Here is a 110,349-nt window from a genome sequence, read left to right as displayed (position 1 = left end):
GGGCGAGGCGTGCGGGCAGAGGTGGACCGACACGCACCTCGACGACGGCCGTATCACCGTCGCCAAGCAGCTCGTCGTGAGCGGCTGGGAGGTGTACGAGGACGATCCCAAGACCGACGCAGGCGCCCGCACCATCGCGCTCGACTCCGACACGGTCCGAGCCCTCACACGGCACCGCGTCCAGCAGGACAAGGACCGCGAGGAATGGGAGAGCGCCTGGGTGGAGACCGGCCGCGTCTTCACCAAGGAGAACGGCGAGATGCTCCACCCCGCCAACGTCACGCGCCGGTTCATCGAGCTGTACGAGGAGATCGGCCTCCCGCCGATCCGACTGCACGACCTGCGGCACGGCGCGGCGACCCTCGCTCACGCGGCCGGGGCCGACCTGAAGGACATCCAGGAGATGCTCGGCCACTCCTCGATCGCCATCACGGCGGACACGTACACGAGCTTGCTTCCTGAGGCCGACCTCGCCATCGCCGAGGCCGCCGCCCGCCTCGTACCACGTGCTCACCGGACAGGTGATGCCGAGAAGGCCGAAGCCGAGCCAGAGGTCGCCGATGGCGTGAAATCCGGCGCCGAAGGCGTGCCGACGGATGCCGGGGAATCCGCAGCCCAGCTGGGCCCTGGTGACGCATCCGCTCACGCACCGCTCACGCAAACGGCCCCGGACGCGGAGTCCGAGGCCGAATAGAGCGTCTCGCCTGGGATAAACCCCAGGTCAGAGCTGGTTTTTCAGAGCCCCCTGTCGGATTCGAACCGACGACCTTCGCTTTACAAGAGCGGCGCTCTGACCAGCTGAGCTAAGGAGGCATCGCGTACTTGAACGCCGTACGCGAAAGGCGGCTCCACTGTACACAGAGCGCCTTTCCCCGAGCCACGAAGTTCCGCACTCCGCCGGTCCGAAAACTGAGCGTGACCGTCCGTGCACACATGCGCCGAGCGGCGCCCCACCCCCCGGTCGAAAATTTCCGCGAAGTTCACAGGGCTCCGGGTACTGACATACGAGGTGAACGCCAGGTACCGTCCTGAACCAGTTCACTGGTGTGGACTACACCAACCACCTTCCTACAACGGATCGTCCGGCACGTTCCTGCCGGTAGAAGGGGGCCCATTCACCATGGCCACTGTCACGTTCGACAAGGCGACCCGGATCTACCCGGGTTCCACCAAGCCCGCCGTCGACCAGCTCGACATCGCGATCGAGGACGGCGAGTTCCTCGTCCTGGTCGGCCCGTCGGGTTGCGGAAAGTCCACCTCGCTGCGGATGCTCGCGGGCCTGGAGGACGTCAACGGCGGCGCCATCCGCATCGGTGACCGCGACGTCACGCACCTGCCGCCGAAGGACCGGGACATCGCCATGGTGTTCCAGAACTACGCGCTCTACCCGCACATGACGGTCGCCGACAACATGGGCTTCGCGCTCAAGATCGCCGGCGTCAACAAGGCGGAGATCCGGCAGAAGGTCGAGGAGGCCGCGAAGATCCTCGACCTCACCGAGTACCTGGACCGCAAGCCGAAGGCCCTCTCCGGCGGTCAGCGCCAGCGTGTCGCGATGGGCCGTGCCATCGTGCGTGAGCCCCAGGTCTTCCTCATGGACGAGCCGCTGTCCAACCTGGACGCCAAGCTCCGTGTGTCGACGCGTACGCAGATCGCGTCCCTGCAGCGCCGCCTCGGCATCACCACCGTCTACGTCACCCACGACCAGGTCGAGGCCATGACGATGGGCGACCGCGTGGCCGTGCTCAAGGACGGCCTGCTCCAGCAGGTCGACTCGCCGCGGAACATGTACGACAAGCCCGCGAACCTCTTCGTCGCCGGCTTCATCGGCTCCCCCGCCATGAACCTGGTCGAGGTCCCGATCACCGACGGCGGCGTGAAGTTCGGCAACAGCGTCGTCCCGGTCAACCGGGAGGCCCTGGCGGCCGCCGCCGACAGGGGTGACCGCACGGTGACCGTCGGTGTCCGTCCCGAGCACTTCGACGTGGTCGAGCTGGGCGGGGGTGCCGCCGGCTCCCTGTCCAAGGAAAGCGAGGACGCCCCGGCCGGTCTCGCCGTCTCCGTGAACGTGGTCGAGGAGCTGGGCGCCGACGGCTACGTCTACGGCACCGCCGAGGTCGGCGGCGAGGTGAAGGACCTGGTCGTCCGCGTCAACGGCCGCCAGGTGCCGGAGAAGGGCTCCACCCTGCACGTCGTCCCGCGGCCGGGCGAGAACCACGTGTTCTCGACCTCCACGGGCGAGCGTCTCTCCGACTGACGACCTGACCAGCGCGCATGCGCCGAGGTTGACGAAAAGGGCCCCGCGGACCGCCGCGGGGCCCTTTTGCTGCCGACACATACCCCGGCACAGCGATCATTTCGGGCGACACACGTCAACCCCCTACCCAGAAAGAGACGTATCTTCATCCCCCATAAGGGTGACTAAATGTCGCCAAATCATCACCGGGCGCTACCCTCACTCGCGTGAAGCACTCCACCAACCCTCAGACACGACGCGGCCATCGGGGCGGCCCTGCCCGCCGTATCGGCCGCACTCTCGCCCTCGTCCTGCCCGTCGTCCTGGTGCTCTCCGGAACCCTCGCGGTCACCCGGGTCAACTGGACGGGGAGCCCTTCCAGCTCGGTGCTCACCGCCTCGGACGTCTCCTCGGCGGAGGTCTCCTCCAAGGCGGCCTCCCGTGCCCCGCAGGACGTGCTCCGCGATCAGCTGATGACCGAGCTGCAGGACCGGAACCCGGGGGTGGTCCTCACCCACCTCCAGCAGGCGATCAACGGGCGCCCGTCGCTGGCAAAGCACTGCTCCTCCATCGCCCGCGCCCTGGGCCAGGCCGCGGTGCGCATCTACGGCGCCTCGCGCGCCCAGTCCTACGCCCGCCCGGTCTGCGACACGGCCTTCGCCTCGGGCGTGCTGACCGCGCACAGCTAAGCGCGGGTTGGGAAGTAGGTAACGGCTCCTTAAGGAGCCTGTTGCGGTCGGAATCCCGGCCGGGGCGCCACGTACAGTTCGGGGCATGACCCATCCGAACGCCGCGTTGCGCCCCACGCAAGCCGTTGTCCTGGCCGGTGGCCAGGGCTCACGGCTGCGTCCCTACACCGACGACCGGCCCAAGCCGATGGTCGAGATCCCCGGCACGGGAACTCCGATCATCGGCCACCAGTTGGCCTGGCTCGCCGAAGAGGGCGTGACGGACGTGGTGGTCTCCTGTGGCCATCTCGCCGAGGTCCTGCAGAAGTGGCTGGACTCGGCCGACCTGCCCGTGTCCGTCAGCACCGTCGTGGAGACGGAGCCCCTCGGCCGCGGTGGCGGCCTCAGGTACGCCGCCGCTCATCTCCCGCACCCCGACCGGCCCTGGTACGCCACCAACGGCGACATCTGGACCCGCTTCTCCCTGCGGGACATGGCCGACTTCCACACCGAGCGGGATGCCATCGCCACGCTGGCGCTGGCCCGGCCCCGGATTCCCTGGGGTGCGGTGAAGACCGACGGGTTCGGGCACATCACCGACTTCATCGAGGCGCCGCCGTCCACGTTCGAGATCAACGCCGGCGTGTACGTGTTCTCGCCCGAGTTCGCCTCGCTGCTGCCCGAGCGGGGGGACCACGAGCGGACCACGTTCCCCCGGCTGGCCCGGGAGCGGAAGCTGGCGGGGTTCCCCCTTCCGCAGGGGGCCTACTGGCGGGCCATCGACACGGCGAAGGATCTGACCGAGGCGGCCAAGGAGCTGGCGGCTCTGGGACGGTAGCCGGGTGCGGGTGCGTGGGGGATGTCGCGCAGTTCCACGCGCCCCTGAGCCGGTACACCCTCCGTTTCGCCAAAGGGCCCCGTACCTTTCGTGGTACGGGGCCCTTTGGCGTCTTGCCCGGTCAGCCCAGCAGACCGCCCACCAGACCCGGCTGCCCCGAGGAGGTGGAGCCGCCGCTCGAGGTACTGCCGGCGGTGCTGGTCGGGCCCGCCGTCGTGCTGGGGGCGCCGCCGCCCGTCGGGGCGGACTGGCGGGGCGGGACCTGGCCCACGGTGCCCTGGGTCTGGCTGGGCGTCGTGGTGGTGGCGCCGACGGTGCGGCTCGCACCCGGGGTCGTGGCCGCCTTGGAGGGGCTTGCGCCGGCGGTGGCACCGCCCGTGGGCGAGCTGGAGGCCGACGGGGTGCCGCTGTGCCGCCTGCCGGGCTGGTGGGGCAGCGGCGAGCCCGGCTGGTTGTTGCGGGGGGCCTCGCCGGGACCGGGGACGACCACCCGGCTGGAGTCGCGCACGGCGCCGCCCAGCAGGGAGCCGACGAGCAGGGTGAGGCCGACGGTGACGGCCGTGATGAGGGCACCGCGGCGCAGCACGTAGCGGCGCAGTTCCCAGATGTCGGAGCGGGGGCCGAGGGTGCGCCAGGCACCGGCGGCGAGGCGGCCGTCGACGGAGTACACGGGGGCGCCGGCGATGATCAGCGGGGACCAGGCGGCCAGGTAGATGATGTCGGGGGCGTCGTAGGCGGGGACCGTCTGCCAGCTGACGGTGACGATGAGGGCGGCGGAGAGCAGGGCGCCGACGACCGCGGCGACGCGCTGCCAGCAGCCGAGGACCGTCAGGACGCCGACGACGACCTGGAGGAAGGCGATGACCAGGCCGGAGCCGACCGGGTGGTGCAGGGCGAGCTGGCGCAGCGGCTCGGCGACGTCCCAGGGGTGCAGGGTGTTGAGCCACTTGACCATGGAGCCGCGCTTGCCGCCGTCGAAGTAGACGGGGTCGCACAGCTTGCCCATGCCGGCGTAGATGGAGATGAAGCCGAGGAAGACGCGCAGGGGGAGGAGGACCACGCCGAGGTTGAGCCGGCGGCCCGGGTAGTAGGCGTGCCGTGCGGGGTCGTCGCCGTGCCGGGCCGCGGTGCGCTCGCGGGTCTCCTCGGCGGGATCGTCGTCGTCGAGGTCCTCGTAGTCGTCGTACAGCTCGAACTCGTCGCCCGTGTAGGCCGGTTCGCCGTAGGTGTCGGCGCCCGTGCGCATGTGGGGCAGGAGCCGGGTGCCGTCGTCGGAGGCGGTGCGCTGGTGGCCGACGACGGGGGTCTCGACGGTCTGGTCGTGGTCGCCGTAGCCACCGCCGTAGCCACCGCCGTAGCCGGGCTCGACGCGTGGGATGACCTGGGTGGCGCCGGCTTCGGCGGGCTCGTCGGCGTGGCGGACGCTGCTGCCCCGTACGGCCTGCAGGAGGCGGTGGGCGCCGGTGTCGTCGGGGGCGGACTTGCCGCTCCACACGACGGGGCGGCGGCGGCCGGGCGCCGCGGCTGCGGCCCGGGCCGCCGTGCCCACGACCGGGATGCGGGCGGTGTCCTGGGTGGCGCTCAGGTGGCGGGCGATCCGCGGGGACCGGCTGCGTTTCGCCGTCGCGCCCAGCTGCACGCGGAAGCTGGCGTGATTGACGATGACCTGCGCCGGATCGCTCGGCACCTTCACCATGCTCAGCGCGGGAGCGTCGTCGTATCCCGACGAGCGGTCCCCCGTGGGTGTGCGGGGTGTTCTGGTGTCCACACGTACCTAACCGAGCGACGTGGTGTTTGGACACTGCTTCGACCGGGCGGATGTGTCCGGACCCCGTCAAAGCAGCACAGAGCGCCGGAATTACCCCGCACGGGTGAGGTCACGGACGCGTGTTCAGGCCCGTCGGCGCGCCGCCTCGTACAGGACGATGCCGGCCGCCACACCTGCGTTCAGCGACTCCGCACCGCCCGGCATCGGGATGCGCACCCGCAGGTCGCACGTCTCGCCGACCAGACGGGACAGGCCCTTGCCCTCGCTGCCGACCACGATGACGACGGGGCCCTGCAGGGCCTCCAGCTCGCCGAGTTCGGCCTCCCCGTCGGCGGCCAGGCCGACGACCGTGAGGCCGGCCTTCTTGTACGCCTCCAGGGCCCGGGTCAGGTTGGTGGCGCGGGCGACCGGGGTACGGGCGGCGGTGCCGGCGGAGGTCTTCCAGGCACCGGCGGTCATGCCGGCCGAGCGGCGCTCGGGGACGACGACGCCATGGCCGCCGAAGGCCGAGACGGAGCGGACGACCGCGCCGAGGTTGCGCGGGTCGGTGACCCCGTCGAGCGCGACGATCAGCGGGTCCGCACCCTCGTCGTAGGCGGCCCCGGTGAGGTCCTCCGGGTGCGCGTACTCGTACGGCGGGACCTGCAGGACCAGGCCCTGGTGGTTCAGGCCGTTCGTCATGCGGTCCAGCTCGGGGCGCGGGGCCTCCATGAGGTTGATGCCGCCGCGCTCGGCGGCGAGCTGGAGAGCCTCGCGCACGCGCTCGTCGTTGTCGATGAACTGCTGGACGTAGAGGGTGTTCGCGGGCACGCCCTCGCGCAGCGCCTCGATCACCGGGTTACGGCCGACGACCAGCTCGGAGGACGACTTGCCGCCCCGGCCCCTGGGCACCGGGCGGCGCACGGCCTGCTTGGCCTTGGCGTTGGCGATGCGGTTCTTCTTGTGACCCTTGCGCATCTCGGCGGGCGGGGTCGGCCCCTTGCCCTCCAAGCCCTTGCGTCGCTGGCCGCCACTGCCGACCTGCGCGCCCTTCTTGCCGGACATGCGGCGGTTGTTCGCGGCCATGACCTACCTGTCTTCGTGAGCTGTCGTACGTACGTCTTATGCAGTGTGCCGCCCGGAGGGCCGGGCGGCACAATCGATCAAGCGGGCAGCTAGCGCGGACCGAGGGTCCAGCGCGGTCCCTGCGGGCTGTCCTCGACGACCAGCCCGGCCTGGCCCAGCTGGTCACGGATGGCGTCGGCGGTGGCCCAGTCCTTGCGGGCGCGGGCGGACTCGCGCTGGTCGAGGACGAGGCGTACGAGGCTGTCGACCACGCCGTGCAGGTCCTCGCCGCCGTCGGCGCCCGCGCCCGCCCAGAACTCGTCGAGCGGGTCGAGGCCGAGGACGCCGAGCATGGCCCGCACCTCGGCGAGCCGGGCGACGGCGGCCTCCTTGTCGTCGGCGGCCAGGGCGCTGTTGCCCTGCCGGACGGTGGTGTGCACGACGGCGAGCGCCTGCGGGACGCCCAGGTCGTCGTCCATCGCCTCGGCGAAGGCGGGCGGCACCTCGGCCGCCGGCTCGACGACTCCCCCGGCCTTCTCCATCACGCGCTGCACGAAGCCCTCGATCCGGGCGAACGCCGACTCGGCCTCGCGCAGTGCCTCCTCGCTGTACTCGATCATCGAGCGGTAGTGCGGGGTGCCGAGGTAGTAGCGCAGCACGATGGGGCGCCACACCTTGACCATCTCGGAGACGAGGACGCTGTTGCCGAGCGACTTCGACATCTTCTCGCCGCTCATGGTGACCCAGGCGTTGTGCACCCAGTACTCGGCGAAGTGGTCGCCGAACGCCTTGGCCTGGGCGATCTCGTTCTCGTGGTGCGGGAAGATCAGGTCGAGGCCGCCGCCGTGGATGTCGAAGGCAGTGCCCAGGTACTTGTGCGCCATCGCGGAGCACTCCAGGTGCCAGCCCGGCCGGCCGCGTCCCCACGGCGTCTCCCAGCTGGGCTCGCCCGGCTTCACGGCCTTCCACAGCGCGAAGTCGCGCTGGTCCCGCTTGCCGGTCTCGCCCTCGCCCTCGGGCTGGCGGAGGTTGTCCAGCTCCTGGTTGGAGAGCTGGAGGTACTCCGGGAAGGAGCGCACGTCGAAGTAGACGTTGCCGTCGGCCGCGTAGGCGTGCCCGCGCTCGATGAGCCCGCGCATCATCTCGATCATCTCGGGGACGTGCCCGGTGGCCCGCGGCTCGTACGTCGGGGGCAGGCAGCCGAGCGCGGTGTAACCGTCGTCGAACGCGCGCTCGTTCGCGTACCCGATGGCCCACCAGGGGCGGCCCTGCTCGGCGGCCTTGGCGATGATCTTGTCGTCGATGTCGGTGACGTTCCGGATGAACGTCACCTCGTAGCCGCGGTGGTCGAACCAGCGACGCATGATGTCGAAGTTGAGACCGGAGCGGATGTGCCCGATGTGGGGTGCGGCCTGCACGGTGGCGCCACACAGGTAGATCGAGACACAACCCGGCTTGATCGGGGCGAAGTCACGGATCTGCCGGGCACTGGTGTCGTACAGGCGAATGGTCACCACTCCAGGGTAGTGGGCCGGGCGCAGTGGATTGCACCGGTCCGGCCACATCCCGGCCCGGTCGTCAGGCGGTACGGGCCACCAGGGCGGTGGCGACGGCCATCAGCCCTTCACCCCTGCCGGGGAATCCGAGTCCGTCGGTGGTGGCGCCCGAGACCGCCACCGGGGCGCCGGCCGCCTCGGTGAGGATCTTCTGGGCCTCGTCCCGGCGCTTGCCGATCTTCGGGCGGGGGCCGACGACCTGGACGGCGATGTTGCCGATGGTGAACCCGGCCTCGCGGACGATCCGGGCGGCCTCGGTGAGCAGGGTGACCCCGGAGGCGCCGGACCACTCGGGGCGCCCCGTGCCGAAGTGCTGGCCGAGGTCACCGAGACCGGCGGCGGAGAAGAGGGCGTTGCAGGCCGCGTGGGCGACGACGTCGGCGTCGGAGTGTCCGGCCAGGCCGGGACCCTCGCCCTCCCACTTCAGGCCGGCGCACCACAGCTCGCGGCCCTCCTCGAAGGCGTGGATGTCGGTGCCGATGCCGACCTGGGGCAGCAGGGGGAGGCCACCCGGCGGCAGCCGGGGATCAGATGCTTCAGAAGCCATCGTTGAGCCTCCTGCGGGCCAGGACCGCCTCGGCGAGGACCATGTCGAGGGGGCGGGTGACCTTGAAGGCCTCCTCGTGGCCGGGGACGGTGACGACGCCCAGGCCGAGCTGCTCGACCATGCTCGCGTCGTCGGTGACGTCCTCGGTGACGGCCTCATGGGCGCGGACCAGGGTCGCGCGGTCGAAGCCCTGGGGCGTCTGCACGGCGCGCAGCCGGGCCCGCTCGGGCGTGGCCACGACCGGCTCGGGCTCGCCGGGGGCGGCCGCGGGCTCGACCTCCTTGACGGTGTCGGCGAGCGGCAGCGCGGGGACGACGGCGGGGGCGCCCTCGCGGACGGCCTCGATGACCGCATCGACCGTGTCGACGGGGACGAGCGGGCGGGCCGCGTCGTGGACGAGGACGATGCCGTACTCGGGCGGCAGGGCGTCCAGGCCCAGCCGGACCGACTCCTGGCGACTGTCCCCGCCGGGGACGACCTGGAAGTCGGTGCGCTCGGGCAGCGCGTGCGCGTCGAGCAGGGACTTGACCTCGGCGGCACCGTCCGGCGGGGCCACGACGATCACCAGGGAGACATGGCGGGACGCGGCGAGGGCGCGGACCGCGTGGATCAGCATGGGCGTGCCGTTCAGCGCACGGAGCGCCTTGGGGGCACCCGGGCCTAGGCGTACGCCCCGGCCGGCGGCGGGAATCACGGCGGCGACGGGGATCTGCGCGGGTGAAGGGCGCGAATCGTCAGACATCGGTTCCTGTCAGGTTTGTGTGCTCGACCTACGTGGGTATGGCCTGGAGGAGTGCCGGGCGCGACGCCTTGACCGGACCCTTCCGTGACCCTGGTCGAGCCATCTGCCCGGGCCCGGCACACCAAGTATCGGGGGACTTCCCCCGAGGTGAACGGCAAGCGGTACGGCGGCCCGTCCAGGCGGCCGTACGGTGACCGGACATCCGGCATCCGGAATCCGACCGGGATCCCATCCGGAATCCGAGGACGAACATGCCGCAGCGCCCGGCGACAGGGTCAGTGTCATCGGGCACCGCGGCATTTTCACTGTGCTGAGCGTACTGAGGGCAGCGAATGCCGCCTGCTGCGCGTCAGGAGGCGAGCACCTCGTCGAGCAGGGCCTCGGCCTTGTCCTCGTTCGTGTTCTCCGCGAGGGCGAGCTCGCTCACCAGGATCTGGCGGGCCTTGGCGAGCATGCGCTTCTCACCGGCGGACAGTCCGCGCTCGCGCTCACGACGCCACAGGTCACGCACCACTTCCGCGACCTTGATGACATCGCCGGAGGCAAGCTTCTCCAGGTTTGCCTTGTAGCGCCGAGACCAGTTCGTGGGCTCCTCGGCATACGGTGCACGCAGCACCTCGAAGACCCGGTCCAGCCCGTCCTGACCGACCACATCACGCACGCCCACGAACTCAGCATTGTCCGCTGGCACACGCACCGTGAGGTCACCCTGGGCGACCTTCAGCACCAAGTAGGTCTTGTCCACGCCTTTGATCTGACGAGTTTCGATGGCCTCGATCAGCGCGGCCCCGTGATGGGGATAGACCACGGTGTCGCCAACCTTGAACGTCATGTGACAGGTACCCCTTCCGTGGCTATCCAGGGTAACACGGATACGGCGTCTTCTGAATGGCGTTTTCGCAGGTCAGGGCATATCTCGGGGCTTGACAACAGCGACAGGAACGTGCTGCGAGGGGCCTGCGGAACGAGGAATTCGCAGGTCGGAGGGGCTCTCCGGACGAGGTGAAACGCGTACGTTACAGGCCCGCCGAGCCGTCTCCAAGTGGATGAACGTCCCGATTTGTCCACTTCCAAGCGTGCGACTTCCGCTACTCCGTTCGGTGACCCGAGTCGACTCCGAGACGAATCCGGAATTGATCACAGGCGGCCGGATGGGTGGTCGGTGATCAATATCCAGGGTGGCCCGTGCATTCCTTCACGGAAAATTTGCGGGGGGCGTTGCGGGGATGCGGACTGCGGTCTTGCGGGTGCGTTATGCGAATGGAGGACGAGTGCCTCGTCAAAGTGACTCATGAGTCACTTGTGGCGGCCGGGGCAGGGGTGATGCACGGGCGCTGTACGCCCAGCCGGAGGGAAGCCGGGCGCTTGGGGGAGGGTCGGGTGAGGGCGCGCCGGAACGGCTCGGTAACCTAAGGCCGCTGACAGACACTTAGGGTGGCTTTATAAAGGAGCCGCCCCTGCGTTCAAGGAGTTGCCGCCGCCGTGAGCAGCAGCCTTCGACGCGGCGCCCTCGCCGCATCCGCCATCGTCTTCTCGATCGCCTCGCTCGCCGCCTGCGGCGCCGGCAACAACTCCCAGACGCTGGAGATCCAGCCGGACAACGCGGCGACCAGCGTCGGCAACATCAAGGTCCAGAACGCCACGATCATCACGCAGCCCGATCTGAAGGCGTCCGGCCCGGCCGTGGTCTCCGCGACCATCTTCAACCAGGGCAAGACGGACCAGACCCTGCAGTCGATCACCGTCGCCGGGGGCACCGGGACCGTCAAGCTCTCCCCCGCCAAGGGCCAGAGCCTGACCGTCCCGGCCCACGGCTCGCTGATTCTCGGCGGCAAGGGCAACGCCTCCGCGGTGATCGCCAGCGGCCGTGAGGCGGTCCGGGACGGCAACGCCCAGAAGGTCACCTTCACCCTCAGCGAGACCGGTCCGGTGAACCTGCGCGCCTTCGTGGTCCCGGCCACCAGCTACTTCACCGGCTGGGGCCCGAGCGAGATCCCGTCCGCCTCGGCCACCACCTCCGCCTCCGCCTCCGCTTCCGCGGCCCCGGGCGCGACCGCGTCCAGCAACGGCAAGCCGGGCAAGGGCGGCAAGGGCAGCAAGTCCACCCCCTCGGCGTCCGCGACCGCCGGCGGCACGGTGACCACCGGCGCCACCCCGAGCGACTCCGCGTCGCAGTCGGCAGCGGGTCACTGAGCAGTCCTGCACACGAAGGGCGGCGCCCCGGCCGGGGCGCCGCCCATCGTCGTGAACCGTGCGGTCGGGCCTACGGCGCACGCCGACCCGTGCGGTCCGCTTTACAGCACGAAGCCGACCGGTGCGGTCCGGTTTACGGCTCGAACTTGTAGCCCAGACCGCGGACCGTCACCAGGTAACGCGGCGCTCCCGGGTCCGGCTCGATCTTGGCGCGCAGGCGCTTGACGTGCACGTCGAGGGTCTTGGTGTCGCCCACGTAGTCGGCGCCCCAGACGCGGTCGATCAGCTGCATACGGGTCAGGACACGGCCCGCGTTGCGCAGCAGCATCTCCAGGAGGTCGAACTCCTTGAGGGGAAGGTCGACCTTCGAGCCGGAGACCGTCACGACGTGGCGGTCGACGTCCATGCGGACCGGGCCCGCCTCCAGCGCGGCCGGGGTCACCTCCTCCGGCTCGCCGCGGCGGCGCAGGACGGCCCGGATACGGGCGACCAGCTCGCGGGACGAGAAGGGCTTGGTGACGTAGTCGTCGGCTCCTATTTCCAGGCCCACGACCTTGTCGATCTCGCTGTCCTTGGCCGTCACCATGATCACGGGGACGTTGGAGCGGCCGCGCAGCTGGCGGCACACCTCCGTGCCGGGCAGCCCCGGCAGCATCAGGTCGAGGAGGACGAGGTCGGCGCCGTTGCGCTCGAACTCGTCGAGTCCGTCGGGGCCGGTCGCCGCCACGGCGACCTCGAAGCCCTCCTTGCGGAGCATGTACGACAGGGCGTCGGAGAAGGACTCCTCGTCCTCGACGACGAGCACTCGGGTCACGGAAGGACCTCCGGGGCGGGAAGCGGTTCGTACGGGGATGACTCGGTGGGGCCGCCGGCCTCGTCGTCGAGGTCGGGGTGCTGCTGAGCGCGGTCACGGGCCACGCCCGCCTCCGGCAGCCTGAGGGTGAAGGTGGAGCCCTGGTTCTCGGCGCTCCAGACCGTGACCTCCCCGCCGTGCGAGGCGACCACGTGCTTGACGATCGCGAGACCCAGACCGGTGCCTCCGGTCGCCCGGGAGCGGGCGGGGTCGACGCGGTAGAAGCGCTCGAAGATGCGCTCCTTGTCCTTGTCGGAGATGCCGATGCCCTGGTCCGTGACGGCGAGTTCGATCATGTCGCCGCCGGACGCGCTGACCCGGCGGGCGGCTATGCCGACGCGGGTGCGGGCCGGGGAGTAGTTCACGGCGTTCTCGACGAGGTTGCCGAGGGCTGCGGCCAGCTGGCCGCGGTTGCCCCAGACATGCAGGTCGGCGGTACCGCCGGCGGCCATGGTGATCTGCTTCGTACCGGCCTGGTGACGGCAGCGGTCGATGGCCTCGGCGACCAGCTCGTCCACCCGGACGGGCTCGGCGTCCTCCAGCGGGTCGTCGTTCTGCACCCGCGAGAGGTCGATCAGTTCCTGGACCAGGTTGGTCAGCCGCGTCGCCTCGATCTGCATGCGGCCCGCGAAGCGCTGGACGGCCTCGGGGTCGTCGGAGGCGTCCATGACGGCCTCCGAGAGCAGGGAGAGCGCGCCGACCGGCGTCTTCAGCTCATGGCTCACATTGGCCACGAAGTCACGCCGTACGGCCTCGATCCGGCGGGCCTCGGTGAGGTCCTCGACCAGCAGCAGGACCAGGCGGGAGCCGAGCGGGGCGACGCGCGCGGAGACGGCGAGGGCCTCGCCCCGTCCGGAGCCGCGCCGCGGCAGGTCCAGCTCGACCTGGCGTATCTCCCCGTCCCGTCTGGTGTCCCGGGCCATCTGGAGCATGGGTTCGATGGCGAGCTTGCCGCCGCGGACCAGCCCGAGGGCGTAGGCGGCGGAGCTTGCCTTGACGACGGCGTCGGCCTCGTCGAGGACGACGGCCGAGGAGCGGAGCACCGAGAGCACGGTGTCCACTCCGGGCGGGAGTACGGGATCGGTGTGCAAAGAAGTCCTGGTCGGTCGCTTCTGGTCGCGTTCGCTCCAGCGGAACGCCAGCATGGCGATGACGCCGGTGAGCACCCCGGCGATCGCTGCCGCTGCGGCGACCGCCGCGTTCACGTCCATGCATCCAGGTTAGGCATGGGGTACGACATGACCACAGCCGTCCAGGTGCGACCTCGGACACTCGTCGCCCAGAGTTCACCTAGGAGCCAGTGTTGGTTCATTTGGGGTGGCAGAAACGGTCGCGTGCAGCGCAGAACGTGGTTACGTGGGGTTCGCACCGCTGTTTTCGCCACGGGGCACGTGGTGTCACGGCCCCCGGAACCCCGAAGCACACGTAGGAGAGGGAACCCTGATGCGGGACGCGTACCACGAGGAACTTGACTCGATCGGCGACGGTCTGGTGGAGATGGCCCGGCTGGTCGGGTCGGCGATCGGGCGCGCCACGACCGCCATCCTCGACGCCGACCTGAAGCTGGCCGAGAGCGTGATCGAGGCGGACCAGAAGGTCGACGAGCTCCAGCACGACCTGGAGGCTCGGGCCATAGCCCTGCTCGCCCGCCAGCAGCCGGTGGCGACGGACCTCCGTATCGTCGTCACGTCGCTGCGCATGTCCGCCGACCTGGAGCGCTCCGGCGACCTCGCCCAGCATGTGGCGAAGCTCGCACGGCTGCGCTTCCCCTCGCGTGCGGTCCCCCAGGACCTGCACGCCACCATCCTGGAGATGGGGCAGCTCGCGCAGCGCCTGATGGCGAAGGCGGCCGAGGTGATCGTGACGAAGGACGTCGACCTCGCCCTCCAGCTGGAGCAGGACGACGACGCGATGGACCTGCTGCACCGCACCCTCTTCCAGCACCTCATCGACGAGCGCTGGAAGCACGGCATCGAGACGGCCGTCGACGTGACCCTGCTGGGCCGCTACTACGAGCGGTACGCCGACCACGCGGTGGCGGTCGCCAAGCGCGTCGTCTTCCTGGTCACGGGCGAGCACGCGGACGAGCTGCAGCAGGACATCCAGCCGGTGACCGGGACCGAGGGGGCGTAACCCCTCCGGGCATCCGGCCGTCGGCTCCCCCGGGCGCCCGGCCGTCGGCTCGCCGGGCGTCCGGGTCCTGCCGGGCGTCCGGGTCCTGCCGTGTCTCCGGCCCCTCCGGGGGCTCGGGAAGTGCCGGCAGGGCGCGCGGGCGCATCGATGCGCCGTTGATGCGCCCAGCAGAACGGGCATGCAATGGGCGAGGGCACCAGCCCCCGTGTCGAGGAGGGACCCATGGCCGAATCCCCCAGCACCACGCCCGACCCCACCCAGGAACGCGAGACCGACCAGAGTGCCGAGATCAGGAGCCTGCCACTGGTAGGCGCGTGCGGCTGCGGTTCGGGCTGCGGGTGCGGATGCCAGTCGGGCGGCCCCTGCCAGTGCGGCTGACCGTACGACTGCCGGGGCCGGTGTGAGCGCGACACGGTTCACACCGGCCCTCGTCGTACCTCCGCGGATCGTCGGCCAGGCGGCGACGACGGCCACCGTGGTGCGGCCGCCGTCCACGTCGAGCACGACGCCGTGGACGAAGGCGGCCTCCTCGCTCGCGAGGTGGACCGCGGCGTGCGCGACGGACTGCGGCTCGATCATGGCGCCGGCCGGGGTGCCGTTCATCATCACCTCTCCGGGCTGCACCGGACCCGGCACACACTCCTGGATCACGCCGGGCGAGATCGCGTTCACGCGCACACCGTGCGGACCCGTCCCTGCGGCCCAGGCACGGGTGAGGGTCTCCATCGCGCTCTTGGTCGAGCTGTAGAGCGCGCCCACGGGGATACCGAGGCGCGCGATCCACGACCCCGGATTGATGATCGCGCCGCCGTCGGCCTCGACCATGACCGGAGTGGACGGCGGCCGGTCCATCGGGCGCCGGAGCGCGGGCGACCGCTCCCAGCGCCGCCGGAGGCGACCCCTCAGCCCTGCTGGAGGCGTCCCCCTCAGCCCTGGTCGTGGCCGTAGGCCGTCCTGGTCACCGTGGTCATGAGGGGCCGGAGCTTCTCGGTCAGGGACTGGTAGTCCTCGGCACGGCCGTCCGACCACTGGGCCAGGCCGACCACCAGCAATCTGCCGTTTCCGGCAAAGGACTGCACCAGGCCGCTGTCCGCCGGCAGCGACCGCAGACCGGATCCGGCGGGCGGCGTCAGCACACCCACCTCGTAGTCCGTGGGGTGCGAGCCCAGGACGGTGACGAGATGGACGACGTCCACCGGGTCCTGCATCCCGAACACGACGATCGTGTACTGGTTGTTCGCCGCGTCCTTGTACAGCGCCCCGACAACGCCCCGGCAGCCCTTGCTCCGGTCGATCAGAGCGGTCAGGTTCGGGCCGACCGCGCCCGAGCCCGTGCAGTTGGGGCCGCCGGACTGCCTGACCTTGGTGAAACCGCCGATGCGCGCGGGGAACGCCTGCTCAGCCGTGACCATGCGCCCCGAGGAGGACCCGGCTGCCGCGGAAGCGGTGGTCGCCTTCGGCCGGACCGAGGGCGCGGCCGACGCATGCGCCGCCGGGTGCGCCGACGCCTGCTCTGTCGGATGCCCTGACGCCTGCGCCGTCGCATGGTTCCTAGCGCTCAGCCAGAAACCCGCCCCGGCCAACGCGGCCACGGCACCGAGCCCGGCTATGACCGTCATGGTCTTCCGACGTCGCGGCGGCCGCTGCGGCGCAGCAGTGGCGGCGGCGACGCGCTCAGCCGCGCTCGGCTCGTGAACCCCCGCGCTCTTCTCGAACTCCCTGACGAACTCGTCCCACGGTTCGTCACCCATCCCCTGGTGCGCATCAGTAACGCGCGCACCCTAACGGGTCCGGTTTACATGCCGGGGGCGCGGAAGGCGATCTGCCGGCGGGCCGCCTCGTCGATCTCGTCGAGGGTGAGGAGCGGGGTGGCCCTGGTGTTGAGGGCGCCACTGGCCTTCACCGTGAGGCTGACGGCGGCCATGGAGACGGGATCGGGGAAGTCGATGATCAGCACGATGTCGTCCTCGCCGAAGGCGAAGTACATGGCCTCGACCGTCCCGCCCAGGTCGGTGACGATCCGGTCGACGGCGGCCCGGCGGCCGCTCGCGCCCTCCTTGAGCAACCCCCTCGTGCCCTCGGGCGTGTAGGAGGCCTGGATGAGGAACTTCGGCATGGGGGTGCTCCCTGCCCGTCACTTGTCGGGTACGCAGGACGGCCCGACTCGTCGGCTACGCAGGAAGGCCTTCCCGCTGCCACGACGGCCACCATCCACCGCACGGCCGGATTCACTCGTTGGCACCGGGTTCACTCGCCGGAAGCCGAACGGGCCTGTGCGGCATGGGCACCGTCCCGTCCCTGAGCCACGCATGCGCCTGCGGGTCCGGCGACTCCACCGGCCGGGTCCGGCCACTCCTTTGGCCGGGACCAGTACGGGCCAGGGCCGGCGGTCTTCCGGCCAGGTCCGGCGGCTCTTCCGGCCAGGTCCAGTGGTTCTACCGGCCGGGGCCAGTGGCTCTTCCAGCCTGTCCCGGCTCAGGTCGTCCTGCGCTTCTGCGGCCCCTCCGTGCCGTACAGCCGCGCCGAGGCGTCCACATGGGCCAGTCGCCGCAGCGCGTTGAACACCGCCTCACCCAGCACGGTCCCGACCACCACCCCTTCCACCATGTCCTCGACGGCCACCTGCCGGTCCACGTACGCGAGGTCGGCGCGGGCGACCTGCTCGGCGGCGTCGGCGTAGTCGTCGAGCACCTCGACGAACGCCCCGTGACCCAACCGGGCCATGGCGGCAAGGGCCTTGGACAGATCGGCGGCGGCAGGGCTCGACTCGTGTGTGCGCCAGCCACGCCGGGAGACGAGGTCCGCGACGGCGCCCCGGGCAGCCGCCGACTCGGCGTCGTCGTGCTCACCGTCCGTGCTGCTGATGCGGTCCGCCGCGGCACCGAGCACCTTGTGCAGCGGACGCTCCGGGTCGTCGAGCGCCGCCAGTACGTCCGCGATTTCGGCCACCTTCATGCCGCCCACGTCGAGCAGGGCACGGATCAGCCGGAGCCGACGCTCGTGCGCCTCGCCGTAGCTCGCCTGGTTCCGGCTGGTCAGCTCGCCCGACGGCAGCAGCCCCTCACGGACGTAGTACTTGATCGTCGGTACCGGCACTCCGGCCTTCCGGCTCAACTCCCCGATGCGCACTGCTGGTTCACTCCCCGATCTTCGCCCTGCCCGCCGCGCCGACCCTTGCCAGCCCGCCCCCCATCATAGATAGTGGCGCTATCGGATAGCGGATAGTGCCGCTATCCGCTCTTGGGGGTGGTGGCCTTGTTCTCCTTACGTAGGTCCTCGTGGCCCGCGACGCCGTGGTCGTCCTCGGCGTCATGGCGGTCGTGGCATCGACCGCTGGTGCTGTTCTCGGCGGCCATGGCGGTGACGGCGGTTCTGTCCGCGGTGGGACTCGTGGTCGACGACCGCGTTCTGGCGGGCGCGCCCATCTGGGCCAAGCCGTTCAAGTTCTCGGTCTCATTCGCGGCGTACTGCCTGTCCCTGGCCTGGATGCTGTCGTTCCTCCCCGGCAGCCGACGTGTCGGCCGGTGGGCGGGCACCGTCGTCGCGCTCACGAGTCTCGTCGAGATGGTGATCATCATCGGGCAGGCCGCACGCGGACGGCGCAGCCACTTCAACTACGCGACACCGTTCGACGAGGCGCTGTACAACACCATGGCCGTCACGGTCGCCGTCCTGTGGACGGCCACGCTCGTCGTCGCCGTTCTGCTGCTGCGCGCCCGCATCGCCGACCGTGCATCCGCCTGGGCGATGCGCTCCGGCATCGTCCTGGCCCTGGCCGGCGCCGCCGTCGGCTTCCGGATGGCCCAGCCCGCACCGGGCCAGCGGCGCGGCGTCTCCCAGGTGGTCGGCGCACACAGCGTGGGCGTGCCGGACGGCGGTCCCTCGATGCCCCTGACCGGCTGGTCCACGACCGGCGGCGATCTGCGGATCCCGCACTTCGTCGGCCTGCACGCACTGCAGCTGCTGCCGGCGCTCGTCATGGTGCTGACCGTCCTCGCACCGCGCTTTCCCCGCCTCGCCGACGACCGGGTTCGGTTGCGCCTGGTGCTGCTCGGCTCGGGGGCCTACGCAGCCGCCTTCGGCCTGGTCCTCCGGCAGGCGTTGCAAGGGCGGCCGCTGATCCACCCGGACACGGCGATGCTGGGGGCGGCCGGCCTGGTCCTGCTGGCGGTCGTTCTCGGGACGTACGGATCCCTGCGGGCAGCCCGGACGCCCTCCGCCCGCAAAGCAACCGACACCGAAGGCACCTCCACCTCGACGGAAAGCACCTCAGCCTCGACGGACAGCACCCCCACCTCGAGGGGAAGCACCTCAGCCTCGGCAGAAAGCACCCCCACCTCGAAGGAACTCACGCCATGACGGGATTCCTCTTCGCGCTCTCCTTCTGGCTGGCCGCACCGGTCTGGTTGCTCATGATCTTCGCGCCGGGCTGGGGCCCGACCGCCCGTATCGCCAGATCACCGTGGACCGTAGTGCCCATTCTCCTCGTCTATCTCGGGCTCGTGGTTCCGGTGTTCCCCGAGCTGTGGACCGCGGTCAGCAGCCCGGACCTCGACACCTTCCGCGACCTGACGGCCCTGGCGAACGGGGCTGGAGCCGTCTGGGCACAGGTCATCGCATGGGATCTTCTGATCGGGCAGTGGATGTACCTGGAGGGCAGACGGCTGGGGCTCCCAGCCCTGCTGATGGGTCCGCTGCTGATCCTCACGGTCCTGCTGTCGCCGTTCGGGCTGCTGACCTTCCTGGTGCTGCGCGCCGCACGAGACCGACGCACGAGCCGCAACACCCTGCCCCGGGCGACGGCCGACGCGGCCTGACGATGCCCAGAGACGGCCCCAGGAACAGCACCAAGCCCCCTGCCGATGGAAAACCCGCAGGCAGGGGGCTTGATCGATAGAACTTACTTCTTCTTGCCCTGGTTCTTGACCGCCTCGATCGCCGCCGCGGCCGCCTCGGGGTCGAGGTACTTGCCGCCCGGGGTGACCGGCTTGAAGTCGGCGTCGAGCTCGTAGTACAGCGGGATGCCCGTCGGGATGTTCAGGCTCGCGATGTCCGCGTCCGAGATGCCGTCCAGGTGTTTGACCAGGGCGCGCAGGCTGTTGCCGTGGGCCGCGACCAGGACCGTGCGGCCGGCCAGGAGGTCGGGGACGATGCCGTCGTACCAGTACGGGAGCATGCGGACGACGACGTCCTTGAGGCACTCCGTCTTCGGGCGCAGCTCCGGCGGGATGGAGGCGTAGCGCGCGTCGTCGGCCTGGGAGAACTCGGAGTCGTCCGCGAGCGCGGGCGGCGGGGTGTCGTACGAGCGGCGCCAGAGCATGAACTGCTCCTCGCCGAACTCGGCCAGCGTCGCCGCCTTGTCCTTGCCCTGCAGGGCGCCGTAGTGGCGCTCGTTCAGGCGCCAGGAGCGGTGGACCGGGATCCAGTGGCGGTCCGCGGACTCCAGCGCCAGCTGGGCCGTGCGGATCGCACGCTTCTGGAGGGAGGTGTGGACCACATCGGGGAGCAGGCCGGCGTCCTTGAGCAGCTCACCGCCGCGGACCGCCTCCTTCTCGCCCTTCTCGTTCAGGTTGACGTCCACCCAGCCGGTGAACAGGTTCTTCGCGTTCCACTCGCTCTCGCCGTGGCGGAGGAGGATCAGCTTGTACGGTGCGTCGGCCATGCCCCAGAGCGTAATCCACGCTTTCGACCCCCCAGAGCCCGCGCCCAGCAGCCGGACAGTTGACGGCATCTGTTAATTGAGTGGCCACGATCAACTTCGCGCATGTAAGTTGCGGATACTGCTTGAGCCACTTACTTCACTGTGTACCCACGGGGGGTCCTGCCATGTCCGTCGCCCGTCTCAGACGAGCCGCCCGGGAGAGCGTCTCCGGGCTCCCCCGTGAGTTCTGGTGGCTGTGGACCAGCACCCTCGTCAACCGGCTGGGCGGCTTCGTCGCCACCTTCATGGCGCTCTATCTCACCCTCGACCGCGGCTACTCGGCCTCGTACGCCGGTCTCGTCGCCTCCCTGCACGGGCTCGGCGGGGTCGTCTCCGCGCTGGGCGGCGGGGTGATGGCCGACCGGCTCGGCAGGCGGCCCACCCTGCTGATCGCGCAGACCTCCACCGCCGCCTCGGTCGCGCTGCTCGGCTTCATGCACGACCCGGTCGCCATCGCCGCCGTCGCGTTCGTCGTCGGCATGGCCTCCAACGCCTCCCGGCCCGCCGTGCAGGCGATGATGGCCGACATCATCCGGCCCGAGGACCGGGTGCGGGCGTTCTCGCTCAACTACTGGGCCATCAACCTCGGCTTCGCCGTCTCCTCCATGGCCGCCGGGTTCATCGCCGAGTTCAGCTATCTCGCCGGATTCCTGATCGAGGCCGGGATGACCCTGGCGTGCGCGATCGTCGTCTTCGCCAAGCTGCCCGAGTCGCGGCCCACGGCCACCGCCAAGGAGGCGGACGCGGACATCGGCCTCGGGACCGTGCTGCGCGACGGGCGGTACATGGCCGTCGTCGGGCTGTCCTTCCTCGTCGCCCTCGTCTTCCAGCAGGGCTCGGTCGGACTGCCGGTGGCCATGGGGCGGGCCGGGTTCTCGCCCGCCGACTACGGCCTGGCCATCGCCGTCAACGGCGTGCTGATCGTCGCCCTGCAGATCCCGGTCACGCGGTTCATCGAGCACCGCGACCCGCGCACCCTGCTGGTCGCCTCGTCCCTGCTCGCGGGCTACGGCTTCGGGCTGACCGCCTTCGCCGGGTCGGTCGGCGTCTTCATGCTCACCGTGTGCGTGTGGACGCTCGCCGAGATCGTGAACGCGCCGACGCAGACGGGGCTCGTCGTCCGGCTGTCGCCCGTGCACGGCCGTGGGCGCTACCAGGGCATGTACACGCTGTCGTGGTCCCTCGCGTCCCTGATCGCGCCGCTCATGTCCGGCATGGTCATCGACCGGTTCGGGGCCGCGTGGCTCTGGGCGATGTGCGCGCTGGTGGGCACGGTCGCGGGCGTCGGATACGGCGTTCTCATGCGCGGCCTGCCGACGGAAGGGCCGGTCCCGGCTCAGCAGCCGTCCACTTCGGCGCCGCAGTCCGTGCCGCTGGAGGAGACGGCCTGACGGCGCGGCCTCCGGCCACTCGCCGTCAGGGAGGCCGGGCACATCGCACAGGCCGCGGGTGCGGTCGAGCCCCCCGGCCGCCCCGTGCGTGTTCCGCGGCCGACGCCCGGGAAAATCCCCTGCCCCGCACCGAGAGCATCACGGTGCGGGGCAGGGAAAGCAGGCCCGGCCTGGTCATTAACGGACGAAGTTCCGATCAAAGACAGACCCGCCCTGGCCGAGACCAGACGCGCCCGGCCCGAATTCAGACCCACCCTGCCCGACAACACCGGACGCGGGCTGGCCGAAATCGGACGTGGGCTGGGAGACGCTCCCGAAATCGGCTCCGGCGCTGCCCATGTCGTCGTTGTCGTCGGCGAGGACCTGGCCCGCGCCTCCCAGCAGGACGGTCCCGGCGAAAGCGACGGCGGCCAGCACGGTGCGTGCACGCATGAACTTCTCCTTCGATTATCGGTGTGTACTCGGCAGAGGTATGCCGCCGACCCCCGCACGAGAAGCGTTGACGTGCACACAAGCACCCGAACAGGCGGCACACATGGCGCCACCCGCACCGGGCCCCACCCAAGGAGGGCCCCTTTTCCGTTAAATTCGGTATGCATTCGGTATGCACGGGATATTCCCCCGAATGCCCCACACCCCCGCCTCCACTCGCCTTCGTTAGGTGACCGTGACGCGATTGGACTGGCACGCAACAGAGGATCATCCGACGACCGCACTTCACTGGGACGGCGATGCGGGGCTCAAGTCATCCACCGACCTGCTCCATGATTTCCTGAATAAGATCAATAGAATGGAAACTGAATATCGCCGGGCCATGGCCGATCTGTATGGAGCCTCCTGACGGAGCGCACGGAGGATCCAGAGGGATTATCGATGGACAGGATTTACGACGACACCGGCCTCTACGACCAGATCTGGACCGTCCCCGAACCGGACATCGCGCCGAACGACTGGGACCCGGTCGAAGAGCTGGCCCAGATACTGTCCACGACGGCCCCCGTCACCCCCACGGCCACCCCGCCGACCACGCCGTCCCGCCGCAGGAGCAACCGCCGGCGGCTCCGCCAGGAGTCCCATCTCCTCGACGGCGGCCGGCGCACGACGTACGTCACGGTCCTGATCGCGATGGTCTCGCTGTGCGCGGTGTGCATGCTGGGCTGGTCCGTCTCCTATTCCTACGGCCAACTGCGCGGGATCGCCTCGACCGTGCTGCCCGTGAGACTGGCGCAGTGCTGGCCGCTGACGGTGTACGGGCCCTGGTTCGTGGCGGCTCTCTCCGTCCTGCGGGCCACCGTTCAGCGCCGCAGTGCGCGGCGTTCCTGGTGCGTCGTGGTGGCCGCCTCGGCCATGGCCGTGGCGTTGTGCATCAGCAATTGGTCGCACGCCCAGCTTGCGCCGGTCATCTTCGGAATTCCGCCGGTCACCGCCCTGGTGTGCTTCGGGGAACTCGTCGGCCAGATCTCGGCCAAGACCCGGCCGCGGCACGCGCACGCCACACATGCCGATCGTCCTGTTTCCAAGCACTGACAGCCCCGGCGGGCCTCAACAGCCCTCAACAGCCGCGAGGGCCGAAAGCCGTGAGCTGCAGGCCGTGAGCTGTAGGCCGTAGGCCGTGAAAGCGGTGAATGCTGTCGGAGCCGTGAAACCCATGAAGGGGTCCGCGGCAATCGTCCTCACGGATGCATCCGTGCCTCTCCCGGATGCATCCGCGCCGCTCACGGGTGCATCCGCGCCCCCTTCAGCACCTTGTCCACCCCGTTCCGGGGGCCGTACACCGCCAGTCCGACCGGATCCAGGTCCGCCGTCGCCACCGCCCGCACCGCCGCGCGGTTGTCGCGGTCGTTGCCCGTCGTGAAGAGGTCGGCCGTGAACACCGCGCGCGGCAGGGCCCGCGCGAGAGCCCGCCCGTGCGCCGCTACCAGGGTTTCCTTCGTGCCCTCGAAGACCAGCACCGGCTGGCGGAACATCGGGAGGTAGGAGACCCCGTCCGCGTCCTCGTAGGGATCGCCGATCACCTCGGGGACCTGGCTGCCCAGGCCGCTGACCAGGAACGCCGTCACGTTCAGGCGCTGCCAGGGCTCCAGGTCCTCGCGCAGCAGTACGGCGATCTTGGTCTCGAAGCGGATCGGCTCGGCGGGCGCATCGGGTCGCTGTTCGGTGTTCATGGGGTGAGACTGCCGGGCGTCGTCCGGCGTGGTCTTGTACGTTTTTTGCGTGGCCGCCGCAGCTCAGCCGGAAGTCTCCGCCTGGCGCCCGCGCATCCCGGGTGTCGTGGAGGTCTTCCACGCCCACTTCACCGAGTACGCCTACCCGATGCACGTCCACGACGCCTGGACGCTGCTGATCGTCGACGACGGGGCCGTGCGGTACGACCTGGACCGGCATGAGCACGGGACCCCGCACGACACCGTGTCGCTGCTGCCGCCGCACGTTCCGCACAACGGCTCCCCCGCCACCCCGCAGGGCTTTCGCAAGCGGGTGCTGTATCTCGACGGCAGTCACCTCGGGGACGAGCTGATCGGTCCGGCCGTCGACGGTCCCGACCTCAGGGATCCCGTGCTGCGGCTGCGGGTCGGGCAGGTGCACGCCGCGCTCGGGCGGCCCGGTGACGAGCTGGAGGCGGAGAGCCGGCTGGTCCTCGTCGGGGAGCGGCTGCGGGATCATCTGCGGCGCCGCGAGAGCCGCACCGGCCGCCCCGACCCCGCCCTCGCGCGTTCCCTGCGCGAGCTGCTCGACGAGCACGTCACCGAGGGGCTCGTCCTCGCCGACGCCGCGCGGCTGCTGCACGCCCATCCTGCCCATCTGGTGCGGGCGTTCAGTGCCGCCTACGGCATCGCGCCGCACCAGTACCTGACATCCCGCAGGGTCGGCCGGGCCCGCCGGCTGCTGCTGGACGGGCTGGCGCCGGGTGAGGTGGCGGCGGCGACCGGGTTCTGCGACCAGGCCCATCTCACCCGGCACTTCAAGAAGCTGGTGGGGGTGCCTCCGGGGCGCTACCGGGTCAGTGCGCGCTGGGCGTCGTAGAGGTTGCGCGGACGTACGGCGTCCGTGGTGCCGTACAGCTCCAGGCGGGAGTGCAGATCGCCGGTGAAGTCGGGGACGTCGGTCTGGTCGAACTCGTGGACCTCGTTCAGGCCCACCGTCGCCGACCAGGGCGCCAGGGCGTCGATCTTCATCAGGCCCGCGCGGCCGTTGGTGACCCTGATGTTCCAGTGGGTGAAGCGGGCGCCGAACAGGGGACCCGCGTTGGCGTCCCCGCCGTGGCGGCCGTCGTTGTTCACCGTGATGTCGGTGCGCACGTCGGCGAAGGGCAGGCCGCGGTGCGAGTCGAAGGTGCCCATCTGCATCTCGCCGCGCGACCAGACGTTGTGGGAGGACAGTCCCTCGACGTTGATGCCGTGCAGCTGGGTGCCGGCCGGCGCGGGGACCGTGCGCTGCTCGATCGTGAAGTCCTCGATCAGGTTGTCGTGGGAGCCCTCGCGGCAGAAGTACGGGTGGTGCGAGCCGCGGCCGGCGACGCGGGTGCGGCGCAGGGTGCAGGCGGAGGCCGCGACCAGGCCGAAGCCGTTGTCGACGTTGCGGACCGTCACGTCGTCCACCCGGCAGTCGTAGGCGCACTGCAGGACCACGCCGTTGTAGCCCTTGTCGAGGAGGTGCGGTGACATCGGGGTCTGCATCACCTCCAGCGTGAGGCCTTCGACGGCCGACCCGGTCAACTCCGTTACGTGGGTGGTGAACTGGGGGTTCCACTCGGGGCGCAGGTCCAGCGGGAGCGGGCGTTCGAGGGTGATGCGGCGGCCGTGCACGCGGGTGATGCGGACCGGCCATTCGTAGGGGACGTAGGACAGCAGTTTGGTCTTGTCGTCCCAGTGGTACGACGCCGGGCCGGGGCCGTCGCCCGCCATGTGCTGGAGGAGGGTGTGGGCCTGGTCGTCGGCGAGGCGCAGGAGGACGAGCCGGCCGGGGTGGAGACCGGAGGCATCGGCGACGGTGACGGTCCAGTCACCCTGGTGGGCCGGCTCGACGGGGGTGAGGGCCGTCCACTCGTCGCGCTTGTTGCCGGTCCAGCCCTCGAAGGGCCAGGCCCGCGCCTTGACGGCGGCGGTCAGGGAGTCCCAGCGGGCGTGCGGGGCGAGCCAGATGAGGCCGCCGGCCCACGACCAGGCGGACTTGTCGCCGCCGTAGCGGGAGCCGTAGACGCCGATCAGTTCGGTGAGGTTCTTCGTGGCGTACAGGGTCGTGCGGCCGCTGCCGGCGCCGCGCAGGACGACGTTCGAGTCGCCGATGCGGATCAGGCCGTCGATGCGGAAGGTGCCGGGCGGGATGGTGACCGTGCCACCGCCGGCCCTTCCGGCGGCGGCGATGGCACGGTTGATCGCGGGGGCGCAGTCGGTGGTGCCGTCGGGCACGGCGCCGTAGTCGGTGACGTCGGCGACGGTCCGGGGGCGGGGGAAGCGGCGGGCTCCGGCACGGTGGCCCGCCCGGCCGACGTACGGGATCTGCGGATGGGTGAAGGGGGTCCGGGTGAACTCCCGCCAGAGGGAGGGGACTTCACCCGACGCCGCTGCCGCCGTGCCGGTGGCCGCGCCCAGAGCCACGGCGGTGGCGCCGGCGAGGAGTGTCCGTCTGCTGACGTGCCCGTGGTTCATGTCCAGCCGCCCCTTCGCGTTCATTTATATGAACTGCATTCAGGATTCTGTTGGCGGTGAGCATGCCAGTACTGTCCGGGGGTGGGGAAGGGGTCATACGGAGTCAGCCAGTCGGATTCATGTTCACAGGCGTGACCATCCTCCGGGAAAACGGTGAAAGCCGTCCGCCTGGTGATCACCGGGGATTGGCGTCATGTCCATGGATGACTCACAGAAGGCACAGGAACCACAGACTCCTCGCGATCCATCCACAAAGACCCGCTTCCTGCCGGTCGGACGTCTCTCGACCGCCGTCGCGGGAGCCGTCGCCCTGGTCGCCCTCAGCGTCGGCGTGGCCCTCGCGGCGACCTCGGGCGACGACTCCGGTCCCCGGCACGGCGTCACGAACACCGTCCCGCCGGACGCGGACTCCGCAGGCACCTCCGGCGGGGGCACCGACGGCGGGAGCAGCAGCGGCGACGACGGTGGTGGCACCGTCAGCGGGAGCGGGGGCACCGACGGCGGAGGCGGCTCCGTGGGCACCACCGGCGGCGCCGACCCGAGCCCGACGTCCACCTCGCCCGACGACCCCGGCCCCTCGGGCGAGCCCTCCCCGCCGGTCGACCTGAACGAGCTCGACCGGCGCATCACGGAACTCGACAAGAAGGTCGACCGGCTGCCGACCAAGAAGGAACTGGCCGACGCCCTGCGGGCCTTCGCCGACCAACTGGACAAGAGCGAAGCCAGCGGACAGCCGGACCCTTCCTGACCTGAGGCTTCCGGCCGCCCGGGGTCAGTCGGCCGAGCGCCGCGTCAGATGAGCGAACGCGTCCAGGTTCCGCGTCGTCTCGCCCCGGGACACCCGCCACGCGTACTCCCTGCGGATCGCGGAGGCGAAACCCAGCTCCAGCAGGGTGTTGAAGGCACCGTCGGCCGCCTCCAGGACCTGTCCGAGGAGGCGGTCGATCTCCTCGGCGGTGACGGCGGAGAGGGGCAGGCGGGCGGTGACGTAGACGTCGCCGAGGCGGTCGACGGCGTAACTCACGCCGTACAGCTTGAGGTTGCGCTCCAGCAGCCAGCGGTGGACGCCCGCCTCGTTCTCGTCGGGGTGGCGGACGACGAAGGCGTTGAGGGAGAGGGTGTGGCGGCCGAGGAGGAGACTGACGGTCGTGGAGAGCTTGCGGGTCCCGGGGAGTTTGACGACGTAGTTCCCGGGCTCCGGGCTCTCCCACTCCAGTTCGGCGTCCTTCAGGAAACCCTCGACGACCTGCGCACCCTTGTCCACGTCACCCATGCTGGGAGCGTACGCGACGGCGGTGCGACTGGGTCGCCGCCGTGTACACGTCGGCCGTGGCGGCGGCCGACGTGTCCCAGCCGAAGGACTGCGCGTGCCGGGCGGCGGCCGCGCCCATGCGCGCCGACAGGGACGGCTCGTCGACGAATCGGCGCAGCTCGCGCGCGTAGTCAGCCGGGTTGTGGCCCTCCACGAGGAAGCCGGTGACGCCGTCGCGCACGGCGACCGGAAGGCCGCCGACCGCCGCGGCGAGCACCGGTGTCCCGGCCGCCTGCGCCTCTATGGCGACCAGGCCGAAGGACTCGCTGTAGGAGGGCATGACGAGGACGGACGCGGCCCGGAACCAGTCGGCGAGCTGCTCCTGGCCCACCGGCGGGCGGAACCGTACGACATCGGCGACGCCGAGCCGGGCGGCGAGCTTCTGCAGACCCTCGGGTTTGGCGAGGCCGCTGCCGCTCGGGCCGCCGACGATCGGCACGACGATCCGGGAGCGCAACTCCGGGCGCTCGTCGAGCAGGACCGCCACGGCCCGCAGCAGGACGTCCGGGGCCTTGAGGGGCTGTATGCGGCCCGCGAAGAGCGGGATCAGGGCGTCCTGCGGGAGGCCGAGGCGGGCGCGGGCGGCGGCGCGGCCGTCGGCGGGGCGGAAGCGGTCGAGGTTCACGCCGGGGTGGACCACGGCGACCTTGGAGGGGTCGGCCGCGTAGTGCCGGACGAGTTCGTCGGCCTCCTCGTCGGTGTTGGCGATGAGCCGGTCCGCGGCGGCGACGATCTGCGTCTCGCCGATCACGCGGGCGGCGGGCTCGGGGGTGTCGCCGTCGGCCAGGTTGGCGTTCTTGACCTTGGCCATGGTGTGCATGGCATGCACCAGGGGGACGCCCCAGCGCTGGGCGGCGAGCCAGCCGACGTGGCCGGAGAGCCAGTAGTGGGAGTGGACGAGGTCGTAGTAGCCGGGGCGGTGGCCGGCCCAGGCCTGCATCACGCCGTGCGTGAAGGCGCACAGCTGGGCCGGGAGGTCCTCCTTGGCGAGGCCCTCGTAGGGCCCCGCGTCGACGTGCCGGACGAGGACGCCCGGGGCGAGCTGGACCGTGGGCGCGAGCCCGCCCGCCGTCGCCCGGGTGAAGATCTCGACCTCGATGTTGATCGCGGCCAGGCGCTGGGCCAGCTCCACGATGTAGACGTTCATGCCGCCGGCGTCACCGGTGCCGGGCTGGTGGAGCGGTGAGGTGTGCACGGAGAGCATGGCGACGCGGCGGGGCCTGCGGTGCAGCCTGAGCCGCGAGGGAGCCACCGGAGAGCGTCGCCCGAGCCTGCTGACGTACTGGCTCACGTCGCGTTCCTCCTTGCTGCGGGCATGCCGACCGGAGGACCGTCCGTGCCCTCCACGGTGGTGCAACAGCGGACGGGCACGCCTCCATTTCCCACGCGAGCACCTTTACCAAATCATGACCATCCATCGATCAACCGTTCGATCACTCGTCCGCGGAGGCGCGAGGGGGACCCGGTCCCCCCGGCCCCGCATACCCTCGTAGACATGACAGCCCGCGCGACGCCCCTCCCCCACTCTCGGCTTCGCCCGACCGGGGGGACCCCCGTCGTGGGAACGGTGACGCGCGGGACGACCAACCCCAATCGGCTGCGGCGCATGGACCGCTGGATCGCGGCCGTGCACGGTGCCGAGCTGCGGCGCGCCGGGGACCCGGTGACGGTCGACCTCGGGTACGGGGCGGCACCCTGGACCGCCGTCGAACTGCTCGGCCGGCTGCGCACCGTCGCACCCCGCGCACGAGTGGTCGGTATCGAGATCGAGCCGGAGCGGGTCACGGCGGCACGGCCGTACGAGCGCGACGGCCTCACCTTCCGGCACGGCGGCTTCGAGCTCCCCGTGGCCGGGCGCCCGTTGCTCGTCCGGGCCGCCAACGTGCTGCGGCAGTACGACGAGGACGAGGTCGCCGCCGTGTGGCAGCGGCTGTGCGCGCGCCTCGCCCCGGCGGCGGACGGCTCGCGCGGGGGGCTGCTGGTCGAGGGGACCTGCGACGAGATCGGGCGGCGGCACGTATGGGTGGCGCTCGGGCCGGAGGGCCCGCGGACGGTCACCTTCGCGACCCGGCTGGGCTCCCTGGAACGCCCCTCGGACCTCGCCGAACGGCTGCCCAAGGCGCTGATCCACCGCAATGTCCCCGGCGAGCCGGTGCACGCCTTCCTGCGCGACTTCGACCGCGCCTGGGCCGCCGCCGCGCCCTACGCCTCCTACGGCGCCCGCCAGCGCTGGATCCGCACGGTCCGGGATCTGCGGGCCGACTGGCCGGTGACGGACTCGCCGGCGCGCTGGCGGCAGGGGGAAGTGACCGTGGCGTGGGGGGCGTTGGCGCCGGGCGTCCGCTGAGTCCCCGGGCGCCCGCGCGTCCGGGGACCAGCAGGGCCGGGGTGCGTGCGCCCGAGTCGGCCGAAGGGAACGAAGTCCGGGCGCCGTTCGTCACATCGGCGAGGTGATCGTCGTAGGCGGTGGGGGCTGGTGGGAAGTACGCGAGGGGGGCGGGGAAGCTTACGGAGCGGGCGGGGCGAAAATCCGACTTCCGACGACCTCTGTCACTTTGCGCCTGTCCGTGGCACGATCCCTCGGGCGACCACAAGTTACTGACGGTAAATCAGGTTGGGGGACGTATGGGTACGGGCAAGCGCGGCCTGCTCACGGCTGCCGTGACCGTGGTGTGCGCGGTGACCGTGCTGGCCGCGCCCGGCGCGGCGTTCGCCGCCCCGAAGCCCACGCCGGGTACGAGGGCGACGCCGAGCGCGTCCCCGGCGCCTCCCCCCGGCAAGGACCTCGAAAAGGTCCGCGAGAAGCTCGACCGGCTCTACCACGACGCGGCCGTGGCCACCGACGCCTACAACGCGGCCGAGGAGGCGGCGAAGCAGCAGTCCGCCCGGATCGTCGACCTGGCGAAGAAGATCGTCGAGGGCCAGAAGAGGCTGGACGGCCTCAAGGACCAGGCGGGCGCGGCGGCCCGGGCGCAGTACCGCAACGGCGGACTGCCGCCCACGGCCCAGTTCCTGCTCAGCGACGATCCGGAGCAGTTCATCGACGGGGCCGGGACGGTGCTCAACGGCCAGCGGGCGACCAAGAAGCTGATCACCGAAATGACCCGCACCCAGAAGGACTTGCAGAGCTACGCCGACGACGCCTCGGCCGAGTGGCAGAAGCTGGAGGCGGGCCGCAAGGCCAAGGACACGGCAAAGAAGAGGATCCAGCAGCAGATCGCCGAGGCCGAGCAGCTCGAATCCCGGCTGGAGAAGAAGGAGAAGGAGCGGCTCGCCAAGCTGGAACAGGAGGCCGCCTACAAGGCGCAGACCGCCTGGCTGGACACGGGCGTCCTCAAGGAGATCAACGGCAAGGCCTCCGAGCAGGGCAAGGCGGCGGTCGAGTTCGCCACGGCCCAGCTGGGCAAGCCGTATGTGTGGGGCGCCGAGGGCCCCAGCTCCTACGACTGCTCGGGCCTGACCTCCCAGGCCTGGGCGAAGGCCGGCCACCCCATTCCACGCACCTCGCAGGAACAGTGGAAGCAGCTCAAGCACGTCGACGTCAAGGACATGCGCCCCGGCGACCTCATCATCTACTTCGACGACGCCAGCCACGTCGCGATGTACGTGGGCGACGGCGCGATCATCCACGCCCCGCGACCGGGGCGGACGGTCACGGTCGCGGGCGCGGGCTCGATGCCGATCCTCGGGGTCGTACGGCCGGACGCGTGAGGGCGCATCCTGCGGCAGGAGACGCAGGCGCGTCATGTGCCCGGAGACGTGAGCGCATCCTGTGGGCGAAGGTGTGAGCGCAACCGGTGGGCGGAGGTATGAGCGCGCTGCAAGGCCGGGCACATGGGCTTCGTCAGGGGCCGGACGCGTGAGCCGGGTCATGTGACGGCCCCCACGGACGCCCCGGACACCCCGGACGCCTCCGTGCCCCACCTCCATGGACCCCCTCCATGGACCCTCTCCATGCCCCTGCCGTGTGACCCACCGCACGCTCAACCCCCGCACAAACCGGGGCGATACGTGAGGTTCGTCATCCCCTCTCACCCGGCATCCTGTCCAACTGCGGTACGGATCGCGACATATGACAGGGGCCTGCACCGGAGCGACGCGGCTCACACCATTCCATCGGGGTGGTCTCTACCGCTATGGTCAGCCGGTCGGTGGGTCGAGGTCCCTCGTTCCCACCACGCCCTCGGGGGGAGGGAAGGAACCAACACGATGCCCGTACCCGTACCGCGGCAGAGAGCGATCCCGGCCGTGGAGAGTGGTCAGGCGCAGGCTGCCACCCATGGCGGCCCCCTCAAGGAAGAAGTCCACAGGGGCGCCGCGACCGGCGCCGCGACCGGCGCCACTCTCACCCTGCTGCTGATCGAGGACGATCCGGCCGGTTCGCCGATCGTGCCCGAACTGCTGGACTCCTCCGGCAAGCCCATCCGCGTGCGCACCGCCCGCAACCTCACCGAGGCCGAGCGGCTGCTCACCGACGACGTCCACTGCATCCTGCTGGATCTCGCGCTTCCGGCCCCCGGCAGCACCGGGGACGACGAGCTGGCCGTGCTCAAGCACGTACTGACGCTCGCGCCCCGGCACGCCGTGCTCGCGCTGACCGCCTCCGGCGACGCCGAGCGCGCCGCCGAAGCGGTGCGCGTGGGCGCCCAGGACTACCTTTTCCGGGACGAACTGGACGGCCGCCTGCTCAGCCGGGCCATTCGCTACGCGGTGGAGCGGAAACGCTCCGACACCGCCGAGCGACGCCTCGCGGAGGGTCGGCTGCGCGCCCAGGAGAACCGCCGCCTGGAGCGCGGGCTGCTGCCCACGCCGCTGCTGGAGGGCTCCTCGCTGCGCTTCGCCGCCCGCTACCGCCCCGGCCGATCCCGGGCCCTGCTCGGCGGCGACTTCTACGACGCCGTGCGCACCCCCGACGGCACCGTGCACGCCATGATCGGCGACGTCTGCGGCCACGGCCCGGACGAGGCCGCGCTCGGCGTGGAGCTGCGCATCGCCTGGCGGGCGCTGACGCTGGCGGGGCTGTGCGGGGACGAGCTGCTGGGCACGCTCCAGGAAGTGCTGGAGCACGAGCGCGCCGACGAGGAGATCTTCGCGACGCTGTGCACGGTGGACATCGCCCCGGACGGCCGCCACGCGGGCCTGTGCCTGGCCGGCCATCCGTCCCCGCTGATCGCGCGCCCCGGCCGGGCCGCGAAACTGCTGCCGTACGAAAAGAACGGCCCCGCCCTCGGCCTGCTCCCCGGTGCCCGCTGGCCGCGGATGCAGGTGGAGCTGGGTGCCGAGTGGAGCCTGATGCTCTACACCGACGGCCTGATCGAGGGCCGGGTCGGCACGGGCGGCGAGCGCCTCGGCCAGGACGGCATGGTGGAGCTGATCCGCCGGCAGCTGGCCGAGGGCCTGCGCGGCGAGAACCTGCTGCGGGCCGCGGTGAGCGAGGTCCGCGACCTCAACGGCGGCGAGCTGACGGACGACGTGGCCGTGGTCCTGCTGGACCGCATGCCGTAGGCGCCCCGGGCGCCGGAGGGGTCAGCGGCCGCCGTTGTACGGACCGTACGGGCCGTCGCTGCTGCTTCCGCCGCGGCGGCGGCCCCAGCCGTTGCCGCCGGAGACCTGCTTGAGCGCGGGGCGCACGTCCACGATGTAGACGATGCTCGCGACCACACCGGCGATCGGCAGGATGGACAGGAGCGAGAACAGATAGCTGACCACCAGCGCGATGCCGAGGATGATCAGCCAGAAGACCTTGTTCTGCTTGTCGGCCGCGCGGAAGGCGTCCTCGCGCCGGAACGCGGCATCGAAGAGCCCGAACGCGGCGAGGGCCATCATGACGATCTTCAAGATCCCCATGAACCCCGCGAAGCCCAACATCAGCATGCTGTCCACCGCCCGCTCTCGCCCGATCCGTACGCCGCCACCGTACCCATAGAACGGGCCGGACACCCCAATGGTGCCCGGCCCGTATCCGCCCGGTCGGTCGTGCTCACTTGGCCGGCGGGGTCGTCTTCTTCGCGCCGGTGGCCTTGCGGGGGGCCGGGGTCTTCTTCGCCGCGGGCTTCTTCTCCGCGGGCTCGGCCTTGGCCTCGGCCGGCTTCGGCTCCTCCTTGACGTCGACCGCCTCGGGCTTGCCCTCGACGGCGATGGCCAGCTCCTCGATCTCGTCGGCGGCCTCGCCGCGCCAGGACTTCACGGCCTGCTCGCCGTGCTCGGCGACCTTCTCGTAGGTCTCGCGGGCCTTGACGGCGTACTCGGCGGCGACGCCGACCCCGCGCAGGGCGAGGTCCTGGGCGTTCTCACCGAACTTCTTCAGGTCGACGTCGAGGGTGCCGATGAACTCGTTGACCTTGGTCTGCAGCACCTCCTGCGCCTCCTTGGCCCGGGCGGTGGCCTTCTCCTGCACGGCCTTCGGGTCGGTGTTGCGCACGGCCTCGATCCGGGCCGGGGCCTCGGCGCGCAGCTGCTCGACCAGGGCGGGCACCTTCTTGGCCTGCTGCAGGGCGAGGTCGGCGGTACCGGCGGCGAAGTAGAGCGGAGTCGGGTCGCTGAGGGTCTTGCGCAGGTCGTCGGTGATGGCCATGGTGATGGTCCTCCCGGATTCGCGTTCGGCTGAGGTTGGTGTGGTCCGCGGTGCTGCGGCCGGGGCTGAATTGTCGAGGTCCGGCTTATCCGGCCGTCCGCCGCGGACCGGCATCACTGCCGCCGGCCGTGCGGGTGCCGCGTACGGCGGTGTCGCTCGGGACGTCGGTGTCCCCGGGCCGTTCCTCCGCAGCCGCCTCACCGAGGTCCTCGGCCGGGTCGCCGATCCCGAATCCGTTCTCCTTGCGGAAGGACTCGTAGATCTGGAGCAGCACCTGCTTCTGCCGCTCGTTGAGCGTGGGATCGGCGAGGATGACCGCTCTGGTCTCCACCTCGTCCCGGTCCCGTTCGGCGTCGAGGATGCCGGCGCGGACGTACAGCGTCTCGGCGGAGATGCGCAGCGCCTTGGCGACCTGCTGGAGCACCTCCGCGCTGGGCTTGCGCAGCCCGCGCTCGATCTGGCTCAGGTACGGATTGGACACCCCGGCGGCGTCGGCGAGCTGCCGCAGCGAGAGCTGGGCGTTGCGCCGCTGCTCGCGCAGGTACTCACCGAGATTGCCGACGTTGAGCGATGCCATGCCTCCACCTTGCCCCACCATCGCTAACTATTGCAAGCACCTGCTTGCAATAGTGCGCCACACCACGCGAAGGATTCACCCACCCGCCGCACGACCGGCGTACCGGACTGAGCCCTTCAGTTCCGGTCCGACGGCCCTAGAACCGCACCTGCCGGCCGTACGTCGTCAGCCAGTCCCGGATCGATCCGAAGTCGGCCTCCGTCAGGCCGTAGCGGTGGTCCACGCGATGGAGGAGGGCCGGTTCGGGGTGCTGGACGGCGACCCAGGCGCGGTCGGCCTCGGTCAGTTCGTCGTCGATCCAGACGAAGGGGCGACCGGCCGCCCGGTCGACCAGGGGGCGGGTCTTCCAGTGGAGCAGGTCCGAGGGCTCGTCCTCGTCCGGCCACTGGACGACCGGCAGCGGGGGCAGACCCAGCCAGGGCGCCAGGACCGCGTTGGCGTCGTCCATCCAGGTCGTGGCCCACACCAGCTCGCAGCCCAGCCCCGCGAGGCGCGCCCCGAGGGCCGGGTCGACGCGGTTGAGCAGCGGATGGGCGTCCGCACCCGGCAGCGGGGTGGGGCCGCGGTCGTAGACCGGGCAGGCGCAGTCCGCCGCACCGAACGGGATGAGCGGACCGTCGACGTCGAGGAAGAGCAGCATCACCGACCAGGATCAGCCCTGAAGGCCTCCCTCGGCGAGGATCGCGTCGATCCGGGCCCGGTGCGCCTTCTCCCAGTCGTCCAGGGTTTCGGCCGCCTCCTTGGCCAGCTTGGCCCGGGCGGCCGCGAGGACCTCCTCACGACGGGCGGCCGGCACGGCGACCACGCCCTCCTCGTCGGCCACGACCACGTCCCCGGCCTCGATCCGTACTCCCGCGCAGCGCACCGGCTCATTGAGCGGCCGCACCGCCTTCTTCGCGCCCGGGATCGGGATGACGCCCCGCGCGAAGACCGGGAAGCCCAGCTCGCGGACCTCGGCCAGGTCGCGGATCAGGCCGTCGGCGACAAAGGCCGCGACACCACGCCGCCGGGCCACCGCGCAGACGTTTCCGCCGGCCAGCGCCCAGTCCAGGTCCCCCGACTCCACGACGATCACCGAGCCGGGCTCCGCGCGGTGGATCGCCGCGTGCAGCATCAGGTTGTCGCCGGGCGGGCAGCTCACGGTGAAGGCGGGACCGGCGACGCGCGGCACCGGGGTCCACAGCGGCCGGATGCCGATGTCCATGACCTGCTCGCGGCCGAGCAGGTCGGCGAGGGTGGTCGTGGGGATGTCCTGGAACTCGTCCTGAAACTCGGTGGCATCAGTCATGAGGGGGACGGTAGCGTCACGGCCATGACTGCCGGGTCGGCCATGGGCCGTGAGCGAGTCGGGTACCCGGCCTCTGAGTGAGGTCCGCGCGGGCGAGAAGCCCGCCGCTTTCTCTGCGCACTGAAGCAAGCAATCAGCCGCAGAGAGAGAAGACAGAGTGCCCAACGCGTTCAACCAGAAGATCATCGACGAGTTCCGCGCCCATCAAGGCCGCCTGAGCGGCCCCTTCGAAGGCGCGCGGCTGCTTCTGCTCACCACCACCGGTGCCCGCACCGGCACCCCGCACACCACCCCCGTCGGATATCTCCCCGACGGCGGCGAGCGAGTGCTCGTCATCGCCTCGGCCGGGGGTTCGCCCCGCCACCCCGACTGGTACCGCAACCTCCTCGCCCACCCCGAAGCCACCGTCGAGAGCGGGGTGTTCACCTACCGGGCCCGCGCCGAGGTGCTGGCCGGCGAGGAGCGCGACCGGGCCTTCGCGCGGGCGGTGGAGGCCGACCCGGGCTGGCAGGAGTACCAGGAGAAGACGGGCGGCCGGATCATCCCCGTCGTCGCGCTGTACAACATCGCCCAGGGCGGGCCCGGGGACATCGCCGCGGACTCCCCCGGCGCGGCGATCCGGCTCGTCCACGACATGTTCCGGCGCGAACTCGCCCTGATCCGCAAGGAGATGGCTACGCGCGGCGGCTCCACGCTCGGCGCCCAGCTCCGCGTCAACTGCCTCACCCTCTGCCAGGGCCTCCACAACCACCACACCGGTGAGGACACCGCCCTGTTCCCGTTCCTCGCCGACCGGCATCCGCATCTGGCCCCCGTCCTGGAGCGGCTGCGCGCGGAGCACGGCAGGGTCGCGGACCTCGTGGCGCAGCTGCGGCGCGCGGTGTCCGGCGAGCGCCCCGACCCTGCCGCCGCCCGGGCCGAGGTGGACCGGCTCACGGCCGAGCTGGAGGCCCATCTGGCGTACGAGGAGGAGCAGCTGATACCGGTGCTGGACGCCCGCCGACCCGGCACGGGTAGCGGCTGACCCGGCATGGGCGCCCGCCGACCCGGCACGGGTAGCGGCTGCCCGGCTCGGGCGGCCGTCAGAACGGCAGCGGCCGCCCGTGTACGACGTCCAGCCGGGACACCGCGCGCGTCAGCACCACGTACAAGCGGTGCGCGCCCCGCTCCTCCGCCTCGGCGACGGCAGCCGGTTCGACGGCGACGACGTGGTCGTACTCCAGGCCCTTGACGAGGCTCGCGGGCACCACGGCCACCCGGGCGCCCAGGTCCTCGGGTCCGGCCGCCGGGATGCCGGCCGCGGCGAGCGCGTCCCGCAGCACGGCCACGTCCGTGTCCGCGGCGAGAACCCCGACCGATCCCTCGCGGGCGAGCGCCTCGCGTACGGCCGTCACGGCCGTGCCGGGCACGTCGTCGGTGGGCCGGACCGTCAGCTCGCCGTCCGCGCGCAGCGACCGGGCGGCGGGTACGGCCACGTCCAGCCGGCCCAGCAGCCGGTTGGCCAGCTCGACCACCGCGGCGGGCACCCGGAACCCGGTGGTCAGCGGCACCACGGCCGCGTCCGGCTTGCCGAGGTGGCGCAGCTGGACGTCCCAGCCGCGGGCGGCCCACGGGGTGGTGCCCTGGGCGAGGTCGCCGAGGACGGTCAGCGAACCGAAGACGGCCCGGCGGGCGATCGCCCGGCACTCCATCGGCGAGAGGTCCTGCGCCTCGTCCACGACGATGTGGCCGTACCCCTCGGGGTGCTCGATCAGCCCCGACAGCTCGTCCAGGAGGACGAGGTCGGCGGCCGACCAGCGGGCGGACTTGTACGAGCGCGGCGGGCGGGGCCACAGCAGCGCGGCCTGCTCGCCGGGGTCCAGCAGCCCGTCGGCGGCCCGCGCCAGCGCCTCGCCGTCACCGAGCAGTTCGGCGAGGACCTCCTCGGGCCGGACCTTCGGCCACATGGCGTCGAGCCGGGCGGTCAGCGGCCGCACCCGCTCGATCCGGCGCACCCAGGCGTTCGGCGGCGGCCCGGCCCGCCGTTCGACCTGCTCCAGCAGCCGCCGTACGACCCGGGTGCGCACCCGCTCCCGTCCGATCGCGTACGGCGGCTGCTCGGCTCGGACCTCCTCGACGATGGCGGCCAGCTCCGGCGCCGGGACCCGCCACCGGTAGGAGCCGTCCGGTACGGCGAGATCGGTCACACCCTCGGCGGACACCCGTGCGTACAGCGCCCGGCGCAGCACCTCGGCCATGCGGGCGTCGTGCTTGACGGTGGCCGTGGGGACGGGGTCGGTGCCGGTGACCGGGTGGCGGGCGATCTCGTCCAGGAGGGTGGCCTGGCGGACCCCGGTCTCGCCGAGGCAGGGCAGCACCTCGGCGATGTAGGTGAGGAAGGTGCGGTTCGGGCCGAGGATCAGCAGGCCTGAGCGCTGGATCCGCCTGGGGTGGGTGTAGAGCAGGTAGGCGGCGCGGTGCAGGCCGACGGCGGTCTTGCCGGTGCCCGGGGCGCCCTGGACGCAGACGGAGGCGGCGAGGCCGGCGCGTACCCAGAAAATGTAACCGAGTTAAATATTTTACCGAGTCTCACCTGCTGGGCCTGCGAGCCCCGGCAGCGCCGCCGCCAGCCGCCCGAAGGCACGCTCGGCCGCCGGCACCGCGTCCCCCCGCACCCGGGCCACGGCCTCGCCGGCCGCGATCCGCCGCCAGTTCTCCTGCGCGAGGATCCGCTGGACGGCGATGATCTGCCCCGCGGCCAACCGCGCGTCCAGGCCGCCGCCGAGGGCCTCGGCGAGCGCCTCCTCCGACCGCTCCAGATATCCGTACACCCGCGCCACCAGGGCCGGCGTGCCGTAGAGCAGGGAGTGGAAGGCGAGCACCTGCGGATGGTCGTTCAGCCCGGTGACCGGATCGCACCGCTCCAGTCCGTCGAGGAAGTTCCGGCGCAGCGCGTCCAGCGGGTCGGCCGCCCCGGCGGCCACCCGCGCGGCCTCCGTCTCGTGGTCCGCGATCCGGTGCAGGACCAGGTCCTCCTTGGCCGGGAAGTACCGGAAGAGGGTCGGCTTGGAGATCCCGGCCGCGGCGGCCACCTCCGCGACCGACACGGCGTCGAAGCCCCGCTCCATGAACAGCCGCACGGCGATGTCCGACACGTCCTGGTACATCCGCTGCTTCTTGCGCTCGCGCAGGCCCATCTCTTCCATGGGGGGAGCCTACGCAGTCGGGGGCTGCGGGCTCTGGCTGCTCGTGGTGCCGGAGGCGGGACTGCTCGTGGTGCCGGAGGCGGGACTGCTCGTGGTGCCGGAGGCGGGACTGCTCGTGGTGCCGGAGGCGGGGACGGGGCCGACCGACCAGGCCAGTTCCAAGGGGACGGCACGCTTCCAGTCGTGCTCGTAGCGGCTCCGGCAGTAGCGGATCTTCTCCCGTGCCTGCGGCCCCGCGTCCCGGTGCCAGCGGCTCAGCGGCTCTTCGTGCCCAATGATGTCGAGCAGCAGGTCCGTGCTCCCGTCCGTGCTGTACACGTCCGGCCGCAGCTCGAACTTGTCGTACGTTCCCTCGATCACCTGGTCCTCGTTGAGGAGATACACCTTCTGCCTCGGCGGCAGGGGCAGCACCCGGTACGCGACCGTCAGGGTGCCCTGGCCGCGGTTGCTCATCCGGCCGGCCATCCCCTCCAGGTCCGCCTTGTACTCGCAGATGCGTCCCATCAGGAAGGCACGGAACGCGGGCGCGTCGTAGATCGTGCCATCCGGCCGCACCCGTCCGGGATACCCCATCGGCTGGGTGAAGTCGGGGAGCAGGACCCGGAGGTGGACCGTGCGGTCCGCATCGGGGGAAAGCGCTCCCAGGAGCCTCTTCAGCGGCTGGGAGAAGTTCTCCCCCGTGAAGGCCATGGTGGCCAGCTTGATGTCGTTTCCGCTGCACAGCGCGCGACGGAGCTCCTCCGGGATGTGCTCCGAGTCGATCTGGGCACTGGCTGCAGCCTGCTGTTCGGTGAGGGCTCGGACGGCGGCGGCCAGGTCCCGCGTGGTCTCCCGGTTGCGCTCCTGTTCCTCCCGCTGACGCTCCTGCGCGGAGTTCAGCCGCCGCACCTCGCTGTACAGCGCGAAGCCCACCAGGCTCAGCAGCGCCGCGCTGATGTACACCTTGCCCTGCAGGGCGTCGCCCACCGGTTTGACGAACTGCGCGATCAGGCCGACGACGAAGACGGCCAGCAGCACGATCCTCGTCAGGGCGCCCTCGGCCCGCTCCCAGCCGGCCGACAGCCTGCTCCTCAGCGTGGTTTCCGCCACCAAATCCCCCTTTTGGCAAGCGCCTTGGCGCGGTCACCTCATGGTGCCCGGCGAGGGTCCGGTCAGGAAGGGGAGGCGCCGCCCCCGCGTGGTCCCACGTGCCGGGCCAGCTCCAGCAGGGGGTCGTACGAGCCCAGGACGACCTTCACCCCGGCATCGCGCAGCCGCCCTCGCTTCTCGGTGTTGCGGCCGTACCCGATGAAGCGGACCCCGGCCTGTTCGGCCGCGTCGAAGTCCGCGGGCGTGTCCCCGATCATGACCGCTTCGTCCGGCGGGAGCCCGAGGCCCCGCAGCGCACGGTGCAGGACGTCGGGATGCGGCTTCATCAGGCCGGGGTCGGCACTACGCCCGTGGACGGCCTCGAAGCAGGACCGCAGACCGTGGTCCCGGAGGTAGCGGTCCGCCGCACGGGCGGCGTTGTTCGTGACCACGGCCAGCCGGGACCCGCGGCCGTGCAGCCATGTGATCAGCCGGTCCGCGCCGGGGGTGGGGAGCGCGGACGGTACGGCGGCCAGCTCGAACTCGGTCAGCTTCGCGTCCATGTCCTCGACGAGATCGCCGAGGTCCCGCTCCGCACGGGTGCGGTGGACCTCCCGCAGTACCAGGTACGGATCCTTGTCGGTCCACTCCACCGCCGCGCCGCGGGGGTAGAGCCGGCAGACGGGGCCATCGAAGTCGAACAGGACGCAGCCCGCGTCCGTCAGCCGCTCCCAGGCGTCCTCGACGTCTTGGTGCTCACCGTCCATGCCGTTCCATCCGCTCCTCAGCTCGCCCCCGCACTCCGTACGCCCTGGCCACGGACGGGCCCGGCCGCGCGTGCCCCGCCCAGCCTCGACGGCCGCCGGGCCGTGGGCAAGGCCCGACACGCTCGTCCAGACGTACGGGTGCGTGCGCCCAGGCCGTGCGGTCGCATGAACCTCCCTCCAGGACAGCCTAGTTGGGGCCGGCGGGCGTTCTGAGCGCCGACAGGACGGATTCCAGCGACCGTACGACCACGGGGGCGCCCGCCGCCCGCAGCCGACGCTCCTCGTCCTCACCCCGCGCACAGCCCAGGAACGGCACACCGGCCGCCCGCGCCGCGGCGAGGCCGAGGGGGGAGCCGCCGAGGGCCAGGACGGCGTCCGGTGCGGCTCCCGTGCCGTCGAGGACGCGGTCCAGGTTGTGCGGGTCCGGCTCGAGACCGTGCAGGTGCCGGTCGCGGCCGTACACGTGCCCGGCGAAGCACTCCGTGAGGCCCCGGCCGGCCAGATAGGCGCCGACCGCCTGTGGGGAGTGGTCGGTGGCGATGGCCATGCGGGCGCCGAGGGCCGTCCAGGTGAGGATCAGGGGATCGGCATAGGCGGTCGGCAGCGCCTTGGACACGGCCCGCAGCTCCTCCCCGGTGAGCAGCTCCTCCAGCTCGGCGAGCAGCTCGGTGTCCGGGTTCCCGCGGTGCACGGCACGCACCACCGCCTGCGGGTCGTACGTCTCCCGTTCGGCGTCGGTCAGCAGGCCGGAAAGGCCCCGCTGCTCCAGCCGTGCCACCAGTTCGGCGGCCACCCGTCGCGCGGTGCGCCCGGCGAACAGGCGGCAGACCGGCCCGTCGAAGTCCCATACGACGACACGGGCCCGTGCGATCAGTTCGGTCAGCTCAGAGGTCACTAGGAGAGTGTCAGGTCCGCGGTGATGGTTTCCCAGAGGGCGTCGAACCACTTCTGGGACTGCTCCACGAACGCGGCGTCCCGCGGCCCGGTCCGCCGTTCGAAGGAGAACAGGAGGGATTCGCTGCCCAGGGTGTCGTACATCTCCAGCGTTCCGCTGTCCGTCCGCTCCTCGCGGTGCGTGATCACGTAGTAGGCCAGCAGCGCCTCGGAACCGTTGAGCAGATACAGCTTCACCGGCGGGGTGAACGGCAGCGCCCGGAAGGCGACCTGCACGTCGATGTCGTGCGTGAAGCGCAGGGCGCGGAGGTTGTGCCGCAGGACCTGGCCCTGGGCGTTGCGCATCGCGAGCCAGCGCTGGTGCACGTCGTCATCGCCCCGGCCGTCCACCGAGACCGGGAAGGCGAGGTTGATCTCCCTCGACGGCAGCATGATGCGGATGTCCACCGACTCGGGGCGCAAACGGCCCTCATGGATGAGACGGAGCGGCTCGCTCAGCGCCAGCATCAGGGACTCGGCGGTCAGGCAGGCCGCGTCGATACGGACCCTGGAGGCCGAGAACGCCTCGGTCAGCCGGGGCGCGAGGCCCACCATCGTCGGCCGGGGTTCGCCGTGGGCGGGAGCCGGCCCGGCGATGCGCGGCGGGCTGCCCTTGGTGATGTCTCTGAGCAGACCGTCGACCGCGAGTGCACTGAGGGCCTGGCGTACGGCACCGCGCTCCACGCCGAACTCCTCGGCCAGCTCCGCCTGGGTGGGAAGGCGGTCTCCGGGCTTGAGATCCCCCCTCCGGATCCGCTCTCGCAGGACGTCGGCGATCTCCTGAGGCGTGGCCCTTCTGCTGCCGTTCACGTACATGTCTTCCTCCGTCGGCAGAACCTCAGGGCGACAGGCTCAGTTCCCAGCTGATCGTCTCCCAGAGGGCGTTGAACCACAGGTGGGACTGTTCGACGAACGTCGTGTCCCGCAGTCCCGCGCCCGCCTCGAAGGCGAAGAGCAGCGAACGTGCCCCCTCGGCGTCGTACATCTCGAGGGATTCGTTCTCGGCCTCGGCCGACCGCCGGCTGAGGGTGTAGTGGGCGAAGAGCGCCTCCGCACCGTTGAGCAGGTAGAGCTTGACGGGCGGGGTGAAGGGCAGGGCACGGAACGCGACATGTACGTCGATGCCGTGCGTGGCGCGCAGCGCCAGCAGGTTGTGCCGCAGGACCTGGCCCTGGGCGTTGCGCTGGGCCAGCCAGCGCCGCTGCAGGTGTCCGGCGTCGGAGGCGTCCACCGGGGCCGGGAAGGCGAGGTCGATGTCACGGCTGGGCAGCAGCACCCGGACGTCGATCTTTGCCGGTCTCACACGACCGGCGTGGATCTGCCGCAGGGGCTCGCCGATCGCGAGCGTGAGCGAGACGGAGGTGAGGCACAGGGCGTCGATCTCGACGTGCGGGGCGGCGAAGGCGTCCGCGATGCGGGGCGCGAGGGCCACCATGGTGGGCCCCGGCGGAGTCCCGGAGGGCACGCGCCGCGGACGTTCGGCCACGGTGGCGGGACAGCCCCTGGTCACGTTGGTGAGCAGGCCCTCCGACTGCAGGATGCGCAGCGCGTTGCGTACGGCACCGCGCTCCACCCCGAACTCGTCGGCCAGCATGGCCTGCGTCGGCATGCGCTGCCCCGGCCTGAGCACGCCGGACCTGATCCGGGCGCGCAGCTCGTCCGCCACCTCTGTGTGCGACCGGCGCGGACTTGGCCGCCCGTTGCGGGCGACGCCTTGCGACTCCACACCAAAACGGTACAACTTCGCGCCAACTTAAGGCAGTTGTTCCACAGATGGACCAACTGGAACAACTTGTTCTGAGGTGCGGGAAGTTGGCGGGGATCAGAAGACGTCCGGGCACCAGGGGCGGCGCCCGGACCCACGCAGCAGCGCGTCGGCCGTGCGGAGTGCGCCCTCCCGCTCCTCCCGCACCCGGCCGAGCGCGGCCAGCCGCGAGGCGGACTCGTCGCCCAGCCACAGCGCCGCCAGCTCGGCCACGTCGAGCACGAGGTCGGCGTCCCGGGTGGTCACGGCACAGGACGCGCCGTCGGGGGACGCGTCCAGCAGATACCGGCCCTGGGCGAGACCGGCCCCGTCCACGACCTCCAGCACCAGCGAGCCCGTCGCCTCGTACGTACGCGCCTCCAGGGCCCGTACGACGTCCAGGATCCGCACCCACAGCCAGTCCGCGTGGTCGGTGACGCGGGCCGCGCGCGGGTCGGGCAGGAAGAGGGGCAACAGGTCGTCCGGGCCGCGCCAGCCGCTCTTGACCTTGGTGATCCAGTCGATCGAGCACAGGTACCGCCACAGGGCGCGCTCGGCCGCCGGGGTCGCGGCGATCAGCCAGTTGACCTCGGCGGTGTTGTGCGGCTGCTTGTCGTGCCAGGTGTCGTCGCACCCGTACGACACCATGCCCTCGACCTCGCCGGAGGCAGAGCGGTGGACGGCGTAGAACGGCTCGGTCCAGTTGGGGCCGAAGCGGACTGCCCCCGTGTCCAGCTGCCACCACAGCTCGTTCCGGCTGACCGCGCCGGGCTGCGCGCGGCGCACCCGCTCGTGCAGCTCGGGGCCGAGCTTGCGCACGTCCTCCCCGTCCACGAGGTCGATCCGGCCTCCCCCGCTCTCGGGGCCGGACCAGCGCGGGTCGAGGCCCGCGCGGGGGACCTCGACGGTCCACCGGGTCGTCCAGGTCGCCGGGCCGAAGCCGTACCGGCCGTAGATCGGGTACTCGGCGGCGATCAGGGTGGCGACGACGTCACCGCGCTCCTTCGCCTCCGCCAGGTCCCGGCCCATCATGCGGGTCAGCAGGCCGCGGCGGCGGTGCGTGGAGGTGACCGTGACGTTGGAAATGGCGTTCGCGGGGACGGCCGTGCCGCCGACCGCGGTCAGTTCCTGGGGGAAGGAGCGGAAGGTCGCCACACAGCGGCCCCCGTCGAAGGCGCCGAGCAGACGGCCCTCGACGTGGCGGCGGCGCGCTTCCAGGTGCTCGGGCTCCACCCCCGGCTTCCGCAGGAACCCGGTGTTCAGGGCACGCAACCAGTCCTCGAACTCGGCCTCGGTGACGGTGCGGACGTCGTTGGTCATGGGGTCACCGTAGGCACGCGGCCCGGGGCGTGTCGCGCGGATTTCGCCGGCCCCCGGGTGCCGCTCGTCCGCCGGGTCAGCAGGTCGTCACCACCCGGTCGGCAGGAGGGTCACCTGCCCGGTCGGCAGGTCGTCACCGGTCAGGTCAGCAGGTCGTCCACCTGCGCCTCGCCCACCCGGTAGCGGCGCGCGATCTCCCCGCTGCACTCGTCGGTGGTGCTCTGCAGCCGCTGGCGGCGTCCGGAGACCTCCTGCTCGTAGCGGACCAGGCGGCCCATCGCGGTGGTCAGCTCGAGATCGGTCCGCGCCTGCAGGTCCGACAGCTCGACCTCGGCGAGCATCTCGGCGGCCAGCTGCCGGTACTCCTCGTTGTGCGGAGTGCCGAGCGTGACGTGACGGGCCGAGGAGCGCTGGCGGGCCGGCGCGTCGGTGAGGATCTCCGGGAGCCGCTCCACCACGGAGGCGTCCGCGGGCGCCGGGACGGCCGCCCGGCCGCGCCGGGCCAGTTCCGCGCGCAGGATGTCGATCCGGCCCTGCAGCAGCCGCCGCACATAGCTGAGGTCCGCCTCGTCACGCTGGGCGTCACGGCGCAGCGCCCGCAGTTCGGGCAGGCTCAGCCGGGCCAGGTCGCGCTCGGGCGGCTCCGCAGGCAGCGACGGCCCGGACAGGCTGTCGCCGCGCTGTGCGGGCGGCCGGTGTGTCTCCAGCCGCCCGCTGGTACTCGGTGTGCTCATGGTGCTTGTGACCGTCCCCTCGACCGGCGTGTGGAAGCATCGTGCCACCCCAAGTGGCCGCTATGTGACCGAGTGCCCCCGAACGGCCCCAGATGGGGGGGTAAGGATCAATAATGGGCCCGCGGTGACGGTGTGCGGGGCACCCGGCATGATGGTCCGCATGCGAGCGGTGGTGCAGAGGGTGGACGGCGCGAGCGTCGTCGTGGACGGCGAGACGGTGGGCGCGATCGAGGGCGAGGGGCTGTGCGTCCTCGTCGGGGTCACCCACGAGGACACCAAGGAGAAGGCGGCCCAACTGGCCCGCAAGCTCTGGTCCATCCGGATGCTCCAGGACGAGAAGTCGTGCAGCGACATCGACGCCCCGTTGCTTGTCATCAGCCAGTTCACCCTCTACGGCGACGCCCGCAAGGGACGCCGACCCACCTGGAACGCGGCCGCCCCCGGCGATGTGGCCGAGCCGCTGGTGGACGAGGTGGTCGCCCGGTTGCGTGCGTTGGGCGCGACGGTGGCGACCGGCCGGTTCGGGGCACAGATGCGGGTGTCCTTGACGAACGACGGCCCGTTCACCGTGCTCCTGGAGATCTGAGGCAGGACCAAACGCTACAACTTCCATCCCCTTCGGGTGAGTTGTTCGAGAGTTGTTTATGGATCCCTGCCAAGCGGGGACAATCAGAGAGAAGTTGGTTGCCAACTCTCCAGAGCTGGCCGACCTTGGCTTCGACTTCCTGTCAGCCCAGGTGAGTCGGACGGCGGGGCCTGTAGCAGCAGGCCCCGCATTTTCTACGCCCAACGGTGCAGAGACGCCCCCTGCCGTCGGGCGATCACATTTACGTTGAACTGGAATGTCTGCCTCCGGATTTCCGCGGGCATCTCTCCGGACACGGAACACGCGGCTGCTACCGCTTGTCCCGTGCTCGACCCCTCACCTGGGCTGATGAAGGAAGGGAGCGGAGGGATGGCGAACGGGAACGACCGAAGGGCGGTCGCGCGGTTACCCATGTCGAACGCCATAGCGGCGGTGATCATCGCCGTCGCGGCACTCGCGGCCGGCATCGTGGTGCTGCTCGTCATGCCGGGGACGCTCGAAGCGCTGGGCACCTCGGCGACGATCAGCGGATCCGGTTTCACGCTGGCGGCGAGGATCGCCGTGCCACGCTGAGACGGGGGCTGCCGGGCCCGGCACACGGGTCCCGGCAGTGGTCCCGTGTGCCGCGTCCCTCAGGGTTCTACGACGACTTCCTGGGCGGCGGCCGTGTTCCCGGCCACCAGGGGCTCGTCCACGGGAACGTTGCGCTTGACCAGCGCCAGGGCCACCGGCCCCAGCTCGTAGTGGCGCACGGAGGTCGTCACGAAGCCGATCTTGCGTCCGTCCGGGCCCTCGCCGGCGAGCCGGATCTCCGTGCCCGGCGCGGGCAGGTGGACCTCGCTGCCGTCCAGGTGCAGGAAGACCAGCCGACGGGGCGGCTTGCCCAGGTTCTGCACCCGGGCCACCGTCTCCTGGCCGCGGTAGCAGCCCTTCTGGAGGTGGACCGCGCTGCCGATCCAGCCCAGCTCGTGCGGGATGGTGCGGTGGTCGGTCTCGAAGCCGAGGCGGGGACGGTGGTGCTCGACGCGCAGCGCCTCGTAGGCGAGCAGACCGGCTGCGGGACCCGCCTTCGCCGCGAAGTCCTCCAGGTCCGCCCGCGGCAGGAACAGATCACGGCCGTACGCCGTCTCGCGTACGACGACGCCCTCGGGCACCTCGGTGATCGAGCCGGCCGGCAGATGCACCACGGCGACGTCGGCCGTGCGGTCGGCGGTCTCCACCCGGTAGAAGAACTTCATCGACTCCAGGTACGCGATCAGCGCCTCCTGGGTGCCCGGCTCCACATGGGCCCAGACCGTCGCACCGTCGTCCACGAGGTACAGGGCGTGCTCGATGTGCCCGTGCGCGGACAGGATCAGCGCCTCGGTGGCCTCGCCCGCGGGCAGCTCGCTGACGTGCTGGGTGAGCAGCAGATGCAGCCAGCTCAGCCGGTCCTCACCGGTGACGGTGACCACCCCGCGGTGGGAGAGGTCGACGAAACCGGTGCCGTCGGCGAGGGCGCGCTGTTCGCGGAACAGGTCGCCGTAGTGGGCGGCGACGCCTTCGTCCACACCCTCGGCGGGGACGGCGCCGGGCAGGGACAGCAGGGGGCTTTTCATACGGGTAAGCCTACGACTTGGTACTTGAACCCTTGAGCGAACAGGCCTGGCAACGGCCGAAGATCGCGAAGTGCTTCATGTCGGTGTCGAAGCCGAACCGGTCCCGAAGCTTGGCCGTGAACTCCGCGGCCACCTCGACGTCCGCCTCGATCACGTTCTCGCAGTCCCGGCACACCAGGTGGAGATGGTGGTGGCGGTCGGCGAGGTGGTAGGTGGGCGCGCCGTGGCCGAGGTGGGCATGGCTGACCAGGCCCAGCTCCTCCAGCAGCTCCAGCGTGCGGTAGACGGTGGAAATGTTGACCCCCGACGCCGTCTTCCTCACCTCGCCGAGGATGTCGTCGGGGGTCGCATGCTCCAGGGTGTCCACGGCTTCGAGCACGAGTTGCCGCTGCGGCGTCAGCCGGTAGCCGCGCTGCCTGAGGTCGCTCTTCCAGTCGGTGCTCACCACACCACAGAGTCTAGGACTACTTGAAGAAGGCGATGCCGTCGTCCGGGAGGTCGTCCGGAAGGGCCTTGGCCCAGCGCTCGACCTCCTCCGGGGTGACGACCTTCTTCAGGTGGGCCGACATGTAGGGGCGCAGCTCGACCTCGGGGGTCTGCTTCTCGCCGACCCACATCAGGTCGCTCTTGACGTAGCCGTACAGCCGCTTGCCGCCGGAGTAGGGGGCGGAGGCGGCCGTGCGCGCCATGGTGTCCGTGGCCAGGTCGATCTGCGGCTTCTGGTGGGCCAGCTCGCCGTACCAGATCTCGACGACGCCGTCGTCGCGGGTCGTCGTGACCTCGACCTTGCGGTCCGCGTCGATCCGCCAGAAGCCGGACTCCGACTCCAGCGGGCGGACCTTGTTGCCGTCGTTGTCCAGCACCCAGGTGTGGGAGTGGTACTCCAGGAAGTCCCGGCCGTCGTGGGTGAAGGTGACCTCCTGCCCGAAGTTGCACTTCTCCGAGCCGGGGAAGTCGTGGACGCCCGCGCCGGCCCAGTTACCGAGCAGGAAGGCGAGGGGGACCAGGTCCTTGTGGAGGTCGGACGGGATCTCGATCATGAGCGGCAGTTCCTAGGTGGGGGTCAGCGCTGGCCCTGGTACAGCTTCTTCACGGTCAGTCCGGCGAAGGCGAGAACACCGACGCAGACCAGGACCAGCAGGGTTTCGAAGAAGAGTTCCACGGGTGCTCCTTGAGCGAGGGTGGGCGTACGACAGAGCCGGGGCCCAGCTTACGCGGCCGGGGCCCGGCCCTCCTTCCGAGGTGGGCCTCAGCCGAGCAGCTGCTCCTGCAGCACGACCGTCTGCTGGAAGGGCACCGCCTTCGCGCCGCCCTTGCGGGACTGCACGACGAGTCCGACGACGTCACCGGAGAGGATGTACGCCTGCCTGACCTGTTCGGCGCCGTACGGCCGGGGCTCGTCGTACGCGTAGTGCAGCACGTTCGGGATCTGGGCGCGCTCCGGGAACTGCTCGTCCAGCTTCGAGCGGGGTGCCCCGCGCAGGGCGTGGGCGGTCTCGTCGTAGCCGGAGAACTCGTCCTGCTGGACCGTTCCGGCGAGCAGTCCGGTGTCGAACTGGAGCAGGTAGATGCGGGTGCGGGTGCCGTCCGGCATGGTCCAGCCCCGGGCGGCGATGTGCCTGAGGCCACGGTCGGTGAGCACGCCGGCCAGGGTGTCCCGGTCCTCCTTGGAGGCGTACTCGGCGAGGAAGGTCTTCGGCTCGACCCACCCGTGGCCGCCGGCGAGTGCCTTGTCCGCCGTGGCGCCCTTCGGCGCCGGCAGGACCAGCCGTCGCAGGTCGGCGTAGTGGGCGGTGGCCTTGTTGGAGTCGGCGAAGGGGGCCGGGCTGCCGGCGGGCAGCGGCGGGTGGACGATCTGCGGGTAGTCCCAGCGGCCGTCCGACCGGGTGGCCAGTCCGGGAAGGTCGTTCCGCTTCATCTGCGTGACGCCGTACGCCGTGGCCCCACCGGCCACCGCGAAGACGACGACGGCAGCGGCCCACCGCAGGACCGACCGGAGCACACGGCGGTCCTTGCGGCCGGGGGCGGGCTCCACGGCGGCCTGGACGGGCACCGGCTCCACGATGGCGGGGGCGTGCTCCGGTACTTGGGGCTCCGCCGCCTCGGGCTCCGGTGTCTCGGGTGCCGGTGTCTCGGGTGCCGGTGTGGTCCGCTGGTGCTGGGTCATACGGACTCCCCGGGGTCCTTGATGCGGTCGAGCTGTCGGGCGACGAAGAGGGCGATGGCGTTGGTGTCGAGCGAACGGTTCCCGGAGACGTTGACGCCGACCAGCACGTTGCCCGCGTAGGCCGAGCAGAACATGCGGGCGAGCTTCTCACCGTCGTCCTTCGGCGTGAGGAAGCAGGCCGCGTTCTTGTGACCCGGGATCGCCGGGCCCTTGTGGAACACCCGGAGGGCGGTGAACAGCTCCTGCTGGGCGGCCGCGAGGTTGCGCACGGAGGTGCGGTTCTCCATCTGCAGCAGCTGGAAGCTGATGATGAAGGCGTGCTTCTGGGAGATCGACCAGCTGTCCGCGCGCTGGTAGCTGCGCATCGCCATGCCCACGATGTGCTGCTTGTCGATCAGCTGCTCCAGCTTCCGCCGGGTCTGCGGCGGCAGATCGCGGATCGACTGCTTGCGCAGGGCGGTGGCCTCGGCCCCGTTCAGCTCGGCGTCCGAGCCGAAGCTGCCGATGTCCGGTCCCCGGGTGTATCCGGTGGCGCCCTGGTCGAACGGCAGCAGCATCCCGTGCAGCCCCGGGTCCTGCTGGTTCTCCTTGTCCTTCGTCTGCGCCTTGGGGAAGGTCCAGACGGGCTTGCCGGGATCACGGTCGGCGCCCGAGACGGTCACGGCGGTGAAACCGACCCCGGCGACAACGGTGAGGGCGAGCAGGACGGCCCCGAGGACGCCGGCGGTACGGCGACGACGGGCGGTGTCCTTCGGGGGGAGTTCGCCGGGGAACGCCGCGGGGGGCTCGACGGGCGGCTGCTCGACGAGGGGCTGCCCGGCGGGGGAATCGGTGTTGAGCTCACTCACAGACGGGACACCTGCCGCTTCGCCAGGTCCATGATCTTCTCCTCGGGGACCGGCCTGGTGTCGGTGACCCAGATCTCCATGACGAGGTCGCCGCGCGAGGCCTGCGCCTCGGACTGGTACACGGGCAGATAGCCCGGCTCGGTGTCGGGGCGGTGGTGCACCCACACCATGCCGTCGCCGGTGCCGGGCACGGCCCGGCTGTCCGTGTCGGGCTTCCGCTCGGACCAGTACTGCTGGTCCTCCACGTGCTGCGAGGCGGCCAGCTTGCCCGACTCGCGGTACTGCACGAGCCGGATCTCGACGGCGTACGTGCCGATGTGCCAGCTGGTGACGGCGGCGCGGCGGAACTGGTCTCCGAGCTGTAGGCCGAACGCCTGGGCGGGCTTGTCGAAGGAACCCGCGTAGTCGGCCAGGTCCATCCAGCCGTCGGAGCCCGTGTAGCCGGTCGCCCGCGCCCCCCTCGGCCGCTGCAGCAGCAGCTTGCGCAGGTCGCCGTCCGTCTTCACCCGGCGGTCCTGCGCGGCGGTCAGCACCGCCACGTCTCCCTCGGCCTGCCGGACGGCGGGCTGGGAGAGGGACGGCAGCTTCGTGGGCGGGCGGTCCGCCTGCACGAGATAGCCGGTGCACACGCCCGCGACGACGCCGAGGGCGGCGGCGCCGGCGAGCAGCGCGGCGGTGCGGCCGCGGCGCCGCACCGGAGTTTCCGGTCTTTCGGGCACTTCCAAGACGTCCCCCCACAGAACGTGTAGCGCACATGCTCTATGCGCGCGCACAGGAGACCCGCAGCCCACGAAGGGAGTTGTAAAGGGGTTGATTACGATTCGGTCATGACGAAGAAGCTCGTGATCAAGGTGACTGCCGGGGCCGACGCCCCCGAGCGCTGCTCGCAGGCGTTCACGGTGGCCGCGGTGGCCGTGGCCAGCGGGGTCGACGTCTCCCTCTGGCTGACCGGGGAGTCGTCCTGGTTCGCTCTGCCGGGGCGGGCCGCCGAGTTCGAACTGCCGCATGCGGCGCCGCTGCCGGACCTGATCGACTCGATCCTCGCGGCTGGCCGCGTCACGCTGTGCACGCAGTGCGCCGCCCGGCGGGAGATCACCGAGAAGGACGTCATCGAGGGCGTACGGATCGCGGGCGCACAGGTCTTCGTGCAGGAGGCGCTGGGGGACGAGACACAGGCCCTCGTCTACTGACCGGCCCGCCTCCGTCCCGGAGCGCACCTCGTTCATGGTGCAGACCGGGCGGGCCGTCACGGCGCCCGCTTCTCTTCCGCCGGGCGCCTCGATGCCGGTCCACCCCACGCCGCAGTGGCACGATTTGCCATCAAGTCACACCCTGCCGCACTGCGGTCGCGCGCCGTACGCTGCTGGGGTGAGCACCGAGCCGTCCCCGTCCCTGACCGAGCGCCGCAAGGCCGCCACCCAGCTCGACATCGCGCGCGCGGCGGCCGAGCTGTTCGCATCCCAGGGCCCGCACGCCACGACGGCCGAGGAGATCGCCCGGCGCGCGGGGGTCGCGCTGCGGACCTTCTACCGGTACTTCCGCTCCAAGCAGGACGCCGTCAGTCCACTGCTCACGGTGGAGGCCGACCGCTGGCGGGCGCTGCTGGAGGCCACGGAGCCGGGCACGGCCCTGGGCCCTGCCCTGCAGACGGCGGCCGAGCAGGCGCTGGCGGCGCCGGACCCGGAGACCGCCGAGGCGCTGCTGCGCACGCGCGGACTGCTGCGGACCGTCGCCGACGATCCCGCGCTGCGCGCGGTGTGGTACTGGGTGAACCAGGAGTCCGAGGAGCGGCTCGTCCCGGTGATCACGCGCCTCACGGACGGCCGCGGCGGGCCTTTGGAGGTGCGGCTCGTGGCGGCCGCCGCCACCGACGCCGTCCGGATCGCCCTGGAGACGTGGGCGGGCACGGAGGCGGGGGTCGAGGGCCCGGGATCACCGGCCGAGCTGGCGGTCGACTGCCTGCACCGGCTGATCGGCGGAGCGGACGCGCGGGCGTCGTACGGCGAAGTGGGTGAGGGCGGCCGCCGGTAGGCCGGCTCGCGCGGCGAACGGCTCACGCGGCGTACAGCTCGTGCGGCGAACGCCCTGTACGTACGGCTCGTGCGGCGTACCGCTGGTGTCCGGCCAGGGACGCGGCCGATGTCCGGCTAGGGACGCGGCCGTTTCTTGCCGTCCAGCTCGTCCCACCACTCGTCGGACTGCGGGTCGCCCGAGGGGTCGTCCCACCAGCGGTCGTCGGGACCGCGCCGGTTGGCCACCATCGCGGCCACGGGCGGGATCACCATGGCGACCACGCACATCCCGACCGCCGCGGGAACCGACCACAGGCGCACGACCGCCCAGGCCAGGACGAAGAGACCGATGCAGGTCCCCATCATGGCGAAGTACACATGACGTCGCCGAGCCAACATGAATCCAGAGTAGGTCCGGACAGGGCGAAGGGCCGCACCCCAGGCGTCCAACCCGGTGGGTGCGGCCCTTCGGCCGGCTCTGAGGCTGCTCAGACCGCGATCGCGACCTCGGCAAGACCGCCCTTCTGGGCCACGACCGTACGGTCGGCGGTGGCGCCGGGGACGAGGGCGCGGACGGTCCAGGTGCCCTCCGCCGCATAGAAGCGGAATTGCCCCGTGGCGGAGGTGGGCACCTCCGCGGTGAACTCGCCGGTCGAGTCCAGCAGCCGGACGTAACCGGTCACCGGCTCGCCGTCGCGGGTCACCTGACCCTGGATCGTGGTCTCACCGGGCTTGATCGTCGAGGCGTCCGGGCCGCCGGCCTTCGCTCCACACATGTCTGTCTCCGTAAGGGGTCTGACCAGAAGGTCGGTCGGGATGGGTTACTTGCCGGCGCCGAGCTCGATCGGCACGCCGACGAGGGAGCCGTACTCGGTCCAGGAGCCGTCGTAGTTCTTGACGTTCTGGACGCCGAGCAGCTCGTGCAGCACGAACCAGGTCAGGGCCGAGCGCTCACCGATGCGGCAGTAGGCGATCGTGTCCCTGGCGAGGTCCACGCTCTCCTGGGCGTACAGCTCCTTCAGGTCGTCGTCCGACTTGAAGGTGCCGTCGTCGTTGGCGTTCTTCGACCACGGGATGTTCTTCGCGGTCGGGACGTGGCCCGGACGCTGCGACTGCTCCTGCGGAAGGTGCGCCGGCGCGAGCAGCTTGCCGGAGAACTCGTCGGGCGAACGGACGTCGACCAGGTTGTACGAGCCGATCGCGGCGACCACGTCGTCGCGGAAGGCACGGATGGAGGTGTCCTGCGCCTTGGCCTTGTAACCGGTCGCGGCGCGCTCGGGCACGTCGGAGCCGTCGACCAGCTCGCGGGCGTCCAGCTCCCACTTCTTGCGGCCGCCGTCGAGGAGCTTGACGTTCTCGTGGCCGTACAGCTTGAAGTACCAGTAGGCGTACGAGGCGAACCAGTTGTTGTTGCCGCCGTAGAGGATCACCAGCGTGTCGTTGGAGATGCCCTTCTTCGACAGGAGCTTCTCGAAGCCCTCCTGGTCGATGAAGTCGCGGCGGACCGGGTCCTGGAGGTCCTTGGTCCAGTCGATGCGGATCGCGTTCTTGATGTGGTTCTTCTCGTAGGCGGACGTGTCCTCGTCCACCTCGACGATGGCGATGGTCGGGTCGTCCAGGTGCTCCTGCAGCCAGTCGGCGTCGACCAGGACGTCGCTGCGGCTCATGCTCATTCCTCCGGGGCAGTTGCGGCGGGGCGTGCGAGTACAGAGGGTGCGCGCTCAGGCCCGAGCGGCGCACGGGTGCCCTTCCAGACAGGGCGGCTGAGAATGCGGCATCCGCGGGATTGCCCGCGGAATTTCGCTCAGAAGGGGCGACAGAGCATGGCGGCAACGCGGCACAGGTCCACTGCCCGCCGCTTTGTGAGATCCGCCTGTCGCTTCATGGCCCCGATCGTAGGGACGTCCGGAGGGCATGTCACCGGCGTGTCGTATTTTGAGACGCGATCGTCCGAATAGCGGGACGAGAAGGCGCCCGGGTCGTCGTGCGACGGCCTCCGGGCGCCTGGGTCGGTCCGGGAATCTGCGGTGCGGACAGGGGCGTCTCGCCTGTCGGACATCCGCGGTGTCACCGGCTCACCGGCCGTCGTCCTACCCCGCCAGCTTGACGTCCGAACCCTTCACGGTGATCTCCACCCCGTTCTCGGCGGCCTGCACCTTGTCCAGCTTGATGCCGCCGGGGAGCTGGTCGACGGCCTGCTGGAAGTCAGTGATCCGGCGGATGCGGTCCTCGGCGATGGCCCCGCCGCCGAGCGCGGGCAGCGAGTCGGCGTGCACCTTGACCTTGTCGTTCTCCACGGTGACCGTGCTCAGGACGTAGACCGGGTTGGGCAGCCTGGCGCCGAGGACCGTGGCGTCGACCGCGACCTTGATCTTGCCGTTTCCGCCGTCGGACAGGCCGACGACCCGGGCGGTGACACCCGGGGCGACCGGCGTCGGCTCGGACTTGGCGGTCTTCAGCAGCTCGTCGTACGCGATCGTCGCGGTGCCGGTGGCGGTGGCCGCGGTCGCCGAGCTGTAGTCGCCGGAGAAGTCGACGCCCTTCATGTCGGCCTTGAGGTGGTCGATGCGGATGGTCTTGCCGCCGGTGCCGGTGGCCGCCTCGTAGTCGTTGATGCCGACCTCGACGTCGTCCAGGGAGCCGCCCGCGACCTGGGTGAGGAAGGGGAAGCCCTTGATGCTCACGTCCGGGGTCGACGCCAGGTTCTCCGTCGTCTTCAGCTTGTCCGCGGCCTCGCTCTCGGCGAAGTACACGGCCACCCGGTCCACGATCACGAAGAGCCCGCCCAGGATCACGACGAGGATCAGGATTATTCGCAGGGCGCGCATGTGGTGTTTCCCCCGGGTCGGCGGTGTACGGCTACGCCACGGTAACCCTGCGGGGCTCGGCCGGGTTCTGTTTGTGGATCACTTGTGACAGGGGGCGCAGGAAAGGCCGGGTACGGGGTTTCGCCGTAGGAACGCGGATTGCTTGCCGGGTGCGGGTGCGTGGGAGCCGTTCGCGCAGTTCCCCGCGCCCCCCTTGAAGGTCGGTCGGCGCAACGCCCTGAGGGGCGCGCGGAACTGCGCGACAAGCCACGACGGAGCTGCACCCGGCCATGGTGACGCACCCCTGCGGCGGCTAGCCGAGGGCGCGGCCCAGGGTCCAGACCACCGGGGCCGCTGCCGAGAGGGGCAGCGCCACGCCCGCCGTGAAGTGGACGAAGCGGGACGGGTAGTCGTAGCTGGCGACCCGGTGGCCGATCAGCGCACAGGCCGCTGCCGCCGCCCCCAGGGCGGCGCCCTTCGTGCCGCCCACCGCGATCCCGGCGCCCGCCGCCGCGAGCAGGGAGACCACGACCGAGGCCGGGGCCGGCAGGGGCAGGGCGCGTGCCAGGACGGCCACCGCGACCGCGGCCGCGCCCACCGACACCGCGTGCGGCTCGGCGCCGAGGTATCCCGTGGCGAGAACCGTGAGGGCCGCGGAGACGACCGTCGCCATCAGGCCGTACATCCGCTCGTCGGGCGAGGCGTGCGAGCGCAGCTGGAGCACCAGCGACAGCAGGACCCAGATGCCGAGCGGGCCGAGGATCGCGGCCGGCGCATGCTCGCGGCCCGCGACCAGGACCGCCACGTCCGCGGCGACTCCGCCCGCGAAGGCCAGCGCGATGCCCTGCCGGGCGGGCCACATGCCGTTCAGCCGGAACCAGCCCGCCGCCGTGACGGCCTGGAGCAGCACCAGGGGAACGACGAGGGCCCACGGGGCGATGGGCGCCGAGACGGCGAGCAGCACGCCCAGCACCGCGGTGAGCAGCGCCGGCTGCATGCCGGGCGGGATGACCGGCGAACGGCCCTCGGCCCGGGCCCGCTGGGCGTCGGTGATACGGGCGTTGCCGGAGAGGGTGGCGGGGCCGTAGCCGGTCCCCGTCGCGCCGTCGGGCTCCGGTTCGAGGGCCGGCTCCTGGGCCGGCGACTCGTACGGCTGCGGTGCGGGTGCAGGTGCAGGTGCGGACACGGGTCCGGCTTCCGGTGCGGAGGCCGGGAAGGCTCCGTACGACTGCGGCGCGGGCGCGGGCGCGGCCTCGGGCGACTGCGCTGCGGGCGCGGCCTCGGGTGCGGAGGCCGGGAAGGCTCCGTAGGCGTGCTGCTGGTAGGCCTGCTGCTGGTACGCGTCCTGGGGCGGCGGATACCCCGTGCCCTCCGGAGGCATCGTCGCGTGCGTCTGCGTCTCCCAGGTCTGGCCCTGCCACTGCTGGGTGTGCTGCGGGTCGTACCCGGGCTGCTCGTACTGTCCGGCCTGCCCCGGGTACTGGTCGTACGCGGACCAGGCCTGCTGCGCCTGATGTTGCTGCTGCGCCTGCTGCTGGTGCTGCTGCGCCTGCTGCTGCTGCGCCTCATGCTGCTGGTGCTGGTGCTGCTGCTGGTAGGGGTCGTAGCCCTCGTACGGGCCGCCCTGATACGGCTGGTCGCTCATTGCACCTCACCCTCCTGCGAACGGCGGGAGCACCTCGACCGTGCCGCCCTCGGCCAGCCGTACCGTCTCATGCGCGCGGGTCCCGACGGGGTCACCGTCGACGAGGAAGGAGCATCGCTGCAGGACGCGCGTGAGTTCACCGGGGTGTCGCGCACGCACGGCGGCGAGGGCGTCGGCGAGCGTGGCCGCGTCGTACGGCTCCTCGGCGACCTGGGCCGCGGCCTTGGCAGCGGCCCAGTAGCGGACCGTGACCTTGGGCATCTGGTTCCTCAATCGACGGCAGGAAAGAACAAAAAATGGTCGGGGCCAGGCTAGCCCGCCCGTGCGACCGCCCAGTCCCCGATCCGGGCCAGCAGCCCGTCGTCCGCCGCGTTCTCGGCGTGGCCCATGCCGGGTTCCAGCCAGAGTTCGCCGTGGCCGCCGGCCGCCTCGGCGAGCATCCGGGGGTGGTCGAGGGGAAAGTAGCCGTCCCGGTCGCCGTGCACGATCAGCAGTGGCGTCGGCGCGATCCTCGGGACCGCTTCCACCGGGGAGAGGGGCACGGGGTCCCAGTCCCGGTGGTGGATGCGGGTGCGCAGGCCGTAGCGGCCGACCAGGCGGCCCTCGGGGCGGGTGATCAGCCAGTGCAGGCGGCGCATGGGGGCCGTGCCCCGGTAGTACCAGCGCGCGGGGGCACTGACCGAGACCACTGCGTCGACCGTGCCCGGGTGCAGGGCCGCGTGCCGGAGCACCACCGAGCCGCCCATGGAGAAGCCGACGGTCACCACGCGCGCGTGCCCGAAGCCGCGGGCCCACTCCACCGCGGCGGACAGGTCCAGCACCTCCCGGTCACCGACCGTGGAGCGGCCGCCGGAGGCGCCGTGCCCGCGGAAGGAGAAGGTGACGACGGCGCCGTAACGGGCCAGTACGTCCGCCACCCTTCGTACATGCGGCCGGTCCACGTCCCCCGTGAAGCCGTGGGCGACCACGAACACGAGGTTGCCCGGGAGTGGACGGGAGGTGTTCGGTGCGGATTCGTATACGGCCGTGCCCGGGTTGTATACGGAATCGACCGGGATCCCGTCGACGGTGCGCAGGAACGTCCGGATAGGCGCCCTTCTGCCTGTCTCGGCATACGGACGATCGGTGGAACATGCCGCTTGACCTGCCGGGCGGTTGCTCATGTGGGCTATTCTGCTGGGCAGAGGACTCGGGCAGCGAAGCCCCCGGGTCCTTTTGTGCTTTCGGACGCGTTGTATACGAAGCGGGAAACCGCCGGTGTACGGGCTTTCGGGATCGCAGAGCAGTGCCCGTCCGCACAGTCCTCGCAGGGACCGAGGAGGAACCAGACGTATGAGTTCTCTGCTGCTCCTGACCAACGCCCTCCAGCCGTCGACGGAGGTGCTTCCCGCGCTCGGCCTGCTGCTCCACAACGTGCGGGTGGCTCCGGCCGAGGGCCCCGCCCTCGTCGACACCCCGGGCGCCGATGTCATCCTCATCGACGGGCGCCGTGATCTGCCCCAGGTGCGCAGCCTGTGCCAGCTGCTGCGCTCCACCGGCCCCGGCTGTCCGCTCGTGCTCGTCGTCACCGAGGGCGGGCTGGCAGCCGTCACCGCCGACTGGGGCATCGACGACGTTCTGCTCGACACCGCCGGCCCGGCCGAGGTCGAGGCCCGGCTGCGGCTGGCCATGGGCCGGCAGCAGATCGTCAACGACGACTCCCCGATGGAGATCCGCAACGGCGACCTGTCCGTGGACGAGGCGACCTACTCCGCCAAGCTCAAGGGCCGCGTCCTCGATCTCACCTTCAAGGAGTTCGAGCTCCTCAAATACCTCGCCCAGCACCCGGGCCGCGTCTTCACCCGCGCCCAGCTGCTGCAGGAGGTCTGGGGCTACGACTACTTCGGCGGCACCCGGACCGTGGACGTGCACGTACGGCGGCTGCGCGCCAAGCTCGGCCCCGAGCACGAGTCGCTGATCGGAACCGTCCGGAACGTCGGTTATCGATTTGTGACGCCCGAGAAGGGTGACCGGTCCGGCGACGAGGCCAAGGCCAAGGCAGGGCAGTCAAAGGTGGAAGATACGGGCACATCGGCCGTCCTGGACGGCTCCGAGCTCCACGCGGACGCCTAGCGGAGGCATGGACACCGCTCCGGCGGGGCATTGCTTCCGCACAGTCGACATGCGATAAGCCCTGCCCAGAGCGGGTCCATCCGCGTAGACTCCGCGCGTGGCCAAGGTGACTCGCGATGACGTGGCACGGCTGGCTGGAACCTCCACAGCCGTCGTCAGTTATGTCATCAACAACGGACCCCGGCCGGTCGCCCCGGCCACGCGCGAGCGTGTCCTCGCGGCGATCAAGGAGCTGGGGTACCGGCCCGACCGGGTCGCCCAGGCGATGGCCTCGCGCCGCACCGACCTGATAGGCCTGATCATCCCGGACGCCCGCCAGCCCTTCTTCGGCGAGATGGCGCACGCGGTCGAGCAGGCCGCCTCCGAGCGCGGGAAGATGGTGCTCGTCGGCAACACCGATTACATCGGCGAACGCGAGGTTCACTATCTGCGCGCGTTCCTCGGCATGCGGGTGGCCGGCATGATCCTCGTCTCCCACGCCCTGAACGACCTCGCGGCGGCCGAGATCGACGCCTGGGACGCCCGGGTGGTGCTGCTGCACGAGCGCCCGGAGGCCATCGACGACGTCGCCGTCGTCACCGACGACCTGGGCGGCGCCCAACTCGCCGTACGCCACCTGCTGGAGCACGGCTACGAGTACGTCGCCTGTATGGGCGGTACGGCGGAGACGCCGGCCGTCGGTGACCCGGTCTCCGACCACGTCGAGGGCTGGCGGCGGGCCATGGCCGAGGCGGGCGTCTCCACCGAGGGCCGCCTGTTCGAGGCGCCGTACAACCGCTACGACGCCTACCGGGTCGCCCTGGAGGTGCTCGCCGGTCCCGACCGGCCGCCCGCGTTCTTCTGCTCCACCGACGACCAGGCGATCGGTCTGCTGCGGGCCGCGCGCGAGCTGCGCATCGACGTGCCCGGCGAGCTGGCGGTGGCCGGCTTCGACGACATCAAGGAGGCGGCGCTCGCCGACCCACCGCTGACGACGGTCGCCTCGGACCGCTCGGCGATGGCGCGGGCGGCGGTGGATCTCGTCCTGGACGACGGGCTCAGGGTGGCGGGCTCGCGGCGCGAGCGGCTGAAGACGTTCCCGTCCCGGCTCGTCGTGCGGACCAGCTGCGGCTGCGGCTGAGCCCTTCGCGCTCCGGCCGGGTCCGAGTCCGACGCGCTCCGGCCGGGTTCGTCGTCCACGCTCCGGCCGAGCCCTTCATGAAGGGCGGGTGAGAGCCCGTCCCGTGCGGCGAGGAGCGTCCTTATATCGGGCAAACGAGGTTCTGCCGGGCTTCTCAGGGAGCACTCAGGAAGCTCTCATGGTGGCAGGGAAGGCTGTTTGTCATGACCGAGAGCATCCGCCGCAGCGGCGAGTACGAGTACGAGCACCCCCAGGGTCCTTACGCGCAGCAGCAGCACTACTCCGCTCCCGTGAACCCGCAGTGGCCGCCCCCGCCGGCGTACCAGCCGGCCGCGGCCCCGGACCCGGCGACGGCCACCGCTCCCATGCCCGCGCCCATGCCCGCTCCCGCGCCCGCTCCCGCACCGAACCGGAAGCGCGCCCGCGGCCCGGTCGGTCTGCTCGCGGCGGTGGCGGTCGTCGCGGCCGCCGTCGGCGGCGGCACGGCCTACGCCTTCCGTGAGCTGACCGGGAACGACACGGGCGCCTCGGCCGGCACCACCACCCCCGTGGTCCCCTCCAGCAAGAGGGGCGACGTCGCCGCGATCGCCTCCGCGGTCAGCCCGAGCGTCGTCGAGATCCAGGCGACCCTCTCCAACGGCACCTCCACCGGCTCCGGCGTGATCATCACCGGCAAGGGCGAGATCGTCACCAACAACCACGTCATCTCCGGCGCCGACTCGATCAAGGTGCGCACCAGCGACGGCAAGAGCTACCCGGCCGAGGTCGTCGGCACCGACAGCTCCAAGGACCTCGCGCTGATCAGGCTGAAGGGCGCCTCCGGCCTCAAGCCCGCCGCGCTCGGCAGCTCCAGCGGCGTCCAGGTCGGTGACACGGTCGTCGCGATCGGCTCCCCGGAGGGTCTGACCGGCACCGTGACCAGCGGCATCGTCTCCGCGCTCAACCGTGACGTGACGGTCTCCACGGACGAGGGCCAGAGCCAGGACCAGGGCGGCGACGGACAGTGGCCGTTCCAGTTCGGCGGCCGTCAGTTCAACGGCGACACCGGCTCGTCCACGACCACGTACAAGGCCATCCAGACCGACGCCTCGCTCAACCCGGGCAACTCCGGCGGCGCGCTGATCGACGCGAGCGGCCGCATCATCGGCATCAACTCGGCGATGTACTCATCGAGTTCGCAGGCCTCCTCGTCCTCGGACGCGGGCAGCGTCGGCCTCGGATTCGCGATCCCCATCAACACCGTCAAGTCCGACCTGGCGAAGTTGCGGGCGGGCTCCACCAGCTGATCGATCCCCCGCACCTCTGGGAGTACGTCATGATCAAGCAGGTTTCCCACCAGGCCGCCGGCACCGGTCCGGCCGCCCTCACGACGGCCCTCTCGGTCGCGTACGAACTGCACGCGTCGACGGCGGCGTCCCGGCCGGCCCCGGCGCCCCGCCCCGCGGAGGCCCCGCGCGTCCCCGAAATGATGGGCCTGCGCACCTCCGCCGACCGCCGGCACCGCCGCAAGGTACCACTGCGCCGCCTGAACACGGTCCACGGTCTGGCCGCGCTCCAGGCCTAGCCCGGCCTGCCGGCCCGGCATGGCCCGGCCTGCATGCCCGCCGGCCCGCAGACGTGCGACGCTGAGAGACATTCCGCCCACACGACCACCGCACCCCGAGGAATCGCGAGCGATGAGCCCCGCCGATGGCGACCGTGACCCCCTGCGCATCCTGATCGTCGACGACGAGCCCGCCGTGCGCGAGGCACTCGAGCGCAGCCTCGCCTTCGAGGGGTACGACACCGAGGTCGCGGTCGACGGCGCGGACGCGCTGGAGAAGGCCACGGCCTACCGGCCCGATCTGGTCGTCCTGGACATCCAGATGCCCCGCATGGACGGCCTGACGGCGGCGCGGCGCATCCGGGGCACCGGGGACACCACCCCGATCCTCATGCTCACGGCCCGCGACACGGTCGGCGACCGGGTGACGGGACTGGACGCGGGGGCCGACGACTATCTGGTCAAGCCGTTCGAGCTGGACGAACTCTTCGCCCGTATCCGTGCACTCCTGCGCCGCAGCTCCTATGCGGCGGCCGTCTCCGCCGAGGCCCAGGAGGACGAGGCCCTCACCTTCGGGGACCTGCGCATGGACCTTGCGACACGGGAGGTCACGCGCGGTGGCCGGCAGGTGGAGCTGACCCGCACGGAGTTCACGCTCCTGGAGATGTTCATGGCCCATCCCCGCCAGGTGCTCACCCGCGAGCAGATCCTGAAGGCCGTATGGGGCTTCGACTTCGAGCCCTCGTCCAACTCACTGGACGTCTATGTCATGTACCTGCGCCGCAAGACGGAGGCCGGCGGCGAGCCTAGGCTCGTCCACACGGTCCGGGGCGTGGGGTACGTGCTGCGACAGGGCGGCGCGGAGTGAAGAAGCTGCTGCGCCGGTACCGGGCCCTGCCGATCCGGACGCGACTGGCGATGCTGGTCGCGGCGGCGGTGGCGTTCGCGGTGGCGGCGGTCTCGGTGACCTGCTGGTTCATCGTGCAGCGGAAGCTGTACGACCAGCTCAACACCGACCTGGAAAAGGCGGTGGCCATGCCGCAGCGACAGCTCACGGCCCAGGTCGTCGACGCCCTCACCGACTGCAGGCAGACCCCGGAGCACCCGGGCGGCTGGCAGAACACCTACTCCCAGGTGGTCAGGCCGGACGGCAAGGTCTGTCTCTTCGGCACCTCGTTGGGCCGCGTCAAGGTCGCCCAGAGCGACCTGAACGTGATCAAGAGCTCCGGGACCGGGCCTGTCATCTACGAGGTCTTCCGCAACGGCACGGACGCGGACGGCAACCCGGTGCGGGTGCTGACCGTGCCCCTGACCATGACCGATCCGCTCACCAACGCCAGCAGCCACGCGGCCTTCGTCGCCGCCGTCCCGCTCCGGGGCACCGAGAAGACGCTCAGCGACCTGGCCCTCGTCCTCCTCCTCGTCTCCGGCATCGGCGTCATAGGAGCAGGCGCGGCCGGTCTCGCCGTGGCCCGGGCCGGTCTGCGCCCGGTCGACAAACTCACCGAGGCCGTGGAGCACGTGGCCCGCACGGAGGACCTGGCCGTCCGCATCCCCGTGGAGGACGACAGCGAGGACGAGGTCGCCCGGCTCTCGCGCTCCTTCAACTCGATGACCACCGCCCTGGCCAGCTCCCGCGACCTCCAGCAGCAGCTGATCGCGGACGCCGGCCACGAACTGCGCACCCCCCTCACCTCCCTGCGTACCAACATCGAACTCCTCACCCGCAGCGAGGAGACGGGCCGCCCGCTCCCGCCCGAGGACCGCAAGGCGCTCCTCGCCTCCGTGACGGCACAGATGACGGAGCTGGCCTCACTGATCGGCGACCTGCAGGAGCTGTCCCGCTCGGAGGGCCAGCGCGGCGAACGCGTCGAGGTCGTCCCCTTCCAGGACACCGTGGAGGCCGCCCTGCGCCGGGCCCGGCTGCGCGGCCCCGAGCTGGTGATCACGGCGGACCTGAAGCCCTGGTACGTCCGGGCGGAGCCCTCCGCACTGGAGCGCTCGGTCGTCAACATCCTCGACAACGCGGTGAAGTTCAGCCCCGAGGGCAGCACCATCGAGGTGCAGCTGAGCGAGGGCGAGCTGACGGTGCGCGACCACGGACCCGGCATCCCCGCCGACGAACTCCCGCACGTCTTCGACCGCTTCTGGCGCTCCCCCAGCGCCCGCGCCCTGCCCGGCTCGGGACTCGGCCTGTCCATCGTCGCGCGTACGGTCCAGCAGGCGGGCGGCGAGGTCACCCTGAACCGCGCGGAGGGCGGCGGCACCGTGGCGACCGTACGGCTGCCGGGGGCGCCGACCCCGCCGCCGGACACGGTGTAGCGGCGGCCCCGAGGGCGTACGACGGACCCGTCCGGCAGACCGGGCGGGCGCCCGCTTTCCGCTCCCACGCGGGTCCGTAGGGTATGGCCCATGCCCGAAGACTCCCCGCTGATCCACAGTCTGCGTACGGCGGTTGCCGCCGCGCCCGCCGATGTGCCGCTGCGCCTGCACCTCGCGGAGCTGCTGCTCCACGACGGCCGGGCCGATGCCGCCGTCGCCGAGCTGGCCGTCGCGCTGCAGCACGCGCCGGGGGACGCGCAGGCGCGGCAGCTCATGGCCCGTGCCGTGGGGGTCCCTCAGCAGCCGGCCCCGCCCGCCGAACAGCCACCCGCACAGCAACCGCCTGCCCAGCAACCACCCGCGCCGCGCGGCAGGTTCGACTGGCGGGCCGCCGAGCAGCAGGTCCAGGACGTCCTACCGCCGCGCTTCGTCGAGACGCCGGCCCGGGCCGACGGCGCGGACGACCCCGGGAACGCCGAGGCCTGGGACGTGGAGCGGCCCGGCGGTGTGCGGCTCGCCGACGTCGGCGGGATGCAGGAGGTGAAGGACCGTCTGGAGGCCGCCTTCCTCGCGCCGCTGCGCAACCCCGAACTGCGCAGGCTCTACGGCAAGAGCCTGCGCGGCGGTCTGCTGCTGTACGGGCCGCCCGGCTGCGGCAAGACGTTCATCGCGCGGGCCGTCGCCGGTGAACTCGGCGCGGCGTTCCTGTCCGTGTCGGTCAACGACGTGCTCGACATGTGGCTGGGCAACTCCGAGCGCAACATGCACGAGATCTTCCAGACCGCCCGCCGGCAGGCCCCGTGCGTGGTCTTCCTGGACGAGCTGGACGCGCTCGGCGGCAAGCGCAGCCGCAACGCGCACGGCGGGATGCGCAACACCGTCAACCAGCTGCTCACCGAGCTGGACGGCGTCGACTCGGCCGCCAACGAGGGCGTGTTCGTGCTCGCCGCCACCAACGTCCCCTGGGACGTGGACAATGCGCTGCGCCGCCCCGGCCGGCTCGACCGCACCCTGCTCGTGCTGCCGCCGGACGCCCCGGCCCGTGAGGCGATCCTCCGATACCACCTGCGCGAGCGCCCCGTCGAGAACGTCGACCTGGCCAGGCTGGCCAAGGCCACCGACGGCCTCTCCGGCGCCGACCTGGCCCATCTGTGCGAGGCCGCCGCCGAGCGCGCGCTGCTCGACTCGGCCCGCACCGGCACCGTCCGCATGATCGGCATGAAGGATCTGCTCGGTGCGGCCAAGGAGATCAGCCCGTCGACCGACCCGTGGTTCGCCTCCGCCCGGAACGTGGCGATGTTCGCCAACGAGGGCGGCATGTACGACGACCTGATCGCTCATCTGAAGAAGAGGCGCAAACTGTGACCGCCGTGCACCCCGCCGTGGAGCGGGCCGAAGCGCTGATCGGACTTGGGCGCTACGACGACGCCGAGCCACTGCTCGGACAGCGGCTCGCCGAGGACCCGGAGGACATCTGGGCCTGGGTCAGGCTCGCCCAGTGCCATCTGGGCGGGGAGAACAAGGAGCCGGACGGGGCGCTGGAGGCGACCGAGCGGGCGCTCGCGCTCGACCCCGAGCACGTCGGCGCGCTCATCCAGCACGCGCGTGCCCTGCAGGCCGTCGGCGGCCGCTTCCCGGAGACCGAGGGCGTCCTGCGCGAGGTCATCCGTCTCGCGCCCGAGTACTGGTACGGGTACGCGCTGCTCGCCAACTGGCTGTTCCGCATCCGGGCCATCACGTTCGGGCAGGCCAACGGCGGGGAGGTCACCCGGGAGGCCATGGACCGCTTCCTCCAGGAGTCGGCCGAACTGGCCCAGCAGGCCATCCGCCTGGCGCCCGAGGAGGTGTTCGGCTACGAGGTGGCGTGGCTGATCGCCGACATGGGCGGCAACCGGACCGTCGCCGACATGATGGACCAGGCCATCCTCCGCCTCGACCCGAACCACCAGCAGGCGCTCGCCCGGCAGACCAAGAAGGCCGCCACAGCCCCGGGCGTCAAGGCCACCGAGGCCGCCACGCTCTACGCCGACGCCCTCGCCTCCGCCCCGGACTCGGCGCCCATGCGGCAGGGTCTGGACGACGCCTCCTACCGGCTGCTGCGCGGAGTGCGCTGGATCGCCGTGCTGTGCGTGGCCTTCGCCGGCGCCGGGCTCGACCTCTTCACCACCGAGGGGGAGACCCCGCGTGCCCTGCCGCTCCCCTTGGGCCAACGGCTGTGGGATCTCGTCCCCATGGCCGCTCTGTGGACCGTGGGCGCCCTGCTGCGATACCGCCGCCTGCGCACCGGCGTCCAGTACAACCTGCGCTCCGTGATCCGCCGCCGCCGCTGGCCCCGCATCGTCCTGGGCCAGGCCGCCTGGGCCATGCTCTGCGCCCTGCTGCTCACCCAGGTCCCGTGGACGGACCGGACGGTGCCCCAGATCGTCTTCTGGGCGGGCCTCGCACCGACGGCGGCCACGATCTGGTTCGACCGGCGCAAGGACACCTGACGCAGGGACTCCGGAACGACCCCGAGATCGATTCCCGGGGGCGTTCCGGAACAGCAGCGGTGATCACGCGGGAGCTGCCGCACGGCGTCCACCGTGCAGCTGCTACTGCACGATCCTGATCCGGTCCGCCGCCGGAGGCGTCATCGGCGAGGTGGCCGAGGAGTGTGCCGTCAGGTACTTCTCCAGGGCACCCAGGTCGTCGCCGCCCACCAGGTCGTTCGTGCCCTGCCCCAGGGTCGGGAAGCCGTCGCCGCCGCCCGCCAGGAAGCTGTTGGTGGCGACGCGGTAGGTGGCCGCCGGGTCGATGGGGGCGCCGTCGAGGCGGATGGAGTCGGTGACGACGCGGTCCGCACCGGCTTTGGTCATGTCCAGGGTGTAGGTGAGGCCCGCCGAGGGCTGGAGGATCTTCGGGGCCGCCGCGTTCGGCCCGCTCACCTGCTCCTTGAGCACCTGGACCAGCTGGGCGCCGGTGAAGTCCTGGAGGTTGACGGTGTTCGAGAAGGGCTGGACCGTGAAGCCCTCGGCGTAGGTGACGACACCGTCGCCCTCGGCCCCCTTGGCCGCGTAGGTGAGACCCGCGCGCACGCCGCCCGGGTTCATCAGGGCGAGACTGGTCCTCGGGTCCAGTCCCCGGCCGTGGGCGAGCTGGGCGTCGGCGATCAGGTCGCCCATCGGGGACTCGGTGCCGGTGTTGTCGACGTCGGCTGAGATGTGGCCGATGGCCCGGTTGCCGATCGGGGCCGCCAGGGTGTTCCAGCGGGAGATCAGGTCCGTCATGTCGGCGGCCTTCGGGACGTCCCGGGTGACCACGCGGTTCGCGGACTTCACGGCCGTGCGCACGATGTCGCCGGTGCGGCGGTCGTAGGTCAGCGTGGTGTCGGTGTAGAGCCGGCCGAAGGAGGCCGCCGAGGTGACCATGCGGGGCCTGCCCGACGGGTCCGGGACCGTGCAGACGTACGCCTGGTGGGTGTGTCCGGTGACCAGGGCGTCGACCGCCGGGGTCACGTTCTTCGCGATGTCCACGATCGGGCCCGAGATGCCGCTGCCCGCGCCCGCCGAGTCGCAGTCGTAGTTGTAGGAGCCGGAGGCCGGGAAGCCGCCCTCGTGGATCAGGGCCACGATCGAGCGGACGCCCTGGCGCTGCAGCACCTTCGCGTACTTGTTGATCGTCTCGGCCTCGCCCTTGAAGGTCAGGCCCTTGACGCCGTCGGCGGAGACGATGTCCGGGGTGCCCTTGAGGGTGACACCGATGAAGCCGATCCTGACGTCCTTCTTCTTCCACACCCAGTACGGCTTCAGGATCGGCCTGCCCGTCTTCTCGTCCAGGACGTTCGCCGCCAGGTACGGGAAGTTCGCGCCCTTGAACGTCTTGTCGGCGTAGCAGCCGTCCGTGGGGTGGCAGCCGCCGTTCTGCAGACGGCCCAGTTCCTTCGCGCCCTCGTCGAACTCGTGGTTGCCGACCGAGGTGACGTCCAGCTTCAGCTTGTTGAGCGCCTCGACGGTGGGCTCGTCGTGGAAGAGGCCGGACAGCAGCGGGGAGGCGCCGACCATGTCGCCGCCCGCCGCGGTGACCGAGTACGGGTGACCCTCGCGGGCCTGGCGCAGGTGGGTGGCGAGGTACTCGACGCCGCCCGCGTCGATCGTCTTCGTCGTGCCGTCCGGCTGGAGCTCGCCGACCCGGCCGGAGGAGCCGGAGGGGGGTTCCAGGTTGCCGTGCAGGTCGTTGAAGGAGAGGAGCTGGACGTCCTGGTAACGGCCGTGGTCGCCGTGGTCGGGTTGTGCCTGCGCGGGCAGCGCGGCGGCCAGGGCGGCGACCGTGGCGAGAGCGGCGGTCGTCGCGAGGACGGCGTACGTGCGGCGTCCGGTGCGCCGCGGTGTGGCTGACATGGGACCCCCCTGCGGGTGGACGGTGGCATCGGCCCGTTCGCGGCGCAGCCTAGGGTCAACGCGCGTAGCGCAACAGGGTGTTCATGGTTACATCCTGGTTTCCCTTTGCCCTTTCCTTTACCCGCTGCGCTGTCGCCCCTTCGCCCCTCACGCCCCGTACCCTCGTACGCATGAGCAGCGACGACGCCGTACGGCCCTTCCCCTCCCGCTCCATCGAGACCTACGCCGAACTCGGCCCGGGCCAGGCCGAGGCCGTGCGCGGACTGCTCGCCGAGGCCGCCCGGGTCGACGGGCAGCATCCGGTGTCCGAGCAGGGGCGCCTGCAGCTGCACGGCGGCACCCGCGACGGCGTGTCGCATCTGCTCCTGACCGTCGGGGACGAACTCGTCGGCTACGCCCAGCTGGAGGACACCGACCCGGTGGAGGCGCCGGCCGCAGAACTGGTCGTCCACCCGGCGCACCGCGGGCACGGGCACGGACGGGCGCTGGGCTCGGCGCTGCTGGCCGCCTCGGGCAAGCGGCTGCGGGTGTGGGCGCACGGCGGGCACTCCGCCGCCCGGCACCTCGCCCAGGTGCTGGGGCTGACCCTCTTCCGTGAACTGCGCCAGATGCGGCGGCCGTTGGCGGGCCTGGAGCTGCCCGATCCGCAGCTGCCGCAGGGCGTGGGCGTGCGCGCCTTCGTGCCCGGCAAGGACGACACGGCCTGGCTCGCGGTCAACGCGGCCGCCTTCGCGCACCACCCCGAACAGGGCTCGCTGGCCCAGCGCGACCTGGACGACCGCAAGGGCCAGCCGTGGTTCGACCCGGCCGGTTTCTTCCTCGCCGAGCGGTCCGGGGAGCTGGTCGGCTTCCACTGGACCAAGGTGCACGCCGAGGAGGGGCTCGGCGAGGTGTACGTGCTCGGGGTCCGGCCGGGCGAGCAGGGCGGCGGCCTCGGCAAGGCCCTGACCACGATCGGCCTGCGCCACCTGGCCGGGCTGGGCCTGCAGACGGCGATGCTCTATGTGGACGCCGACAACAAGGCGGCGGTCTCGGTGTACGAGCGGCTGGGGTTCACCACGTACGAGACCGACCTGATGTACCGCACCGAGACGTGACACAAGCCCAGGTGAGGGCCGGTCGCAGCCCAAGCCGGGGACGGCGGTGACGCAGGCCCGGGGACGGCCGTGACGCAGGCCCGGGGAGGCCGTGGCCCGGGCGGGGCGGGCGGCCGTGGGCCCGGCGGGGCGGGCGGCCGTCCGGATGGCCGCCCCGCCCTCGTACCGCGCCGCGGTGGGTGAGCCGCCCTCCCCCGCCGCTGCCGGATCCTTTCTCCCGCTCCGGCGCCGGGCGGCCCGGGACCGAGGCAGTCCGTAGCTTTCGCTACGTATACGCCGTCGAGCCGCCCCGCGATATCCCGCACGTCATGTCTCCGTAACCATTGATTCAGCCGGGCTTGCGACGCTCGGTCAATGAAGCCCGCCGTGCCAGAGCCTTCGCCGCCCCCCGAGGGACCCGGGAGAAACGGTGTCGTGACGCTCCCACCCGCACGTTCCGACGCGCCCGTATCGCCCCTGGCGCGGAAGAATGGGGTCATGAGTCAGCAAGACACCCAGGCAGAGGTCCAGCACCCGCAGCCCTCCGTGGGCTCCATAGCCGCGCACCGGCCGCACACCGTTGCAGCGAACGTCTCCGACCTGGAACCCGACATCGATGCCGACCTCGACGCGTACGAGGAGGCACCGGGTGAGGGTGCCCCACTGCCGCTCGGCCGTTTCCTCGACCGGGAGCGCAGCTGGCTCGCGTTCAACGAGCGCGTCCTGGAGCTGGCCGAGGACCCGGACACACCGCTGCTGGAGCGCGCGAACTTCCTGGCGATCTTCGCCAGCAACCTGGACGAGTTCTTCATGGTCCGGGTGGCCGGCCTGAAGCGCCGTATCGCGACCGGCGTCGCCACCCGTTCGGCCTCCGGCCTCCAGCCCCGCGAGGTGCTGGAGATGATCTGGGCCCGCTCGCGCGAGCTCATGGCCCGGCACTCCGCCTGCTACCACGAGGACATCGCCCCCGCCCTCGCGGAGGAGGGCATCCACCTGGTCCGCTGGAGCGAGCTGACGGACAAGGAGCAGGCACGGCTCTTCACGCTGTTCCGGCACCAGATCTTCCCGGTCCTCACACCGCTGGCCGTGGACCCCGCGCACCCGTTCCCGTACATCTCGGGCCTGTCCCTGAACCTGGCCGTCGTCGTACGCAACCCGGTCAGCGGCCACAAGCACTTCGCGCGCGTGAAGGTGCCGCCGCTGCTGTCCCGCTTCCTGGAGGCCGCGCCCGGCCGGTACGTCCCCATCGAGGACGTCATCGCCGCGCACCTGGAGGAGCTGTTCCCGGGCATGGAGGTGGTCGAGCACCACGCCTTCCGCCTGACCAGGAACGAGGACCTGGAGGTCGAGGAGGACGACGCCGAGAACCTCCTCCAGGCGCTGGAGAAGGAACTCATGCGGCGCCGCTTCGGCCCGCCGGTGCGCCTGGAGGTCGAGGAGTCCATCGACCGCGAGGTGCTTGACCTGCTCGTGCGCGAGCTGAAGATCTCCGAGGCCGAGGTGTACCCGCTGCCGGGTCCGCTCGACCTCACCGGCCTGTTCCGCATCCACGGCCTGGACCGGCCGGAGCTGAAGTACCCGAAGTTCATCGCGGGCACCCACCGTGACCTGGCCGAGGTCGAGTCGGCCTCGGCGCCCGACATCTTCGCGGCCCTGCGCAGCCGGGACGTCCTCCTGCACCACCCGTACGACTCGTTCTCGACGTCCGTGCAGGCCTTCGTGGAGCAGGCGGCCGAGGACCCCGACGTCCTCGCGATCAAGCAGACCCTCTACCGGACCTCCGGCGACTCCCCGATAGTCAACGCGCTCATCGACGCCGCCGAGGCCGGCAAGCAGGTTCTCGTCCTGGTCGAGATCAAGGCCCGCTTCGACGAGCACGCCAACATCAAGTGGGCGAAGAGGCTGGAGGAGGCCGGCTGCCACGTCGTGTACGGCCTGGTCGGACTCAAGACCCACTGCAAGCTGTCCCTGGTGGTCCGCCAGGAGGGCGACACGCTGCGCCGCTACAGCCACGTCGGCACGGGCAACTACCACCCGAAGACGGCGCGCCTGTACGAGGACCTCGGCCTGCTGACGGCGGACCCGCAGGTCGGCGCGGATCTCTCGGACCTCTTCAACCGCCTGTCCGGCTACTCCCGGCGCGAGACCTACCGGCGGCTGCTGGTCGCCCCCAAGTCCCTGCGCGACGGCCTGATCTCGCGGATCAACAAGGAAGTCCAGCACCACCAGGCGGGCCGCCCGGCCTTCGTCCGCATCAAGGTCAACTCGATGGTCGACGAGGCGATCATCGACGCGCTCTACCGGGCGTCCCAGGCAGGCGTGCCGGTGGACATCTGGGTGCGGGGCATCTGCGCGATCCGCCCGGGTGTCCCGGGCCTGTCGGAGAACATCCGGGTCCGCTCCATCCTCGGCCGCTTCCTCGAACACTCCCGGGTGTTCGCCTTCGGCAACGGCGGCGAACCCGAGGTGTGGATCGGCAGCGCCGACATGATGCACCGCAACCTCGACCGCCGGATAGAGGCCCTGGTCCGGGTCACCGACCCCGGCCACCGGGCGGCCCTGAACCGGCTGCTCGACACCGGCATGTCCGACAGCACCGCCTCCTGGCACCTCGGCCCCGACGGCGAGTGGACCCGGCATGCGACCGACGCGGACGGACAGCCCCTGCGAAACGTTCAGGAGATGCTCATAGACGCCCGGAGGCGCCGGCGTGGCACAGCAACACCTTGACCCGACGGACCCCACGGCCAAGGCGGTGACCGGGGAGGCTCTCGCCGGCTACCTGCGCGCCCAGGCCACGGAGTTCCTCCGCGCGCTGCGCCTGCACCGGGAGACCGGCGGCACCGCGGCGGGCGGCGCGGAGGAGTCCGTCGACGCGGCCCGGGCCCTGCGCCACTCGGCCCGCCGCATCAGCGGCAGCCTGCACACGTTCCGCCCGCTGCTGGACGCGGACTGGTCGGAGGAGATGCGCCCCGAACTGGCCTGGTTGTCCGGCACGTTGGGCCTGGAGCACGCGTACGGGTCCCGCCTGGAACGCCTGTTGCTGGCGCTGCACCGGTTGTCGGGGGCGACGGCGTTCCCCGGGCAGACGGTGAGCGACACGACGGGCGGCCGTGGCAGAGCTGCGGCTGCGGCCACGGCCGACACAGCCGGCGCGAGTGCCGCCGCGGCCGTGGGCAGTCGTGCCGCCGGGGCGGCACGGGTGGGCGGTGGGGGTGCCCCCGCGCGAGGGAAGTCGAGCGTGGGGGAGGCACTTGCCAACGCCACTGGCCCCGCCAACCCGACGCCCACCGTGGAACGCGGCAACCTCACCGTCGGCGCGGCCAAGGCAGGCGCCCTGCTCGAACGCCAGCTCACCCTCGCCCGGACACGGGCCCACTCCACGGCCCTCCAGGCCCTCGGCTCCTCCCGCTTCCACGCGGTCGCCGACAAGGTCGCCGTACTCGCCAGCGAGGTCCCCCTCACCCCCACCGCCCCCACGACCGACCTGCGCCCCCTGGCCGACGCCGCCGAGGAGCGCCTCACGGACGCCGTCGCCGCCCTCCCCCTGATCACCGCAGGCCACCCCTACAACGCGGAGGCCCTGGTCCACGGCCTGTCCCCGGACCCGTCCCCGCACCCCCAGGACGGGCCCTGGCACCAGGTCCGCCTGCTGCTGCGCCTGCACCGGTACGCCCGGGAGGTGCTGTGCCAGGGCGACGCACCGGTGGACGTGCGGCTGCTGGCGGCGGGTCAGGCGCTGAACCGGCACCGGGACGCCTCGGAGGCGGCGGCGGCGGCTGCGCAGGCGGCCCGCACACCCCGTATCGCCCCGGCGACGGCGTACGCCCTCGGCGTGCTCCACGCCGACCAGCGGCACGAGGTGGAGGCGGCCAGGTTCGCCTTCCAGCAGGCGTGGCAGAAGCAGACGGTCAGCGCACCCTGACCCCTCCCGAGGAGGCGGTGTGAACGACACCACGGTCCAGGCGGCGGGCTGCGTGCTGTGGCGCCGCTCGCCGGTGGACGGCGGGCTGGAGATCTGTCTGGTCCACCGGCCGAAGTACGACGACTGGTCGCATCCCAAGGGCAAGCTCAAACGGGGTGAGGACGCGCTCGCCGGCGCCCTGCGCGAGGTCGCGGAGGAGACGGGGTACGCGGCCGACCCCGGCCCCGAGCTGCCGACCGTGCGCTATCTGGCCAACGGACGCCCGAAGCGGGTGCGCTACTGGGCGGCCGAGGCGACAGGGGGGCACTTCACCCCGAACGCGGAGGTGGACCGCATCCTGTGGCTCTCCCCCGGCGCGGCCCGCAGCCGGCTGACCCAGCCCCGCGACCGCGACCTCGTGGACTCCCTCGGCCACCCCATCGAACAGATGTGAGCCCAGAGGCGGGCTCACGCCCCCGCCACATGCACCTCCCCGTCCGTCCGGGCCTGACTGCGGGCCCGGCGGGCGGGGCCGCGCCAGCCGCACGTACAGCGGGCCAGACAGAAACGGCCCTGCTCGGTCGTCGTAGTGAGGTGTTCCTGCCCCTGCCGGACTCGCTCCGGCCCGTCCTGCTGCGCCACGGCGACAACGTTACCGACCCGCGCGGTTAAAAGGCTTGTATGGCCATTCCCCGCCCCCCGGTACGGCCCGGGCGGCGCGTGACGGCACCCCCTTACTCGTCGTTAACCGGAACGACAGGGGGCCCGTGACGGACGTACCGGCTGGGGGTAGGCAGGCGATGGATCGGCGGCAGCAGCACAGGCGCGCAGGCAGGACGGTCGTCGCGGTGGGGATCATGGTCGGTCTCGGGGCGGGTGCCACGGGGTGCACCGGCAGCGGGGCGGCGGCGGAGGGCGTGAGCAGCGCGGTCGGCGACCCGGTGGCCGCCCTGCAACGCGCCGCCGACACCCTGCACGGGGCGGGCACCTCCAAGGCCACCACATCCATGGAGATGGCGACCGGCGGCACCAGGGTCACCATCCGCGGCAGGGGTGTCTACGACTACCGGCACCGGATCGGCCGGCTGACCGTCGTGCTGCCGGAGGATCCGGCGGGCACCTCCGAACACCGGCCCATCACCGAACTCCTCGCCCCGGGCGCCCTGTTCATGAAGAACCGGGGCGCGGGGGTGCCCGCCGACAAGTGGGTGCGGGTGGAGACCGCGAGCCTGTCCGACGGCAACCTGGTCACCGGTGGCGTGACCGACCCGTACGCCGCCGCCGAGCTGCTGCGCGGGACCCGCAGGGCGACCTATGTGGGGCGGACCGAGGTCGCCGGGACGCCGGTGCGGCACTACCGGGGCACCGCGGATCTGACCACCGCGGCGGCCTCCGCCTCGGCTGACGACAAGGCCCCCCTGCGGGCGGCGGCCAAAGGGTTCGCTTCGGCCGAGGTGCCGTTCGACGCCTATCTGGACGACGAGGGCCGCATCCGCAAGCTGCGCCAGCGCTTCAGCTTCGTCAACGGCCGGGAGAAGGCCAGCGTGGCGGTCGCCTCGACCACGCTGCTGTACGACTTCGGCACCCCTGTCGACGTGCGCCTGCCGCGTCCGCAGGACATCTACGCGGGCCGGATCGCCGAGAACGGGAGCGGCGGCGACGGCGGGAACCAGCCTGCGCACTAGTCCGGAACCCCACCCTTGAACTAGCCCGTCCGTGCCATGCGCGGTGTGTAGACCACTCCCTACTCTAGGAAGTCGGTGACGGCAGAGATGAGGTGATGCACGTGGCTCCGGTCGGCGGTACGGCAGTTCAGGACCACGTGGCCCTCGCCGAGATCGATCTGTGCGGAGAGCTGATCATCGCGGCCTCGGCCGCCGAGGACCGGCTCAGCCTGGAGTGCATCGACGCGGTGCTGCGGGTGGCCGAGGAGCGGGAGACCGCGGGCGCCTGAGGCCCGCCGGCGCCCTCGGCCCGGACGAGTGCCCCGGCTCAGGTGCGCAGCAGCCGGCCGATCGCCTTCGTGGCCTCCTCCACCTTCGCGTCGATCTCGTCGCCGCCCTTGAGCGCCGCGTCGGCGACGCAGTGCCGCAGGTGCTCCTCCAGCAGCTGCAGGGCGAAGGACTGCAGGGCCTTGGTGGACGCGGAGACCTGGGTGAGTATGTCGATGCAGTAGGTGTCCTCGTCGACCATGCGCTGCAGGCCGCGGATCTGGCCCTCGATCCGGCGCAGCCGCTTGAGGTGCTCGTCCTTCTGCTTGTGGTAACCGTGCGTGGCGCCGGCCTCGGTCGTCGTCATCGCGGGCCTCCATATCGGGACGAACTGCGGATACATACCCCTGGTGGGTATATGGTAACGAATTTTGCTGGGTAAAGGGCCCTTGGTACGCCCCGCTGCTGATCACCGTGCCCCATGGGCGACACTGGGGGACGGCCCGATAGCCGTGGCCGAATGTTGCGCCTAGCATCAGCCTGACCGAAACCGAAGCACCCCGAGGACCACACGTGCGCTTTCGTCTGACCCCCAGGGAGACGAGCTTCTACGACATGTTCGCCGCATCCGCGGACAACATCGTCACCGGCTCGAAACTCCTGATGGAACTGCTCGGGGCGGACGCGTCTGCCCGGGCCGAGATCGCAGAGCGTATGCGGGCCGCGGAACACGCAGGTGACGACGCCACGCACGCGATCTTCCACCAGCTGAACTCCTCGTTCATCACGCCCTTCGACCGCGAGGACATCTACTCCCTCGCCGGTTCCCTCGACGACATCATGGACTTCATGGAGGAGGCCGTCGACCTGGTCGTCCTCTACAACATCGAGGAGCTGCCGAAGGGCGTCGAGCAGCAGATCGAGGTGCTGGCCCGGGCGGCCGAGCTGACGGCGGAGGCGATGCCGAACCTGCGCACGCTGGACAACCTCACCGAGTACTGGATCGAGGTCAACCGGCTGGAGAACCAGGCCGACCAGATCCACCGCAAGCTGCTGGCCCACCTCTTCAACGGCAAGTACGACGCGATCGAGGTGCTCAAGCTGAAGCAGATCGTGGACGTCCTGGAAGAGGCGGCGGACGCGTTCGAGCACGTGGCGAACACGGTGGAGACCATCGCCGTCAAGGAGTCCTGAGGCGTCGATGGACACCTTCGCTCTCATCGTGACCATCGCGGTCGCGCTCTTCTTCACGTACACGAACGGCTTCCACGACTCGGCGAACGCGATCGCGACGTCGGTGTCGACACGGGCGCTGACCCCGCGCGCGGCGCTCGCCATGGCCGCGGTGATGAACCTCGCAGGTGCCTTCCTGGGCTCCGGGGTCGCCAAGACGGTCAGCGAGGGCCTGATCGAGACGCCCAAGGGCTCCCAGGGGATGGGCATCCTCTTCGCCGCCCTGCTCGGCGCGATCGTCTGGAACCTGGTCACCTGGTACTTCGGCCTGCCCTCCTCGTCCTCCCACGCCCTCTTCGGCGGCCTGGTGGGCGCGGCCCTGGCGGGCGGCACGACCGTGCTGTGGAACGGCGTCCTGGACAAGGTCGTCATCCCGATGTTCCTCTCGCCGGTCGTCGGTCTGATCGTCGGCTACCTGGTGATGACGGCCATCCTGTGGCTGTTCCGCCGCTCCAACCCGCACAAGGCCAAGCGGGGCTTCCGCATAGCCCAGACCGTCTCGGCGGCCGGCATGGCCCTCGGTCACGGTCTCCAGGACGCCCAGAAGACGATGGGTGTCGTGGTGATGGCACTGGTGATTTCCGGCCACCAGACCTACGGCGATCCGATCCCGGTCTGGGTGAAGGTCGTCTGCGCGCTGATGCTGTCGCTGGGCACCTACGCGGGCGGCTGGCGCATCATGCGCACGCTGGGCCGCAAGATCATCGAACTCGACCCTCCGCAGGGCTTCGCCGCCGAGACGACCGGCGCGTCGATCATGTTCACCACGGCCTACCTCTTCAAGGCGCCGATCTCCACGACCCATGTGATCACCTCGGCGATCATGGGCGTGGGCGCGACCAAGCGCGTCAACGCAGTCCGCTGGGGCGTCGCCAAGAACATCGTCCTGGGCTGGTTCATCACCATGCCGGCGGCCGGCCTGGTCGCGGCCCTGGCCTTCGGAATCGTGAAGCTGACGGCTCTGTAGCGGGCCGGACCCCCTCGAGATGCGGTAGTCGCCCCAGTGGCAAGACTGGACATATGACTACCAAGGCACTCCTCGAAGGCGGGCCGGACGATCTGGCGGGCACGACCGTGCCGATCGTTCCCCCCGGTCAAGAGCTGAAGATCCCGCACACCGGCGGATACGAGCACTACAAGGTCACCTCACGGCACGAGGACACCTCGGACGGGCGGGTCACCGTCTACCGATGGTGGGAACGGACCGAAGTGGCCGAGTGAAACGCTGCGGGCCCGCCCCCGGGAGCCAGGGGCGGGCCCTTTTGCATCCTCGCGGTGGCACCGCCATGCAGCACCGCGAGGGGTTCTAGTGGAGGAACCTCACCGGCTCAGCCGAAGCGGCCGGAGATGTAGTCCTCCGTGGCCTGGACCGAGGGGTTGGAGAAGATCCGCTCGGTGTCGTCGATCTCGATCAGCCGGCCCGGCTGTCCGACGGCGGCCAGGTTGAAGAAGGCCGTACGGTCCGAGACACGGGCCGCCTGCTGCATGTTGTGCGTCACGATGACGATCGTGAACCGTTCCTTCAGCTCACCGATCAGGTCCTCGATCGCCAGCGTCGAGATCGGGTCCAGGGCCGAGCAGGGCTCGTCCATGAGCAGGACCTTCGGCTCGACCGCGATGGCACGGGCGATGCACAGACGCTGCTGCTGACCGCCCGAGAGGCCCGAGCCGGGCTTGTTCAGCCGGTCCTTGACCTCGTTCCAGAGGTTCGCGCCCTTGAGGGACTTCTCGACGATGTCGGTGAGCTCGGACTTCTTGTAGCTGCCGTTCAGGCGCAGGCCCGCGGCCACGTTGTCGAAGATCGACATCGTGGGGAACGGGTTCGGGCGCTGGAAGACCATGCCCACCTCGCGCCGCACCGACACCGGGTCGACGCCGGGGCCGTAGAGGTCCTCGTCGTCCAGGAGGACCTTGCCCTCGACGCGGCCACCGGGGGTGACCTCGTGCATACGGTTCAGGGTGCGCAGGAACGTCGACTTGCCGCAGCCGGAGGGGCCGATGAACGCCGTCACCGAGCGGGGCTCGACGGTCATCGAGATGTCTTCGATCGCCTTGTGGGAGCCGTAGTAGGCGGTGAGTCCGCTTACGTCGATTCGCTTGGCCATTACTTCTTCACTTCCAAGTCCGGGGGTCGCTGTGGGCCCCGCGCGGCGGTAGCCGCATATTGATGCTTAGCGACCGGTCTTCGGGGCCTTCCAGCGGGCGATGCCGCGGGCCACCAGGTTCAGGATCATCACGAAGGCGATCAGCGTGAGGGACGCCGCCCAGGCACGGTCGTAGGCCGCGTTGGCGCCCGCGCTCTGCGAGTACTGCTGATAGATGTACAGCGGCAGCGACGCCTGCGCACCCTCGAAGGGGTCGTTGTTGATGAACGGGTTGCCGAACACCAGCAGCAGCACGGGAGCGGTCTCACCCGCGATGCGGGCGACGGCCAGCATGATGCCCGTGGTGATGCCGCCGATGGAGGTCGGCAGGACCACCTTCAGGATGGTCCGCCACTTCGGCACACCGAGCGCCAGCGAGGCCTCGCGCAGCTCGTTCGGGACGAGCTTGAGCATCTCCTCCGTGGAGCGGACGACCACCGGCATCATCAGGATGGCCAGGGCCAGCGAACCGGCGAAGCCGAACGGCTCCATCTTGAAGATGAGCATCAGGCTGAGGATGAACAGGCCCGCGACGATCGACGGGATGCCCGTCATGACGTCGACGAAGAAGGTGATCGCCGACGCGAGGCGGCCGCGCCCGTACTCGACCAGGTAGATCGCGGTCATCACACCGATCGGGGCGCCGATCAGCGTGGCGAGACCGACCTGCTCCAGGCTTCCGATGATGGCGTGGTAGATGCCGCCGCCCGGCTCGGAGTCGGCGACGACACCCATGGAGTGGGTGAGGAAGTAGACGTTCAGGACCTTCACGCCGCGCGAGATGGTCACCCAGACCAGGGAGACCAGCGGGACCACGGCGACCACGAAGGCGACCCACACGAGCGAGGTGACGACGCGGTCCTTGGCCTGACGGCGGCCCTCCACCTTGGCGGCGATGCCGTAGGTGCCGAGGACGAAGAGGATCGCGGCGATCAGACCCCACTGGACCTTGCTCTGCAGGCCGGCGGCGGTGCTGATGCCGATCCCGAGGGCGAGGGAGCCGGCCGCGATGGCCCACGGCGTCCACTTCGGGAGGCTGGCGGCCCGCAGGGTGCTGGTGCGCTTGTGGCTGACGGCTGCGGTGCTCATGCGTTGGCCCCCGAGTACTCCTTGCGGCGGGCGATGATCGCACGGGCCGCGCCGTTGACCAGCAGGGTGATGACGAAAAGCACCAGGCCGGAGGCGATCAGCGCGTCGCGGCCCTGCTCGGTCGCCTCACCGAACTTGCTGGCGATGTTCTGGGCGAAGGTGCCGCCGCCCGGGTCGAGCAGGCTGGTCTGGATGTCGTAGCTCGGGGAGAGCACGGTGGCCACGGCCATGGTCTCGCCGAGGGCGCGGCCGAGGCCGAGCATCGAGGCGGAGATGACGCCGGAGCGGCCGAAGGGCAGCACCGACATGCGGACGACCTCCCAGCGGGTGGCGCCGAGGGCCAGGGCGGCCTCCTCGTGCATCCGCGGGACCTGGCGGAACACCTCGCGGCTCACGTTGGTGATGATCGGCAGGATCATGATCGCCAGCAGGATGCCGACGGTGAGCATGGCGCGGGGGGCGCCGCCGTCCCAGGAGAAGATGCCGGTCCAGCCGAGGTAGTCGTTCAGCCAGCCGTACAGGCCCTGCATGTGCGGGACGAGGATCAGGGCGCCCCACAGGCCGTAGACGATGGACGGCACCGCGGCGAGCAGGTCGATCACGTAGGCGATCGGACCGCTCAGCCTGCGCGGGGCGTAGTGGGTGAGGAACAGCGCGATCGCCACGGCGACCGGGACCGCGAGGGCCATGGCGATGATCGAGGAGACGACCGTGCCGAAGGCCAGCACCGCGATGCCGAAGCTCGGCGGCGTGAGGTTGGTGTTCCACTCGAAGGTGGTCAGGAAGTTGCCGTGGTCCTTGCTGATCGCGAGGGAGGCACGGTAGGTGAGGAAGGCCGCGATCGCGGCCATGATCACCAGCAGCAGGATGCCGGAGCCACGGGAAAGGCCGAGGAAGATGCGGTCGCCGGGGCGGGTCGCGCCGCGGGCGCTGCGCTTCAGCCTGGCCACGTCCGGCTCGGGCGTGGGCGGGGATGCGTCAGTGGTCTTTGTTGATATGTCCATCGAGGTTCTCCGGTCTGCGGAGCCACTGGGTGGGCGGCTCCATGGAGGCGATCCCCTTTCGGGGTCCGTCTCCGGGCGGCGGTGCACCGGACGGTGCGGCCCGGGTCCGGGAGGAACCGGGCCGCACTCTCGGATCAGGTCAGCTCAGGCCGGCGATGGTGGTGCGGACCTTGGCGATGATCTCGTCGGGGATCGGCGCGTAGCTGTTGTCCGACAGCAGCTTCTGGCCGTCCTCGCTGGCGATGTAGTTCAGGAAGGCCTTGGTGGCGGGCAGGGTGTCCGCCTTGTTGCCCTTGTCACAGACGATCTCGTACGTGACCAGGGTGATCGGGTAGGCACCCTCGGCCTTGGTCGCGTAGTCGAGCTTCAGCGTCAGGTCCTTGCCGGTGCCGACGACCTTGGCGGCCGCGATGTCGGCGGTGGCGCTCTCCACGGAGGGCTTGACCGGGGCCTTGGCACCGGTGGCGATGGAGACGGTGCTCATGTCCTTGGCGTAGGACAGCTCGAAGTAGCCGATCGCGCCGGAGTTCTGCTTGACGCCCTGGGCCACACCCGCGGAGCCGGAGGCCGCCTGGCCGCCCTTCGCCTGCCAGGCCTTGCCGCCGGAGTACTTCCAGTTGTCCGGGGTGGTGGCGATCAGGTACTTGGTGAAGTTGTCCGTGGTACCGGAGTCCTCGGAGCGGTGGAAGGCCTGGATCTTCAGGCTGGGAAGCTTCGCCTTGGGGTTCAGCTTCTGGATCGCCGGGTCGTTCCAGGTCTTGATCTTGCTGTCGAAGATCTTGGCGATCGTCGGGGCGTCCAGGACCAGGTTGTCGACACCCGGGACGTTGTAACCGAGGGCGATCGGGCCGCCGACCATCGGGAGGTCGATGCCCTGGCCGCCGGAGCAGACCTTCTTGGAGGCGGTGACCTCTTCCGGCTTCAGCGCGGAGTCGGAACCGGCGAACGCGAGCTGGCCCTGGTTGAAGGAGGTGACACCGGCACCGGAGCCGCCGCCCTTGTAGTTGATCTGCACGCCACAGGCCTGGGAGAACTGCTTCACCCAGGCGTCGATCGCGTTCTTCTGCGCGGAGGAGCCGTCGGCGAGCAGCTGGCCCTTGGCGTTGTCACACTTGACGGAGCCCGTGCCGGCCGACGCCGAGGACTTGCCGCCACCGGCGTTGTTGTTGCCGTTGTCGTCCGAGCCGCACGCCGTGAGGGCCAGGGCGCCGGAGACCGCGATGGCACCGAGAGACAGGGCGCGCAGCCGGTTCTTGCGCTGAAGCTTCACTTTCGGGAGTTCCTTCCAGGAGCCGCCGCTGTCGGCGGCGTGCGAGGCAAGAGAGCGCGAGCGCGTTCATGACCGCCCCCGCATCGGGTAGGGCCGAAATTAGGCAGATCAGGTGAAGCGGCCGATGGCCATAAATGAACGGGGGGTGAACCCCTGCCGTCGGCCTGGTTAGGTCACGGAATGCTTACGGGGAGGGCACATGGAGATTCCGACAGCCGGGTTACTCGGACACGTATTCGCCGTTCGTTCTCGTGTCGTGGGAACCCCTGTGCGCACGCCGTCGTCTCGTCCCAGGAGAGCCGAGGAAGGGCGAGGGACATGGAACGGCGAGCGTTCATATCGGGCGGCGCGGCCGCACTGGCTGCGACCGCGCTGACGGGATGCAGTTCTGGCTCGGGCACGTCCGCCGGATCCTCGACGCGCGCTTTCTCATCCTCCGGTACGCCCCTGAAGACCACCAGCCAGGTCGCCGCCGCGAACTGGGCGGCTCTCGCCCGTGACCTCGACGGCCCTCTGGTACGCCCCGGGGACACCACCTGGACGACGGCCCACCAGCTGTACAACACCCGCTTCGACGGCCTGAAGCCCGCCGCGGTCGCCTATGTCTCCCACGCCGACGACATCCGTACGACCCTGGCGTACGCCCACGCCCACCAGATCAAGGTGTCGATCCGCAACGGCGGACACTCCTACGCGGGCTACTCCTCCGGCGACAACCGGCTGATCCTCGACGTGTCCAGGCTGAACCGGATCCGGGTGAGCGGCGGACAGGCGGTGGTCGGCGCCGGCTCCAAGCTGATCGACGTCTACCGGACGCTCGGCGCGAAGGGCGTGACCATACCCGCGGGCTCCTGCCCGACCGTCGGCGTCTCCGGCCTGGTCCTCGGCGGCGGCCACGGTGTCGCCTCCCGCGCCTACGGCCTGACCTGCGACAGCCTCACCCAGGCGACGCTCATCACCGCCGACGGCACGCAGGTGACCGCCGATGCGAAGAACCACTCCGACCTCTTCTGGGCGCTGCGCGGGGCGGGCAACGGAAACTTCGGCGTCGTCACCGAGCTGCACTTCAAGACGCACGCGGCACCGCAGGCGGTCACCGCGTACATGACGTGGTCGTGGTCCCAGGCGGCCGCGGTGATCAAGGCCTGGCAGGAATGGGGCCCGTCCCAGCCGGACGAGATCTGGTCCTCGCTGCACCTGGCGAACACCCCGGGCGGCACCCCGACGATCTCCGTGGCCTGCTTCTCCCTCGGCACCTACGGCGAGCTGCAGAACGCGGTGGACCAGCTGGCGCACAAGGCCGGCGCCGACGCCCGCTCCGTGACCCTGCGCCGCCGGGGCTACGAGGAAGCGATGGAGATCTACGCCGGCTGCTCCTCCTTCTCCACGGACGCCCAGTGCCACCTGCCGGGCTCCACCCCCGGCCGTTCCCCCCAGGGCCGCCTGGGCCGGGAGACCTACGCGGCCCGCTCCGACTTCTTCGACCGTTCCCTGTCCTCGGCGGGCATCCAGACCCTGCTGAGGCAGATCGGCTCGGTCCGGGGCGGAGCGGGCAGCATCGCGTTCACCGCGCTGGGCGGCGCCGTCAACCGCGTCAGCCCCACGGCGACGGCCTTCGTCCACCGCCGCTCGCGCATGCTGGCGCAGTACATCGCGTCCTGGGGCGCGGGAGGCACCGGCTCCTCGGCCCAGGCGTGGCTCACCTCGGCCCACAACGCGATGAAGCCGTACGCCTCCGGAGCGGCCTACCAGAACTACACGGACTCGACCCTGACGAACTGGCGCACGGCGTACTACGGGGACGCGGCCCCGCGCCTGGCCAAGGTGAAGAAGCAGTACGACCCGCAGAGGTTCTTCTCCTACGCGCAGGGCCTCTAGCTCAGCAGTCCTCCGGCTCGGCGGGCTCCGGCTCGGCGGGCTCCGGCTCAGCCGGCCTCGCGCTCAGCCGGCCCGAGCCGGCCTCGTGCTGCGCAGACCCCTGACTCAGCAGTGGCACAGCACGTCCACCACGACGGCCTCGGGACCGAGGTCGTCGAGGTAGGCGTTGGCCCGCTCCCAGTAGCCGTCGCCGTCCGCGTCCCACCAGCTGCCGTCCAGGGTGAGCAGGGCGTAGCCCGGCACCGCGGTGTGCAGCGCGCCCTGGCGGCGGGCTTCGTGCTCCCCCGCGAAGTAGGCGACCGGGTCGGTGGTCAGGAACGACATGTCGAAGTGCGGATCTCCCGCGACGGCCCGCTGGGCCACCTCCTGCACCAGGGGCTGGAGCAGATGGTCCTCCTTGGCCTGGGCCAGGGGGTAGCCGCCGGGGTCGGACTCGTGACGGGTGAGGAACTCGGAGAGCGGGCGGGCCGGCGGATGCAGCGCGGCCAGTTCGTCCCATGCGGCGGACAGCGCGTCGTGCTGCCCCACCGCCCGGCGCCGCATGGCGTCGAGGTCGAGCAAGCCGCGTGGGCCGCCGTAGCACTCCAGCGGGCCGAGGGGCGCCAGGTCGACCTTGCGGCGGGGCACGGCGGAGGCCGTGACGAGTCTGCGGTCGCCGTCGTGCGCGGGCAGGACGAGATAGGGGGACTCGGCAGGGACGTGGATGATCCACCAGTCCCATTCGCCGGCCGGGTTCCACTCCTCGGTGCCGTTGATGTCGTACGGCGCCATGGCGGCCGCTATCGCGCCGGGCAGCCTGCGCGGCCTGGTGGGCGGCAGGCACACCGTGGCGAAGAACTTGGTCATGCGCGGGAGCGTACGGTCACGCCGCCAGGTCGCGCTCCTCGGATTCCAGCGACGTGCGGGCGCCGGGGACCAGCGCGTCGCGCTGCTCGTCCGGCGTCGGGCGGCGCCGGACGATCCAGCCCGCCCGCGGCGACCGCTCCACCGCCTTCATCACCGGGGTGAGCAGGGCCATCGCCGGCGGGGACAGGAGCAGGGCGACCGCCGTGCCGAGCGCGAAGCCGCCGACGACGTCCGTCGGGTAGTGCACGCCCATGTACACCCGGCAGAAGCCCTCAAGGAGCGCCAGCCCGATGCCCACGATGCCGAAGCGGCGGTTGGCGACGAACATCCCGACACCGAGCGCCATGGTGATCGTCGCGTGGTCGCTGACGAAGGAGAAGTCGGTCTTGCCGGAGACGAGGACATCCAGCCCCTGGTGGTCGTTGAACGGACGGGGGCGGGCCACGAAGCCTCTGATCGGTACGTTCACCAGCACCGCGAGACCGGCTGCGAGCGGCGCCCACACCAGCGCGGCGACCGAGGACGCGGCGTCCTCGTCGGCCCGGCGGCGCACCGACCACCAGCACCACAGCACCATCAGCACCATCGCGAGCAGCAGTCCGTACTCACCCACGAACTCCATGACCCGGTCGAACCAGTGCGGCGCGTCCTTGGCCAGGCCATTGATGTCGTAGAGCAGGTCGACGTCGGGGTTCGATCCGGATTCGGCGAGTACAGCCATGGTGCTGCGGCCCCTTCGTCGTCTTCCCGGACGCACCTCGTGTGCGTCGCTCCTGCCCCCCGTGGTTCGTAGATCCGCTTCCGCTGCACTGCCGCACTGACGTCCGCTCGGCTACGTCAACAGGAACGCACAGCCCCCATTAATACGTTCCACTCTCCACTGAATGATCACGCAGACGTTATCGAAGAGAGACACGTTATTGCAGCTCAGGGGGTAGGTTCACGGACCGCTCACACCTTCGTGGGCAGTGCTTTTGCGCCATCTTCGGTGACCCGGGTGGCACCGAAGTAGTCAGGTGTGTCGATCGGGTCGAACCGGATCACGGCCCCCGACCGCGGAGCGTCGATCATGTACCCGCCGCCCACGTAGATCCCCACGTGCCGGATGGCCCGCGAGTCGGTGAGGTTGTCCGAGAAGAAGACCAGGTCACCGGGGAGGAGTTGCTCCCGCGAGGGGTGCTGGCCCGCGTTGTACTGGTCGTTGGCCACCCGGGGAAGCGTGATCCCGACCGTCTCGTAGGCGGCCTTGGTCAGGCCCGAGCAGTCGAAGCGTCCGCCCTGCTCGGCGGTACCGTCACCGCCCCACAGATACGGGGTGCCGAGCTTGCTCTGCGCGAAGCCGATGGCCCCGGCGGCCTGCCGGGTGGGATCGAGCCGCTTGACCGGGGCGGCGAAGCTCTTCTCCAGACTGCGGATGCGCTGGACGTAGTTCTGCGTCTCGCTGATGCCCGGGACGCCGCCCGCCTTTATGACCCGGTAGGCACCCGCGTTGTAGGCGGCGAGCATGTTGTCGGAGGTGTTCCCGGGAACGTCCTTCACGTACTTCGCCAGTTCGCAGTCGTACGAAGCGGCCGACGGAATCGCGTCGTTCGGGTCCCAGATGTCACGCTTGCCGTCGCCGTTGCCGTCGATGCCGTGGGTCGCCCAGGTGCCCGGGATGAACTGGGCGATGCCACGCGCGTCTGCCGGGCTGACGACCGTCGGGTTCCAGCCGCTCTCCTGGTACAGCTGGGCGGCGAGCAACGCCGGGCTGAGCGCGGGGCACAGATTGCCCCACCGCTGCACGAGCTGCTTGTAGGCGGCCGGCACGGCTCCCTTGGCGAGCCCGCGACCGCCCGTCGTCGCGCTGTTGACGAGGTTCCCGGCGACGACGTACACCCCGATGACGAGCAGCATGACGAAGCTGAGCCCGGCCCCCGCGAGGGCTCCACCGACGATCCACGCCTTACGCACCGTCAACCGCCCCTCGCCACCGGCCAGTCCACCTGGCAGCAGTCTAGAAGTGGACCGGTCCGAGCACGAGAATACGGGCTCGGATCACAGCAGCCGTGTCATGCACTTACCATGAGCAACCGCAAAGGCGGACCCGAGCGGTACGGATCGCGGGAACGGGGGAGACAAGCGGATGTCATGGGACGAGTGGGAGCAGCTCAAAGCCGACGCGAAGGGCGGCGACTCCACCCACATGCAGCTCAACCACCTGGCCGACCCGGTCGGCGGAGGCGGCAGCAGCACCTACGGTGACCTCAAGGTCAGCAACAGCGATCTCGCGCAAATCGGCAAAGAGGCTCACTCGCTCTACACCCAGCTGTGGGACAAGGCCCGGGTCGCGCAGACCACGAGCGAGTCGGCCGCCGGCGCCCTCACCAAGCAGGGATTCACCCTGGGCAAGGGCCTGAAGCACGTTGCCCAGCGCTGGGACGACCAGCTGAAGTCGCTGCTGGACGCGTGCGCTCAGATCTCCAACCACATGCACGTCACCCAGAAGATCCATGCCGGTGACAACGGCTACATCGCACGCACGATGAGCAGCATCGACACCCTGGACGCCGGATTCGACGACCGCGTGGGAGAACCGGGCAAGAAGAACCCCGCCTACTCCCCCAAGAAGAAGAAGCAGTGAGCGGGGCCGCCCAGTGAAGTTCGAAGACCTCTATCAAGCCAACTTCAAGCAGCTCGACGACGCCGTCGACGACTGGGGCCTGCTCGTCCGCAACCTGACGGACCTGCAGAAGCAGGCGAAGGACGGACTGCACAACAAGGCGGTCAAGGCCGACTGGCACGGCGTGAACGCCGCTGCCTCCAAAGAATTCATCGGCAAGACCGCCGGTGAGTTCGAGGACGCCGCCAAGGAGGCGACGTCGGTCCACAACATTCTGCAGGACACCAGGAACGAGCTGAAGCACTACAAGGAGCAACTGCACAAGGCCGTCGAGAACGGCCGCAAGAAGAACCTCACCGTGATGCCTTCGGGCGACGGCGGCTTCATCGTCACCATGACCGTCCATCCCGACCGCGCCGCGCAAGGGGCCAAGGTCCCCGATCACAGCGTCGCGGACGAGAATGCCCTGCGCGACGAGGTGCAGAAGATCCTCGACAACGCAGCGAAGAGCGACGGCACCGCGTCCGGCGTCCTCATGGCGCTCGTGGACGAGAGCAAGTACGGGTTCTCCGGCGCCGTCTACAAGGACCGCGACCAGGCGGAGAAGGCCGTGCGGGAGGCCGACGAGCTGGCGAAGCTGGCGCGGAAGGATCCGTCGAAGCTGACCCCTGCCGACTTCGACAAGATCAATGCCGGTTTGAAGCAGTATCACAACGACCCTCTGTTCGCGGAGGAGTTCGCCGAGCAGCTGGGCGCCCAAGGAACGGAGAAGTTCTGGCTCGGCCTCAATGACACCCGCGAGGACGCGCACATGGGCTACGCACGCGGATACAAGTACGCCGAGCTGCAGAAGAACCTGAGTCTGACCCTTGCCACCGCGAGCCAGTCGGACAGCGCCGGCATGACAGCGTGGAAGCAGCAGGTGATCACCACTGGCAACAAGGCGGTCGGGCCCCACGGAGACGTCCTCGGCTTCCAGGTGATGAGCAACCTGATGCGCAACGGCGACTTCGACGACACGTTCATGAACGATTACGGTCGCGCGCTGATGAAGACCGAGCGGTTCTACACGGACGACGGCAAGAACGTGGCCTGGCAGGCGAATATCTGCCCACAGCTCAACTACGAGGGCAGCGACGGCGGATGGGACCCGCTCACCGGGTACCTGAAAGGCCTGGCGAACAACCCCACGGCCGCCACGAACTTCTTCAGCGACGACTTCATCCCGCAGGACGGGGACCACAAGAAGGCCGTCTCCAACTTCGACTACCTCTTCAAGCAGCGCCAGTGGCCGATGGACATCCACAACACCCACGACGTCCACAGCATCGTCGGCCAGGACTACCTGGCCCAGGCCCTGGAAGCGGCGGCCACCGGCCACCCGGCGGGTGAGATGCCGACGATCGACACCCCGGCACACACCAGCGCCCAGACCAAGCTGTTCCAGGAGATCGTCTCCGCCACGGCGGACAAGCAGGAACTCCTCACCGACCGCGGCTACATGTCCGACAGCATGGGCCAGATCGCCTCGGAGTACCTGCCGGACATCAACCGGGCCAGCACCGACCTGCCGCACAAGGATCTGCTGTACCCCGTCGATGGCTCTGCGGCCCACCTCGATGGCCCGGATGTGAACAAATTCCTGTTCGCCGTGGGTCAGAATCCCGAGGGATATGCTGCCGTCGAAGTGGGCCAGAAGGCCTACATGTCGAATCTGATGCAATACCACTTGAACCCCGACCTGCCTGCCGACCACCGCTTCACCGGTGATCACAAACTTCTCGTGCAGACCGTCGCGGAGCGGAGCGGCGAGGTCTCCGGGATCCTCAGCCAGGGCCGCATGGAGGCCATCGGAACTGTGGCGAAGGGGAAGGACGATTCGTTCGACCACGCCGTCGCCCAGTATCAGAACCTCATCTCCGGTGGTGTCGGTACCGTCGTTGGCGTAGGCACATCATTCATCGGTTCACCCGTGGCCGGGGGCGTTGTGGGCGGGGCCGCAGGCACCGCGACAGGCGCGGCCATGCAGTGGCTGTTCCAAGACGTCCAGGGTGCCGCGGCGGATGACGCACAGGACGACCAGGGAAAGGTCTGGCAGGACGGCTTGGACCGCAACACGGAGTACACGAATCGGGCAATGGCTCAGGCAGTGAAACGCTACCACTTGAGCCCAGACCTTGTGAGCTATGCATCAAATGCGGGACATCAGGGGTATTACAACGCCCAGGCCATTATGCACGGCCAGGCGCCGGGCAGCACCGCGGACATTCCGGAATGAATAGAGAACAGTCTTTGGACACCCTCCGACGCTACGCGGGAATGCGTTCTATTGCCATTGCATCTGCGACTGTCACCCTTCTGGGAACGCTCTCCGCATGCAGCGAACACAAGGAAAAGCGTCAGTACGCAGTCCCGCACTCTCTGTGCGGGATTCCAGTCGACAACGGCATACTGGCACCGTTCATGCCGCCTGGCCGGAAGATCACAGTCAAGCAGGAACTACCCGCCGGCCTCGCAGCACGTTGCGAGGTCCGCGTCGACTCCCGCCTCGCAGTGCAGGCTTCGCAAGAGTGGCTGTCAGGGCCCAACACAGCCTCCTTCGTGGGAGGACAGGCCAATTCCAAACTCGATCACCAAGCCGAGGGCGGAAGGTTTCTCTATTCCGGCTGGGAAGCATTCGGGGAAACGCGTCGCTGCAAGAAGGAGAAACTTCTGGGCAACGACTTGTTCACCGCATTTCAGATGAACTCGTCGGACCACCAGGATGCCGACGCGATGAAGCAACTCATCACCGCATACACAAAAGCCGTCGAAAAGACAGATACATGCAAGCGCGGGCTGCCCTTCAAGTCTTCGACGTAAAATCAGTGATCACAATCGCGGAGCCGTGTGTTCGGCCGCCGGTCAGGACGCGGTGGCGTCCTTGTACAGCTCGGCCGCTTCCCTCCTGAGCACCACGCTGTACGACGTGCCCGCCGTCACCCCGCCCTTCTCGTGGCCGCCGAGGACGCCGACGACCTGGTTGTCGCCGTTGATCCAGGGGCTGCCGCTGGTACCGCCGGTGAACTCCGGGCAGTCGATGCGCTGTTGCGTGCCGCTGTGCAGGGCCGGCTTGTTGGTGCAGGTGATGGGCGCCTCGCGGGAGTCGGGGTAGCCGGTGACGGTCACGGCGGTGGCACCGGTGGCCACCCCGGCCACGAACCGGTTGGCACCCACGACGTCCTCGATCCGCTTCCCGGCCAGCGTCTCCACGAAGGCGAAGGCGATGTCGCTGTCCTCGCTCTGCTTCTTGGCCCACCCGTCGGGCAGGAAGCGCTTCCCCACCTTCCAGACCCCGTAGGGCGCCTTCCCGTCCCGGTAACCCGGCACGAAGACGAGATCGCCGTTGTCCCCGTCCACACAGTGCGCGGCGGTGACGATCAGAGTGCGCTGCGGGCTGTGGACGACCGAGGCGCTGCAGAAGTGCCCGCCGGCCAGCTTGCCGACCCGCTCCGCGTCGAACAGCGCGCCGATCCGCTTGTTCTGTGAGGTCACGTCGGCGACGGCCGTGACCCCGAAGGGCCCCGGCCCGTCCGAGGCGGCGGCCACGGACGCCGACGTCAGGGCGAGCGTCACCACAGCACACAGCAAGGCGGGACGCGAGGTGAGCCAGATGCGTGAGATGCGCTTCATCAGGCCTCACTCTCTCCCACGAAGGTGAGAAACCCGCCCCGACTTCACTGAGATTTTCCTGTGAAACCTACCTATGGCCGCTGTGCTTCTCCAGAGGGCTGCCCGGAGTGGGGTCCACGGCACTCCGCCCACAGCAGCTTTCCGCCCTTCGACGCGCCCAGCTCGCGCAGCACGGAGGCTCCCCAGGAGTCGGCACACGCCCGTACGAGGTGCAGCCCGCGTCCGGACTCGGCATCCTCCGGTGCCACGGCGGCCCCCTCCGCGCAGAAGCCGGGCGGGACCCGCGGGTCGGTGTCCCAGACGGCGACGCACAGCCGTCCCGGCTCCCTGCCGAGGAGACGCAGGGCGTAGGGCCCTCTGGTGTGCAGATGCGCGTTGGCGAGCAGCTCGGCGGCCAGGAGTTCGGCGGTTGGCGTGAGGGCCGAGAGGTCGTGCGCGGCGAGCACGGTACGCAGGGTCGCCCGTGCGATCCCCGGTGCGCGTGGATCGTGGGGGAGTTGGAGGGTGTAGGTCCAGGGCGGGGCTACGGTGGGCATGGAAGTCTCCAGTCGGTGACGGGGGTTGAGGTGCGGTGTTCGGTTGCCCAGTGGCATGCCGGTCCGTCGATCCGGTGCACTTCTGGGCGTGGCGCCCACGCCATAAGCTAGCGATTTCCGTGTAACCCTTTACACGGTTCCTGTTAAATCATCCATACATCATCCATGCGAGTGACACGCCCGGCTAGGAGGCGGACAAACCCGTGAGAAGCAACCCAACGGGTCGGCAGCTCCGCTTGGGCACCGAGCTGCGCAAACTTCGCGAGCGCGCGGGCCTCACAGCCGCGGAGGCAAGTCAACTGCTCGGTGTCAGGCCGAATCAGATCAGCAACATGGAGGCCGGACGAGCAGGCGTCAGTGCCGAGCGGGTCCGCACTCTGGCCGGTCATTACGACTGCCCGGCCTCGGCCCAGATCGAGGCGCTCGTCGGACTGACCGGGGACCGCAACCGCGGCTGGTGGGAGGAATACCGCGAGCTTCTGCCCGCCGCTCTCCTGGACCTGGCCGAGCTGGAGCACTACGCCACCCGGTTGCGCACCGCCGTTGTCGTGCACGTTCCGGGCCTGTTCCAGACGGCCGAGTACGCCCGCGAGATCTTCCGGCAGGCCGTGCCCCAACTCCCGCCGCCGGATGTCGAGCACAGGGTGTCGTTCCGGGTGAAGCGGCAGGCCGTACTGTTCCGGGACCCGCCTACCCCGCACCAGGTGATCATCCACGAGGCTGCCCTGCGCATGCGCTTCGGCGGCCCGCATGTGCTCCGAGGTCAGCTCAGGTACCTGCTGGACATGAGTAACCGCGACAACATCGACATCCATGTCCTGCCGTTCAACTCGGTGGTCTTCCCCGGCTCGGGGCAGTCGATCTACTACGCCGAAGGCCCCGTACCGGAGCTCGACACGGTCAACCTCGACCAGTCGCACGGCCCCGTGTTCCTCGACGCCGAGGCCCAGCTCGACAAGTACCGCGTCCTTCTCGACCGCATGGAGGCGGCGGCCCTGACCCCCGAGGAGTCGCAGCACTTCATCCACGACATGCTCAAGGAGCTGTGATGGAACCCTCGATGACCCAGCTCACCTGGCAGAAGTCGTCGTACTGCCCGGAGGGCAACTCCTGCATACACATAGCCACCACCCCCGGTACCGTCCACCTCACCGAATCCGCCGACCCCAGCAGAGCGGTCCTCACCACCACCCCCACCGCCTTCGGTGCCCTCCTCTCCGCACTCAAGAAGGAACCCGCTCCCGGCCTCCGGAGCGACGCCGACGCCACCCCTCTCCGCCTCCGCTCCGCGGACACCGTCGTCACCACCACCCGCGGCAAATGGAACGCCTTCGTCCTCGGCGTCCGGGCAGGCGAGTTCGATCACTTCGCGGAGAGGGAGATCCCCGCCTTCAGAGGGTGAAGGGCGACCCGTAGTCGAGGCTCTCGGACCACTCGGGTCTGTCCTCCTCGGCCAGTTCGGACATCAGGCCGTCGATGTAGGAGGAGAGGTCAGGGGCGGGGTGCGGGCCGTCGAGCCGCACGGTCAGGGCCTCGTCACCCGGCGAGGCGAGGGGCGCCTCCAGGAGTGGCAGCCGGGCGACGATGCCGTCCCAGTCGAGGGACAGGCGTGCACCCTCGTCCGCGGGAGGCGGGTCGGCCCGCCGGCCGGAGGTGAAGGCCCCTCGATGCCTGTTGAGCTCGTACACCGTGGCGGTGGCGCCGCTCGGCAGGTGAACTCCGACGAACTCGGTGACATCGAGACCGGCCGCCAGCCGCCCCCGCTGCACCGTCCACACGTTGACGCTTTCACCGAGCAGGAGGTCATTGACCGGAGTGCCGCAGCTTTCGGTGAAAGCGAGCTTGGGTTCCAGGCGCGCGCGGAGCTCGTCCACGGTGGCGTACGGCCGGACGTACCCGGTTTCGCCGATGACGCACATGGACTCTTCCAGCAGATAGAAGCTTCGCGCCGGTGCCGCACCCGCATCGGTGCGCCTGACGTCGGACTCCTCGTGAACCGGCCGCATCTCCGCCCCCGTTCGCCTCGTGCGCTTGTGCGGGCAACCATACGAGTGCGGACTGACAACGCCCCTGACGCCCGAGTCCGGTGCCTACTCCTGCGCTCGCAGCCCTTCGGCGAACGTGCGCGCCGCCTCCAGGTCGGTGGTGTCGGGGCGTCCCTTCCTGATGCCGCCGACGGGCTTGAACGGGAGCCAGGTGTCCAGCGCGCGGCACGAGAAGGAGTCGACCACCTCGAAGCCCTTCCGTGCGAGAACTCCCGCGAGGGGGCGGGTGTAGGGGCGGAACGGCGGCTCGGGAAACCCGCTGGTGGCGAAGACGAACGCCTTGCGTGGCCGTTCCCTCGGGAGGGCGCGGACGAACTGGCGCAGGCGCGGGTGGAACGACATCGAGAAGATCCCCGAGCCGAATCCGACGAGGTCGCAGGCGGACAGCTCGGCCGTGTCGACCTGCTCGGGGGCGACGACCGGGGCCTCGAGGGCGTGGCCCATGACGTCGGCGACCCTCTTCGTGTTGCCGTGCGACACGGAGACACACACGATCATGGCCTTCATGGCGATGCTCCTCTCACTTCCGCGTCGATGCGGTCGCCCTTAGAACCGGGCACCGTCCGCGACTGTGACAGCGCTCGACGGTGGCCTGCGCCACGCCACTCCTGACAACCGTCGACGGGGCCGGATCGCGCCGTGTCCGGGGCAGCGCCCCTGTCAGAACGTCGGCTCGGAACGTCGGCTCGGAACGTCGGCTCGGAACGTCGGCTCGGAAGGTCGACTCAGAACGTCGGCTCAGAACGTCGTCGTCATCCCGCCGTCGACGGCGATCGTCTGCCCGGTGATGAAGGACGCCGCGGGGCTCGCCAGGAAGACCACGATCCCCGCGATCTCGCCGGGCCGGCCCCAGCGGCCGAGGGCGGTACGGGTCCGCAGCCACCGCTCCCACCCGGGATCGCTCGTGAGCTCCGCGTTGACGTCGGTCGCGAAGGTGCCCGGCGCCACCGAGTTGACGGTCGTACCGCTCGGGCCCAGGTCGGCGGCGAGTGCCCGGGTCAGGCCGTCCAGGCCCGCCTTCGCCGTGGCGTAGGCGACGTCGCCGGTGCGGCCCAGTCGGCCGACGACCGAGGAGACGTTGATGATGCGGCCCGGGGTGCCGCGCGCGGAAAGACCTCGTGCCACGGTCTGGCTCAGCGCATACGCCGAGGTCAGATGGTCGTCGAGCATCGCGGCCAGCTCGTCCGGAGTCATCTCGTAGACGCCCCGCCGGTCGCGGTGACCCACGTTGTTGACGAGGACATCGATGTCTCCGAGCCCCTGCACCGCTTCCTCCGCGGCCTCCCGGTCGGTGACGTCGAACGCGGCGGGGAGGACGTCGTAGCCCTCGTCCCGCAGCCGTACGACGAGAGCGTCCAGCGTGACGGGATCCCGGCCGTTGAGGACGACCCGCGCCCCGGCAGCAGCCAGGCCCTGCGCCATCTCCAGCCCGAGTCCGCGCACGGAGCCGGTCACGAGGGCCGTGCGGCCGTCGAGCCGGAAGTTCGCCGGGCCGCTCCCGCCCATGCCTGCCGCCGTCCGTGAGTCCTGGAGGTGTCCGCCGGCGCCACCGTATCCGGTCATGTCGCGGCGCAGTGAACCATCGGGCACTTCCGTTCGTATCACCCGTAGACGGCAGATCGCCCGGAAAGGGGTGAGCCGCATGACCATCTCGGCACATACGACCCGCACGGCACTGGGCATGACGGCGGTGGCCTTCTCCGCCTCTCTCGTCCTGGCCGCCTGCTCCGGCGGGGGCGGCGGCGGTGCGAACGGCTCGACGGGTTCCGGCACGCCCAAGGCGGGCTCGGGGACACGGGTGACGGTCACCGAGACCGAGTACGCGCTGAAACTGTCCCGGTCGTCGTTCACCCCCGGGACGTACACCTTCGTCTCCGACAACGCAGGCAAGATCACGCACGCCCTGTCGATCGACGGCCCCGGCGTGGAGGACGCCAGGACCAAGGACCTCCAGAGCGGACAGGAGGCACCCCTGACGGTGACCCTCAAGAAGGGCACGTACGACCTGTACTGCCCGATCGACAGCCACAAGCAGATGGGGATGGACCAGCACATCACGGTCGGCTGACCCGGGCTGCCGTCGAGGTCGGCCGACCCGCGCTGCCGTCGGGCTCGGCCGACCACGGTCGGCGCCGGCCGGTCCTAGTGGGTGGCCGACAGATAGGCGTAGGCGCCCGGTTCCTTCCCCGGCCGGGTGTTCTCGTCCCGGACCATCAGCGTGCCGTAGTCCCCGCCGGCGATCCAGGGATTGCCTCCGCCCTCGAACATGGGCAGTTCCTGTCTCCCCGCGACGGCTCCGGTCGAGGTGAAGGTGATGACCTGGACGGGTCCGGGGATCACCTGGACGACGCGCACCTGGCCGGCCACCACCGCGGGGGACCGCAGCATGGCCTGGTCCCTCTTGTCGTACGTGGGCACGGCGCGCCGCCACAGCCGCTTGCCGTCGGCGGCCCGGAAGGCGGTGACACGGTCACCGGTCTCGGCCACCACCAGGCCGTCGCCTCCGACCACCCCGCCCACGCCGGCGCCGCTGAACCAGTCCTTGTCGTCGACGTGCCACACCTCCCGGCCGGTACGGGAGTCGATCACCCGGTAGCCCAGCCCCCGCGCGCCGTGGTGCTGCTGCTGCAGGAGCCGGTCCGTGCCGACCGGGACGAGCGAGCCGTCGGCGAAGTGGGCGAAGCCCGGCAGCGGCCGGCCGGTGGCGGCACCCAGGAGGGTGCTGTAGGCGTAGTCCAGCTGGACAGGATCGCCGTGGGATGGCGTGAACAGCGGGCAGTCGACGTCCAGGGACAGGAACCCGTCCGGCCCGTGGCCTGTGGACCCGGCCAGGTCGTACCCGCACTTGCCCGGGGCCTCGCGGGACCAGACCCGGTGGCCGGAGGAGGCGTCGTAGACGTCCACCCCGCGGCGCTGGACGACGGCGACCAGCGAGTGCGACCCGCCACCCGCGAGCCCGGTCACCTCCGCCCCGCTCGTGACGACGTCGGAGTCCTCGAGGAGGTGGGCGTACGAGCGGTCCGGCACGTCCGCGTGCACACGGTGTCCGGTGGGGACGTCGACGACGGTGAGGCGGCGGTCGCTCCACACGATGGCCGCATGCCGCCCGTCCACACGCCCGACGGTGTCCACCGTCACCCGGCCGGGCCTGCTGACACCCCACCAGGTCGCCCCGGTACGGAGGTTCACGGCGCGGACACCGCCGTCGTGCCGCTCCACGAGAGCGCCCGCGACCAGAACGGGATCCATGGCGGTCCCGTGCCGCTGCGCCCCGTGCGAGGGGACACCGTGCAAGGGCCGCGGAGGACTGCCGTACGGCCCCGACAGGTGCTCCCACGGGCTGAACTCCCGGAACCCGAAGGCCGCCAGAGCGACCACCGCCGCCAGGACGGAGCCGCCCCACGCCAGCCTTCGGCGCGTACGACCCGTACGGCCCGTGCGGCCCGTGTCGGATGGTGGTGCGGCCGGTGTCGCTGCCGCCTCTTCCGGGGCGGCCTGCTCAGCCGTTCCCGCGCCCTCTTCGCTCTCCTGCTCCACTGTTCTCCCCCGAGTCACTGCCGACCCTGTGGCCACAGAATCGCCGAGAGTAGCACCGGCGTTGGGGCCGGAGTCAGGACCGCAGTCAGGACGTCCGGGCTGGAATCAGGGTCGGAGTCAGGACTGGAATCAGGACGTCCGGGCTGGAATCAGGACTGGAATCAAGACGTCCGGGCCGCCGCGGGCAGCCACTCCACGCCCGTCTGTTCCTCCGAGAGCGTCCACAGCCGTCGCGCCGCCTCCGGATCGCTCGCCGCCGCGCTGCGGCCGACCAGCGTCGGGGTGCCGCGCATCTCCCCGAGTCCGTCGGGGCCGACGTACGACGCACCCGGCAGGTCCTGGGTGGCCGCGTAGAGGGTCGGGAGGGCGCCGGACCTGTCGTCCTGGGCGAGCACCTTGTTGCCGAGACCCATGAACGCCCGCGCCACCGGGTTCGCGTGGTGGCTCTGCAGGTTGGTGGCCGCATAGCCGGGGTGGGCCGCCAGGGCGCGCACCGGCGAGCCGGCCTCGGCCAGGCGGCGCTGGAGTTCCAGGGTGAAGAGCAGGTTGGCCAGCTTGGACTGGGCGTAGGCGCGGCTCGGGGTGTAGCGCCCGCGCAGGTTCACGTCCTCGAAGTGGATCACTCCGTCGCCCCCGCGGTGGAGGCCGGAGGAGACCGTCACGACGCGGTCGGTGACGTACGGCAGCAGCAGGTTCGTCAGCGCGAAGTGCCCGAGGTGGTTCGTGCCGAACTGCATCTCGAAGCCCTGCTTCGTCCGCTGCTCCGGCAGCATCATCACGCCCGCGTTGTTGATCAGCAGGTCCAGCGGGCGGTCCCAGGAGGCGGCGAACTCCCGTACCGAGTCCAGGTCCGCCAGGTCCAGGCGGCGCACCTCGGTGCTGCCGCTCACCCTCGCCGCCGCGGCACCGCCGCGCGTGAGGTCCCGTACGGCGAACACCACATGCGCCCCGGCCCGGGCCAGCGCGTCCGCGGCGGCGAAGCCGATGCCGCTGTTGGCGCCGGTGATCACGGCCGTACGGCCGGTCAGGTCGGGGAGGTGGGTCGCGTTCCATGTGCGCTTGCCGCGCGCTTCGGTCGTCTCAGACATGGGACTAATGTAGGCATCGCCAACAATGCTGTCAATGACAACAATGATGGCAACGCCAACTATATTGACGACGTCAACATCGGGATACGATGGTGCGCATGTCGCGCATGTCCCCGTCACCCGCGAGTCGCCCCTACCACCACGGAGACCTGCGCGCAGCCCTGCTCAGCAGCGCCGAGCGCATCCTGCGCGAGAAGGGGGCCGGCGCGCTCTCGCTGCGCGAGCTGGCCCGTGACATCGGCGTGAGCCACGCCGCCCCCGGCCGCCACTTCAAGGACAAGCAGGCCCTGCTCGACGCCCTCGCACTGGACGGATACGAGCGACTGAACCAGTCCTTGGACGCCGCCGCCGAGCACCCCGGCCGCAACCTCGAGCAGCGGATGACGGCGCTCGCGCGGGCCTACCTCGGCTTCGCCGTCGAGAATCCGGAACTCCTGGAGCTGATGTTCGCGCGCAAGCACGACCCCGACAGCTCGGCGCAGCTCGCCTCGGCCGTCGACCGCTCCCTGACCTCCTTCACCGGGATGATCGCGGAGGCACAGGACCAGGGCGAGATCGTCCCGGGCGACCCCGAGCGCATCATGATGGTCGCCGCCGCGAGCCTGCACGGCCTCGCCGCCCTCATCGCCAGCTGCGCCCTGGACGCGGAGGAGGCCCTGGCCGGCGTGGACGCACACGTCAACCTGCTGCTGCACGGCCTCAGGCCACGCTGACACCCGGCCACTGCACAGCCCCGGGCCACGCCGACACCCGGCCACTTCACGGCCCCGGGCCACGCCGACACCCCGCCGCCGCGCAGCCGGGCCACGCCGACACCCGGCCGCCGCACAGCCCCGGGCCACGCATCCGGCCGCACCTCTGCGCGCGTAGAAGCAAGCTGTGCCCGCACTGTGCCGCGGGTCAAGAACAGACCAGCACAGTTCCATCCCACTGCCATTGATCGGTAAGCCGCCAACCCCCTTCGGTATGGCGGGAGTCAGGATTCAAAGACCCTGCTTGTTTGTCGCGTACTCAACAAGCGATCGTCGTGGCGGGCCGCCGCCCCCACCGGCCGTCACACCGGTGGTCCCCACCCGCAGGCCTCTGTCAACCCCACTCACAGGAGGCTGTACGTTGCGTACGCCCACCCCCAGCGCACCCCACATACGCGGCAGATGGCGCCGCATCAGCTCCGCCGCCGCGGCCACCGCGGCGCTGGTGGTCGCCGGACTCGGCACCGCCGCCCACGCGGACGCGGCCACCCCCACGGCCCACCACGTGAGCGCCAAGGCCATCGCCGCACAGGTCGCCAAGGCCCATGTGCAGTACACCAACGCGTGCTCCACGACCCCGAAGAAGGGCTACGCGGCCTGCCACGCCCTGCGTGTCACCGGCGGCACCACCGCCTTCCAGGAGGAGCAGGCCGCCAAGAAGGGCGTCGCGCCCAGGACCATCTCCCCGAAGGCCGCCTCCGACTCCCCGACGGGGTACGGCCCGAGCGACCTCCAGGACGCCTACGGCCTGACCGACGCCGCCGCCTCGGGCGGCTCCGGCGAGACCATCGCGATCGTCGACGCCTACGACGACCCGAACGCCGAGACGGACCTGGCCACCTACCGCTCGTACTACGGCCTGTCGGACTGCACCGGCGACAACGGCTGCTTCAAGAAGGTCGGCCAGACCGGCTCCACCACCTCCCTCCCCAGCGCCGACAGCGGCTGGGCCGGCGAGATCTCCCTCGACCTCGACATGGCCTCCGCCGTCTGCCCGAACTGCAACATCCTGCTCGTCGAGGCCAAGTCCGCGAGCGACGCCAACCTGGGCACCGCGGTGAACGAGGCCGTCAAGCTGGGCGCGAAGTTCGTCTCCAACAGCTACGGCGGCTCCGAGTCGTCCTCCGACACCTCGTACGACTCCAAGTACTACAACCACCCGGGCGTCGCCATCACCGCCAGCGCCGGTGACGAGGGCTACGGCGCCGAGTACCCGGCCGCCTCCAAGTACGTCACCGCCGTCGGCGGCACCGCCCTGAAGACCTCCTCCAACAGCCGCGGCTGGAGCGAGAGCGTCTGGAAGACGTCCAGCACCGAGGGCACCGGCTCCGGCTGCTCCGCCTACGACGCCAAGCCCGGCTGGCAGACCGACAGCGGCTGCACCAGGCGCATGATCGCTGACGTCTCGGCCGTCGCCGACCCCGCCACCGGTGTCTCCGTCTACGACACCTACGGCTCCGACGGCACCGGCTGGAACACCTACGGCGGCACCAGCGCCTCGGCCCCGATCATCGCGGGCGTCTACGCCCTCGCGGGCACCCCGGGCTCCGGCGACTACCCGTCCTCCTACCCGTACGCCGCGGCCGGCACCTCCGCCCTCAACGACGTCACCAGCGGCAGCAACGGCACCTGCTCCACCAGCTACTTCTGCACCGCCAAGTCCGGCTACGACGGCCCGACCGGCTGGGGCACCCCCGAGGGCACGAGCGCCTTCACGGGCTGAGCAACAGCATCTCCAACCACCCCGTCGGGTCACGGGGAGCCGCCGCCCGAGGGTGACGTGGGGTCCCTTCGGCGGCGCGGAAGGGAAGACGGGCCACGGCAGCCGGCCGCGGCCCGTTTTCGCTGTCCGGGCACCCGTCAACCCGAGAGCCCCGGTGGCCGACACCGGGGCCCTCTCCTTTTCCGTCTTTTTCCGTCCGTGAGAACATCGTCTCGACACCTCACCCGACCAGCCGTCAGAAACCGTGCCAGGTCGTAAAGGGGGACAACGACGGAACCACACGACAGGTTCCGCACGCACTTCGTTGCCCGGCGTGACCTGCCGTGATACACAGAGTGACCGTACGGGCCATTCGTACGAAACCCGCCAGTCAATGACGTCAAGTCGACATACGACGGCGTCGTCGTCGGCGAGAATGATGCTTGACCTCTGCACACGGCAGAGGCGATGCGGAACTACCCACCAGGGGCGGTGACTTACATGCTCTTTGCGGCCGACAAGGGAGACATCAACACCATCATCGGCGGGATCGCTCCGGACTGGGGCCCCTTCGGCAGCCTGGGCAACGAAGCCAAGGTGATGATCGAGGTGGTGATGGCCGTGGCCATTCTGCTCTGCCTCGGCATCGCGGTCTGGGGTGCCGCCAAACAGCGGATCGGCGCGACCGCGCTGCGCGACACCTTCAGCGCGGAACAGGGCAAAGGCCTCATCATCGCCGGCCTCACCGGAGTCTTCATCATCGGCTCCCTCGGCACGCTGTTCACGATCGTGTACGGCATGGCGGTCTGACGGCCCGTCCCCTCCGTACCCTCCCGGGCACGCCCGGTCGTCCCCTCCACCCCACCCACCCGTCGTGCCCACCGGCAGAGGTTGCGTTTCCCTGATGTCGAGTCACCACACCGCGCCCGCGCGGGAACCAGCACGGCTACCGTCGTATCTCTACGAGGTGGAGGGGGCATACGCGGCATGAGTCCCGGAGACGAGCAGGGTTACACCGAGGCGGGCCAGACCCGCACCCGGCTGCCCGGGGGCGACCCGTACGGCGGGGCACCCCGGCGAGGCGGCCGTTCCTCCTCGCGGAGCCTGGTCACGGTCGTCGGCGTGGTCGTCCTCCTCGTCGCCGCGATCGCCTTCGCGAACCGAGGAGACGATTCGTCTGCCCACGGCTCGAGAGCGAAGGACGACCGCCCGCACACGTCCTCCACCGCGGCGAGCGGGACGAAACCGGTGGACACGAAGACCGGCACCATCCCCTCCGGCTTCGCGCACACGCCACAAGGAGCACAGAGCGCAGCGGCGAACTACGCGGTGGCGCTGGGCTCGGCCGAGATGTTCAACACCGCATGGCGGCACCAGATCGTCAGCACCGTCTACGCCCCGGATGCGGCAGACGCCAAGCAGTCCGCCATGGACAGCGCCTATTCCAGTCAGAAGTTCCTTTCCAACATCGGACTCACCAAGGACGGCACCGCGCCCAAGGGCCAGACCTTCGTCTCCCGGGTCATCCCCGTCGGCACCAAGGTCACCTCGTCGGGAACGGACGCCACCACCGTCGAGGTCTGGTACACCTCCCTGTTCGGTCTGTCCGGTCAGGCCTCGACGAACCCGGTCACCGAGAGCTGGTACACGACGACGTACGAGCTGAAGTGGATCGGCAGTGACTGGAAGATCACCGACTTTCAGCAGAAGGACGGGCCCGTTCCCGTGGGCCGCGATCAGACGGCATCCACCGCGGACGACATGACGAAGGCCGTCGAGGAGTTCGGAGGGTTCACGTATGCGCGCTAACCACCGCATCCTCAAGGTCACGGCCACCCTCGGCGCAGTGCAGACGGCCGCGGTGCTGCTGTCCGCCCGCGCCTTCGCCGCGCCCACTCCGACCCCCTCGACTCCGACCCCCTCGAAGAGCAACGACCCCTGTGACCTGATCCGCGGCGCGGCCAAGCAGTTCTGCGAGAAGGACAAGGGCTCGAAGGGCGTCACCGGCACCAACCCCGACGACCCCACCCTCGGCGGCACCCTCGACCCCCTCACCTCCCTCGCCAAGGGCTGTGCCAACGCCGCCTCCTGGACCATCCAGAAGCTCAGCCACGCCGTGAAGGAGACTGCGAACGTCGACTTCACGAACGCCAAGTTCCTGCAGCAGTACGCCGTCGTCTTCGCCGCCTCCACGATCCTGACGCTCCTGCTGTGGCTGCTCGCCGTGGCCAAGAGGGCCGTACGAGGGGTGCCGCTGACCACCGCCATCTCCGAGGCCGTCGGCTTCCTCTGGCTGACCGTCCTCGCCTCCGCCTTCACCCCGCTGATCCTGTACACCGTCGTCTCGGCCACCGACGGCGTCACCGACGTCCTCGCGAAGGCCACCGGCGACCAGGCCGACACGTTCTTCGGCACCTTCTCCGGCGCCCTCGACAAGGGCACCAACATTGGCGGCGGCCCCATCATGCTGATCGTCGTCTCCCTGGTCAGCATCCTCGCCGCCGGCATCCTCTGGCTGGAGCTGGTCATCCGCGCCGCCCTGCTCTACGTCGGCGCCCTCCTCGGCACCGTCGTCTACGCCGGCCTGGTCGACAAGAACCTCTGGGGCCATGTGCGCCGCTGGGCCGGGATCATGATCGCCGTGATCCTCGTCAAACCGGTGATCGTCATAGTGCTCGGCCTGGCCGGAGCCCTCTCCGGGGACAAGGGCCCGGACTCCTTCTCCGCCGTCGTCTCCGGCCTGTCCATCATCCTGCTCGCCATCTTCGCCAGCGCGATGATCTACCGGTTCGTACCCGGCTTCGGCGACGAGATCGCCAACGGCCGCAACAACCGCATCATGCAGGGCGCCGAGAGCAAGGCCGCCGCCGTCATCACCTCCCCGGCCTCCTTCGTCGCCCAGGGCATCAAGACCCACAGCTCCCGCGCCGACAGCAATGGAGGAGGCGGAAGCGCCCCCCGCCCGGCCAACCCCGCCTCCGGCGGAGTCGCCGCCCACAGCAGCCGTACCCCCCAGGGGGGCGGCGGAGCAGTCCCCTCCGCAACACCCGCGCCGCGCGCACCCAGCCCGGCCAACACTCCGCATGCCAGCAATACCCGCAACAGCAGCAATCGCTCGGGAGGTGAAGGGCGTTGACGACCGAGTCCCATATGTCCCATCCGGTCACGCCCCGCCGTACGTATCTGATCGGCCGGGCCCGGCCGAACGCGATCGTCGGCCGCAACCGCGAGTCCGGAGAGATCGCCCTGATCGTCGCCGGCGCGTTCCTCGGCATGATGTGCGGCCTCCTCGTGCCGGTCCTCTCCCTGCGGATCGTGCTGCTCACGGGCTTCCCGCTGATCGCACTGGCCGCGGTCTACGTGCCCTACAAGCGCCGCACGTTCTACAAATGGTTCGAGATCAACCGCACGTACAAGCGGACCATCAAGCACGGCGCCACCTACCGCTCCGGTGCCATGGAGGCCGGCACCGCGCTGGAAGGACGCGAGGTCGAGATCGGCCCGCCGCCGGGCATCGGACGCATCGCCTGGCTCGCCGCCCCCTTCGGACCCGACGAGATCGCCGTACTCCTGCACGCCGACCGCAAGACCGTCACGGCCTGCATCGAGATCGAGGGCCCCGGCGTCGGCCTGCGCGACTCCGAGGACCAGGAAGCCCTCGTCGACCGCTTCGGCACGCTGCTCAAGCACGTGGCCAACGGCGACGGCTTCGTCACCCGGCTGCAGATGCTCGCCCGCACCCTGCCCGCCGACCCCGACGCCCACGCCAAGGACGTCGCCGTACGCGGCGACACCCGCTCACCCGAATGGCTGCAGCAGTCCTACGACCAGCTCCAGTCCATGGTGTCCACCAGCAGCGAGCAGCACCGCGCCTACCTCGTCGCCTGCATGCACTACACCCGCGAACTGGCCGCCGAGGCCCACGCCATGGCGCGCGCCGCACGGCCCCAGTCCGGACGCAAGCTGGACCGCGACGCCGGCCTCGCCGTCGTCATGGCCCGCGAGCTGACCGACATCTGCTCGCGCCTGCAGGAGGCCGACATCCGCGTCCGCCAGCCCCTCGGCCAGGGCCGGCTCGCCTCCCTCATCCACTCCATGTACGACCCGGACCACCCCATCGACCACATCCAGGCGATGACCAGGCGCAACGCCTGGCCGGCCGAGCTGGACGCCATGGAGCCCACCTTCCTCCAGGCCAAGACCCGCGAGTCCGCCACCCGCGCCCCCTGGTGCCACGCCACCGCCTGGGTCAAGGAGTGGCCGATGACCCCCGTCGGCGTCAACTTCCTCGCACCCCTGCTCGTCCACACCCCGGACGTCATCCGAACGGTCGCCGTGACGATGGATCTCGAACCCACCGAGGTAGCCATCGAACGCATGCTGACCGAGAAGACCAACGACGAGGCCGAGGCCTCCCGCGCCGCAAAGATGAACCGGACGGTGGACCCCCGCGACGTCGCCGCGCACAACCGCCTCGACCAGCGGGGCGAAGACCTCGCCAGCGGCGCCGCCGGGGTGAACCTGGTCGGCTTCATCACCGTGTCCGCCCGCTCCCCGGAAGCCCTCAACCGCGACAAGCGGACCATAAGGGCCTCCGCCGGAAAGTCGTACCTGAAGCTGGAATGGTGCGACCGCGAGCACCACCGCGCCTTCGTGAACACCCTCCCGTTCGCCACCGGCATCCGAAGGTAGGGACACCACATGCGGGATCCGCTGTCCGTCCTCACCGAAGCCTTCACGTCCTTCCTGTTCGGAAAGGTCGAGACGACCCGGCTGCCGGTGCGCACCTCCACGGGCCAGGCCCAGGCGGTCTACCTCCCGACCGCCGCACCCGGCCTCGGCGACTCCGGCGTCATCATCGGCCGCGAGGTGTACTCCGGGAAGGGCTACATCTACGACCCCTTCCAGCTCTACGGCCAGCAGCTCCCGGCCCCGCACTGGCTGGTCCTCGGCGAGTCCGGAAACGGCAAGTCGGCGCTGGAGAAGACGTACGTCCTGCGGCAGCTGCGCTTCAGGGACCGCCAGGTCGTCGTCCTGGACGCCCAGGGCGAGGACGGCGTGGGCGAATGGAACCTCATCGCCCAGGAGCTGGGGATAACCCCCATCCGCCTGGACCCGACGGCCGCCCTGGACCACGGCATCCGCCTCAACCCGCTCGACCCCGCGATCACCACCACGGGCCAGCTCGCGCTGCTCCGCACGATCATCGAGGTCGCGATGGGCCACGGCCTGGACGAACGCTCCGGCTTCGCCCTCAAGGTCGCCCACTCCTACGTCAACGAGTCGATCGTCAACCGCCAGCCGGTCCTGACCGACATCGTCGAGCAGCTACGGCACCCCGAGCCGGAGTCCGCGGAGGCGATGAACGTCGCCATAGACGACGTACGGGCCTGGGGCCTGGACGTCGCCCTGGTGCTGGACCGGCTGGTCGACGGCGACCTGCGCGGCATGTTCGACGGCCCGACCACGGTCGGCATCGACCTCGACGCGCCCCTCATCGTCTTCGACCTGTCCCACATCGACCGCAACTCCATCGCCATGCCCATCCTCATGGCGATCGTCGGCGTGTGGCTGGAGCACACCTGGATCCGCCCCGACCGCAAGAAGCGCATCTTCCTCGTCGAAGAGGCCTGGCACATCATCAACAGCCCGTTCGTGGCCCAGCTGTTCCAGCGGCTGCTGAAGTTCGGCCGCCGTCTGGGCCTGTCCTTCGTCGCCGTCGTCCACCACCTGTCCGACGTGGTCGACGGCGCGGCGGCGAAGGAAGCGGCCGCGATCCTGAAGATGGCGTCGACCAGGACGATCTACGCCCAGAAGGCGGACGAGGCAAGGGCGACGGGCCGGGTACTGGGCCTCCCGCGCTGGGCGGTGGAGATCATCCCCACCCTCACCCCCGGCATCGCGGTCTGGGACGTCAACGGCAACGTCCAGGTGGTCAAACACCTGATCACGGAGACGGAACGACCCCTGGTCTTCACCGACCGCGCGATGACCGAGTCCTCCACCGACCTCGCGGCCGACGACGCGCTGCGCGAGGCCGAGCTGGAGGCCGAGCAGCGGGCGGCGGCCTTCGTGGAGCAGCATCTGGGCGACTCCGAATCGACGGTGGCGTAGGGGGAGAAAGCGTGAGACCGGACAACCGCGGTCACGGCCGCCGCGACAGCCACGGCCGAGACGGCCGTCGGGAAGGCCAGGGCGGCATCCCCGACGGCCTCCTGGTCGGCTTCATCGCCTTCATCCTCGGCATGACCCTCCTGATGTGGACGTCCACGGGTCTGGCGGGCCTCTTCTCCCGGGGCGCCTGGCCCGACGGCGTCACCTTCACCCACACCCCCCTGGCCATGCGCCACCTGATCGGCCGGCCTCACGACCTCGCCGGCGCCTGGCCCGACACCCCGCCGTCCCAGCTCTCCGGCTGGGGCCTGTTCTGGGGCCTGCTCATCGGACAGCTGATGGCCCTGATCGTCCTCGCCATATTCGTGATGGGCACGGTGGCCAGATGGCGGGCGGGACGGGTGAACCGAGCCTTCGAACGAGGTGCGGCGAAAGGCCGGGCCCAGTCGGCCACATCGGCCCACCGACCGACACCGGCCACGGCGCCCGCTCCAGCACCGGAACAGCACTACGAGGTCCCCGCACCGCGCACGCACCCGGAGCCACAGCCGACGCAGGCCGGGCCGGCGGGACAGCCGGCGCAGGCGGGACGAGCAGCACAGCCGACAGAGGCCGGGGGAGTGTCACAGCCGGCACAGACTTTGCAGGAGACGGCACCACTGGAGCCGTTGGAACCGCCGAAGCCACTGGAGCCCTTGGCGTCGAACCTCTCGACCGACAGTGAACGAGCGGTTGGGCGGGAAACGAACCGCGCCGAAGGCGCGGTCCTCTACGGACCCCCCGCAAGCCGCCACACGACCGCAACCCAGGCCATCCAGGACGCCCCCGGCCCCACCGTGGTCGTCACCTCCAACCCCGCCCTCTGGTCGGACACCAAGGACGCCCGGGCCAAACTGGGCCCCACCCTCCTCTACGACCCCGCCCACCTCTGCGACACCCCGGCCCGCCTCCACTGGCCCCCCACCACCGGCTGCGAAGACAAACAGACGGCGCTCCAGCGGGCCACCGCCCTCCTGAGCCCCGTCCGCCCCACCGCCAAGATCGACCAGGCCATGGCCGACACGGCGACCACACTCCTGCGCAGCTACCTCCACGCCGCCGCCCTGGAAAACCGCACCATCCGCCACGTGCACCGCTGGTCCCAGGGCACCCAGGTCCAGGACGCCGTACGAACCCTCCGTACCCACCCGGGCGCCGCCCCCGGCGCCGCGGGCGAACTCGAGGCCGCCCTCACCGCATACCCGGAACGCCGCGACATGGCCCAGGAGTTGACCAGCCGGGCGCTGTCCGCCCTTTTCACTGTCAACATCCGCGAAGCCTGTACGCCAAACCGAACTGATGCGCTTACCTTGGATTCCTTTATCCACGAAGGGGGCACGCTTTATGTTGTCGGTGAATCCATCGAGGACCCCAGGACCAACCCGGGCGCGATGCCCCTCCTGACGGCCCTCGTCTCAAGCGTGGTCGAGCGCGGCCGGCGCATGGCCGAACGGTCATCCTCCGGTCGGCTCGACCCACCAATCACCCTCGTCCTGGACGACGTCGCGGCCGTGGCCCCGCTGCCCCAACTGCCCGACCTGCTCGCCACCGGAGCCGGCCAGGGCCTGCCGACCCTCGCCCTCCTCCGCTCCCGCGAACAGGCACGGGCCCGCTGGCCCCACCAGGAACTACCGGCCTGACCCACGCTCCAGCTCGAACTCCAACTCGTTCTCGGCCTCGTCCTTCGAGAACGACACGACCAGCCCGCTGGGACCGAACCCCACCTTGCGGTACGCCCCCTGCGCCCGGGGGTTGTCCGCGTGGACCAACAGCCGCACCCGCTCCGCGCCCTGCTCCCACGCCCACGCCATACCGGCGTCGAACAGCGCCTTGATCAGCCCGTTCCCGCGGTGTTCCGGCTGGACGAACACCCCGACCACGTGTCCTTGCCGCCGCTCGACCGGATACCCGGCCCAGTCCTCCGTCCCGGCCTCCTCCAGAAGCACGGTGACGGTACCGACCCAGCCCCCGTCCGGCGCCTCGGCGATGAACTGCCGTGCCGACCGGGACCCCTCACCGGATCCGACGGCCCGCTCCTGATAGAAGGAGTCCGGCCTGGCCAGCGCGTCCTCGTAGGTCTCCAGGAAGGCGATGTGCGCGACCGGGTCCCGCAGCGCGTCCAGGCGCAGCTGCTTCACGGCCGCCCACTCGTCGGACCGTATGCCGCGGACGACGTAGTCACTGCTGATCGTTGTACTCATGCAGTCACGGTAGCCGCGACGGCCACGGCCCTCATCCCAAATATGAGTGCCCCGTTGTCGGTGCCGAGTCCTACTCTGGCCGCATGACCACACTCCCTGATCGCCCCAACACCGCACTGCTGATCATCGACGTACAGAACGGCGTGGTGGCCGGCTCCCCCCGCCGGGACGACGTCATCGCCAACATCAACACGCTCGTCACGAAGGCCCGTACGGCCGCCACACCGGTGATCTGGGTGCAGCACTCCGACGACGAACTGAAGGAGGGCAGCGAGAGCTGGGAGTACGTCCCGGAGCTGGTCCGCCAGAACACCGAGCCCCTCGTCCACAAGAACTACCCGGACTCCTTCGAGAACACCGAGCTGGAGTCCGTGCTGGCCGAGCACAAGGTGGGCCGGCTCGTCGTCACGGGCGCACAGACGGACGTGTGCATCCGCTCCACGCTGCACGGCGCGATCGTCCGCGGGTACGACGCGACGCTGGTCGCCGACGCCCACACCACGGAGGACCTGTCCGCATACGGCGCTCCCTCCCCGGAGCAGGTGATCGCCCACACCAACCTCTACTGGAGGTGGCACAGCGCACCCGGCCGGCAGGGCGGGACGATGGAGACGGCTGAAGTGGCTTTCTAGCTGAACGCAGAAAACCCCCGCATCTTCCGATGCGGGGGTTTTCTCAAAATTTGTTCGGCGGCGTCCTACTCTCCCACAGGGTCCCCCCTGCAGTACC

The 110,349-nt window shown here is 70.6% G+C and carries 115 protein-coding genes, 1 tRNA gene and 2 pseudogenes (1 of these 118 only partly in view); 54 read left to right on the top strand and 64 right to left on the bottom strand.

Annotated features, from left to right (window positions below):
- Positions 1-694, top strand: the end of a protein-coding gene (locus AB0H32_RS05525) for a site-specific integrase (protein WP_361114638.1). 980 nt of this gene lie to the left of the window's left edge; only the last 694 of its 1,674 coding nucleotides appear in the window; the start codon falls outside the window, past its left edge; its stop codon occupies positions 692-694.
- 45 nt (positions 695-739) lie between these two features.
- Here the strand turns inward: AB0H32_RS05525 and AB0H32_RS05520 are convergent.
- Positions 740-813: transfer RNA gene (locus AB0H32_RS05520), tRNA-Thr, on the bottom strand.
- Positions 814-1,120: 307 nt separating this feature from the next.
- On the opposite strand from AB0H32_RS05520, the gene ugpC reads away from it, so the two are divergent.
- The 3 genes from ugpC (at position 1,121) to AB0H32_RS05505 (ending at position 3,742) form a co-directional block, all read left to right on the top strand.
- Positions 1,121-2,257 (top strand): sn-glycerol-3-phosphate ABC transporter ATP-binding protein UgpC, encoded by a 1,137-nt coding sequence (gene ugpC / locus AB0H32_RS05515; RefSeq protein WP_361114635.1) that lies wholly within the window; start codon positions 1,121-1,123, stop codon positions 2,255-2,257.
- Positions 2,258-2,463: 206 nt separating this feature from the next.
- Positions 2,464-2,925, top strand: a complete 462-nt coding sequence (locus AB0H32_RS05510; protein WP_361114632.1) for a hypothetical protein — start codon at positions 2,464-2,466, stop codon at positions 2,923-2,925.
- Positions 2,926-3,010: 85 nt separating this feature from the next.
- The gene (locus AB0H32_RS05505; RefSeq protein ID WP_361114629.1) at positions 3,011-3,742 is read left to right on the top strand and encodes a nucleotidyltransferase family protein; all 732 of its coding nucleotides are present in this window, start codon (positions 3,011-3,013) and stop codon (positions 3,740-3,742) included.
- Between the two features lie 121 nt (positions 3,743-3,863).
- Here the strand turns inward: AB0H32_RS05505 and AB0H32_RS05500 are convergent, their stop codons facing one another.
- The 6 genes from AB0H32_RS05500 to AB0H32_RS05475 all read right to left on the bottom strand — a co-directional run bounded on the left by AB0H32_RS05500 (position 3,864) and on the right by AB0H32_RS05475 (position 10,231).
- Positions 3,864-5,510: a DoxX family membrane protein gene (locus AB0H32_RS05500; protein WP_361114626.1), complete on the bottom strand. Its 1,647-nt coding sequence runs from the start codon at positions 5,508-5,510 to the stop codon at positions 3,864-3,866.
- Positions 5,511-5,633: 123 nt separating this feature from the next.
- On the bottom strand, positions 5,634-6,575 hold the full coding sequence (rlmB, locus tag AB0H32_RS05495; RefSeq protein WP_361114623.1) for a 23S rRNA (guanosine(2251)-2'-O)-methyltransferase RlmB: 942 nt from the start codon (positions 6,573-6,575) through the stop codon (positions 5,634-5,636).
- An 89-nt stretch (positions 6,576-6,664) separates the two neighbouring features.
- Complete coding sequence (gene cysS / locus AB0H32_RS05490; protein WP_361114620.1) at positions 6,665-8,068, bottom strand: cysteine--tRNA ligase; 1,404 nt, start codon at positions 8,066-8,068, stop codon at positions 6,665-6,667.
- A 64-nt stretch (positions 8,069-8,132) separates the two neighbouring features.
- On the bottom strand, positions 8,133-8,657 hold the full coding sequence (gene ispF / locus AB0H32_RS05485; protein WP_361114617.1) for a 2-C-methyl-D-erythritol 2,4-cyclodiphosphate synthase: 525 nt from the start codon (positions 8,655-8,657) through the stop codon (positions 8,133-8,135).
- A complete protein-coding gene (ispD, locus tag AB0H32_RS05480) occupies positions 8,647-9,399 on the bottom strand; it encodes a 2-C-methyl-D-erythritol 4-phosphate cytidylyltransferase (RefSeq protein WP_361114614.1) in 753 nt (250 codons plus the stop codon). Before ispD ends, ispF begins: the two co-directional genes overlap by 11 nt.
- Before the next feature lie 349 nt (positions 9,400-9,748).
- Positions 9,749-10,231, bottom strand: a complete 483-nt coding sequence (locus AB0H32_RS05475) for a CarD family transcriptional regulator (protein WP_003953493.1) — start codon at positions 10,229-10,231, stop codon at positions 9,749-9,751.
- A 650-nt stretch (positions 10,232-10,881) separates the two neighbouring features.
- Between AB0H32_RS05475 and AB0H32_RS05470 the strand changes: the two genes are divergently transcribed.
- A complete protein-coding gene (locus tag AB0H32_RS05470; protein WP_361114611.1) occupies positions 10,882-11,592 on the top strand; it encodes a DUF461 domain-containing protein in 711 nt (236 codons plus the stop codon).
- Between the two features lie 133 nt (positions 11,593-11,725).
- Here the strand turns inward: AB0H32_RS05470 and AB0H32_RS05465 are convergent, their stop codons facing one another.
- Positions 11,726-12,406 (bottom strand): response regulator transcription factor, encoded by a 681-nt coding sequence (locus AB0H32_RS05465; RefSeq protein WP_010358452.1) that lies wholly within the window; start codon positions 12,404-12,406, stop codon positions 11,726-11,728.
- Entirely contained in the window at positions 12,403-13,656 is a 1,254-nt protein-coding gene (locus tag AB0H32_RS05460; RefSeq protein WP_361114609.1) for an ATP-binding protein, read from the bottom strand. The genes AB0H32_RS05465 and AB0H32_RS05460 overlap by 4 nt, the downstream gene beginning before the upstream one ends.
- A gap of 232 nt (positions 13,657-13,888) precedes the next feature.
- Here AB0H32_RS05460 and phoU point away from each other — a divergent pair, with 232 nt between their 5' ends.
- A complete protein-coding gene (gene phoU / locus AB0H32_RS05455; protein ID WP_361114606.1) occupies positions 13,889-14,578 on the top strand; it encodes a phosphate signaling complex protein PhoU in 690 nt (229 codons plus the stop codon).
- Positions 14,579-15,034: 456 nt separating this feature from the next.
- Here phoU and AB0H32_RS05450 read toward each other — a convergent pair.
- The 4 genes and pseudogenes from AB0H32_RS05450 to AB0H32_RS05435 all read right to left on the bottom strand — a co-directional run.
- A pseudogene (locus AB0H32_RS05450) lies at positions 15,035-15,409 on the bottom strand (SDR family oxidoreductase); the annotation flags it as partial.
- A gap of 95 nt (positions 15,410-15,504) precedes the next feature.
- The gene (locus AB0H32_RS05445) at positions 15,505-15,990 is read right to left on the bottom strand and encodes a hypothetical protein (protein ID WP_361114603.1); all 486 of its coding nucleotides are present in this window, start codon (positions 15,988-15,990) and stop codon (positions 15,505-15,507) included.
- A gap of 383 nt (positions 15,991-16,373) precedes the next feature.
- Complete coding sequence (locus tag AB0H32_RS05440) at positions 16,374-16,694, bottom strand: GYD domain-containing protein (RefSeq protein ID WP_361114600.1); 321 nt, start codon at positions 16,692-16,694, stop codon at positions 16,374-16,376.
- Positions 16,695-17,053: 359 nt separating this feature from the next.
- Positions 17,054-17,707: a MerR family transcriptional regulator gene (locus AB0H32_RS05435; RefSeq protein ID WP_361114597.1), complete on the bottom strand. Its 654-nt coding sequence runs from the start codon at positions 17,705-17,707 to the stop codon at positions 17,054-17,056.
- A 225-nt stretch (positions 17,708-17,932) separates the two neighbouring features.
- Here AB0H32_RS05435 and AB0H32_RS05430 point away from each other — a divergent pair, with 225 nt between their 5' ends.
- Both AB0H32_RS05430 and AB0H32_RS05425 read left to right on the top strand, forming a co-directional pair.
- Positions 17,933-18,937, top strand: coding sequence for a hypothetical protein (locus AB0H32_RS05430; RefSeq protein WP_361114718.1), 1,005 nt, complete (start codon positions 17,933-17,935; stop codon positions 18,935-18,937).
- Positions 18,934-19,395, top strand: a complete 462-nt coding sequence (locus AB0H32_RS05425) for an ABA4-like family protein (protein WP_361114594.1) — start codon at positions 18,934-18,936, stop codon at positions 19,393-19,395. The genes AB0H32_RS05430 and AB0H32_RS05425 overlap by 4 nt, the downstream gene beginning before the upstream one ends.
- Positions 19,396-19,478: 83 nt before the next feature.
- Here AB0H32_RS05425 and AB0H32_RS05420 read toward each other — a convergent pair whose 3' ends face one another.
- Entirely contained in the window at positions 19,479-20,240 is a 762-nt protein-coding gene (locus AB0H32_RS05420; protein ID WP_361114591.1) for a phosphoglyceromutase, read from the bottom strand.
- Positions 20,241-20,404: 164 nt separating this feature from the next.
- Here AB0H32_RS05420 and AB0H32_RS05415 point away from each other — a divergent pair, with 164 nt between their 5' ends.
- Positions 20,405-21,670 carry an MFS transporter gene (locus tag AB0H32_RS05415; RefSeq protein ID WP_361114588.1) on the top strand — a complete coding sequence of 422 codons (1,266 nt, stop codon included), beginning with the start codon at positions 20,405-20,407 and terminating at the stop codon, positions 21,668-21,670.
- A gap of 177 nt (positions 21,671-21,847) precedes the next feature.
- On the opposite strand, the gene AB0H32_RS05410 is transcribed toward AB0H32_RS05415, so the two are convergent.
- Complete coding sequence (locus AB0H32_RS05410) at positions 21,848-22,102, bottom strand: hypothetical protein (RefSeq protein ID WP_361114585.1); 255 nt, start codon at positions 22,100-22,102, stop codon at positions 21,848-21,850.
- 229 nt (positions 22,103-22,331) lie between these two features.
- Between AB0H32_RS05410 and AB0H32_RS05405 the strand changes: the two genes are divergently transcribed.
- Positions 22,332-22,511, top strand: a complete 180-nt coding sequence (locus tag AB0H32_RS05405) for a hypothetical protein (protein ID WP_361114582.1) — start codon at positions 22,332-22,334, stop codon at positions 22,509-22,511.
- A gap of 32 nt (positions 22,512-22,543) precedes the next feature.
- Complete coding sequence (locus tag AB0H32_RS05400) at positions 22,544-23,197, top strand: DUF2637 domain-containing protein (protein ID WP_361114578.1); 654 nt, start codon at positions 22,544-22,546, stop codon at positions 23,195-23,197.
- A gap of 188 nt (positions 23,198-23,385) precedes the next feature.
- On the opposite strand, the gene AB0H32_RS05395 is transcribed toward AB0H32_RS05400, so the two are convergent.
- The gene (locus AB0H32_RS05395) at positions 23,386-23,835 is read right to left on the bottom strand and encodes a DUF2000 domain-containing protein (RefSeq protein WP_361114575.1); all 450 of its coding nucleotides are present in this window, start codon (positions 23,833-23,835) and stop codon (positions 23,386-23,388) included.
- A gap of 49 nt (positions 23,836-23,884) precedes the next feature.
- Here AB0H32_RS05395 and AB0H32_RS05390 point away from each other — a divergent pair, with 49 nt between their 5' ends.
- Complete coding sequence (locus tag AB0H32_RS05390) at positions 23,885-24,694, top strand: AraC family transcriptional regulator (RefSeq protein WP_361114572.1); 810 nt, start codon at positions 23,885-23,887, stop codon at positions 24,692-24,694.
- Here AB0H32_RS05390 and AB0H32_RS05385 read toward each other — a convergent pair.
- Positions 24,664-26,319, bottom strand: coding sequence for a glycosyl hydrolase family 28-related protein (locus AB0H32_RS05385; protein ID WP_361114715.1), 1,656 nt, complete (start codon positions 26,317-26,319; stop codon positions 24,664-24,666). The two genes, AB0H32_RS05390 and AB0H32_RS05385, sit on opposite strands and share 31 nt — an antisense overlap.
- A gap of 199 nt (positions 26,320-26,518) precedes the next feature.
- Here AB0H32_RS05385 and AB0H32_RS05380 point away from each other — a divergent pair, with 199 nt between their 5' ends.
- Positions 26,519-27,067, top strand: coding sequence for a hypothetical protein (locus AB0H32_RS05380; protein ID WP_361114569.1), 549 nt, complete (start codon positions 26,519-26,521; stop codon positions 27,065-27,067).
- Positions 27,068-27,091: 24 nt separating this feature from the next.
- Here the strand turns inward: AB0H32_RS05380 and AB0H32_RS05375 are convergent, their stop codons facing one another.
- Together AB0H32_RS05375 and mshA are read right to left on the bottom strand one after the other, a co-directional pair.
- Complete coding sequence (locus AB0H32_RS05375) at positions 27,092-27,592, bottom strand: YbjN domain-containing protein (RefSeq protein WP_361114566.1); 501 nt, start codon at positions 27,590-27,592, stop codon at positions 27,092-27,094.
- Positions 27,585-28,922 carry a D-inositol-3-phosphate glycosyltransferase gene (mshA, locus tag AB0H32_RS05370; RefSeq protein WP_361114563.1) on the bottom strand — a complete coding sequence of 446 codons (1,338 nt, stop codon included), beginning with the start codon at positions 28,920-28,922 and terminating at the stop codon, positions 27,585-27,587. Before mshA ends, AB0H32_RS05375 begins: the two co-directional genes overlap by 8 nt.
- A 315-nt stretch (positions 28,923-29,237) precedes the next feature.
- On the opposite strand from mshA, the gene AB0H32_RS05365 reads away from it, so the two are divergent.
- From AB0H32_RS05365 to AB0H32_RS05355, 3 genes are all read left to right on the top strand, one after another.
- Positions 29,238-29,978: a class I SAM-dependent methyltransferase gene (locus AB0H32_RS05365; RefSeq protein ID WP_361114560.1), complete on the top strand. Its 741-nt coding sequence runs from the start codon at positions 29,238-29,240 to the stop codon at positions 29,976-29,978.
- Positions 29,979-30,256: 278 nt separating this feature from the next.
- On the top strand, positions 30,257-31,342 hold the full coding sequence (locus AB0H32_RS05360) for an NlpC/P60 family protein (protein ID WP_361114557.1): 1,086 nt from the start codon (positions 30,257-30,259) through the stop codon (positions 31,340-31,342).
- Between the two features lie 498 nt (positions 31,343-31,840).
- Positions 31,841-33,136 carry a fused response regulator/phosphatase gene (locus tag AB0H32_RS05355; RefSeq protein WP_361114553.1) on the top strand — a complete coding sequence of 432 codons (1,296 nt, stop codon included), beginning with the start codon at positions 31,841-31,843 and terminating at the stop codon, positions 33,134-33,136.
- 21 nt (positions 33,137-33,157) lie between these two features.
- On the opposite strand, the gene AB0H32_RS05350 is transcribed toward AB0H32_RS05355, so the two are convergent.
- The 5 genes from AB0H32_RS05350 to AB0H32_RS05330 all read right to left on the bottom strand — a co-directional run bounded on the left by AB0H32_RS05350 (position 33,158) and on the right by AB0H32_RS05330 (position 36,070).
- Positions 33,158-33,505, bottom strand: a complete 348-nt coding sequence (locus AB0H32_RS05350) for a DUF2516 family protein (protein WP_361114550.1) — start codon at positions 33,503-33,505, stop codon at positions 33,158-33,160.
- A gap of 106 nt (positions 33,506-33,611) precedes the next feature.
- Positions 33,612-34,205 (bottom strand): hypothetical protein, encoded by a 594-nt coding sequence (locus AB0H32_RS05345; protein WP_361114547.1) that lies wholly within the window; start codon positions 34,203-34,205, stop codon positions 33,612-33,614.
- An 85-nt stretch (positions 34,206-34,290) separates the two neighbouring features.
- A complete protein-coding gene (locus AB0H32_RS05340; protein ID WP_361114544.1) occupies positions 34,291-34,782 on the bottom strand; it encodes a helix-turn-helix transcriptional regulator in 492 nt (163 codons plus the stop codon).
- Positions 34,783-34,918: 136 nt separating this feature from the next.
- The gene (locus AB0H32_RS05335; RefSeq protein ID WP_361114541.1) at positions 34,919-35,422 is read right to left on the bottom strand and encodes an HAD domain-containing protein; all 504 of its coding nucleotides are present in this window, start codon (positions 35,420-35,422) and stop codon (positions 34,919-34,921) included.
- A 12-nt stretch (positions 35,423-35,434) separates the two neighbouring features.
- A complete protein-coding gene (locus tag AB0H32_RS05330; protein WP_361114538.1) occupies positions 35,435-36,070 on the bottom strand; it encodes an RraA family protein in 636 nt (211 codons plus the stop codon).
- Between the two features lie 157 nt (positions 36,071-36,227).
- Here AB0H32_RS05330 and AB0H32_RS05325 point away from each other — a divergent pair, with 157 nt between their 5' ends.
- Positions 36,228-37,094: a nitroreductase family deazaflavin-dependent oxidoreductase gene (locus tag AB0H32_RS05325; protein ID WP_361114535.1), complete on the top strand. Its 867-nt coding sequence runs from the start codon at positions 36,228-36,230 to the stop codon at positions 37,092-37,094.
- Positions 37,095-37,152: 58 nt separating this feature from the next.
- Here the strand turns inward: AB0H32_RS05325 and AB0H32_RS05320 are convergent.
- From AB0H32_RS05320 to AB0H32_RS05280, 9 genes and pseudogenes are all read right to left on the bottom strand, one after another.
- Positions 37,153-38,589, bottom strand: a pseudogene (locus AB0H32_RS05320) (AAA family ATPase); the annotation flags it as partial.
- Positions 38,590-38,628: 39 nt separating this feature from the next.
- Entirely contained in the window at positions 38,629-39,255 is a 627-nt protein-coding gene (locus tag AB0H32_RS05315) for a TetR family transcriptional regulator (protein ID WP_361114532.1), read from the bottom strand.
- Between the two features lie 9 nt (positions 39,256-39,264).
- Positions 39,265-40,344 carry an ATP/GTP-binding protein gene (locus AB0H32_RS05310; RefSeq protein ID WP_361114529.1) on the bottom strand — a complete coding sequence of 360 codons (1,080 nt, stop codon included), beginning with the start codon at positions 40,342-40,344 and terminating at the stop codon, positions 39,265-39,267.
- A gap of 62 nt (positions 40,345-40,406) precedes the next feature.
- The gene (locus AB0H32_RS05305; RefSeq protein WP_361114526.1) at positions 40,407-41,090 is read right to left on the bottom strand and encodes an HAD family hydrolase; all 684 of its coding nucleotides are present in this window, start codon (positions 41,088-41,090) and stop codon (positions 40,407-40,409) included.
- Between the two features lie 187 nt (positions 41,091-41,277).
- A complete protein-coding gene (locus AB0H32_RS05300) occupies positions 41,278-41,985 on the bottom strand; it encodes an HAD family hydrolase (protein WP_361114523.1) in 708 nt (235 codons plus the stop codon).
- Positions 41,985-42,833, bottom strand: a complete 849-nt coding sequence (locus AB0H32_RS05295) for a GntR family transcriptional regulator (RefSeq protein WP_361114712.1) — start codon at positions 42,831-42,833, stop codon at positions 41,985-41,987. The genes AB0H32_RS05300 and AB0H32_RS05295 overlap by 1 nt, the downstream gene beginning before the upstream one ends.
- Before the next feature lie 28 nt (positions 42,834-42,861).
- Positions 42,862-43,749, bottom strand: coding sequence for a GntR family transcriptional regulator (locus tag AB0H32_RS05290; RefSeq protein ID WP_361114519.1), 888 nt, complete (start codon positions 43,747-43,749; stop codon positions 42,862-42,864).
- Positions 43,750-43,845: 96 nt separating this feature from the next.
- Entirely contained in the window at positions 43,846-45,087 is a 1,242-nt protein-coding gene (locus AB0H32_RS05285; RefSeq protein WP_361114516.1) for a GNAT family N-acetyltransferase, read from the bottom strand.
- Positions 45,088-45,227: 140 nt separating this feature from the next.
- A complete protein-coding gene (locus AB0H32_RS05280; protein WP_361114513.1) occupies positions 45,228-45,821 on the bottom strand; it encodes an aerial mycelium formation protein in 594 nt (197 codons plus the stop codon).
- Positions 45,822-45,981: 160 nt separating this feature from the next.
- On the opposite strand from AB0H32_RS05280, the gene dtd reads away from it, so the two are divergent.
- Both dtd and AB0H32_RS05270 read left to right on the top strand, forming a co-directional pair.
- Complete coding sequence (gene dtd / locus AB0H32_RS05275; protein ID WP_361114510.1) at positions 45,982-46,407, top strand: D-aminoacyl-tRNA deacylase; 426 nt, start codon at positions 45,982-45,984, stop codon at positions 46,405-46,407.
- Between the two features lie 369 nt (positions 46,408-46,776).
- Positions 46,777-46,980 (top strand): hypothetical protein, encoded by a 204-nt coding sequence (locus AB0H32_RS05270; RefSeq protein ID WP_361114507.1) that lies wholly within the window; start codon positions 46,777-46,779, stop codon positions 46,978-46,980.
- Between the two features lie 59 nt (positions 46,981-47,039).
- Here the strand turns inward: AB0H32_RS05270 and AB0H32_RS05265 are convergent, their stop codons facing one another.
- The 6 genes from AB0H32_RS05265 to AB0H32_RS05240 all read right to left on the bottom strand — a co-directional run bounded on the left by AB0H32_RS05265 (position 47,040) and on the right by AB0H32_RS05240 (position 51,739).
- On the bottom strand, positions 47,040-48,005 hold the full coding sequence (locus AB0H32_RS05265; RefSeq protein WP_361114505.1) for a folate-binding protein: 966 nt from the start codon (positions 48,003-48,005) through the stop codon (positions 47,040-47,042).
- A 10-nt stretch (positions 48,006-48,015) separates the two neighbouring features.
- The gene (locus AB0H32_RS05260) at positions 48,016-48,453 is read right to left on the bottom strand and encodes a transcriptional repressor (protein WP_361114503.1); all 438 of its coding nucleotides are present in this window, start codon (positions 48,451-48,453) and stop codon (positions 48,016-48,018) included.
- Positions 48,454-48,469: 16 nt separating this feature from the next.
- Complete coding sequence (locus AB0H32_RS05255) at positions 48,470-49,045, bottom strand: FABP family protein (protein WP_361114500.1); 576 nt, start codon at positions 49,043-49,045, stop codon at positions 48,470-48,472.
- Positions 49,046-49,254: 209 nt separating this feature from the next.
- Positions 49,255-50,172: a hypothetical protein gene (locus AB0H32_RS05250; RefSeq protein WP_361114497.1), complete on the bottom strand. Its 918-nt coding sequence runs from the start codon at positions 50,170-50,172 to the stop codon at positions 49,255-49,257.
- Complete coding sequence (locus AB0H32_RS05245; RefSeq protein WP_361114494.1) at positions 50,169-51,020, bottom strand: hypothetical protein; 852 nt, start codon at positions 51,018-51,020, stop codon at positions 50,169-50,171. Before AB0H32_RS05245 ends, AB0H32_RS05250 begins: the two co-directional genes overlap by 4 nt.
- On the bottom strand, positions 51,017-51,739 hold the full coding sequence (locus AB0H32_RS05240) for a hypothetical protein (RefSeq protein ID WP_361114492.1): 723 nt from the start codon (positions 51,737-51,739) through the stop codon (positions 51,017-51,019). Before AB0H32_RS05240 ends, AB0H32_RS05245 begins: the two co-directional genes overlap by 4 nt.
- Before the next feature lie 108 nt (positions 51,740-51,847).
- Here AB0H32_RS05240 and AB0H32_RS05235 point away from each other — a divergent pair, with 108 nt between their 5' ends.
- Both AB0H32_RS05235 and AB0H32_RS05230 read left to right on the top strand, forming a co-directional pair.
- Positions 51,848-52,210, top strand: coding sequence for a DsrE family protein (locus AB0H32_RS05235; RefSeq protein ID WP_361114489.1), 363 nt, complete (start codon positions 51,848-51,850; stop codon positions 52,208-52,210).
- 178 nt (positions 52,211-52,388) lie between these two features.
- A complete protein-coding gene (locus AB0H32_RS05230) occupies positions 52,389-53,051 on the top strand; it encodes a TetR family transcriptional regulator (protein ID WP_361114486.1) in 663 nt (220 codons plus the stop codon).
- A 116-nt stretch (positions 53,052-53,167) separates the two neighbouring features.
- Here AB0H32_RS05230 and AB0H32_RS05225 read toward each other — a convergent pair whose 3' ends face one another.
- The 7 genes from AB0H32_RS05225 to AB0H32_RS05195 all read right to left on the bottom strand — a co-directional run bounded on the left by AB0H32_RS05225 (position 53,168) and on the right by AB0H32_RS05195 (position 58,647).
- Complete coding sequence (locus AB0H32_RS05225) at positions 53,168-53,431, bottom strand: DUF3099 domain-containing protein (RefSeq protein WP_361114483.1); 264 nt, start codon at positions 53,429-53,431, stop codon at positions 53,168-53,170.
- An 89-nt stretch (positions 53,432-53,520) separates the two neighbouring features.
- Positions 53,521-53,808 (bottom strand): DUF1416 domain-containing protein, encoded by a 288-nt coding sequence (locus tag AB0H32_RS05220; RefSeq protein WP_028421436.1) that lies wholly within the window; start codon positions 53,806-53,808, stop codon positions 53,521-53,523.
- A gap of 45 nt (positions 53,809-53,853) precedes the next feature.
- Positions 53,854-54,699 carry a sulfurtransferase gene (locus AB0H32_RS05215; protein ID WP_361114478.1) on the bottom strand — a complete coding sequence of 282 codons (846 nt, stop codon included), beginning with the start codon at positions 54,697-54,699 and terminating at the stop codon, positions 53,854-53,856.
- A 423-nt stretch (positions 54,700-55,122) separates the two neighbouring features.
- Positions 55,123-55,860: a DUF2993 domain-containing protein gene (locus tag AB0H32_RS05210; protein WP_361114475.1), complete on the bottom strand. Its 738-nt coding sequence runs from the start codon at positions 55,858-55,860 to the stop codon at positions 55,123-55,125.
- A gap of 292 nt (positions 55,861-56,152) precedes the next feature.
- The gene (locus tag AB0H32_RS05205; protein WP_361114472.1) at positions 56,153-57,484 is read right to left on the bottom strand and encodes a hypothetical protein; all 1,332 of its coding nucleotides are present in this window, start codon (positions 57,482-57,484) and stop codon (positions 56,153-56,155) included.
- Between the two features lie 6 nt (positions 57,485-57,490).
- On the bottom strand, positions 57,491-57,745 hold the full coding sequence (locus AB0H32_RS05200; protein WP_067316158.1) for a MoaD/ThiS family protein: 255 nt from the start codon (positions 57,743-57,745) through the stop codon (positions 57,491-57,493).
- A 50-nt stretch (positions 57,746-57,795) separates the two neighbouring features.
- Positions 57,796-58,647 (bottom strand): alpha/beta fold hydrolase, encoded by an 852-nt coding sequence (locus AB0H32_RS05195; RefSeq protein ID WP_361114467.1) that lies wholly within the window; start codon positions 58,645-58,647, stop codon positions 57,796-57,798.
- A 169-nt stretch (positions 58,648-58,816) separates the two neighbouring features.
- Here AB0H32_RS05195 and AB0H32_RS05190 point away from each other — a divergent pair, with 169 nt between their 5' ends.
- The 8 genes from AB0H32_RS05190 (at position 58,817) to AB0H32_RS05155 (ending at position 67,070) form a co-directional block, all read left to right on the top strand.
- Positions 58,817-59,596: a response regulator transcription factor gene (locus AB0H32_RS05190; RefSeq protein WP_361114464.1), complete on the top strand. Its 780-nt coding sequence runs from the start codon at positions 58,817-58,819 to the stop codon at positions 59,594-59,596.
- 97 nt (positions 59,597-59,693) lie between these two features.
- The gene (locus AB0H32_RS05185) at positions 59,694-60,716 is read left to right on the top strand and encodes a LacI family DNA-binding transcriptional regulator (protein ID WP_361114461.1); all 1,023 of its coding nucleotides are present in this window, start codon (positions 59,694-59,696) and stop codon (positions 60,714-60,716) included.
- Between the two features lie 203 nt (positions 60,717-60,919).
- Positions 60,920-62,002 (top strand): trypsin-like peptidase domain-containing protein, encoded by a 1,083-nt coding sequence (locus AB0H32_RS05180; RefSeq protein WP_361114458.1) that lies wholly within the window; start codon positions 60,920-60,922, stop codon positions 62,000-62,002.
- 29 nt (positions 62,003-62,031) lie between these two features.
- On the top strand, positions 62,032-62,280 hold the full coding sequence (locus AB0H32_RS05175; RefSeq protein ID WP_361114455.1) for a hypothetical protein: 249 nt from the start codon (positions 62,032-62,034) through the stop codon (positions 62,278-62,280).
- A 112-nt stretch (positions 62,281-62,392) separates the two neighbouring features.
- Positions 62,393-63,127, top strand: coding sequence for a response regulator transcription factor (locus AB0H32_RS05170; RefSeq protein WP_361114452.1), 735 nt, complete (start codon positions 62,393-62,395; stop codon positions 63,125-63,127).
- Positions 63,124-64,581: a HAMP domain-containing sensor histidine kinase gene (locus tag AB0H32_RS05165; protein ID WP_361114449.1), complete on the top strand. Its 1,458-nt coding sequence runs from the start codon at positions 63,124-63,126 to the stop codon at positions 64,579-64,581. Before AB0H32_RS05170 ends, AB0H32_RS05165 begins: the two co-directional genes overlap by 4 nt.
- A 90-nt stretch (positions 64,582-64,671) precedes the next feature.
- Entirely contained in the window at positions 64,672-65,946 is a 1,275-nt protein-coding gene (locus AB0H32_RS05160) for an ATP-binding protein (RefSeq protein WP_361114446.1), read from the top strand.
- On the top strand, positions 65,943-67,070 hold the full coding sequence (locus AB0H32_RS05155; protein ID WP_361114443.1) for a tetratricopeptide repeat protein: 1,128 nt from the start codon (positions 65,943-65,945) through the stop codon (positions 67,068-67,070). The genes AB0H32_RS05160 and AB0H32_RS05155 overlap by 4 nt, the downstream gene beginning before the upstream one ends.
- Positions 67,071-67,172: 102 nt before the next feature.
- Here the strand turns inward: AB0H32_RS05155 and AB0H32_RS05150 are convergent, their stop codons facing one another.
- Positions 67,173-68,957, bottom strand: coding sequence for a bifunctional metallophosphatase/5'-nucleotidase (locus AB0H32_RS05150; RefSeq protein WP_361114440.1), 1,785 nt, complete (start codon positions 68,955-68,957; stop codon positions 67,173-67,175).
- 170 nt (positions 68,958-69,127) lie between these two features.
- Here AB0H32_RS05150 and mshD point away from each other — a divergent pair, with 170 nt between their 5' ends.
- From mshD to AB0H32_RS05130, 4 genes are all read left to right on the top strand, one after another.
- Entirely contained in the window at positions 69,128-70,054 is a 927-nt protein-coding gene (gene mshD / locus AB0H32_RS05145) for a mycothiol synthase (RefSeq protein ID WP_361114437.1), read from the top strand.
- 354 nt (positions 70,055-70,408) lie between these two features.
- A complete protein-coding gene (locus tag AB0H32_RS05140) occupies positions 70,409-72,763 on the top strand; it encodes an RNA degradosome polyphosphate kinase (RefSeq protein WP_361114434.1) in 2,355 nt (784 codons plus the stop codon).
- Positions 72,744-73,958: a CHAD domain-containing protein gene (locus AB0H32_RS05135; RefSeq protein WP_361114431.1), complete on the top strand. Its 1,215-nt coding sequence runs from the start codon at positions 72,744-72,746 to the stop codon at positions 73,956-73,958. Before AB0H32_RS05140 ends, AB0H32_RS05135 begins: the two co-directional genes overlap by 20 nt.
- A 19-nt stretch (positions 73,959-73,977) precedes the next feature.
- Positions 73,978-74,391 (top strand): NUDIX hydrolase, encoded by a 414-nt coding sequence (locus AB0H32_RS05130; RefSeq protein ID WP_361114428.1) that lies wholly within the window; start codon positions 73,978-73,980, stop codon positions 74,389-74,391.
- Positions 74,392-74,405: 14 nt separating this feature from the next.
- Here the strand turns inward: AB0H32_RS05130 and AB0H32_RS05125 are convergent, their stop codons facing one another.
- Entirely contained in the window at positions 74,406-74,579 is a 174-nt protein-coding gene (locus AB0H32_RS05125; protein ID WP_361114425.1) for a hypothetical protein, read from the bottom strand.
- A 158-nt stretch (positions 74,580-74,737) separates the two neighbouring features.
- Between AB0H32_RS05125 and AB0H32_RS05120 the strand changes: the two genes are divergently transcribed.
- Positions 74,738-75,622 carry a hypothetical protein gene (locus tag AB0H32_RS05120; RefSeq protein WP_361114422.1) on the top strand — a complete coding sequence of 295 codons (885 nt, stop codon included), beginning with the start codon at positions 74,738-74,740 and terminating at the stop codon, positions 75,620-75,622.
- A 95-nt stretch (positions 75,623-75,717) separates the two neighbouring features.
- Complete coding sequence (locus tag AB0H32_RS05115) at positions 75,718-75,891, top strand: hypothetical protein (protein WP_361114419.1); 174 nt, start codon at positions 75,718-75,720, stop codon at positions 75,889-75,891.
- 38 nt (positions 75,892-75,929) lie between these two features.
- Here the strand turns inward: AB0H32_RS05115 and AB0H32_RS05110 are convergent, their stop codons facing one another.
- Positions 75,930-76,235, bottom strand: coding sequence for a metal-sensitive transcriptional regulator (locus AB0H32_RS05110; RefSeq protein ID WP_356942773.1), 306 nt, complete (start codon positions 76,233-76,235; stop codon positions 75,930-75,932).
- 206 nt (positions 76,236-76,441) lie between these two features.
- On the opposite strand from AB0H32_RS05110, the gene AB0H32_RS05105 reads away from it, so the two are divergent.
- The 3 genes from AB0H32_RS05105 to AB0H32_RS05095 are packed head-to-tail and all read left to right on the top strand — an operon-like array spanning position 76,442 to position 78,322.
- Complete coding sequence (locus AB0H32_RS05105; protein WP_067316198.1) at positions 76,442-77,062, top strand: DUF47 family protein; 621 nt, start codon at positions 76,442-76,444, stop codon at positions 77,060-77,062.
- 7 nt (positions 77,063-77,069) lie between these two features.
- Entirely contained in the window at positions 77,070-78,068 is a 999-nt protein-coding gene (locus tag AB0H32_RS05100; protein WP_361114415.1) for an inorganic phosphate transporter, read from the top strand.
- A 53-nt stretch (positions 78,069-78,121) separates the two neighbouring features.
- Positions 78,122-78,322 (top strand): DUF5988 family protein, encoded by a 201-nt coding sequence (locus AB0H32_RS05095; RefSeq protein WP_361114412.1) that lies wholly within the window; start codon positions 78,122-78,124, stop codon positions 78,320-78,322.
- 107 nt (positions 78,323-78,429) lie between these two features.
- On the opposite strand, the gene pstB is transcribed toward AB0H32_RS05095, so the two are convergent.
- From pstB to pstS, 4 genes are all read right to left on the bottom strand, one after another.
- On the bottom strand, positions 78,430-79,206 hold the full coding sequence (gene pstB, locus AB0H32_RS05090) for a phosphate ABC transporter ATP-binding protein PstB (protein ID WP_361114409.1): 777 nt from the start codon (positions 79,204-79,206) through the stop codon (positions 78,430-78,432).
- A gap of 66 nt (positions 79,207-79,272) precedes the next feature.
- Entirely contained in the window at positions 79,273-80,334 is a 1,062-nt protein-coding gene (pstA, locus tag AB0H32_RS05085) for a phosphate ABC transporter permease PstA (protein ID WP_361114406.1), read from the bottom strand.
- Positions 80,331-81,338 carry a phosphate ABC transporter permease subunit PstC gene (gene pstC, locus AB0H32_RS05080; RefSeq protein WP_361114403.1) on the bottom strand — a complete coding sequence of 336 codons (1,008 nt, stop codon included), beginning with the start codon at positions 81,336-81,338 and terminating at the stop codon, positions 80,331-80,333. Before pstC ends, pstA begins: the two co-directional genes overlap by 4 nt.
- 139 nt (positions 81,339-81,477) lie before the next feature.
- The gene (gene pstS, locus AB0H32_RS05075) at positions 81,478-82,608 is read right to left on the bottom strand and encodes a phosphate ABC transporter substrate-binding protein PstS (RefSeq protein ID WP_361114400.1); all 1,131 of its coding nucleotides are present in this window, start codon (positions 82,606-82,608) and stop codon (positions 81,478-81,480) included.
- A 318-nt stretch (positions 82,609-82,926) separates the two neighbouring features.
- Here pstS and AB0H32_RS05070 point away from each other — a divergent pair, with 318 nt between their 5' ends.
- Positions 82,927-84,486, top strand: a complete 1,560-nt coding sequence (locus tag AB0H32_RS05070; protein WP_361114397.1) for an FAD-binding oxidoreductase — start codon at positions 82,927-82,929, stop codon at positions 84,484-84,486.
- A 105-nt stretch (positions 84,487-84,591) separates the two neighbouring features.
- On the opposite strand, the gene AB0H32_RS05065 is transcribed toward AB0H32_RS05070, so the two are convergent.
- From AB0H32_RS05065 to AB0H32_RS05055, 3 genes are all read right to left on the bottom strand, one after another.
- Positions 84,592-85,332 carry a hypothetical protein gene (locus AB0H32_RS05065; protein ID WP_361114394.1) on the bottom strand — a complete coding sequence of 247 codons (741 nt, stop codon included), beginning with the start codon at positions 85,330-85,332 and terminating at the stop codon, positions 84,592-84,594.
- Positions 85,333-85,348: 16 nt separating this feature from the next.
- Positions 85,349-86,053 carry a phosphatase PAP2 family protein gene (locus tag AB0H32_RS05060; protein ID WP_361114391.1) on the bottom strand — a complete coding sequence of 235 codons (705 nt, stop codon included), beginning with the start codon at positions 86,051-86,053 and terminating at the stop codon, positions 85,349-85,351.
- Between the two features lie 230 nt (positions 86,054-86,283).
- Positions 86,284-87,285, bottom strand: coding sequence for a bifunctional lytic transglycosylase/C40 family peptidase (locus AB0H32_RS05055; RefSeq protein WP_361114388.1), 1,002 nt, complete (start codon positions 87,283-87,285; stop codon positions 86,284-86,286).
- A 172-nt stretch (positions 87,286-87,457) separates the two neighbouring features.
- On the opposite strand from AB0H32_RS05055, the gene AB0H32_RS05050 reads away from it, so the two are divergent.
- The 3 genes from AB0H32_RS05050 to AB0H32_RS05040 are packed head-to-tail and all read left to right on the top strand — an operon-like array spanning position 87,458 to position 90,796.
- Entirely contained in the window at positions 87,458-87,955 is a 498-nt protein-coding gene (locus tag AB0H32_RS05050; RefSeq protein ID WP_361114385.1) for a hypothetical protein, read from the top strand.
- 13 nt (positions 87,956-87,968) lie between these two features.
- On the top strand, positions 87,969-90,212 hold the full coding sequence (locus AB0H32_RS05045) for a hypothetical protein (protein ID WP_361114382.1): 2,244 nt from the start codon (positions 87,969-87,971) through the stop codon (positions 90,210-90,212).
- A gap of 41 nt (positions 90,213-90,253) precedes the next feature.
- Positions 90,254-90,796, top strand: a complete 543-nt coding sequence (locus AB0H32_RS05040; RefSeq protein WP_361114379.1) for a hypothetical protein — start codon at positions 90,254-90,256, stop codon at positions 90,794-90,796.
- A gap of 42 nt (positions 90,797-90,838) precedes the next feature.
- Here the strand turns inward: AB0H32_RS05040 and AB0H32_RS05035 are convergent, their stop codons facing one another.
- Positions 90,839-91,606 carry a trypsin-like peptidase domain-containing protein gene (locus AB0H32_RS05035; RefSeq protein ID WP_361114376.1) on the bottom strand — a complete coding sequence of 256 codons (768 nt, stop codon included), beginning with the start codon at positions 91,604-91,606 and terminating at the stop codon, positions 90,839-90,841.
- Positions 91,607-91,677: 71 nt separating this feature from the next.
- Positions 91,678-92,142, bottom strand: a complete 465-nt coding sequence (locus tag AB0H32_RS05030; protein ID WP_361114373.1) for an ATP-binding protein — start codon at positions 92,140-92,142, stop codon at positions 91,678-91,680.
- 203 nt (positions 92,143-92,345) lie between these two features.
- Between AB0H32_RS05030 and AB0H32_RS05025 the strand changes: the two genes are divergently transcribed.
- On the top strand, positions 92,346-93,191 hold the full coding sequence (locus AB0H32_RS05025; protein ID WP_361114370.1) for a helix-turn-helix transcriptional regulator: 846 nt from the start codon (positions 92,346-92,348) through the stop codon (positions 93,189-93,191).
- Entirely contained in the window at positions 93,191-93,544 is a 354-nt protein-coding gene (locus tag AB0H32_RS05020) for a DUF397 domain-containing protein (protein WP_361114367.1), read from the top strand. The genes AB0H32_RS05025 and AB0H32_RS05020 overlap by 1 nt, the downstream gene beginning before the upstream one ends.
- On the opposite strand, the gene AB0H32_RS05015 is transcribed toward AB0H32_RS05020, so the two are convergent.
- From AB0H32_RS05015 to AB0H32_RS05005, 3 genes are all read right to left on the bottom strand, one after another.
- The gene (locus AB0H32_RS05015) at positions 93,534-94,148 is read right to left on the bottom strand and encodes a hypothetical protein (RefSeq protein ID WP_361114364.1); all 615 of its coding nucleotides are present in this window, start codon (positions 94,146-94,148) and stop codon (positions 93,534-93,536) included. The two genes, AB0H32_RS05020 and AB0H32_RS05015, sit on opposite strands and share 11 nt — an antisense overlap.
- Positions 94,149-94,232: 84 nt before the next feature.
- Positions 94,233-94,694: a flavodoxin family protein gene (locus AB0H32_RS05010; RefSeq protein WP_361114361.1), complete on the bottom strand. Its 462-nt coding sequence runs from the start codon at positions 94,692-94,694 to the stop codon at positions 94,233-94,235.
- A 231-nt stretch (positions 94,695-94,925) separates the two neighbouring features.
- Positions 94,926-95,750, bottom strand: a complete 825-nt coding sequence (locus AB0H32_RS05005; protein WP_361114358.1) for an SDR family oxidoreductase — start codon at positions 95,748-95,750, stop codon at positions 94,926-94,928.
- Positions 95,751-95,829: 79 nt separating this feature from the next.
- Here AB0H32_RS05005 and AB0H32_RS05000 point away from each other — a divergent pair, with 79 nt between their 5' ends.
- Positions 95,830-96,255 (top strand): copper-binding protein, encoded by a 426-nt coding sequence (locus tag AB0H32_RS05000; RefSeq protein ID WP_361114355.1) that lies wholly within the window; start codon positions 95,830-95,832, stop codon positions 96,253-96,255.
- 74 nt (positions 96,256-96,329) lie between these two features.
- Here the strand turns inward: AB0H32_RS05000 and AB0H32_RS04995 are convergent, their stop codons facing one another.
- Together AB0H32_RS04995 and AB0H32_RS04990 are read right to left on the bottom strand one after the other, a co-directional pair.
- Positions 96,330-97,724, bottom strand: a complete 1,395-nt coding sequence (locus AB0H32_RS04995; RefSeq protein WP_361114352.1) for a PQQ-binding-like beta-propeller repeat protein — start codon at positions 97,722-97,724, stop codon at positions 96,330-96,332.
- A 161-nt stretch (positions 97,725-97,885) separates the two neighbouring features.
- Complete coding sequence (locus tag AB0H32_RS04990; protein WP_361114349.1) at positions 97,886-98,812, bottom strand: oxidoreductase; 927 nt, start codon at positions 98,810-98,812, stop codon at positions 97,886-97,888.
- Between the two features lie 107 nt (positions 98,813-98,919).
- Between AB0H32_RS04990 and AB0H32_RS04985 the strand changes: the two genes are divergently transcribed.
- The 8 genes from AB0H32_RS04985 (at position 98,920) to AB0H32_RS04950 (ending at position 109,059) form a co-directional block, all read left to right on the top strand.
- Positions 98,920-99,525, top strand: a complete 606-nt coding sequence (locus AB0H32_RS04985; protein WP_361114709.1) for a TetR/AcrR family transcriptional regulator — start codon at positions 98,920-98,922, stop codon at positions 99,523-99,525.
- A gap of 400 nt (positions 99,526-99,925) precedes the next feature.
- Complete coding sequence (locus AB0H32_RS04980; RefSeq protein WP_361114346.1) at positions 99,926-101,287, top strand: S53 family peptidase; 1,362 nt, start codon at positions 99,926-99,928, stop codon at positions 101,285-101,287.
- A 480-nt stretch (positions 101,288-101,767) separates the two neighbouring features.
- Positions 101,768-102,076, top strand: a complete 309-nt coding sequence (locus AB0H32_RS04975; RefSeq protein ID WP_014673544.1) for a hypothetical protein — start codon at positions 101,768-101,770, stop codon at positions 102,074-102,076.
- A 177-nt stretch (positions 102,077-102,253) separates the two neighbouring features.
- Positions 102,254-103,075 carry a hypothetical protein gene (locus tag AB0H32_RS04970; protein ID WP_361114343.1) on the top strand — a complete coding sequence of 274 codons (822 nt, stop codon included), beginning with the start codon at positions 102,254-102,256 and terminating at the stop codon, positions 103,073-103,075.
- Entirely contained in the window at positions 103,065-104,402 is a 1,338-nt protein-coding gene (locus tag AB0H32_RS04965; protein WP_361114340.1) for a hypothetical protein, read from the top strand. The genes AB0H32_RS04970 and AB0H32_RS04965 overlap by 11 nt, the downstream gene beginning before the upstream one ends.
- Positions 104,399-105,958, top strand: a complete 1,560-nt coding sequence (locus tag AB0H32_RS04960) for an SCO6880 family protein (protein ID WP_361114337.1) — start codon at positions 104,399-104,401, stop codon at positions 105,956-105,958. Before AB0H32_RS04965 ends, AB0H32_RS04960 begins: the two co-directional genes overlap by 4 nt.
- Before the next feature lie 9 nt (positions 105,959-105,967).
- Positions 105,968-107,380 carry an ATP-binding protein gene (locus AB0H32_RS04955; RefSeq protein WP_361114334.1) on the top strand — a complete coding sequence of 471 codons (1,413 nt, stop codon included), beginning with the start codon at positions 105,968-105,970 and terminating at the stop codon, positions 107,378-107,380.
- 131 nt (positions 107,381-107,511) lie between these two features.
- Entirely contained in the window at positions 107,512-109,059 is a 1,548-nt protein-coding gene (locus AB0H32_RS04950) for a type IV secretory system conjugative DNA transfer family protein (RefSeq protein WP_361114706.1), read from the top strand.
- Here AB0H32_RS04950 and AB0H32_RS04945 read toward each other — a convergent pair.
- Positions 109,048-109,620 carry a GNAT family N-acetyltransferase gene (locus AB0H32_RS04945; protein ID WP_361114331.1) on the bottom strand — a complete coding sequence of 191 codons (573 nt, stop codon included), beginning with the start codon at positions 109,618-109,620 and terminating at the stop codon, positions 109,048-109,050. The genes AB0H32_RS04950 and AB0H32_RS04945 overlap by 12 nt on opposite strands.
- 83 nt (positions 109,621-109,703) lie before the next feature.
- Here AB0H32_RS04945 and AB0H32_RS04940 point away from each other — a divergent pair, with 83 nt between their 5' ends.
- Complete coding sequence (locus AB0H32_RS04940; protein ID WP_361114328.1) at positions 109,704-110,252, top strand: cysteine hydrolase family protein; 549 nt, start codon at positions 109,704-109,706, stop codon at positions 110,250-110,252.
- Positions 110,253-110,349: the final 97 nt, after the last annotated feature.

It is taken from the genome of Streptomyces sp. NPDC020362 (assembly GCF_040642095.1).
GTDB lineage: Bacteria > Actinomycetota > Actinomycetes > Streptomycetales > Streptomycetaceae > Streptomyces.
Note: the sequence above shows the minus strand (reverse complement) of the source record. Positions and strands in the feature narration are given on the sequence as shown.

Bases quoted from the DNA above. Each gene is read 5' to 3' on its own strand.
- ugpC (WP_361114635.1), top strand. From the start codon at position 1,121: ATGGCCACTGTCACGTTCGACAAGGCGACCCGGATCTACCCGGGTTCC.
- AB0H32_RS05505 (WP_361114629.1), top strand. From the start codon at position 3,011: ATGACCCATCCGAACGCCGCGTTGCGCCCCACGCAAGCCGTTGTCCTG.
- rlmB (WP_361114623.1), bottom strand. From the start codon at position 6,575: ATGGCCGCGAACAACCGCCGCATGTCCGGCAAGAAGGGCGCGCAGGTC.
- ispF (WP_361114617.1), bottom strand. From the start codon at position 8,657: ATGGCTTCTGAAGCATCTGATCCCCGGCTGCCGCCGGGTGGCCTCCCC.
- ispD (WP_361114614.1), bottom strand. From the start codon at position 9,399: ATGTCTGACGATTCGCGCCCTTCACCCGCGCAGATCCCCGTCGCCGCC.
- AB0H32_RS05475 (WP_003953493.1), bottom strand. From the start codon at position 10,231: ATGACGTTCAAGGTTGGCGACACCGTGGTCTATCCCCATCACGGGGCC.
- AB0H32_RS05460 (WP_361114609.1), bottom strand. From the start codon at position 13,656: ATGGACGTGAACGCGGCGGTCGCCGCAGCGGCAGCGATCGCCGGGGTG.
- phoU (WP_361114606.1), top strand. From the start codon at position 13,889: ATGCGGGACGCGTACCACGAGGAACTTGACTCGATCGGCGACGGTCTG.
- AB0H32_RS05445 (WP_361114603.1), bottom strand. From the start codon at position 15,990: ATGGTCACGGCTGAGCAGGCGTTCCCCGCGCGCATCGGCGGTTTCACC.
- AB0H32_RS05440 (WP_361114600.1), bottom strand. From the start codon at position 16,694: ATGCCGAAGTTCCTCATCCAGGCCTCCTACACGCCCGAGGGCACGAGG.
- AB0H32_RS05430 (WP_361114718.1), top strand. From the start codon at position 17,933: ATGGCGGTGACGGCGGTTCTGTCCGCGGTGGGACTCGTGGTCGACGAC.
- AB0H32_RS05425 (WP_361114594.1), top strand. From the start codon at position 18,934: ATGACGGGATTCCTCTTCGCGCTCTCCTTCTGGCTGGCCGCACCGGTC.
- AB0H32_RS05420 (WP_361114591.1), bottom strand. From the start codon at position 20,240: ATGGCCGACGCACCGTACAAGCTGATCCTCCTCCGCCACGGCGAGAGC.
- AB0H32_RS05415 (WP_361114588.1), top strand. From the start codon at position 20,405: ATGTCCGTCGCCCGTCTCAGACGAGCCGCCCGGGAGAGCGTCTCCGGG.
- AB0H32_RS05410 (WP_361114585.1), bottom strand. From the start codon at position 22,102: ATGCGTGCACGCACCGTGCTGGCCGCCGTCGCTTTCGCCGGGACCGTC.
- AB0H32_RS05400 (WP_361114578.1), top strand. From the start codon at position 22,544: ATGGACAGGATTTACGACGACACCGGCCTCTACGACCAGATCTGGACC.
- AB0H32_RS05395 (WP_361114575.1), bottom strand. From the start codon at position 23,835: ATGAACACCGAACAGCGACCCGATGCGCCCGCCGAGCCGATCCGCTTC.
- AB0H32_RS05385 (WP_361114715.1), bottom strand. From the start codon at position 26,319: ATGAACCACGGGCACGTCAGCAGACGGACACTCCTCGCCGGCGCCACC.
- AB0H32_RS05380 (WP_361114569.1), top strand. From the start codon at position 26,519: ATGGATGACTCACAGAAGGCACAGGAACCACAGACTCCTCGCGATCCA.
- AB0H32_RS05375 (WP_361114566.1), bottom strand. From the start codon at position 27,592: ATGGGTGACGTGGACAAGGGTGCGCAGGTCGTCGAGGGTTTCCTGAAG.
- AB0H32_RS05365 (WP_361114560.1), top strand. From the start codon at position 29,238: ATGGACCGCTGGATCGCGGCCGTGCACGGTGCCGAGCTGCGGCGCGCC.
- AB0H32_RS05360 (WP_361114557.1), top strand. From the start codon at position 30,257: ATGGGTACGGGCAAGCGCGGCCTGCTCACGGCTGCCGTGACCGTGGTG.
- AB0H32_RS05355 (WP_361114553.1), top strand. From the start codon at position 31,841: ATGCCCGTACCCGTACCGCGGCAGAGAGCGATCCCGGCCGTGGAGAGT.
- AB0H32_RS05350 (WP_361114550.1), bottom strand. From the start codon at position 33,505: ATGCTGATGTTGGGCTTCGCGGGGTTCATGGGGATCTTGAAGATCGTC.
- AB0H32_RS05345 (WP_361114547.1), bottom strand. From the start codon at position 34,205: ATGGCCATCACCGACGACCTGCGCAAGACCCTCAGCGACCCGACTCCG.
- AB0H32_RS05340 (WP_361114544.1), bottom strand. From the start codon at position 34,782: ATGGCATCGCTCAACGTCGGCAATCTCGGTGAGTACCTGCGCGAGCAG.
- AB0H32_RS05335 (WP_361114541.1), bottom strand. From the start codon at position 35,422: ATGCTGCTCTTCCTCGACGTCGACGGTCCGCTCATCCCGTTCGGTGCG.
- AB0H32_RS05330 (WP_361114538.1), bottom strand. From the start codon at position 36,070: ATGACTGATGCCACCGAGTTTCAGGACGAGTTCCAGGACATCCCCACG.
- AB0H32_RS05315 (WP_361114532.1), bottom strand. From the start codon at position 39,255: ATGGAAGAGATGGGCCTGCGCGAGCGCAAGAAGCAGCGGATGTACCAG.
- AB0H32_RS05305 (WP_361114526.1), bottom strand. From the start codon at position 41,090: ATGGACGGTGAGCACCAAGACGTCGAGGACGCCTGGGAGCGGCTGACG.
- AB0H32_RS05285 (WP_361114516.1), bottom strand. From the start codon at position 45,087: ATGACCAACGACGTCCGCACCGTCACCGAGGCCGAGTTCGAGGACTGG.
- AB0H32_RS05280 (WP_361114513.1), bottom strand. From the start codon at position 45,821: ATGAGCACACCGAGTACCAGCGGGCGGCTGGAGACACACCGGCCGCCC.
- dtd (WP_361114510.1), top strand. From the start codon at position 45,982: ATGCGAGCGGTGGTGCAGAGGGTGGACGGCGCGAGCGTCGTCGTGGAC.
- AB0H32_RS05270 (WP_361114507.1), top strand. From the start codon at position 46,777: ATGGCGAACGGGAACGACCGAAGGGCGGTCGCGCGGTTACCCATGTCG.
- AB0H32_RS05265 (WP_361114505.1), bottom strand. From the start codon at position 48,005: ATGAAAAGCCCCCTGCTGTCCCTGCCCGGCGCCGTCCCCGCCGAGGGT.
- AB0H32_RS05255 (WP_361114500.1), bottom strand. From the start codon at position 49,045: ATGATCGAGATCCCGTCCGACCTCCACAAGGACCTGGTCCCCCTCGCC.
- AB0H32_RS05250 (WP_361114497.1), bottom strand. From the start codon at position 50,172: ATGACCCAGCACCAGCGGACCACACCGGCACCCGAGACACCGGCACCC.
- AB0H32_RS05235 (WP_361114489.1), top strand. From the start codon at position 51,848: ATGACGAAGAAGCTCGTGATCAAGGTGACTGCCGGGGCCGACGCCCCC.
- AB0H32_RS05225 (WP_361114483.1), bottom strand. From the start codon at position 53,431: ATGTTGGCTCGGCGACGTCATGTGTACTTCGCCATGATGGGGACCTGC.
- AB0H32_RS05220 (WP_028421436.1), bottom strand. From the start codon at position 53,808: ATGTGTGGAGCGAAGGCCGGCGGCCCGGACGCCTCGACGATCAAGCCC.
- AB0H32_RS05215 (WP_361114478.1), bottom strand. From the start codon at position 54,699: ATGAGCCGCAGCGACGTCCTGGTCGACGCCGACTGGCTGCAGGAGCAC.
- AB0H32_RS05210 (WP_361114475.1), bottom strand. From the start codon at position 55,860: ATGCGCGCCCTGCGAATAATCCTGATCCTCGTCGTGATCCTGGGCGGG.
- AB0H32_RS05205 (WP_361114472.1), bottom strand. From the start codon at position 57,484: ATGAGCGACCAGCCGTATCAGGGCGGCCCGTACGAGGGCTACGACCCC.
- AB0H32_RS05200 (WP_067316158.1), bottom strand. From the start codon at position 57,745: ATGCCCAAGGTCACGGTCCGCTACTGGGCCGCTGCCAAGGCCGCGGCC.
- AB0H32_RS05195 (WP_361114467.1), bottom strand. From the start codon at position 58,647: ATGAGCAACCGCCCGGCAGGTCAAGCGGCATGTTCCACCGATCGTCCG.
- AB0H32_RS05190 (WP_361114464.1), top strand. From the start codon at position 58,817: ATGAGTTCTCTGCTGCTCCTGACCAACGCCCTCCAGCCGTCGACGGAG.
- AB0H32_RS05180 (WP_361114458.1), top strand. From the start codon at position 60,920: ATGACCGAGAGCATCCGCCGCAGCGGCGAGTACGAGTACGAGCACCCC.
- AB0H32_RS05175 (WP_361114455.1), top strand. From the start codon at position 62,032: ATGATCAAGCAGGTTTCCCACCAGGCCGCCGGCACCGGTCCGGCCGCC.
- AB0H32_RS05170 (WP_361114452.1), top strand. From the start codon at position 62,393: ATGAGCCCCGCCGATGGCGACCGTGACCCCCTGCGCATCCTGATCGTC.
- AB0H32_RS05160 (WP_361114446.1), top strand. From the start codon at position 64,672: ATGCCCGAAGACTCCCCGCTGATCCACAGTCTGCGTACGGCGGTTGCC.
- AB0H32_RS05150 (WP_361114440.1), bottom strand. From the start codon at position 68,957: ATGTCAGCCACACCGCGGCGCACCGGACGCCGCACGTACGCCGTCCTC.
- mshD (WP_361114437.1), top strand. From the start codon at position 69,128: ATGAGCAGCGACGACGCCGTACGGCCCTTCCCCTCCCGCTCCATCGAG.
- AB0H32_RS05140 (WP_361114434.1), top strand. From the start codon at position 70,409: ATGAAGCCCGCCGTGCCAGAGCCTTCGCCGCCCCCCGAGGGACCCGGG.
- AB0H32_RS05120 (WP_361114422.1), top strand. From the start codon at position 74,738: ATGGATCGGCGGCAGCAGCACAGGCGCGCAGGCAGGACGGTCGTCGCG.
- AB0H32_RS05115 (WP_361114419.1), top strand. From the start codon at position 75,718: ATGCACGTGGCTCCGGTCGGCGGTACGGCAGTTCAGGACCACGTGGCC.
- AB0H32_RS05110 (WP_356942773.1), bottom strand. From the start codon at position 76,235: ATGACGACGACCGAGGCCGGCGCCACGCACGGTTACCACAAGCAGAAG.
- AB0H32_RS05100 (WP_361114415.1), top strand. From the start codon at position 77,070: ATGGACACCTTCGCTCTCATCGTGACCATCGCGGTCGCGCTCTTCTTC.
- AB0H32_RS05095 (WP_361114412.1), top strand. From the start codon at position 78,122: ATGACTACCAAGGCACTCCTCGAAGGCGGGCCGGACGATCTGGCGGGC.
- pstB (WP_361114409.1), bottom strand. From the start codon at position 79,206: ATGGCCAAGCGAATCGACGTAAGCGGACTCACCGCCTACTACGGCTCC.
- pstA (WP_361114406.1), bottom strand. From the start codon at position 80,334: ATGAGCACCGCAGCCGTCAGCCACAAGCGCACCAGCACCCTGCGGGCC.
- pstC (WP_361114403.1), bottom strand. From the start codon at position 81,338: ATGGACATATCAACAAAGACCACTGACGCATCCCCGCCCACGCCCGAG.
- AB0H32_RS05070 (WP_361114397.1), top strand. From the start codon at position 82,927: ATGGAACGGCGAGCGTTCATATCGGGCGGCGCGGCCGCACTGGCTGCG.
- AB0H32_RS05065 (WP_361114394.1), bottom strand. From the start codon at position 85,332: ATGACCAAGTTCTTCGCCACGGTGTGCCTGCCGCCCACCAGGCCGCGC.
- AB0H32_RS05060 (WP_361114391.1), bottom strand. From the start codon at position 86,053: ATGGCTGTACTCGCCGAATCCGGATCGAACCCCGACGTCGACCTGCTC.
- AB0H32_RS05050 (WP_361114385.1), top strand. From the start codon at position 87,458: ATGTCATGGGACGAGTGGGAGCAGCTCAAAGCCGACGCGAAGGGCGGC.
- AB0H32_RS05040 (WP_361114379.1), top strand. From the start codon at position 90,254: ATGCGTTCTATTGCCATTGCATCTGCGACTGTCACCCTTCTGGGAACG.
- AB0H32_RS05035 (WP_361114376.1), bottom strand. From the start codon at position 91,606: ATGAAGCGCATCTCACGCATCTGGCTCACCTCGCGTCCCGCCTTGCTG.
- AB0H32_RS05030 (WP_361114373.1), bottom strand. From the start codon at position 92,142: ATGCCCACCGTAGCCCCGCCCTGGACCTACACCCTCCAACTCCCCCAC.
- AB0H32_RS05020 (WP_361114367.1), top strand. From the start codon at position 93,191: ATGGAACCCTCGATGACCCAGCTCACCTGGCAGAAGTCGTCGTACTGC.
- AB0H32_RS05015 (WP_361114364.1), bottom strand. From the start codon at position 94,148: ATGCGGCCGGTTCACGAGGAGTCCGACGTCAGGCGCACCGATGCGGGT.
- AB0H32_RS05010 (WP_361114361.1), bottom strand. From the start codon at position 94,694: ATGAAGGCCATGATCGTGTGTGTCTCCGTGTCGCACGGCAACACGAAG.
- AB0H32_RS05005 (WP_361114358.1), bottom strand. From the start codon at position 95,750: ATGACCGGATACGGTGGCGCCGGCGGACACCTCCAGGACTCACGGACG.
- AB0H32_RS05000 (WP_361114355.1), top strand. From the start codon at position 95,830: ATGACCATCTCGGCACATACGACCCGCACGGCACTGGGCATGACGGCG.
- AB0H32_RS04990 (WP_361114349.1), bottom strand. From the start codon at position 98,812: ATGTCTGAGACGACCGAAGCGCGCGGCAAGCGCACATGGAACGCGACC.
- AB0H32_RS04985 (WP_361114709.1), top strand. From the start codon at position 98,920: ATGTCCCCGTCACCCGCGAGTCGCCCCTACCACCACGGAGACCTGCGC.
- AB0H32_RS04975 (WP_014673544.1), top strand. From the start codon at position 101,768: ATGCTCTTTGCGGCCGACAAGGGAGACATCAACACCATCATCGGCGGG.
- AB0H32_RS04970 (WP_361114343.1), top strand. From the start codon at position 102,254: ATGAGTCCCGGAGACGAGCAGGGTTACACCGAGGCGGGCCAGACCCGC.
- AB0H32_RS04965 (WP_361114340.1), top strand. From the start codon at position 103,065: ATGCGCGCTAACCACCGCATCCTCAAGGTCACGGCCACCCTCGGCGCA.
- AB0H32_RS04955 (WP_361114334.1), top strand. From the start codon at position 105,968: ATGCGGGATCCGCTGTCCGTCCTCACCGAAGCCTTCACGTCCTTCCTG.
- AB0H32_RS04950 (WP_361114706.1), top strand. From the start codon at position 107,512: ATGACCCTCCTGATGTGGACGTCCACGGGTCTGGCGGGCCTCTTCTCC.
- AB0H32_RS04945 (WP_361114331.1), bottom strand. From the start codon at position 109,620: ATGAGTACAACGATCAGCAGTGACTACGTCGTCCGCGGCATACGGTCC.
- AB0H32_RS04940 (WP_361114328.1), top strand. From the start codon at position 109,704: ATGACCACACTCCCTGATCGCCCCAACACCGCACTGCTGATCATCGAC.